The organism is Pelagibius sp. (assembly GCF_965227505.1).
Taxonomy (GTDB): Bacteria; Pseudomonadota; Alphaproteobacteria; order Kiloniellales; family Kiloniellaceae; genus Pelagibius.
The window spans coordinates 2,356,621-2,466,691 of the sequence record NZ_OZ245757.1 but is presented as its reverse complement, the minus strand read 5'-3'; the positions used below and the strand labels follow the sequence as shown (position 1 = coordinate 2,466,691).

Below are 110,071 nucleotides of genomic sequence, written 5' to 3'. Positions count from 1 at the left end.
ACCCGCGCCGGGACCACCACCTGTGGGCGCTGACGCGCCGCCAGTTCCGGCCCCAGAACCTTGGACTCGGCGTCGTGGCCGTTGGCCGACATGGTGAGGACGAGCGGCGCCCCGGCGTACCAGTGCCAGACCTCGGCCGCGTCGACCCGATGCCAGTGGGAAACCTCCCCCGCCGCCAGCAGGTAGTAGATCGCGGTGGAGGCGGCCCGCCCCTCGATGCCCCCGTTGATGGCCGTGGGGTCGCGGAAGGTTTCGCGGAAGTGTCCGCCCTCCGGATGAGGTTGCAGGCCCAGGGTCTCGATGATCTCCGCAGCGTCCAACGGCATTCTCCTGTTACGGGTGTCTTTCTGTTGGGGGCAACGTTCTGTTAAGGCTTTGTTAACCATAGCAGACCTGTGATCGCCTGGAACGGCCAACTGTGATAGGCTCCGCGCCCATGTGGCACGATGTCGTTGATCTGCGGGAGTTCTACGAGACCCGCCGCGGCCAGGTGGCGCGCCATATGGTGCGCCGGGCCGTGCGCTCGGTCTGGCCGGATGTGACCGGCCAGCGCGTGCTCGGGCTCGGCTTCGCCACCCCCTACCTGCGCCAGTTCAGAAGCGAGGCCGAGCGGGTGTTGGCCTTCATGCCGGCCTCCCAGGGGGTGCTGCACTGGCCGCCGGAGGGGCCGGGGGTGGTTTCCCTGGTCGAGGAGACCGAGCTGCCGCTGCCCGACTACTCCGTCGATCGGGTGCTGCTGGTCCACGGCCTGGAGAACAGCGAAGCCCTGCGCGCGTTGCTGCGGGAGATCTGGCGGGTGCTGACAGGCGACGGCCGCCTGCTGGTGGTGGTGCCCAACCGCCGCGGCATCTGGGCGCGCTCCGACCGCACGCCGCTGGGCTGGGGCCACCCCTACAGCGCTGCCCAGCTGTCCCGCGTGCTGCGGGAGAACATGTTCACCCCCACGCGAACCGAACGGGCGCTCTACGTGCCGCCCACCACGTCCCACACCCTGCTGCGCTCGGCGCCGGCCTTCGAGCGTATCGGCGCGCGCTTCTTTCCCACCTTTGCCGGTGTGGTGATGATCGAGTCCGGCAAGCAGCTCTACGCCGGCTCCGCCAAGCGGGTGCGCGGACGCATCGGCAAGCCGGTGGTGGTGCAACTGCCCCAGGCCGCCGGCCGCGTCCACCGCGAAAGAACGCCGAAGCCGACCTGAGCCGGCGGCGGGATGGCGTCTGCCCCGACGAGCGCCCATGACCTACGAGGAATTCAACGCTTTCTGCAAGGCCCTGCCGGCCACGACCTACGTCGTGCAGTGGGGTGGCTCGCATGTCTGGAAGGTGGGCGGCAAGGTCTTCGCCATCGGCGGCTGGGCCGAGGGCGCGCCGGCCTACACCTTCAAGACCAGTCCGCTGTCCTACGAGATCCTGCAGGAGCAGCCGGGCCTGCGCCCGGCGCCCTATCTCGCCTCACGCGGCATGAAGTGGATCCAGCACTACGCCGAACCGGGCCTCGCTGACGACGCGCTGAAGGACTACCTGCGCGAATCCCACCGCATCGTGTCGCTTGGCCTCTCGAAGAAAAAGCAGCGTGAACTCGGCCTCAACGACGCCTAGCCGCAGCGGGGTCTAATCCTTCTTCAGGCGGAAGATCGCTTTTTCGCCAAGCAGGTTGGCCAGCGGCCCGCCCCAGATAGACCCCAGCAGCCCGGTCTGCGGGCGGTCGTTGCGCAGCACCAGGGTCTCCGCGATCTCCAGCCCGCAGGCCTGGCAGAGTTCGGTGAAGTCGCGGATCGTGCAGAAGTGGATGTTCGGCGTCTCGTACCAGGCCTCCGGCAGCGAATCGGTGACCGGCATCCGACCTTTCAGTGTCAGGTGCAGGCGCACCTGCCAGTGGCCGAAGTTGGGGAAGGAGACGATGGCGTGGCGTGCGATGCGCACCATCTGTTCCAGCACCTGGCGCGGATCGCGGGTCGCCTGCAGGGTAAGGCTGAGGATGGCGTAGTCGAAGGCGCGGGCCGGGTATTCCACCAGGTCGGTATCGGCGTCGCCCTGGATCACCGAGAGGCCCCTGGCCACGCAGGCATTCACGTTGCGCTGGGACAGTTCGATGCCGCGGCCCACCACCTCGCGCTCGCGGATCAGGTGGTCCAGCAGCGCGCCGTCGCTGCAGCCGATGTCCAGCACCCTGGCGCCGCGGTCCACCATGCGGGCGATCAGTGCCAGGTCGCTGCGCAGGGGGGCGGCGCTGCGGGCCGTGCTGGTGTCGAGCGGGCTCATCGGTCGGGTCTCGGTTGCAGCAGTCATAAGCAGGGGGTCATGAGAAGGCTGTCATGGGAAAACGCTGTCATGGGAACGTGAGGCCACGATGTTCGGCGCAGCCGTTCAGAAAGCCCGAGAGGGTAGCCCGGAACTCCGGCTCGTCCAGCAGAAAGGCGTCGTGGCCGGCGTCGCTTTCGATCTCCACGAAGCTGACGTCGGCGGCCACCGCGTTGAGGGCATGGACGACGTCGCGGTTCTCCGAGGTCGGGAACAGCCAGTCGCTGGAAAAGGAGATGACGCAGAAGCGCACCGGGGTGTCGCGAAAGGCGTGGGCGAGCTGGCCGCCGAATTCGGAGGCCAGGTCGAAGTAGTCCATGGCCCGGGTGATGTAGAGATAGGAGTTGGCGTCGAAGCGCTGCACGAAGCTGGCGCCCTGATGGCGCAGATAGCTTTCCACCTGGAAGTCGGCATCGAAGCCGAAGGTGAGACCGCGGCGGTCCTGCAGCCGCCGGCCGAACTTGCGGTGCAGCGCCGGCTCCGAGAGATAGGTGATGTGCGCGGTCATGCGCGCCACGGCGAGGCCGCGGTCCGGGTTGCGCCCCTCGGCGATGTATCGCCCGCCGCACCAGTCCAGGTCGGCCATGATGGCCTGGCGCCCGACCTCGTGGAAAGCGATGTTCTGGGCCGTGTGGCGGGCCGCGGTGGCGATGGGCACGGCGGCAAAGACCTTCTCCGGGTAGCTGGCCGCCCACTGCAGCACCTGCATGCCGCCCATGGACCCGCCGGTCACGCAGAACAGCTTGTCGATGCCCAGGTGGTCGATCAGCAGCTTCTGGGCGCGCACCATGTCGGCGATGGTGATGACCGGGAAGTCGAGTGCCCAGGCCTCGCCCGTCGCCGGGTTCGCGGATTTCGGGCCGGTGGTGCCCATGCAGCCGCCCAGCACGTTGACGCAGATGACGAAGAAGCGCTCGGTGTCGAGGGCCAGGCCGGGACCGACGATCTGGCTCCACCAGCCGGGCTTGCCCGTCACCGGGTGGGTGCCGGCCAGGAACTGGTCGCCGGTCAGGGCATGGCAGACCAGGATGGCGTTCGATTTGTCGGCGTTGAGGCGGCCATAGGTCTGGTAGGCGAGCGTAAAGGGCCCCAGCGCCACCCCGCAGTCGAGCATCATCGGGGTCTCGCCGCCGAACTCGGCGCTCAGACCCTCCTGGCGTCCCTCCAGCGCTTCCCGCTGCGATCCCGCTGGTCGGGCAGTCTGCGCCGCATCCTCCGCCTGCCCGGCTGCTGCGGCTTCCGGCTGTTCGCTCACCTTCACTCCTGGGTCCTCGGCCAATCCGGCACCTCGTCCGCCCGCGCTGAGTCGACACCTCTCCGGTCGCTGCCAAGGCGCAGCCTGTACCGTCCCTGAGGGCCTGTCCTGCGAGAGAGCCCCTAGCTAGGGAGCAAGGGCCCGTTCTGTCAACCTTTCCCATGGTCGCAGGCCCTCTCGGCCCGGCGCCCTCAGGGTGCCTCAGCGGCGCCCTGGCGCCTGAACTCCGGGGACCGCTGCCGGCGCGGAGGCGCTGCCCGGGGGCGCCGGTTTGGTGTAAGGTTTCCTTTGATTTTACCCAATCCAGCGACTATCAGTAGCTCCGCCTTGGCTGCAGGTATCGGGCCCGAATGTCAGAAAAACCGCCATCTCTGGACGATTTGCGTCGCCAAATCGACGAAATCGACAATGCAATCCACGACCAGCTCATGCGCCGGACAGAGCTGGCGCGTCAGATCGCCCAGGCCAAGGGAACCAATGCCGTCATTATGCGCCCGGGGCGCGAGGCCCGGGTTCTGCGGCGGCTGGTGGGGCGCCACCAGGGACCCTTCCCGAAGCCGGTGGTCTGCCGTATCTGGCGCGAGATCATTTCGGTCTTCACACGCCTGCAGGGGCCCTTCGCGGCGGCGGCCTTCGCGCCGGAGCACGGCAGCGACCTGTCCCTGCTGGCGCGCGACCATTTCGGTTCGCTGACCCCGATCACCGGCTACGGCTCCGAGATGGGGGTGCTGCGGGCGGTCAGCGAAGGCAAGGCCAACATCGGCATTCTGCCGCTGCCGGAGTCCGACCGCGGCCCGCCCTGGTGGCCGAAGCTGGCGCGCAGCGGGCGCGCCTCGCCCAAGATCATCGCCCGTCTGCCTTTCGCCCCGCTGGACGGCGGGCGCCGCTCGGGGCCCGAGGCGGTGGTGATCTCCCTGGCCGAGCCGGAGGAGAGTGGCGGCGACCGCGGCTATCTGATCGTCGAATTGGACGAGGCGGTTTCGCGCGGTGCGCTGAAGACCCTGCTGTCGGATGCCGGCTTTGACGTGCGCAACACCCAGGCCTGGGTCGATGCGCCGGACCGCACCCTGCATCTTGTCGAGGTCGACGGCTTTCTGGCGGGCGGCGATGCCAGGGTGGCCGCCCTGGTCGAAGAGGTGCCCCAGGTGAGCCACGCCTGGGTAGTCGGCAGCTTTGCCGTGCCGCTGTCACCGGAGGATCTGGCGGCCCAGCCGGTTGCGGCCATGATGGCCGGGGCCGGCGCAGGGTCCGGGGCAGAAAGCAGCGGTGCGTCATGAGCCCGGCAGCGGGCCCCATGCCGCGCCCCGGCATCCTGGATGTCGCGCCCTACGTCGGCGGCGAGTCCAAGGCCGCCGGGGCCAACCGGGTCATTCGCCTGGCCTCCAACGAGAATCCGCTGGGGCCGAGCCCGAAGGCCGTGGCCGCCTATGCCGCGGAGCAGGACGATCTGCACCGCTATCCCGACGGCGGCGCGCTGGCTCTGCGCCGGGCCATCGCTGAAGCCGAAGGGCTGGATGCGGCGCGCATCGTCTGCGGGGCGGGCTCCGACGAACTGATCGCCCTGTTGGTGCGCGCCTACGCCGGGCCCGGCGACGAGGTGCTCTACAGCGAGCACGGCTTTCTGATGTACGGCATTTCCGCCCGCACCGCCGGGGCGACCGTGGTCGCGGCGCCGGAGGTGGCGCTGACGGCCGACGTCGACGCCCTCATCGCCCGGGTCAGCGACAAGACGCGCCTGCTGTTCCTGGCCAATCCCAACAACCCGACCGGCAGCTACATCTCCCAGGCCGCCCTGACCCGCCTGCATCAGGCACTGCCGCCCAACGTGCTTCTGGTCGTCGATGCCGCCTATGCGGAATACGTCTCTGCACCCGACTATCCGCAGCCCGCGGCTCTGGTCGAGCAGGCCGACAACGTTGTCATGCTGCGCACCTTCTCCAAGATTCACGGTCTGGCGGCGCTGCGCCTCGGCTGGGCCTATGCGCCGCCGGCGGTGGTGGATGTGCTGAACCGTGTGCGCGGGCCCTTCAACGTCAGTCAGGCGGCGCAGGCCGCGGGGGTCGCTGCGGTGGGCGACACGGCCCATGTCGCACACTCGCGCGCCCACAACGACGAATGGCGCCGCTGGTTCGCCCAGGCGGCCGCGGCGGCGGGCATCGAGCCTCTGCCCAGCGTCGGCAACTTTCTGCTGCTCCGCTTTCCCGGCGGGCAGAGCGAGGCCGAGCAGGTGCTGGCGGCGTTGAAGCGCCGCGGCGTGCTGGTGCGCGGTGTCGCCGCCTATGGCCTCGCCAACTGCCTGCGGGTGACCATCGGCACCGAAGAGGAAATGCGGACGACGGCGGAGGCGCTTCAGGAAGCGTTGTCGGAGACGGGGGCATGAGCGATGGCGCCGTACCCGAAGCCGCGGGCGCCGGCGCGCGGCCTATGTTCGACCGCGTCGCGCTGCTGGGCGCCGGGCTCATCGGCTCCTCGCTGGCATGGGCCATGCGGGCGCGGGGGCTGACCGGCCACATCGCAGCCCACTCCAGGCGCGCCGAGACGCGCGACAAGATCGCCGAACTCGGCTTTGCCGACTCGCTTCATGCGGACCCGGGCGATGCCGTCGAGGGGGCCGACCTCGTCTTTTTCTGTGTGCCCGTGGGGGCCAATGCCGCGGTTGCCGAAGCCGTCGGTCCGCGCCTTGCCCCGGGCGCCATCGTGACCGATGTCGGTTCGGTGAAGCAGGCTGTGATCCGCGACATCGGCCCGACCTTGCCGGAAGGCGTGCATTTCATTCCCGGCCATCCTGTGGCGGGCACCGAGTTCTCCGGCCCCGAGGCCGGTTTCGCCGATCTCTTCGAGCAGCGCTGGTGCATCCTGACGCCGCCGCCGGGCACCCACGAGGACGAGGTGGAGAAGCTGGTGCGGTTCTGGCAGGCGCTCGGCTCGACCGTGCAGATCATGGACGCGGCCCGTCACGACAAGGTGCTGGCCGTCACCTCCCACCTGCCGCACCTCATCGCCTACACCATCGTCGGCACGGCGACCGACCTGGAGGAGAGCGAGCGCGCCGAGGTGGTGAAGTTCTCCGCCGGCGGTTTCCGCGATTTCACGCGTATCGCCGGATCCGATCCGATCATGTGGCGCGACGTCTTCCTGCATAACCGGGAATCGGTCCTGGAGATGCTGCAGCGCTTTTCCGAGGATCTGACGGCGCTCCAGCGCGCCATCCGCTGGGGCGAGGGCGAAACCCTGGAGGGTTTGTTCCGCCGCACGCGGGAAATCCGTGCCGGCATCGTCGACGCCCACCAGGCGGGTTCCTTCGATCCTAGAGAACCGGAGCGATCGGGAACAACGGGACCGGTCCCAGAAAAAGCAGACCGTCCCGCAGAGTAATCGGCGCCTCCAGCACCGTCGTGCCGCTGGCGGCATCGCGCCGCCCCATGGCGGCCACCGCGAGCTGCGCGGCAAAGGCGGCCTCCGGCTTGATGCGCCCGTCTTCGGCCAGGCGGTCGATGATCTCGTCAGCACCTTTCAACTGGGTATCGAACAGGCCGGCCGGGCGCAGCGCCTGATCGAGGCCGAGCCGCCCTTTGGCCTGCAGGTCCAGCGGTCCCCAGAGGGCGGAAAGGCTTTCGAAGCGCCAGAGGCCGCCCGCGTCGCGCCACTGGGGCAGGGAGTCCGCGGGCTTGCCGCGGGGAATGCCGCCGACCACCGTCGAGCGGAACGAAAGCCGCTCCAGCGAATCTCCCAGGGGTCCGCCTTCGCCCTCGGGCAGGCGCACGGCGACCGCCTCTCCGGCGAGGTTCAGTTCGTCAGGATCTCCGTTTCGTGGCTGGTGCAGCGGGCCCATGCGGGCGGTCAGCCGGTCCACGGTCAGCGGTTGCAGGTCCGGTCCGTCTACGCGCAGGGCGCCCAGGTCGACGGACGCGCTGTCGACCTGCCCGTCGAGGGCCAGTACCACCTGCCCCCGGGCCTCTTCTGTGGCGACCGCCGCCGCCCGCTGCTCCTGACCTTCGGTCAGCCGCAGCTGGTGGGTTCCCGGGAACGCCAGATCGATCGTGAAGGGGTCCCAGAGCTTGGCCTCGCCGATGATCGGCGGGCCCTGCCAGGCAAGGCCCTGGGGGCTGGTCGCTGTGGGCTGGTTGAAGGTGACCGTCAGGGCGAAGGGGAAGCCGCCCATGTGCGGCCCGTCGTAGTCGATCTCGTAGCCGCGCGCGATCTGCTCGCTGCGCCACCGCGCGATCCCTTCGGCCAGAGCCTCTGAGGCCCAGTACCAGTAGGCCGAGACAGCCAGCGCAAAGACAACGAGCGCGACAGCGCCGAGGCTGACGAGACGGGTGCGACGCATACGCGCTTTTGCTCCTTTTCGCGGCAAGCGAGACTCTGGTCGGTGCGGCTGCTGCCATCATACCGCGCCGCGGCCGGTCGTGCGGACTCAAATGCCCGGGGGCGGTTCCCTGCCGAAGCGGGCTTGAGGGCATGGCCGCGATTTGTTGGTATAGCAGCCGCTGTGCAGACGTATCGGAACGCGACATGACGGAAAGCCGGTGGCCGGACTTCGACGACCCCGACAACCTTACGCCCGAGGAACTGGCCGCCCGCCGTCTCGACCTCCCGGATGGCCAGGATTTCTGGGTTTTCGGCTACGGCTCGCTGATGTGGCACCCCGGTTTCCCCCATGTCGAGGTTCGCATCGCCCGCCTGAACGGATTTCACCGCAGCTTTTGCGTCTTCTCCCATCGCTACCGCGGTACGCCGCAGGTCCCGGGGCTGGTGCTGGGGCTTGACCGCGGCGGGTCCTGCCGCGGGCTGGTGTTCCGGGTCCCCGCCGGCGAGGGCGAGGAGGTGCTGGACTACCTCTATGCGCGGGAGATGATCACCGGCGTCTATCACCCGTCCTGGCGGGCCGCCAAGACCGACCAGGGCAGCGTCTCCGCGATCACCTTCGTCGTCGACCGCGCTCACCGTCAGTATGCCGGCGGGCTCGGTCATGACGAAATGGTGGGTCTCATCCTGCAGGGCCACGGCGCCCGCGGGCCCTGCATGGAATACCTCGAGAACACCGTCCACCACCTGCGGGCGCTGGGCCTGCGCGACCGCGCCCTGGAGCGCCTGCTGAAGGAAGCCAAGGCAAGGCGGGCCGCCTCCGGGCCCTCCGGCTCCGGTTCTTCCGGTTCCGGACCTGCCGATCAGGGGCTCGTCACATCTTAGTGTAGTGTCGTGAATTGATCGCAGGGGCTGTTGGTCAATATTTCTAGGCCATCAGGCACCCGCCTGTCCCTTCAACAGGAGATGCGAGGTTCTCCCCCATGATGCGCAAGCTTTTACTGGCATCGGCCTTGTCGTTGATGACCGTTGGCGCGGCCCAGGCCGGCGAACAGTACGTTGACGAAACCGGCTACGCGATCAGCGGCTATGACGCGGTGGCCTATTTCGACCTGAAGCAGAACCCCGTCGGCTCTCAGCAGCCCCGGGCGGTGCGGGGCAAGGCCGGCATCACCGCCGAGTACAACGGCGCCACCTGGGCTTTCGCGAACGAGGCAAACCGCGACAAGTTCGTCGCCGATCCGGCGAAGTACGCGCCCCAGTACGACGGTCACTGCGCCTACGGCCTGGCCCAGGGCGGCAAGGTTCCGGCCAATCCCAACCTCTGGCGCATTGTGGACGGCAAGCTCTATCTGAACATCACGCCGACGGTGGTCGGGTTCTGGGAAGGCGATATTTCGGGCAACCTCGAGAAGGCCGACGACCTCTGGTCGAAGAAGGAGCCGCTTCCCGCTTCAACCAAGAGCTGGAAGGCCATCAACGACAACGACGGGACCTACGAGGGCCCGGCCCCCATCGAAGGATAGCCTTCGGCTTACAGCAGACTGCGTATCGGATCTGTTCGAACACCGAAAACGGCGCTTCGGCAGATCGGGGGCAGTAGAGAAACGTCAATCGAGAGGAGACATCAGTTCATGGCTGAAAAAGGGAAAGTTGTATCGGCGGTGATGATCGCCGGCGCCGTGGCTCTGGCCGTTTCGGCAACCGCTCATGTGACGCCGGCGAGCGCCCAGGCAAAGGAAAAGTGCTACGGCATCTCGCTGGCCGGTCAGAACGACTGCGCTGCGGGCCCCGGCACGACCTGCGCCGGCACGTCGACCGTGGACTATCAGGGCAATGCCTGGACCCTGGTTCCGGCCGGTGACTGTCTGAAGTACGGCGTCGAGGAAACGACGGCGGACTTCGAGCTTCCGGGCGACCGCAAGGGCTCGCTGGAGGCTCTCGACCGCGACCTGCCGGCCTGACGGCGGCCTCGGGGACCGGCCCGCCCGTCGTTGAACGGGGCGGCTTGAAGGGGAACCCCGGTCCGGGTAACGCAGCAGCGATGACCGGACCGGGGTTCGCCCTTTTTCCTTCAATCCTAAATCGGTGTTCTGACTGGTGATGGCGCGTTCTTCGACAGTTCCGGCCCGTGCGGGCGTTGGCCTGAAGGCCCAGCACTACGAGGCTGTTCTGGACAGCCGGCCGGACCTTGGCTGGTTCGAGGTCCATGCCGAGAACTACATGGGTGCCGGCGGGCCGCCGCATCACTACCTGGCGCGCATCCGCCGCGACTATCCGATTTCGCTGCACGGCGTGGGCCTCTCCATCGGCGGGGCGGCCCCCCTCGACGAAGCGCATCTGGCACGCTTCAAGGATCTTGCGGAGCGCTACGAGCCCGGTCTGGTGAGCGAGCATCTCGCCTGGTCGACGCACGACGATGTCTACTTCAACGATCTGCTGCCGCTGCCCTATACCGACGAGACGGTGGCGCGGGTAGGCGATCACCTCGGGCGCATGCAGGATGTGGTGGGTCACCGCGTTCTGCTGGAAAACCCATCCACCTACGTGACCTTCAAGGAAAGCGCGATGGACGAGATCGATTTCCTGAAGGCCGTGGTGAAACGCAGCGGCTGCGGCCTGCTTCTGGACGTAAACAACGTCATGGTCTCTGCGACCAACCAGGGCACCGCCCCCGAAGCTTACATCGACGCCTTTCCGCTGGAGCATGTCGGCGAGATCCACCTCGGCGGGCACGCCCGCGAAGACGATGACCAGGGCAACGCGCTGCTGATCGATGCCCACGACCGGGCGGTGGACGATGCCGTCTGGCGGCTCTATGCGCGTGCACTCGCCCGCGGCGGCGCGAAGCCGACCCTCATCGAGTGGGACAACGACCTGCCGGACTGGATAACGCTCTACGCAGAGGCGCAGTCCGCACAGCGGCAGCTCGATGCCTGCGGCCGTGCCGGCCCGGTCCCGCGGACGCCGCAGACCGTCCAAGCCCATGCCGTTACAGCCTGATCCTCTCGCCGGCCTGCAGAGCGCGTTCTCCGCCGCCCTGCGCGACCCGGCCCTACCGGCGCCGCAGGCGGTCGCGCAGGCGGGCAGAGGGCCGCTGGCCCGGGGCTTCGACGTCTACCGCAACAACGTTGCCGTCAGCCTCATCGAAGCGCTGGAGGCCGCCTTCCCGGTGGTCCGGCGGCTGGTGGGCGAGGCGTTCTTCAAGGCTGTCGCCAGAGCCTACGTGGCGGAGGCGCCGCCGTGCTCGCCCGTCCTGCTGCTCTACGGCCGCAGCTTCGGCACGTTTCTCGATGACTTCCCGCCGGCCGCGCGCGTGCCCTACCTCGGCGATGTGGCGCGCCTGGAATGGGCACGCCTCTACGCCTATCACGCGGCCGATGCCGCACCGCTGGAGATCGCAAGCCTGTCGGCGTTGCCGGAAGGCGCCCTCGGCGGACTGCGCTTCACGTTGCATCCCTCCCTCCGGCTCCTGCGCTCGCGCTGGCCGGTCGTCTCGATCTGGGCGGCGAGCAGCGATGCCGGCACCGCCGATGCGGTCGACATGGGCAGCGGCCAGGAGGCCGCCGCGATCCGCCCGGCCTTGACGGTGGAAACCCGCCTGCTCCCGGCAGGCGGCCATGACTTCATCGCCGACCTGGTTGAAGGCGCGACGCTGAGTGCGGCGGCGGAGCAGGCCATAGACCGTGATCCGGCTTTCGAGCTTGCCGTCCATCTGCAGGGCCTTTTTGAGATCGGCGCCGTTACCGCGCTCCTGCCATCGGCCCCTGATGCGCCAGACACTTCAGCGAGGATAAGCGAGACATGATTACCCGACTGACAGCAGTTCATGGCCGGATCTTCGGTTCGGTCGAGGCGAAGCTGGACGGCTGGTTCCTGGGCCTGGCTGCGCGCTTGGTCTTCGCAGCAGTGCTTGCGGTCTACTACCTGCACTCCGCCGCACTGAAGGTGGGCGATGGGATCATCGGCTTCTTCAGCATCGGCGACAACGCCTACTTCCAGATCCTGCCTTCGGTGGTGGAGGCCTACGGCTACGATGCCTCCCAGGTGCCCTTCTTTCCCTACGACATCATCGTGTTCGCCGGCACCTACGCCGAGTTCGTGCTGCCGGTGCTCATCGTCCTCGGCCTTTTCACACGGCTCGCGGCCCTCGGCATGATCGGCTTCATCGTGGTGCAGTCCTATGTCGATATCGCCTTCCACGGCGTCGACGCGGCCACCATCGGCACGTGGTTCGACCGCCTGCCGAGCGCGGCTATCCTCGACCAGCGGGCGCTCTGGGTCTTCCTGCTGGTCTACCTCGTGGTGCGCGGCGCCGGCGCGCTTTCGCTGGATGCTCTGCTATCTCGTACGGGATTGGTGAAACAGTTGGCAACGCATCCCGCGCAATAGCACTGGCTTCGCTCACCCTTCGAGACGGGCTTGCAGCCCTCCTCAGGGTGAGGCCCAAGCACAAGTGCTCTCATCCTGAAGAGCAGGTGGAGCCGGCGTCTCGGAGGATTCGGCTCGGTTCACTCTTGTCACCAGAGGCTTGTTGTGAGCATCCGCGAGGCGACTAGCCCTTGGAGTAGACTGTGCGTCCGGTTTCTTCATCGATGATCTCAACGATATCGGCGGTGTAGAAGAAGTCTTCCGGTGCGCTCTCTTGCCTGGGGCTGATGTTGGTCGTGATGTGCGCGTAGTCATCTCCAAGGTCGTAGCCCCAAGCGATGTTGTAAACCCGCGCCTGCGAACCGTCTTCCAAATGTACGATCGTCCACCGACTATCCTGTCGTTGCAGGTGAAGGATGATCTCTTCGTCCTTCGGCACTCGTGGCCCGCCTAGCTGCACTTGGAGTAGCCGCAGCTCGTACAGAGGTCGCAGCCTTCCTGGCGGACCAGACCGGCGCTGCCGCACTTGGGGCACTGGGCAAAGCCCTGTGATCCCGCTGCGGCGGCGATCCTGATGGCACTGTCTCCGGCGCCGAGCTGCGGGCGTTCCTGTGCCTGCAGGAAGCCGATCTCCACCATGTGCTGTTCGATCACGCCGCCGATCGCCGCCAGCAGCGAAGGCACGTAGCGGCCCTCCATCCAGGCGCCGCCGCGCGGATCGAACACCGCCTTCAATTCCTCCACGACGAAGGAGACATCGCCGCCGCGCCGGAACACCGCGGAGATCATGCGGGTCAGCGCCAGCGTCCAGGCATAGTGCTCCATGTTCTTGGAGTTGATGAAGATCTCGAAGGGCCGCCGCCGCGGTTCCCGGCCGTCTCCCGCCTTGGCGGACGGTTCCTGCAGAATGTCGTTCAGGGTGATGTAGATGGCGTGATCGCTTTCCGGCCAGCGCAGTTTGTAGGTACAGCCGGGCAGCACCGCCGGCCGCGCCAGCGGGTCGGTCATGTAAACGACATCGCCTTCGGCCGGCTGCAGCGGCGGGGACGCCGCGGCTTCCGGTTCCTGCTCCTCCGGTTTTCGCTCGGCGCTTTCCACCGTCAGCACGGCGCCGGTGATCGCGTTGGGCCGGTAGGTCGTGCAGCCCTTGCAGCCGAGATCGTAGGCCTGGGTATAGACATCCTTGAAGGCTTCGAAGGAGATGTCGGCGGGCAGGTTGATGGTCTTCGAGACCGAGCTGTCGATATAGCGCTGCACCGCGGCCTGCATGACCACATGCGCCGCCGGTTCCAGGGTCTGGGCATCGACGAAGGCCGCGGTCAGCGGCGCGTCCGGTCCTTTGAGACGGCGGAAGAGCCGATAGGCGTAATCGCTCACCTCCTCTTCGCGCCGGCTGCCGTCGGGCTGCAGGATGCGCCGGGTATAGGCGAAGCTGAAGACCGGCTCCAGGCCGGAGGAGATGTTGTCGGCGAGCAGCGAGATGGTCCCGGTGGGCGCGACCGAGGTGACCAGCGCATTGCGGATGCCGTGCTTTGCGATGCCGTCGCGCAGGTCCTGGTCCAGTTCGCGGATCGACTCGCCGGCCAGATAGGCATCACGGTCGAACAGCGGGAAGGGGCCATTCTCGGCGGCGAGATCGATGGAGGCCTGGTAGGCAGCCTTGCGGAAGGCAGCCATCCAGCGCTCCGTCGTCGCCACCGCTTCGGCGGAGCCGTAACGCAGGCCGCAGCAGATGAGCGCGTCGGCGAGACCGGTGATCCCCAGGCCGATGCGCCGCTTGGCCTTTGCCTCCTGGCGCTGGGCATCCAGCGGGAACCGGGAGACGTCGATGGCGTTGTCGAGCATCCGCACCGCCGTCGGCACCTGTTCTTCCAGGGCCTTCATGTCGAGACCCGCATCGGCCTCGAAGGGCTTTGTCACCAGGGCTGCGAGATTGATGGACCCCAAGAGACAGGCGCCGTACGGCGGCAGAGGTTGCTCGCCGCAGGGGTTGGTGGCGCGGATGGTCTCGCAGTAGTGCAGATTGTTGCGCCGGTTGATGCGGTCGATGAAGATCACGCCCGGCTCCGCGGCCGCATAGGTGGCGCGCATGATGCGCTCCCAGAGGTCGCGAGCCTGCACCACGCGATAGACCGTGCCGTCGAAGGTCAGCGGCCAGGCCTGGTCCTCGCGCACCGCCTGCATGAAGGCGTCGGTGATCAGCACCGAGAGGTTGAACATCGACAGGCGGCCCGGTTCCTGCTTGGCCTCGATAAAGGCCTCGATATCCGGGTGGTCGCAGGCCAGCGTGGCCATCATGGCGCCGCGCCGCGATCCCGCGCTCATGATGGTGCGGCACATGGCGTCCCAGACGTCCATGAACGAAAGCGGGCCGGAAGCGTCCGCGCCGATGCCGTGCACCACGGCACCACGCGGCCGCAGAGTGGAGAAATCGTAGCCGATGCCGCCGCCCTGCTGCATGGTCAGGGCCGCTTCCTTCAGATGCTCGAAGATCCCCGCCATGTCGTCGGGGATGACCCCCATGACGAAGCAGTTGAAGAGCGTGACGTTCCGCTCACTGCCGGCGCCGGCCTGGATGCGCCCGGCAGGCAGAAAGCGAAAATCGCGCAAGGCGTCCTCGAAGCGCGCCTCAACAGAACCCCTGGTTGCGGGATCGGCCTCGGCAGCCGCGAGCGCCCGCGCAATGCGCCGCCAGCTGTCGCCCAGGGTTTTGTCCACAGGCTCTCCGGAGGCCGCCTTGAGGCGGTATTTCATGTCCCAGATCTCTTGCGACAGGGCTGAGAATTCAGACATGGACGAACCTTCCACGGGGCTTAAGGTCCCGCATTCGTGCGATATTTCGGCGGAAACGCTGTCCTGACGATAGGTCTGGAGGAGAAACCGGTCAACGGGCTTCATCCGGTGCTCCGCCTTCCGATTCGCCGCCTGAGCTGGGCTTGGCAAGGGGAGAATCAGATAAAACGACCGGCGCCCCGGCAGCTGTCCACAGCTTTGCGCACAAGCTAACCGGCTTGCTTCAGCGGCCCCTCTGCACTCCTATGAGTTGCGATTTCCGCCAGCTCCCGGCTTCGTCCTTCAACCGCCGCTTCCAGCCGTTGCAGGAAGGCCTTGCGGTTCAATCCCGGTTCGATGGCGGGCAGGAATTCCAGGGTGATCCGGCCCGGCTGCTTGACGAAGCTGCGGCGCCCCCAGAAGAGCCCGGAGTTCAGGGCGACAGGAATCACGGGCACGTTCAATTGCCCATAGAGGGCCGCGACGCCGGGATGATAGGGGCGCTGCTGACCGGGGGCGACGCGCGTGCCTTCCGGAAAGATCACGATCGGACGGCCCTGGGCGGCGACCTGCTTGGCCTGGGCCACCATCTTGCGCAGGGCCTTGCTGCCGCCGGCGCGGTCGACCGGCACCAGGCCGGCGCGGACCAGGTATTGCCCGAAGACCGGGATCCAGGTGAGCTCCTGCTTCAGCACGAAGCTGTGGTCCCAGAGCAGCAATGAATAGATCAGCGTATCCCAGGCGGACTGATGCTTGGAGGCGACCAGAAAAGCGCCCTGCGGCAGGTTCTCCCGGCCACGGATGTCGTAGCGCAGGTCACAGAGCAGCGCGAGGGCCCCCATGATCCCGCGCACCCAGAAGCGCCCGAGATGATAGAGCCCGCTGCGCGGTCCCAGCATCAGCGGCAGTCCCAGAATCAGCACGACGCTGGTCCAGAGATAGAAGAAGACGTTGAACAGGAAGGAGCGCAGCTTGGTCATGGTGACTTGGTCAGGGCAGCTTGGTCAGGGCAGCGCGGCGACGATGCGGTCGAACCAGCCCCGCGCGACGGCGACAAGGTATTTGCTGTACTCGGTGACGAGGAGCGAGGAACTGCCGGGCCAGAGCCACCAGTCATCGTGCTTGAAGGGCTCGGGAAAGACCGGGTGAGGCAGGATCTTGGTTTCCGGCATGCGGCGGCGGAATTCCAGGAGCGAACGCGGCATATGGTAGTTCGCGGTGACGAGGCGCAGCGAGCGCGCGTTCTGCGCCGCAATCCAGTCCGCCGTTTCGATGGCGTTGCCGCGGGTGTTGTCGGCCTCGTAGCCCAGAAAGACGCAGCAGGAGAGTTCCTCCGGCGACTGCTGGGAAAGTGCGAGGAGCTGGCGCACGTCGACGCCGCGGTAAACGCCGGAGACGAAGAGTTTGTCGGCCTTTTGCTCGGCCAGCAGGCCGAGCGCGATGTTCAGCCGGTCGCTGCCGCCGGTCAGGACCACGATGGCATCGGTGCGGCTGTTCGTGTCGGCCACTGCGGTGGGCAGCAGCGTTGCAAACCACAGCAGGCCCGCGCCCCAGGCCAGGACGGCGATCAGGAGCATCACCAGAAGACTGCGCAGGCGGCGCAGGCCGCGGCGGAGCGGCGAAGTCCGGTCTTTACTGATTGAACGCAAGCGCATCAGGGCATTCTAGCCAGGGTGCGCAAGACTGTAATCCGCGCTGTCGTCATGGCCACCAGGGCCGAGGCCACGGGCAGCAGAACCAGCAGCGACCACTCGTGGGGCAGAAGCTGCATCTCCGGCAGCAGACCGCTGTCGACCTGCCGCAGCAGGTGGCGCCCGAGATAGAGGGTCGGCAGGGCGCAGAGCAGGCCGATCAGGCCGCCGCGCAGGCCAAGGCTGAGAGCGTGCCCCTGAAACTGGCGCGCAACGTAGGAATCCTGCGCCCCGATCAGATGCAGCACCTCGATGGCCTGCTCGTGGGCGGCCAGGCCCATGCGGGTGACGAAGGCGACCATGATGGCCGCGGCCAGGACCACCAGCGCGACCACCACGATGGCCATGGCCTCGATCGCCCAGGTCAGGTCCAGCAGGTGGCCCAGCCAGCGCTGGTGGTCGTCCACCAGACTGCCCGGCGCAACCGCCAGCACCGCGCGGCGCAGGGCGTTCAGGTCAGGCGGGTTGTCGGCGTCCACGGTCACCGCGATCAGCCCCGGCAGCGGCAGGTCCGCAGTCAGGCCCGCGTCGCCAAGCCAGGGCTCCAGCAGCGCGGCAATATCCTGGGTATCGAGCCTCTCCACCGCGGTCACGCCCGCCGTGTCGCGCAGCAAGGCGACGACCGCTTCCGCCGCCGGATCGCCGTCGGCGCCGGCCGCCGGAAGCTGTATGGTCACGGCGCCGCTCAGCCCGCTGTCCCAACGGGCGGCAAGCTTGCTGGCCACCATGGCTCCGGCCAGGGCGAGGGCGGCCAGGTAGACCATGATGGCGACCAGCAGCGGCAGATAGCGCCCCGTGGCATCGCGGTCCAGCGGCACGGCCTGGCGGCGGCGTCTCATGAACGGTCCTGACCGGCCGCGGCGGCCGTGGGCCCGGCGGCAGACGAGTCTGCGCTGCGGTCCGCGACCTTGGCGTCCGATGTTTCCTTGGTGGGGGCAATCATGCCGCCGCTCAGGCGCGTCACCGGATGGGGAAAGCGGTCGACCAGCGACTCGTTGTGCGTGGCGATGACCACGGTGGTGCCGATCTTGTTCAGCTCCTCGAAGAGATAGAGCAGGCGCACCGCCATGCGGTCGTCCAGGTTGCCGGTCGGCTCGTCGGCCAGCAGCAGGTTCGGCCGGCCGATGACCGCACGGGCGATGGCGACGCGCTGCTGCTGGCCGCCGGACAGCGTCGGCGGCAGGGCATCCATGTGGTCGGCCAGACCGACCCAGGTCAGCAGTTCCTCGACGTCCTTGTCGCTGCGGCCGTGGGCCTGGCCGCTGATCTGCAGGGGCAGGGCCACGTTTTCGCGCGCGGTCAGGTGGTCGAGCAGGCGGAAGTCCTGGAAAACGACTCCGATTCGCCGGCGCAGCAAAGCCGTTTCGGGGCGCGACAGTTCGGTGACGTCGCGCCCGAAAAGCGTCACCCGCCCGGCGCTGGGATGCTGGGCCAGATACATCATGCGCAGCAGCGACGACTTGCCGGCGCCGCTGGCGCCGACCAGGAAGTGATAGGATCCAGGGTCGAACTGCAGGGAGATATGCTTCAGGATCTCCGGCCCAGTGCCATAGCGCAGCGCGACGTCCTCGAAGCGAACCAAACTCGGATTCCCCTTTGCGGAAGCCTGAATCGAAAATGGCATAGGCAAGTCAGTCCCGTAAAGGTTCCTGCTGATGCCTTGCTTTGATTATACCCCGACCATATAAGGTTATCGGATTACCTGCCTTTGGGGGGCAGCCGGCCGTTCATGATTGTTACCTGTCCAGCCTGTGAAAGCCGCTTCGCCGTTGAGCGAGAGCAACTCGGCTACGACGGGCGAATCGTGCGCTGCGGCAAATGCGGCAACTGCTGGCATCAGATGCCGGAGGAGGAGGCGCCCGCCGCGGCGCCGGAACCCGCCGAACCGCCGCCGCCGCCACCACCGCCCCCCCGGCGGCGCCCCGCGCCCGCCAAATCCAAGGCCAGAAACAGCGCCGGTCTGGGTTGGCTCGCCCTTTTGCTTGTGCTGGTGGCGCTGCTCGCCGGGGCCTGGTTCGGGCGCGATCAGATCGTCGCCCAGTTCCCGCAGTTCGAAACGCTCTATGCCGCTTTGGGCATTCCGGTGACCGCGGCGGGACCGACCCTGGAACTGCGGGTCGGCGAGCCGCGGGTGACCCAGCGCGACGGCGACAGCATCATCCTGCTCAGCGGTTCGGTGACCAACATCACGACGCGCAAGCAGACGGTCCCCAAGCTGCGCGCCCGGCTGACCGACAAGGACGGCGAGGTTCTCAGGGAATGGGAATTCGAAGCCCCCAGGACCGAGCTGGACGCCGGCGCGGCGGTGGACTTCGCGACCGAGACGGTCAATCCGCCGAGCGAAGGTCAGAACCTGACGATCACCTTCGTCCGCGACGGCGAATAGCCGCCCTTCGCGGCACCTCCGATCCCGCTTCATTAAGGCTTGTTTAACTACGCGGTGGCAGTTTGGCGAAGAGGCCGTGTTGGGTGTATGGCCGGCGCCGGCAGCGTCACGCAGACGCGGTCATCAGCCGGGCCCTTTCACGGAAACGCCTGGAAAGCCGGAGCCTCAGGGCGCCTGCCCGTGACAAGAAGCCGTTGGAGACCGTTACACCATGGCGCATATTCTGGTCGCCGAAGACGACACCGCAGTTCAGAGTTTTGTCAGCCGCGCCCTTGCCCACCGCGGTCACAAGGTGACTTCGGTCGAGGACGGTGTGCAGGCGCTGGAAGCGCTTGGCGGTTCCAGTTTCGATCTGCTGATCACCGACATCGTGATGCCCAGCCTCGACGGCATCGGTTTGGCCCTGAAGGTCGCCAAGGACTATCCCAGCATGCCGGTGCTTCTGATGACCGGCTATTCGGCTGAACGCCAGCGTGCGCACAACCTCGAAGAGCTGATCTGCGAGGTGATCACAAAGCCCTTCACGCTGCTCGAGATCTGCGAGGCCGCGGAGGCTGCGCTGTCCAGCGAGCCCATGACCTGCCACTAGGCGGTCTCTGGCCTCTTGTCCGGGGCCTTTTGTCCCTGGCCTGCGGCGAAACGGTTCGCCCTCAAAACCGACAACACGGTCCAAGCCTGCTGAGAGCCGCTTCCGAGCGGTTTCTCATCCTTTGAGACACACGCCTTTGGCGTGCTCCTCAGGATGAGGTCCCGGAACGGCGAACAGAACGATCCGTCTGCTCGGGAGGCGGCCCCAAACACAGACCGGGCCGCCGTCTCGAAGCATGCAGTGGCCGCCTTGAGGGCGCCGGGATGCGTCTAGAACCGCTTCAGCAGACGGTCGATGTATTCCAGTTCCTCGGCAGGCCGGTTGCGCTCACCGCGCCGCCGCCGCAGTTCGTCGACGATCTCGCGGCTGCGCTGCAGTTCCATCTCCTCGGGAATCTGCACCCCTTCGTTGGAGAAGGCCTCGCCCGCCGGCCGGTTGTTGTCGCGTCCCAGCGGGTCGCGGCCGTTGGGCCCGAAGCGGCCGGAGACGCTGCCCTCGCCGGTCTCGCCGGGCTGGTTGGCGAACATCTCCATGAAGCGGTCCAGGGTGGCCTGCATGCCCTGCTGCAGCTGGTCCAGGGAGCGGGTCTGCGGCGGCACCGCCTGACCGGGCTGTTGGCTGTTGAGCGCATCGCGGGCATCGCGCATCTCACGCTCCGCCCGGCCCAGCGGGCGTGGAATGTCGCCCATGACATCTCCCAGCTGGCGCATCAGTTCGCCCAGGCTGCGGCGCAGGGCCTCCTGGCGCTGGGCATCGGTCAGGTCGGCGCTTTGCTGGCCCTGTTGTCCCTGTTGCCCTTGCTGACCCTGTTGCCCCTGCTGGCCTTGCTGCCCCTGCTGCCCCTGCTGCCCCTGTTGCTGACGGCCGTTCTGGGAGCGCTCGAAGCTGCGGTCCAGCAGGTCGCGCTGTTCGCGCATCATGTTTTCCAGGTTCTCCATCATGCGCGAGGCGTCCTGCATGTCCTGGTTCATCTGTCCGGCATAGGGATTGGCGGTCAGGTTCTCCAGCATTTCGCGCAGTTGGGAAAGCAGCTCGCGCGCCGCGTCGCGGGCGCCCGACTGGGCCAGTTCGCGGGCCTGGTCGATCATGCTCTGCAGGTCCTGGCGGTCGAGCAGCTGTGCGTTCGGCGGCAGTTCCTGTTCGCCCGGCTGCTCGCCCCTGGCCATCTGCTCGCGCATCTGCTCGGCCAGTTCGTCGAGGAAGTTGTTGAGCGCAGCCTGCAGCTCGTCGATCAGGCGCTGGATTTCCTCGTCGCCGGCATCGCGGGCCAGCGCATCCATCAGGGCCTGCTGGGCATCGCGCAGCGCGCGTTCCGCGATTGCCAGCTCGCCTTCCTCGATGCGCAGGGCCGTATCCCAGAGCAACTGCTGCACCTCGGCGATCGCTTCCGAAGAGGGATCGTAGATCAGCCGCCGCTCAGCCGAGCGGATCGCCAAAGCGACGACCATATCGTGGAAGAAGTGCTCCGGGCGCTCGTAGAGGCCGCTGAGAGCCTGGACGATCGGCAGGCGCGAGTCGGGCTTCAGGGTCAGCTGCTTGCGCAGCTCGACCAGGGCCCGGGCGACGGGGTGGTTGAAGATCCGCTCCGGCAACACGGTGCGCAGGCTCTCGCTGCGCCCCTCCTGGCCCGGATGGTCGCGCGCGATCAGCTGGATCTCGACGGCGAGGCCGGCCCAGGGGTGCGGCGTCAGATCGCGATAGGTCGTCGCGGCGGTGGACTTCGGCGCGGCCCCGGGCACCACCAGTTCGATCTCGATCGGGGGCTCCTCGGGTTTGTCGATGCGCCTGACCTCCGCCCTTGCGGCAACGACGCCATAGTCGTCCTCGGCCTGATAGGCCAGGCGCAGGGCAGCGCGCTCGCTGCGCCCCGGCGCCGATTCGAAGACGATGCTGGGCGGTGTATCGGGCACCAGCTCCAGCGGCCACTCCGCAAGGCTGCGGCTGCCCTGGCGGATCGCCAGGCTGGAGCCTTCGGTCAAGCTGTGCTCCAGGCGATAGGCTTCCTGGGCGAAGGGCTCGAAAGGCTGGGTGCTCTCGTCGATCCGCAGGTCCGGCAGCGTGCTGCCCCCCTGTACCTGGGCCAGCAGCACGCTGCCGCTCGGCACGCGCAGGCTCTGCTCGTTGCCCTGCCCGTCACTGCCTTCGGCATCCAGATAGAGCGGTGCCAGACCGGTGTAGGTCGGCGGGTTGATCCAGGCGTCGAGGCTGGGCGGCAGTGTCGGCTCGCCCTTGAACTGCGGCGTCATGGCGCTGGCCAGACGCGTCGTCACGTTGCCGTCGGAGGTCGCAAAGCCGACGAAGATCAAGAGCAGCACGAGGCCGCGCATGGCCCAGGGATCGAGACCGGCCAGTCCGGGCCGCGGCAGCAGGACGCGCAGACCTGTCAGACGGCCGATGGCGCGCCGTTGGTGCGCGCGCCACAGGGCCTTGGACTCGACATCGGTGAGCCCGGTCATCATGCGGTCGTCCAGCGCCGTCAGGGGCCGGTGGGAGAGGTCGCTGTCCCGCTCCAGCCGGCGCTTGCCTGCGGCCTCGTCGGGCAGTGCCACTGCGGTGGCGGCGCGCCAGAGGGCATAGCCGAGCGCGGCCAGGAAGCCGGCGAGGATGGCGCTGTGCAGCCATGCCGGCAGGGCCGGCAGAACACCGAGCAGGGCGAGGGCCAGAAACAGCCCGCAGATGCCCAGCACCGGCCAGGCCGCGCGCCAGATTGTCTCCCAGGCCACGGCGCCGCGCGCCAGGCGCAGCAAAACGCCGAAGCGCCGCATCGTGCGCTCGGCGTTGCGGCGCTCCTCCGCGCGACTCATTCTGGCGGACCAACGGTCCCGGTTCGGGTTCCTGTTCTTGGCAGGCTCGTTCCGTTTGCCGGGGTCATGGGCGGGGTCATGGGCGGGGTCATGGGCGGGGTCATGGGCGGGGTCATGGGAACGACGGGTGGACGTCCCGCCGGAGTTGCCGCTGGAGCTACCGCTGGAGTTACTGGGCCAACTCGAGGTCATCGTCCCTCCTGTCCTTTCGTCCCCCCAGCTCTGTGCTCCCCCCGCCTTGTCCCCCGGACTCCTGTCCGGGGTGCAGTGCCCGGGCCTCTGGCCCCTTTGCCTTTCCTACGGCCTAACCGGCGCTGCGGATCGGCTGTGCCGGCGCGGCATGGCGCAGGGCCCGCGCCGGCGACGCCTGATCTGTCGGCTGGGCGGCCCCGTCGCTCAGCCAGTCCGGCAGGCGGTCCTGCCCGATCATTGTGTCATAGTTCATGCGCTCGCGCACCACCGCAAAGCGTCCGCCTCGGACCAGCACTTCCGGGGGCAGCGGGCGCGAATTGTAGGTCGAGGCCATCACAAAGCTGTAGGCCCCGGCCGAACTGAACACCAGCAGATCGCCCTTGGCCAGCGGCGGCAGCGGGCGTTGCTTGGCGAAGGTGTCGGTGGATTCGCAGACCGGCCCGACGACGTCGACCGGCTGCAGGGCCGTGCCCTCCGGCGCCGCCTTCACCGGCAGGATCTCGTGCCAGGCATCGTAGAGGGAGGGGCGGATCAGGTCGTTCATCGCTGCATCGACGATCACGAAGCGGCGCGTGTCGCTGTCCTTCACGTAGAGCACGCGGGTCACCAGAAGCCCGGCATTGCCGACCAGCAGGCGTCCGGGTTCGAACACCAGGTCCGCATCCAGGCCGTCCACCAGCCCGTGCACCATCGCCGCGTAGGTCTGCATCCGCTCCTCGGTCTCCGCGAACTGCGCCTGCAGGTCGTGCTTGTAGCTGATGCCGATGCCGCCGCCCAGGTCGACGCGGCGCAGCGGCAGTCCCGCGGCGCGCAGCTCGTGATAGAGGGCGATGAGGCGCTGGAAAGCCGTGCGGTAGGGCGCGATATCGGTCAGCTGCGAGCCGATGTGCACCGCCAGCCCTTCGAAGCGGATGCCCGGCATGCTCTTGACGGTGCGCAGATAATCCCGGGCCGCGCCCGCGTCGATGCCGAACTTGCTGTCGGCGCGTCCGGTCGTGATCTTGTCCAGGGTGCCCGCGTCAACGTCCGGGTTGACCCGCACCGCAACAGGAGCGGTGGTGCCGCGCTGGCTGGCGACCTGGGACAGCAGTTCCAGTTCGGCCAGCGATTCGACATTGAACTGCAGGATCCCGGCGTCCAGTCCCGCGATCATCTCCGCCGCGGTCTTGCCGACGCCGGCGAAGACGATTTTTTCGGTGGGCACGCCTGCCGCCATGGCCCGCCGCAGCTCGCCCTCGGAAACCACATCGGCCCCTGCGCCGAGGTCCGCGAAGGTCTTGATCACCGCCTGGTTGGAATTGGCCTTCAGTGCGTAGCAGATGGTCGCCGGCAAGCCCGCCAGGGCGGCCGCGAAGCTGCGGTAGCCGTGCTCCAGGGCATCGCCCGAGTAGCAGTAGAAGGGCGTTCCGATTTCTTCCGCCAGGCGATCGAGCGCGACCTCGGAGGCGTGCAGGCCGCCGTCGCGATAGGCAAAGAAGGTGTTGTCCATAAACGGGCCCTCGGCGTTCCCGACGCTGCTGCCGGCTAGTAGGTCGTGGTTTCGGTGCGGTCGTCTTCGAAGATCGTGAAGAGTCCGCGGGTTTCCCGGGGGTCCTCGCCCGCGGGCGGCGGCCCGACCGTTTCGGGCGCCGGATAGGGCTGCGGGTAGGTATAGGCAGCTTCCTCGCCGACGGGCGGCTTGGGCGAGCCCTTCTTGCCGCAGGCGGCCAGGCCGCCCGCAAGCGCAAGGCCCGCGGCAGCCAGAATCAAGGCACGGCGACGGCGGCCAACAATCATAAGAAGCGCTCCCTTGCTGCGGCAACGGCGCGGCGCACCGCTTCCGGGGCCGTACCGCCCTCACTGTTGCGGCTTGCGACCGCCTTTTCAACGCCTAAGACCTCGAAAACCTCGTCGCCGATGCGCGGCTCGACCTCCTGCATGGCCGCCAGCGGCAGTTCGGCCAGGCTGCAGCCGCGCTCCTCGGCCAGCCGCACGATGCTGCCGGTCACGTGGTGGGCCTGCCGAAAGGGCAGGTCCAGGCGGCGCACCAGCCAGTCGGCCAGGTCCGTTGCGGTGATGAAGCCGTGATCGGTGGCCTGGCGCAGTTCCGCGCGCCGGGCGCGCAGGTCGCGCACCATCCCGGTCATCGCGGTGACGCAGAGTTCAAGGGTGTCGGCGGCGTCGAACAGCGGTTCCTTGTCTTCCTGCATGTCCTTGCCGTAGGTCATCGGCAGGCCCTTCATGACCGTCAACAGGCTGTTGAGCGCCCCGATCACCCGTCCGGCCTTGCCGCGGATCAGTTCGGCCGCATCCGGATTGCGCTTCTGCGGCATGATCGAAGAGCCGGTTGTGAAGGCATCGGACAGCTCGACGAAGCGGAACCCGGCCGAGCACCAGAGCACCAGTTCCTCGGCGAAGCGCGAGAGGTGCAGCGCCAGGATCGACCCGGCGGCGATGAACTCCAGCACGTAGTCGCGGTCGGCGACGGCGTCCATCGAGTTGGCCATGGGCCGCTCGAAGCCGAGCGCGCGGGCGGTCGCCATGCGGTTGATGGGAAAGGAGGTGCCGGCCAGCGCGGCCGCCCCCAGGGGCGATTCGTTGAGCCGCTGTCGGCAGTCGGCAAGGCGGGCGCGGTCGCGGCCCAGCATCTCCACATAGGCCATCAGGTGATGGCCGAAAGTGACCGGCTGGGCGGCCTGGAGGTGGGTGTAGCCGGGCATGATGGTCTCGGCCTCGCGCTCGGCCTGGTCGATCAGCGCGGCCTGCAGGTCGCGCAGGGCGGGGTCCAGGCGGTCGATGGCGTCGCGGGTCCAGAGCCGCACATCCAGCGCCACCTGGTCGTTGCGCGAGCGCGCGGTATGCAGGCGGCCGGCGGCCTCGCCGATCAATTCCCGCAGGCGCGCTTCGATGTTCATGTGGATGTCTTCGAGGCTGGCCTTGAAGACGAAGCGGCCTTCCTCGATCTCTGACAGGATCGTGTCTAGACCCGAGAGGATCGCGGCCCCATCTTCGGAGGAGATGATCGACTGGTCCACCAGCATGGCGCAGTGGGCCTTGGAGCCGGCGATGTCCTGGGCGTAAAGCCGCTGATCGAAGGAAATGGAAGCGTTGATCTGTTCCATCACCTCAGCCGGACCGGCGGCGAAGCGGGCGCCCCACATGGCGTTGGCGCCCGCGTCATCCCGGGCATTCGCGGTCCCGGGCTCCGATCCCTCTTGCGCGCCGGCCTTGGCGGCCAGATTTTGTGTCTTAGCAGTCATCCGCCTTCAGGAGGCCTCTTGAACGATGATCATAAACAACGGGGTTAGGGCATCGCCATGATCCACGACCGGAGAAGTCTCGGGCTGAGAGGCCTCTGGCCGCGGGCGGGGCGCTTCATGCGAAGAGCCCTTGCGGCCGTCGTGCTCGCAGTCCTTGCCGTGGCCTTTGTGATTTACCCGGACCTGGTCAAGGCATCCAGCGAAGCGCCGTCGGCCCTGAAGGGCCCCTTCGTGGAGAACCTTACCTTCTGGGACCCGCCGTTGCCAGCGCCGAGCACGGCCTTTGAGACCCTGGACGGAAGCCCCCTGGCGCTCCAGGAGTTCAAGGGAGAGGTGATTCTGGTGAACTTCTGGGCCACCTGGTGTGCCCCCTGTATCCGGGAGATGCCGGGCCTGGAGCGCCTGCACCAGGCCTTCGAGGACCAGGGCTTTCTGGTGATGGCGGTCTCCGAGGATCGCGGCGGGGCCGCGCAGGTGGTGCCCTTTCTGGACCGCCTGGGGCTGAAGGATCTGCCGATTTTTCTGGACCAGTCGGGGGAGCGGCGGGGCGCGCTGGCCCGGGCGTTCAGCCTCAATGGCCTGCCGGCGACCTTTCTGATCGACCGCAGCGGCCAGGTGGTGGCCGGGATGACCGGCCCGGCCGAGTGGGATTCGCCGGAGGCCATGGAGCTGATTCGCCACTATCTGGCCCAGCCCGCGCAAGGATCTAAAACCTAAGGTAGAGATAGCCGAGAATTTTCCCAGATTGCACGGAAAGCTTGTGGTGCCCTGCGGCCCTGGCCAAGATAGAGCATGCCGCCGATCCAGGCCGCCAGGGTCAGGAGGGTCTACATGCGCAGCAGTGTTCAGCGTCCTTCCCGGTACCGCGCCACAGCCGCAGGGGCGCAGCCGGACGTCTCGCGGGAAAGCCTGCCGTTTTCGAAAGCCCTGATTTCGAGAGTCCTGGCTTCGAAAGTCCTGGCTTCGAACGTCCTGCAGCGCCGGTCCCGCCTGAGCCGGCGGTTCGGACTGGCCGCGCTCCTGTTCGGTGTGCTTGCCTCCGCCGCCGCGCTGGCCCAGGAACGCCTTGTGTTCGACGTGCTGCGCGACGGCGAGTCGATCGGCAGCCACCACCTCGAGTTCGAGCGCGAGGACGAGGCGCTGAAGGTCTCGGTCGAGACGGCGCTGGCGGTCAAGGTGGCCTTCATCACCGTCTCGCGCTACGAACACAAACGCGTCGAACGCTGGCGCAACGGACTGTTGCTGTCCCTGGCCGGGATGACCAACGACGACGGCCAGGAGACCGAGCTTTCCATCGTCCTGAAGGACAAGGAGTACACCCGCACGGTGAACGGCCAGGACGAACAGCTGGCCGCGCCGATCGGCGTCGCCAGCCTGTGGTCCAAGGACGTTCTCTCCGGCGGCAAGCTGCTGTCGCCGGAAAAGGACGAGGTGTATCGGGTGCGCGCCGACCTGCTGGGCCGCGAGGTGATCAAGCTGGAGAGCGGCGAAATCGAGGCGGAGCACTACCGCCTCAGCGGACAGCTGTCCCGCGATCTTTGGTACGATCCCGACGGCCGGCTGGTTCAGATCCGCTACGAGGACGACGGCTCCGTCTTCGAGTTCGTGCGCCGCTAAGGCGTGGTGATCGTTGCATCAGCAGGACGCCGCCGCGCGGGCTGCCAGCAGTCGGGCGGTGGAAGACGCAATGCGGCCCAGATAGCGTTCATGGCCTGTGGTGATCGGCAGGCCCGCTTCCGCCTTTCCCTCGGTACCCTGCAGCGCCAACTGATGGCAGAACCAGTTCAGCACGGCACCGCGCGGCAGTGCCTCCGCCGGCGGGAAATCGCGCTCGGGCGCGGGGGCCGCGGCGATGTCTCCGGCGAGCAGTTTCCTCGGAAATGCAGGATCGAGAATGAAGGGGCGGCCCATGCCGATCAGGTCGGTTGCGTCTTCTGAGAGGGCCTGGCGCATCACCGCGGCTGAGCGGAAACCGCCGGTGACCATGACCGGGATGCCGAGCGCCTTTTTGATGTCGCGGGCGTAATCCAGGAAATAGGCCTCGCGCGCCGCCGTACTCGGCTTTCCGGCCTTGTGCTGGTAGGCGACGGGTGTCTCGAAGGTGCCGCCGGAGATCTCCAGAAAGTCCACGCCCTCCCGCTCCAGCATCCGCGCGGTTTCGATGCTCTCCTCGGGGGTGAAGCCGCCCTTCTGGAAGTCCGAGGAATTGAGCTTCGCGGCCACCACGAAGTCCGCTCCGCCTGCCGCGCGCACAGCGCGGATAACCTCGCGCAGCAGGCGGCTGCGGTTGACCAGGGAACCGCCCCAGCGGTCCTTCCTCGTATTGATGCGCGGCGACAGCGCGGAACTGAGCAGGTAGCCGTGGGCGCCATGAACTTCCACCCCGTCGAAGCCGGCCGTCCGCGCCAGCCGGGCCGCCGTTGCAAAGCGCAGGATGATTGCCTGCAGTTCGTCCTCGCTGGCCATCCTCGGGGCGCCGTAACCGGGCAGCTCCAGCGCCGTGTCGGAGATCGACAGTGGCCGATCGTTGAGCGCCTCAGGGGTCTGCCGCCCGCTGTGGGCGATCTGAACCAGCGCCAGGGCGCCGCCGCTCTTGGCCGCCGCTGCCAGGCGCCGGGTCTTTTCCGGGTCGCTTCTTTCGTCGAGGACGACGTTGGCGGCGTGCTCCAGGTGGTTGCGGTCGACCGGCGTGTTGCCGGTGATCAGCAGGGCAGCCCCGCTCTGGCCCCAGCGCTTGTAGAGGGCGAGCATCCCCTCCGTCGGGTCGTTCCGGGCATCGGCCAGAGCCTCCGACATCGCGGACTTCACAATGCGGTTCTCCAGGCGCGCGCCGTTGGGCAGCCTCAAGGGTCGGTCGATCATGGCTGTGCCCTGGTGAGGGCGTCCCGGAAGGCTTCGGCGAAGGCCGCAATCGCAGCCTCGTCGCGGCGGTAGAAGGTCCACTGCCCATGGCGTTCGGAGACCACGAGGCCGGCCTGTTTCAAAAGCGCCATGTAGCCGGAAATCGTGGACTGGGAGAGACCGGCCTTTTCCTGGATGTAGCCGACGCAAACACCGTCCACCCCGGCATGCTCGGGCAGGGCGGGGGGAAAGTTCGCACGATCCTTAAGCCAGTCGAGGATCTGACGGCGGACCGGGTTGTTCAGGGCCGTGAGGCCGGCTTGTAAATCCATATATCGAGATATAGCGATATAGCGGCATGAGTCAAGAGCTGAAAGCGCCCTCAGGCCGGAGGTTCGCGGAAGGTCATGGCGGCGGGTGGGGGTGGCGGGTTTCCCGGTCTGCTATCCTGCGGCCCGGCGCCGCCGCCCGGTTAGCGGGTCGGGACCGGTTCGTCGCCGGAGTAGTCGTAGAAGCCGCGCCCGGCCTTCTTGCCCAGCCAGCCGGCCTCGACGTACTTCACCAGCAGCGGGCAGGGCCGGTACTTGGTGTCGGCCAGGCCGTCGTAGAGCACGTGCATGATCGCCAGGCAGGTGTCGAGGCCGATGAAATCGGCCAGTTCCAGCGGCCCCATGGGGTGGTTGGCGCCCAGGCGCATGGCGGTGTCGATGGACTTCACCGAGCCGACGCCCTCGTACAGGGTGTAGACCGCCTCGTTGATCATCGGCAGCAGGATGCGGTTGACGATGAAGGCGGGGAAGTCCTCTGCCGAGGCGGTGGTCTTGCCAAGCTTCTCGGCCAGCATGCGCACCGTCTCGAAGGTCGCCTCGTCGGTGGCAATGCCGCGGATCAGCTCGACGAGCTGCATCAGCGGTACCGGATTCATGAAGTGCATGCCCATGAAGCGCGACGGCCGGTCGGTCACCGAGGCAAGGCGGGTGATGGAGATCGACGAGGTGTTGGTGCAGATGATCGCCTGCGGCTTGATCATCGGGCAGAGCGCCTTGAAGATCTCGCGCTTGACCTCTTCGTTCTCGCTGGCGGCTTCGATCACCAGGTCGCTGTCGCCGAACATCTCCAGGCCGCCGCCGGGGGCGATGCGCGCGAGGGCGGCGTCCTTCTCGGCGGCCTCGATCTTGCCGCGCTTCACCTGGCGGTCCATGTTGCGCGCGATAACGTCGAGGGCGGCCTTGGCCTGGTCCTCGGAAATGTCCGCGAGCTTCACGTCATAGCCCGCCAGGGCGCAGACATGGGCGATGCCCGAGCCCATCTGGCCGGCGCCGATCACGCCCACCGCCTTCACGTCCATCGGGCCTTCGGCCGCCGCTTCTTGATCTGCCATCAGTTCCAACTTAGCCCGTCCTCAATGCCTGATCCGGTTCATGGTGTTTGCGGCCCGTAACCCGGTCTTGCGCCGGACCTGCGCCGGCGTCCTGCCGGCGCCCTTGTGTGTTGCCGTGGTGCAGGGCCCGCTTCAGCCCAGTTCCTTTTCCAGCTCCGGCACCGCCTGGAAGAGGTCTGCCACCAGGCCGTAGTCGGCGACCTGGAAGATCGGCGCCTCTTCGTCCTTGTTGATGGCGACGATGACCTTGGAGTCCTTCATGCCTGCCAGGTGCTGGATGGCCCCGGAGATGCCGATGGCCACATAGAGGTCCGGCGCCACGACCTTGCCGGTCTGGCCGACCTGGTAGTCGTTGGGCACGAAACCCGCATCGACGGCGGCACGCGAGGCGCCGACGGCGGCGCCCAGCTTGTCGGCGACCCGCTCCAGCATGGCGAAGTTCTCGCCCGACTGCATGCCGCGGCCGCCGGAAATGACGATCCCGGCGGTGGTCAGCTCCGGCCGCTCCGACTTGGTGAGTTCCTGGCCCTTGAAGCTGGAGAGGCCGGCATCGCCGGCGCCGTCGACCGCTTCCACCGCGGCCGAGCCGCCTTCGGCCGCCGCGGCGTCGAAAGTGGTGGCGCGGATGGTCAGCACCTTGACGGCGTCGCCCGACTTCACGGTGGCCAGCGCATTGCCAGCGTAGATCGGGCGCACGAAGGTGTCTTCGGCTTCGATGGCGGAGATGTCGGAGACCTGCTGCACGTCCAACAGCGCCGCGGCGCGCGGCATAACATTCTTGCCAAAGGTCGTGGCGGCGGCGATCACGTGGCTGTAGCCGGCGGCGAGCTTGGCCACCAGGGGGGCCAGGTTCTCCGCCAGGCCGTGACCGTAGGCGGCATCGTCGGCCTTCAGGACCTTGTCGACCCCGGCCACCTTGGCGGCGGCCTCCGCGGCCCCGTCGCAGCCGGTGCCGGCGACCAGAACATGGGTTTCGCCGGGCAGCTGGCCGGCGGCGGTGACGGCGTTGAGCGTTGCGGGCTTCAGGCCTGCGTTGTCGTGCTCGGCGACGATCAGCGTCGACATCAGATCACCTTCGCTTCGTTGCGCAGTTTTTCCACCAGCTCGGCGACCGAGCCCACCTTGACGCCGGCCTGGCGGGCCGGCGGCTCGTTCACGGCCACCACGGTCAGGCGCGGGCTGACATCGATGCCCAGGTCCGCCGGGGTCATGGTGTCGATGGGCTTTTTCTTCGCCTTCATGATGTTGGGCAGCGAGGCGTAGCGCGGCTCGTTCAGGCGCAGGTCGGTGGTCACCACCGCCGGCAGCTTGATGTCCAGCATCTCCAGGCCGCCGTCGACCTCGCGGGTGATGGCGAAGGTGCCGTCGGCCTTTTCGATCTTGGAGATGAAGGTGCCCTGCGGCCAGCCCAAGAGCGCGGCCAGCATCTGGCCGGTCTGGTTGTTGTCGTTGTCGACCGCCTGCTTGCCGAGGATCACCAGTTCCGGGCTTTCCTTCTCGACCACCGCCTTCAGCAGCTTGGCGACGGCCAGCGGCTCAGGATCGGCATCGCACTGGATCAGAATGCCGCGGTCGGCGCCCATGGCGAGGCCCGTGCGCAGGGTCTCCTGCGCCTGGGCCAGGCCGGCGGAGACCACGATGACCTCGCTGGCCGTGCCCGCCTCTTTCAGGCGCACGGCCTCTTCGACGGCGATTTCGCAAAACGGATTCATCGCCATCTTGACGTTGGCGGTTTCCACCCCGCTGTGGTCCGGCTTCACGCGGACCTTCACGTTGGCGTCGATGACGCGCTTGATCGGTACGAGTACTTTCATCGCAAGTCTGCGACCTACCTCTCGGCTAGGAAATGTCAACGAGTCCGGCAGCGGGGTTGCCTAAAGATGCCCCCGAGGCAAGTCCCTGGGCAAGGCCCGGAAGCCGGACGGACGAACGCATACGGTACTATCTCGCGGTCGCACAATAGGAGTCCGGCAGGGGAGTGTCAACGTCGCGACGGGCGTCCGCCAGGGCGCGTTTGCCCCGGATTTCCGCCGATAAAGCGGCGATGAGCCGGCGATGACCCGGCGACGAATAGACGACTCGGTCTAGCGGTTCGCGCCGGGCACCCAGAGCACGTCGCCGGCGCCCTTGTCGTTGACGTAGCGGCTCATGACGAAGAGCAGGTCGGAGAGACGGTTGATGTAGCGGATCGCCTCCGGGTTGATCGCCTCGGCCTCCGCCAGCGCGGTGATTTCGCGCTCCGCCCGCCGCGCCACCGTACGGGCCTGATGCAGGAAGGCGGCGGCCGGCGAACCGCCCGGCAGCACGAAGGAATTGAGCGGTTGGAGATCGGCGTTCAGGCGGTCGATTTCGCCTTCCAGCCGGTCCACCTGCGGCGCGGTGATGCGCAGCGGCGGGTACTCCGGGTTCTCCACCTCCGGCGTCGCGAGATCGGCGCCCAGGTCGAAGAGGTCGTTCTGTACCCGCACGAGGATGGCGTCGACCTCCTTGTCGGGGAGATCCTGCGTGTGCAGGCGCGCCAGGCCGACGGCGGCGTTGGCCTCGTCCACCGTGCCGTAGGCGGCGACGCGCTGGTGATGCTTGGCGACGCGCTGGCCGGAGCCGAGCGCCGTCTTTCCCTTGTCGCCGCCCTTGGTGTAGATGCGGGTGAGCTTCACCATGTGCTGAACTCTTTAGGGTTTTGAAGGTCTACGGGGCCGGCCCGCTCCCCCTCCCGGCCACCCAGCGCCAGTATCCTATGGGTGGCCGGGAGGGGGAGCGGGCTGGAACCGCCCTGATACAAATCGAGTCCGCCCTCCGGACTTCAGTCCTGGGCGCCGGCCAGCACGGCCAGCGCGAAGAGGGCCAGGGCAACCCCCTGGGCGATGACCCGGGCGCGCATCAGCTTGTTGCCGTACTTGGCATTGAAGTCGCCGCCGCGGGCCATGCCGATGATGCCGGTTGCCAGAACCGCCAGGGTGATCAGCATGGCGATGAGAATGAGAACGAAGAAAAACCCTTTCATGCGTGAGACCATAGACCCGCGCCGGGGCACGGGGCCAGCGAAAACCCGCCTGCGGCAGTTTGTCGCGCGCCCTTCGAGACGCGGCCCTTCGGACCGCTCCTCAGGGTGAGGCATTCATTCCGCTCCTCATCCTGAGGAGGCTCCCACTGAGTGCAACGCGGGCCGTCCCGAAGGATGACGCCCCTGGCTTTGCCAGGACCGAATGCCCTCAGCGCCGGCTCTTCTCGGTGTTTTGCGCGGCGCGGATGCGCCAGCCCTCTTCGTCGCGTTGCAGCACGAAGGTCATCACCCCGCGCGAGCGCCCGCTCTCTGCCGGGGACGCCGGGACGGTGAGGCGCCAGTCGACGTGGGCCAGGGCGATGTCCGGCGCCAGCATTTCCAGCGACCGCAGCTCGCCCTCCAGCAGCGATTGGGCGTAGGGCCCGGCGTGGGCGGCGCGGTGGCGCCGGGCGATGGTCGTCCGGTCGCGCCACCACATGCCGTAGACGTTGACGAAGTCCGCCTTGTCGCGGAACAGGCCCTCCAGCGCCGTCATGTCGTGGGCGTTCCAGGCGTCCTGAAAGGCCGCCACCACGGCCTCGGGCGTTTGCAAGGCGGTCATCCTCCTTGGTGACGCTCCCCCTTCGAGATGCGGCCCTGCGGATCGCCCCTCAGGGTGAGGCCTTTGTTCCTCTCCTCATCCTGAGGAGGCCTGTATAAGGCCGTCTCGAAGGATGACCCGCCGTGCTCTCTACCGCCGCGCCAGCGCCAGGCCAACGCCGGTGCCGATCAGCAGCGTGCCGGTGATGCCGTGGCGGATGCGGTTGGCCCGCGCCGAGACGAAGAAGCGCCGGACACGGCTGGCCAGGACGGCATAGAGCCCGTCCAGCGTGGTGGCGATGATCACGAAGGCGATGGACATGGCCAGCAGCTGCGGGCCCGCCGCCAGCGCCGGGTCGATGAACTGCGGGAAGAAGGCGGCGTAGAACAGGATGGTCTTGGGGTTGGTGATGGCCACCAGCACGCCCTGGCCGAAGACCCCCTTGTGGGACTTCATGGGAGCCGCTTCGCCCTGCGCCCCGGCGGTGAAGACCGCGCGCCACTGCTTGATGCCGAGATAGAGCAGGTAGGCGACGCCGGCCCAGCGCAGCACCTCGAAGAGGCCGGCGGCGACGGCCAGCAGGGTGGTCAGGCCCAGCGCCCCGGCCGCCACCAGGATGGCGTTGCCGCTGCTCGCCCCGGCCACCGTCGCCAGCCCGGTGCGCTGCCCGTAGGCCAGCGAGTTGGCGATCACCAGGGTGACGATGGGCCCCGGCATCAGGATCAGCACGGCGGTGGCGAAGAGATAGGCGGCGAAGAGCTCCGGATTGACGGCAAGCATGGGTCTTGTTTCCTGCGTTCAGCGCGGCTTTCACCGGAAGCAAAGACAGGAAGCCGAAAGGATGTACAGCCTTATCTGGGCAAGCGGGCGCGGCTGAAGGGAAAGTGGGCAGGCATCGCGCCCGTGGCTCACCCCCACCCCAACCCTCCCCCATCAAGGGGGAGAGGGACGTTGTTGCGGTGCCCCAGGGAATCCCCTCCCCCCTTGATGGGGGGAGGTCGGGAGGGGGGTGACTGCCTCTCAGCCGCAAGCCCTCCGCCGCTGTTCTTCCTCTCTCCCCGCCTCGCTTCTCATCCGCGCTTGGACATCGTCGTCCGTCACGCCTCGGCCGGCAGGGCGAACTTCATGCCGTAGCCGACGCGGGCGAAGCCGAAGCGCTCGTAGAAAGGGCCGTTCACCGGGTTCTGGTCCCAGGCGAAGAGCCCGACGGACTGAAAGGACTGCCGTTCCAGGTGGCCGACGATGCGCCGCATGACCGCGCTGCCGATCCCCCGGCCCTGGTAAAGCGGATGCACGGCGACGTCGTAGACCATGCACATCACCCCGTCCTCCAGGATGCGGCCCATGCCGACCAGTCTTGCGTCCTCCCAGGCCGTGACCAGCAGAGAGGAGCGCGCGCAGATCTTCGCCCAGGCGGCCTCGCCGCGCCGGCCCCAGCCGACCGCCTCGATCAGGCCGTCGAGCGGTCCGGCGGGAACGGGGTTGTCGGTCGAAAAGCGGATGCCGTCGCTGCTCATACCGATTCCTTCTGCGTGGTGCCACCGTAGATGCCCAGCATAGACAGAAAGCCCAACGAGGGGGGCGGTGGTCTGCCTCACGGCACAGAGCGGCCTTTGCTTTTCCCGGCAGGGTTGGCTCATATGAAATCCCCGCCACATAGGCAGCCCAACCACATCAATAGCCCGGACGCCGCAGGAGTGCTCCCCCCGTGCTGACGCTTGACCACCTCACCGTGATTGCTCCGACCCTGGCCGAGGGGGTGGCGCATGTCCGCGATTGCCTCGGCCTCGAGGTGCCCTTCGGCACGCGCCACGACTACATGGGCACCCACAATCACCGGCTTCAGCTCGGCGGCAGAGTCTATCTGGAGATCGTCGCCCGCGACCCGGAGGGCGTCGATCCCGGCCGGGCGCGCTGGTTCGGCGTGGACGACCCGGAGCAGGTCCGGGCGGACTGGGACGAGGGCCGGCGCCTGCGCGGCTGGGTCGCGGCGACGGAGGACATCGGGTCCCTTGTCTGCGCCCAGGGCACGGTCTTCGGCGAGCGGGTTGCCCTGCCGCCCGCCACCCCGGCCTTCGACTTCGCCATTCCGGCGGATGGCTCGCTGCCCCTCGACGGCGCGGCCCCCTCGCTCATCGACCACCGCGGCGACCCGACGTCCATGGCCGAGATCCCCGACCTCGGCGCGCGCCTCCTCTCGCTCACCCTGGAGCATCCGGACCCTGCCGCCGTCGAGATGCTGTACCGCGCCCTCGCCGTCGACCGCCCGCCCGCGGTCGTGCAGGGCCCCCGGCTCCGCTACCGCGCCCAGATCGAGACGCCGGACGGCGTGAAGGCGCTGACCTGAAGCCGCTGCGGTCTCCGCGAAGAGACCGGTGTCACATGGCCGCAATGAGCCCGCACTATCCGTTCGCGGGGTCGCCGCGAGACTCCGTCTTCGGGCTTCCGCCCAGAAACGCCGCGCGGATCGCGGACTTCATCGTGGCCAACGGGGCGCCGCCCGGCGCCGTGCCGCCCGCCATCACGAGCTTGGAGGTCGGCGTCGGCGCAAAGCCGTAGGTCTGATCCACGACCGTCAGGCCGGCGTGAAGCGATGACCGGCCCAGGAGCCCGACGGCGATGCCCGCCTCGACCGCGGCGAGCACACCCGACACGCTCTGGCTGGAGTAGACGATGCGGTAGGGCCCGCCGCGCGCGTCCAGGGATCTGACGGCTTCGTCCCGCCACCAGCAGGCGTGATCGAACAAGGCCACCGGCAGTGTCGCGGCCGTGGAGAAGTCCTGGCCGAGGGCGGACAGCCAGCAGGTCGGGTCTTCGCTCAGCAGTTCTTCGCCCGCCTGCAGCGCCTCGACTTCGTAGATGGCGAGATCGAGGTCGCCTTTTTTCAAGGCCTCGGGGAAGCCGGTGCTGAGGGCGCAGGTCACCTCAAGCTCGACCTGCGGATGCCGCTGCGCGAAGGCGGCGATGATCCTGGTGAGCTTTGTCCGGCCATGATCGTCGGGAATGGCCAGCCTGATCTTGCCGGCGACGGTGCTGTCGGAAAGCGCGCGCAGCGCCGTGTCGAGACGGGCCGTGACGTCCCGGGCGACGGGCAGCAGGCGGCGCCCGGCCTCGCTCAGCGCGACGCCCCGCCCGTGCCGCTCGAACACCGGCTGTCCGACAATGGCCTCGAGCCGCCGGATCTGGACGCTGGTTGCGGACTGTGAGCGGTGAATCCGTTCCGCCCCCTCGGTGACGCTGCCGGCCTGCGCCACGGCGAGGAAGGTGCGCAGCAGGTCGCTATCCAGGTTGTCCATTCACGCACCTGATATTCATGTTTCCGATAGCTGGTATAAATATCATTCGTTTCATGTATGTCTGACCCACTCCTATCCTGCAAGGCCGAAGGAGCGCTCCCATGGTTCAGCAGGTTCTGTCCGCCGCCCGCGCGAACAGGCGGTGGGTTTGCTACGGGGGCGCTACAGCCCTTCTGGCGCTGGCCGCCTTCGCCTGGCCGGGGCACGCCGCCGGGGCCGCGGTCTTTGTCGTCCGGGGGCTGATCGTCGTCGCGCCGATCGTCATTCCCGGCATTGTCCTGGCTGCCTGGATCATCGCCAGCGGCGCCGACTCGCACATCGCCGGCGCCTTCGAGGGAAAGACCCTGCGAACCGTCCTGGCCGCGTCGCTGATCGGTGCGGTCACGCCCGTCTGCGGCGTTGCCGTGCTGCCCATGATGGCGGGGCTCCTGGCCGCCGGGGTGCCCCTGGCGCCGATCATGGCGTTCTGGCTGTCCTCGCCCGTCACGGACCCGGCCATGCTGGCCACGACCGCCGCCACCCTGGGGCTGTCCTTTGCCGTCGGGAAGACCCTCGCGGCTTTCGGCCTCGGCCTCTTCGGCGGTCTGGCCACGGCCGTCTTCGCGGGGCGGCCCTGGGCGCGTTCGGCGCTGCGGGATACCGGCCTGGCGCGCCAACTGGGAACCGCGGGTTTGGGAACCGCCCGCTGCGCTGCGGAGCGCGGCTTCGATCCCTGGGTCTGGCGGTCGCAGGCCCGCCGCCGCACCTTTGCCGAGCAGTTCCGGGCGACCGCGCGGCTCATCCTGATCTGCCTGATCCCGGCCTTCGCGGCGGAGTATGCGCTGAACGCCGCGCTCACGCCGGACGCGCTCACCGCCTATGTCGGCGAAGACCAGTGGTGGGCGATCCCCGCCGCCGTCTTCGTCGGCGCCCCGGCCTACATCGACGGCTATGCGGCCCTGCCCCTGACCCGGGGCCTGATGGACAGCGGCATGTCCGCAGGGGCCGCCATGGCGTTTCTGGTGTCGGGCGGCGTCGTCAGCATCTGGGGCGCCATGGCGATCGTGCCGGTCCTGAAGCTCAAACCCTTTGTCTTGTACCTTGTGCTGGCGGTCCTCGGCTCGCTGGCCGCGGGCTACGTCTTCCAGTGGTCGGTGTGAAGGGCGTGACCTGACCCACCGCGCCAGTCCCGGAGGGTACGCCCTAAGACTTCGGGTCCGGGCTCCTCTGTCCCAGGCGCGGTTCCATCCCGGCCAGCAGCCGCTGAATGTTGGCGCGGTGGAGCGCGATCACAGTGAGGCCGCCTGCAACGACCAGCAGCCGATAGGGCAGGGGATGGTCCAGGCCGAAGACGATTGCGACCGCCGCCAGGGCCGCGAGCATCGAGCCGAGAGAGACGATCCGGAAGACGGCCAGCACGACAGCGAAGACCGCTGCAGCCCCCACACCCACCGGCCAGGACATCGCCAGCAGCACGCCGAGCCCCGTGGCGGCGGACTTGCCGCCTGCGAAGTTCAGCCAGACCGGGCGGCTGTGCCCCAGCAGCGCCGCCAGTCCGGCCAGGGAAACGGCCCAGGGCAGGAAGGTCTGCAACTCAAGCGCTGCGGGTGGCGTGACGGCGGGGACTTTGTAAATCCAGGAACAGAACCAGCCGGCAAAGACGACCGCGCCCACCCCTTTCAGCACGTCCGTCAGCAGCACCACCAGGGCAGGCCATTTTCCCAGCGTCCGCAGGACGTTCGTTGCGCCGATGGACCGGGAGCCGTACTCCCGGATATCGATGCCCCGGAGCAGCTTTCCCGCCAGATAGCCCGTGGGCAGGGACCCGAGGAGATAGGCGACCGCCAGTCCGGCCACCCCCGCTGTCCAGAACATCATGGGACTCCCCTCAACGCTTTCAGGCCATTGTTGCTCGTTGGTCCGGAACAGGCGCGGCCCTCGGACTGATTTAACCGGATGACCGCTGCGGTCGCAAAGATGTCGTTTGCCGCCCGGCGCCGTCTCGCTCGGCCTCTTCGTTCTGGGGCCGCAGACCACCTGTTCCGAACATGCCCACGCCTCGACCGGGATCTACTCCATTCTCGGCGGCGAAGCCTCCTGGCGTGTCGACAGTCCGGAGCAGGAAAGGCTCTTCACACCCGGCGCGCTTGTCTTCACCGCGCCGCACCAGCGTCCCGAAATCCGCACCGGCGCCCTGCCGCTGCCGGCGCCCTGCACCTGGAAAGCCGACCCCGCCGCGCCGAGCGACCACCGCAGCGGCGGCCCCTGGCGCAACGGCCCGCGCAGGGAGCCGGATCTGGTCAACAGGTAGCGCGGGGAGGCGGTCTTGCGCCGCAGCCTCACGAAGGGGGCGGCGAGGAGAGCCGGATCAGTGTCTTGCTTTAGCGGAACAGGAAGACTGTGAGCGGATCATCAGGCGCAAAAGATGTTAAGTCTCTCAATTTGTGGTATAGTGAAAGCTGGACTCTAACGAGGTCAAGGATTGCAGCAATGAGTGGAAGCAATAAAGGCGCAGGTGGTCCTAAAGGAGGGGGCGGCGGAGACCGTGGCAATAGGCCGAGCAGACCATTTGAGAAGGGTTACACGCCGAGCCAACGTCCTAATCCGCAGGGCGGCAAACCACCTCCTCCGCCACCTACGAGCCAGGATGGCCCGAAACCCTCCAACAAGTAGTATCACTTAGATTTCAGCTTTGCTGGGTGTTACGCGGACTTCCAACCGCTGAAGCTCATCGGGGCGGATATAAATCATCCGAACTCCCCAGCCAGCCGTCGCCTCAACGTCTTCAACGGCCTCCCATTCAGAATTGGGACAGCGTTTTCGAAGATTGGGGACAAAGCAAATCTGCCCTTCACGGTGAGTATAGTAAGGAAAGATACCCTTCGACCGCAGTTCGGGACGGTCAAAGTCAGCGGTGTTGTCGCACTGAATGGCTTCGCCGCTCTTTAGGTAGGCGGTTATCTGGGTCACATAGATTCTGGGATCGTTGAAGATTTTCTGCCAAACGTCGCCGAGATTATCCTCGTTGGTTACCTGGAGACGATGCAACAAGCGGTGCAGAAGGGTATGTCCATGAAGTCGCCAAGTAAGTGCGGATATTATAGCCGAAATAAAGGATATAATGATCATCCAAATTATGCTATCAAATCCGATAATATATGAGAATAATAAGTAAAAACCGTAGCCTATCGCCGAGAAAACAAGGCTTCCGTATATGATGTCTAACTGTCTTATATCTCCCCAGCTTGAATCAATCATGTAAAGCCGAAATCCGACGAAGCCAGGAGCCAAAAGGAGGAGGACCCGCAAAGCGTCAACTGAGACATCCATTCTCCTGGCTCCCTTTTCTGAAAATCCGGCTAGCCTGGAAGTATCGAGGCAAGCGGAAAACTGTGTCACCTACTCTTGGAGCTTTAGATTGTCGGCTTCAGGACCCGCGTACACTTCCTTGGGCCATGCATTCTGATAGCTTGGAATTGCTCCAACCTTAGGAACTTCCATATCTGCAATCACCGCAATCTGTCCGAGGCATCGACTCAGGTGCCCGCGCAGAGTTTCCAAGGCTTCAAAGTACATTTCCCGCTGACCTGGAGGCCGATGGAAGTCCGGATGGTCACCGCCTTCCCAATTCGATTGACTAGTCGAAATACGCTGCTCGAACGTTAGAAATTGCCGCAGACCTTCGAGCATCAGTTCCAGGAGCAAGTAAAGAGAGCCATCGCTCAATTGCGAAAGCTCAACTTGTTTATCGACCAAGATCGCCCGGATTGACTGAAGGGACTCAAGAGACTGATCAATGCAGTTGTCACAGCACTCTTTTCCGCTCAACACGCGACGGTCTGAAAGGCGGATCAAGAGCTCTCGGGCGATGCGGCGTTCCAAATCAGCAGGGCTAGCTGTGATTGATATAAAAGGCAAACTTAGGGAGACAGTAACTTCGCCAGCACGTTTCTTGAATGCTTGGTGAGCTTTCTCGATAAGCTGTGAAAAGTCGAAACGAAGAGAAAGTCTTTCGCGCATAGGGCACTATATCATCAAAAGTATGGGAATGAAGAGATCAACGGCCGTAGCTGCCCGCGGTCAATGAGCAGGTTCCCGCTTGATCGCAGGCGTATCATTCGGGAGCCGTTCGGGGACATGCGAGCACTATTTCTTCAAGAATTGCGTCTTCTATCAATGGAGGACGAACATGAAAAACACAGAGAGAGACCCTCAGTTCATTGCGGACACCGTGCGCTTCTTGCGTAAAGCGTTTGCTCTGACACAAGAAAACCTTGCTGACGCAGCCAATCTATCGACCCGAACAATTGAGAAAGCAGAAAGCGGCAAACACTTTCCCTCCGAGCAAACATTACGAAGCATCGCCCGCGCAGTGGGTGCGGATGTTTCGGTCTTTAGGAAGCCAACAGAAGAACAGCAGCAGCGCCAGCGTGCTGATCTCGAACTGGCAATCCGAAAGACGCTATTCGTTCCAACACGCCCTGTAACAGGTACCCAAGACTTCCTAGCCCGTTTTGGACAACCAAATGCCTTCCGTTTTGACATGTCGACGGTCAGTGGTGAGAAGGCGATGGAGATTGCGGGTTGGATGTTTGACTATCTTGAAGACTTGATTCTCGTTTGGGACGAGATCAGCCAATCGGATCGTTTGGCGTATGCACATGAATTCATTTCGCTTACTAGGGACATAGAGGGCCTCGGCTATATGTGTCACCTGGGCAGTCATCAGCAACAGCTCAGTGGACGAAGCGGGTCGGTCATTGTTTTTGATGTCGCCCTGGTCACGTTGCTGCCACGAGATCAGGCGGGTGGTGAGCGATACGCCTTAGTCCAACTTCAAGGATCTTGGGAAACGCTGGAGAAAGACCGTGTCCAGCTACCTGCTGATTGGTTCATGACAGATTGTTCGGTCGCACATGAGTGAGCTTGCTTGGACCATAGCTGCCGCTATCGTCATTGCTCTGATTGTGGTGGCTTTCTTCAAGCGTGCTGGGAGCAATCAAACTCATTCATCTTCCAGCAATCGAAAGGGTACGACCTCCAGAACCGAGAACATTGACGGTAAGGAATACTCGGTGCTCACGAAGCGGCTTCAAGTCGTTCGAGAAAGACGTACGGGGAAAATTGGCTTCGCTATGGAACGCGGAGCGGAACGAGATCCATCGATGAACGCAGGCGAGCTAGTGTTAGTTCCCCGATGGATCAAGGTCCAGTTCGTTAGGAAGTCGGATGGCAAAGCTGGTGCTGCCCAGTGGAGACGTTATGAGAAATTCGAGATTGTCGGATCGGTAGATGTAGATTTTTTGAGCCGCCGAGTTGGATTCTTTAAGTCCGAATCGCTGATCCGATATCGAACAGATTCTATGTGACGGCAAGGCTAACCAAGCCCAGATGGAAACAACACTTGCAGCGCTGGCGCAGTTAACGGCAGCGTGATGAGAGTGCATTGATGAAACGAGCATGATAGTGGTGCCGCACTGAATTGCGCCAGTGTGTCTCGGCACTTCCCCTACTTCCGCACCCTTAACCCCGGGCCTTTGGTTTTGGTTTCGGGGAGGAACTCGATGCCGGCGGCTTCGAGGGCTTCGCGGATGGCTTGGAGGTTGTTGGGGTGGGGCATGTGGGCGCCGCGTTCGAAGTTCGCGACAGTCGCGCGGGTCAGGCCGGAGGCCTCGGCGAGGTCGGTCTGCGTCCAGTCGAGCAGGATGCGGGCGGCACGGCAGAAGGTGGGTGTGAGACTCATCCGGCCCCTGTTTTCATAAAACCAATTGACGGCCCAACACCGCCCTGATATTCATTTCAAAGTTTAGCATGGTGCTAAATTTCGAAATTTGCGCTTAGCGGCGCGAGAAGGTGTTGCAGCACCGCCCCGCGCCTGACCATACCCCGACTTCAGAGGAGTCAGGCCATGGCTGCTTCGGCTTGTAACACAGATTCTTTTCCTTCCGGAAATGCGGCGCAACAGGAACTCACGGGTGTGCAGTGCCGCGCGGCGCGGGCGCTGCTGCTGTGGAGCCAGGAGGACCTCGCCCGCCGGGCACGGGTCAGCGCCGTCACCATCCGCACCTTCGAGCGCGGCCAGGGCAGCATCCGCCCCGCCACCGCGCGCCTCCTGCGCCTCACCTTCGCGGCGGCGGGGGTCGAGATGATCGCCGGGGAGGATGGGGGAGAGGGCGGCGATGGGGAAGGTGGGGGCGGCCTCGGCCCCGGTGTGCGCTTCGCCCGTCCGGTGGGGACGTAGGGGGGCGGGAGTCACCCCCACCCCAGCCCTCCCCCATCAAGGGGGAGGGGGATTCAAAAGGGGGAGGGGGAAAACAAACTGGGGAGAGGGATACCGAAGAAGGGGAGAGGGGTAACAAGGTCGGGAGGGGGCGTGCCCTTTGATCCTCCGCCCCTTGCGCGACAGGGCGGGGGTCCCGACGTGGGAGGGGGAGGGGAGACGGCGCCGCCGCGCGCCGGGCCCCCAGAATGGCGCTTCATCAGGATCGCGCCCCTTCAGGATGGCATCCCGTCACGACGCCGCCGCAACCGGAGACACCCATGCTGGTCACCCCCAAGCCGCTGTCGGCCTATCCCTGGTTCATCCGCCTGTTCTTCTGGAAGCAGAAGCGCAGCTACGGCAAGGTGCTGGAACCGGGGCTGCTCTGGGGCCGCTCGCCCTGGGTCTTCGCGGCGCTGGCGCTGCTCTACGGGGCGCTGAACCGCCGCGGCTCGCCGCTGGACCCGGCCCTGCGCTCCCTCGTCACCGTGCGCATCTCGCAGATCAACCACTGCGCCTTCTGCGTCGACGTGAACGCGGCGACCCTGGAGAAGCGCGGCGTGGCGGCGGAGAAGATCCAGGCCCTGCACCGCTGGCGTGACAGTGGAGACTTCACGGCGGCGGAGCGCGCGGCGCTGGACTACGCCGAGGCGGTGACCCGCACGGGGGAGGCCGTCACCCCCGCCATGGCCGCCGCCCTGACCGGGCAGTTCGACGAGGACCAGCGCGCCGAGCTGACCGGCCTCATCGCCTTCCAGAACATGTCCAGCAAGTTCAACGCCGCCCTCGAGGTCCCGCCCCAGGGCTTCTGCCACCTGCCCGAGGTGACGGTCGACCCGGCGCCAGAGAGGGAAGAGGCGGCGGAGGGGAAGGGCGCGCTGGAGTCCCCTCTCCCCTCGCGGGAGAGGGAGGGGCCCGCGTCAGCGGGAGGGTGAGGGGGACGCCCCACACAGACCCCGTCCGATGTCATTTCCGGGGGCCCGGTTGACGCCCCAGGCGCGATGCCGCAGGCTTCCCTCCCGTCGGTTCCGCCCGATCCGCAGCGACCGCTCCGGTGATCCTCATGGCCCACAGCGTTCTCTTCCATGCCATCCCCGGGATCCCGCCCGGCGGGCCGGACCTTTACGGCGGCCAGGTCCCCGGCGACTATGACGCGGGCTGACGGGGGCTTCCGGCTGAAGGGCGCGGACCGGGAGAAAGGACGTCAGGAGGGGCGCCGCCAGTAAAAGCGCCGCCATTAAATGCGACGTGGGTAAGATGCATGGGCGTGCGATCAGCATCGGGTTCCGCGACGATCCAGGTCGCAGTCATCGCGATCCTCATCACCGTCGGGACGCTTTCGCTCAGCGATGCGCTGGCCAAGCTGCTGAGCGCGAACTTTCCGCTCTGGCAGATCTTTGCGCTTCGCTCGCTGCTCACGGTTCCCATGATCCTGCTGATCCTGGCGGGCTGGTACCGGAGCGTTTCCTGGCGGCCGCGAAGCCTTCTCTGGGTATCGCTCAGAAGCCTTTTGATGGTGGCCCAGGCCGTCGTCTACTACATCGCCCTCCCGAAGGTCGATTTGTCCGCCGTCGCGGCGACAAACTACACGATGCCGCTGTTCGTCTGCATTTTCGCTGCGGTCCTGCTGGGCGACAGAGTATCGCCCGCGGTCTGGGCGGCGGTGGGTCTCGGGTTCTTCGGCGTGCTGCTCATCGTTCAGCCGGCCACCGAGTCCTTCAACAGCTTCGCCCTCCTGCCGCTGGCGGCTGCCATGCTCGCCGCGCTTGCGAACCTGCTGACCAAAGCCAAGTGCCAGGGCGAGCACCCGCTGGTCATCAGCCTGAACCTGAACGTGGCGCTGCTGGCGACCGGCTTGGCCGCGACGCTCGTCGGCCTGCTGTGGGAGCAGGAACCCCAGACCTCGCAGATGGCGGCCTACCTGCTGGGCGGCTGGTCGCCCATGGGGCAGAGCGAGTGGGTCGTCATCGTCATCATGGCCGTGAGCTTCGTCGTCGGCAGCGTTGGAGCGGCGCTGGCCTATCAGGTCGGCCCTCCGACAACGATCGCGACGCTGGACTTCGCCTACATCGCCTTTGCCCTGCTGTGGGGCATGCTCTTTTTCGGCGAGTTTCCCAACGCGGCGGCCTTTCTCGGCATCTTCTCGATCATCGCCGCCGGCCTCTTCGTCGTCAGATCGCGGCGGTTCAGCTAGCCGGGAGTCCACGCCGGCATCATCTGCCGGCAGGTGCCGGCCTATACGCCGCGACGCGCCCAGCCATGCGCCTTTGCGATCCCGCGCAGGCGGGCACGGACCGAGGCGGCTTCGTCCTCCGCGCCGCGCGCCAGCAGGGCCTGCACCTCCGCCCGCCGCGCCGGATGCTGCGCGGCCAACTCCGCCAGCGCGTTGTAGGTCCAGGCGCGGACGAGCTTGTTGGCATCGCCGCGGTAGCCCGGCCCCGTCAGCAGCGTGAACAGCGCGGGCGCTTCGCCCTCCGGAACCGTGAGGCCCGGAAAGATCTGCAGCAGGTGCAGCTTCGCCTCCCAGTGGGTGACCCTTGGCAGCAGCGCGAGCAGCGCCGCCGTCTGGCGCGGGGTGAACGCCAGGCCGTCTTCGCCGTAGCGCTTCAGCAGCCAGGTCGCCGCGCTCTGGTGTTTCTGGTCGGGCGCGCCGGCTGCCGCGGTCAGGGCGCGGATCACCGCCGCCGTCGGTGCCTGGCGTTCGGCGAAGGTTTCCAGCGGCGCGGTGTGCTTGCCGTCGAAGGCAGCGAGGACGGCGTCAAGATCCTTCATGCCCGGCCTCCCGCCCCGTTCTTCGCTTCGTCCTGACCCTGCGGCGTCCCCGCCCGCACAAAGCGCGCGGCGGCCAGCAGGCCCAGCGCGGCCAGCGGCAGGCAGGCGAGGAAGATCGCCGCGGCGGCGAAGGTTAGAGTGTCGCCCGGGGGCTGTGGCCCGTTCTCTCCGGCGATGCCCGCTGCGTTGGCGACGATGCCGGCAAAGGCGGCGCCCAGCGCGTAGCCCAGGCGCTGCACCGTGGGAATGGCGCCGGCGACGCGCTCCACCTCGCCCGGCGGCGCCAGGGCGGTCGCGCGGCGGAGGATGAAGGTCCAGGCCATGCCGAAGCCGGCGCCCTGCAGCATGGCGAAGGCGGCGATCAGCCACAGCGGGCCCTGGGAAACGCTGTAGGCGAGGCCGGCGATGCTGAGGCTGACGAGCGTAATGCCGGTGACGATCAGCGCCGGGTCGCGGCGCTCCGGCGCGCCCGACAGCAGCGCCGCCACGACGGCCCAGGCGACGGCCTCCAGCGCCAGGATGTAGCCGGCCACCAGGATGGGCGCGCCGTGCAGCCGCGTCATGATGAGCGGCCCGTAGATGCTGAGAGCGATGGTGGCGGCGGTGAAGCAGAGGATCATGGTGAGCGCCGCGCCCAGCGGGCTGCCGAGGCCGATGGGCCGCTGCGGCAGCAGGCGGCTTCCGCCGCGCGCCGCCTCCAGCCGCAGGAAGACGATGAAGCAGGCGACGCCCAGGGCCACGAAGGCGGGCGTGCGCAGCGCGGTGATCTCGATCCCGGCATAGGCGACGGAGACCACGCCGGCGGAGAGCCACAGCAGGCGGAACACCGGGAAGCGCCCGCCGGCGGTTTGCTCTGCCGGACGTTTGCCGCTGTCTCCGCGCGCTGCGATCCAGAGCGCCAGCAGCACGGCCTGCACGGCGAAGAACCAGAAGCCCAGGCGCCAGGTCGCGAACTCGACGAAGAGGCCGCCGATCAGCGGGCCGAGAAAGGCGGAGACCGCCCAGATGGTGGAGACCGCGCCCATCACCCGCGCCACCAGCCGGCGCGGGAACAAGAGCCCGACGGAGACGAAGGACAGCGCCATCAGGCCGCCGCCGCCCAGCCCCTGCAGCAGCCGCCCGGCCAGCAGCACCCACATCTCCGGCGCCAGCGCTGACAGCGCGCAGCCGGCGGCGAAGAGGCAGGCGGCCGCCGTCATCGGGCGGCGGGTGCCGAGGCGCAGGGCGAGCAGGCCGCTGGCCGCGCCGGCGACGATGGATCCGATCTCGTAGAGCGCCACCGTCCAGGCGATCAGGCGGATGCCGCCGATCTCCGCGACGATCGCCGGCATCATGGTGGAGACCAGCAGCGCATCGGCGGCATGCAGCCAGACGCCGAGGCAGACCAGCGCGAGGGAAGGCCCGTAAACCCGGGTAAAGACCTCCCGCCAGCGGACGGCGGCGCTCCCGGTCCCGGCAGTCATTGCGTTGTGGCGCTCATGGTGTCCCGGCGGTCATGCTGTCTCGGTGGGCATGGTATCGTGGCGGTCAGGGCGTCATGTAGGCGGCGCGGCGCCGTGCTCGTCAAGCCCCTGGCATTCCTTGCGCGGCAAGAAGCCCGGGCTTGCCCGGCGCACCTGCGCGATGCTAAGGCGCAGGGGCCGCGCAGCTCTCCGACGGGAATCCCCCATCCATGGACTCTCTTTCCGGCCTCGCCTGGGTCCACGCCGATGTCTTCTGCGACGCGCCGCTCGGCGGCAACGGCCTCTGCGTGTTCCGCCCCGACCGCCCCTTGGACGATGACACCATGCTGCGTCTCACCCAGGAGATGCGGCAGTTCGAATCGATCTTTCTCTTCGCCGAAGGAGACCGCATCCGCGCGCGCATCTTCACGGTGGAGGAGGAACTGGACTTCGCCGGCCATCCCCTGCTGGGCGCGGCGGCGGTGCTGCACGATGCGGAGGCATCCCCGCCCGAACGCGCAAGCTGGCCGTTTCACCTGAACAGCCGCAGCGTCGATCTTGCGACCCGGCGCTTGGGCGCGCGCTTCTACGAGGCGGCGATGGATCAGGGCGTTCCGCGCTGGGGGCGGGAGGCCGAAGGGGCCGCGCGGGCGGCGGTCCTGGAGGCGCTGGGTCTCGCCGAAGCGGACCTGGTGCCGGGGCTGCCGCTGGCCATGGTCTCCACCGGTCTCGACTACCTCATCGTTCCGGTAACGCCGGCAGGGCTTGCCAAGGCGGCCATCCGTGTCGACGACTTCGAGGCGCGCCTGGACGGCCTGGGCGCCAAGTTCGCCTATCTGCTGGACACGGAAAATGCCGAGGGCCGCACCTGGGACAACCTGGGCGCCGTCGAGGACGTCGCCACCGGCAGCGCCGCCGGGCCCGCCGGCGCCTACCTGCTGCGTCATTGCGGCGCGCCGCTTTCGATCACCCTGCGCCAGGGCCGCTTCGCCGGCCGCCCGAGCCGCCTCTCGGTCACCATCGACGGCGAAAGCGGCGCCGTCACCGTCGGCGGCGGCGTCGCCGTGCTCGCCGAGGGACGGTTTTACTGATTTGCCAAGCCGGCCTGCCATTGCGGGGTCGCTCCAACCTCCTCACCTGTCACCCCGGACCTGATCCGAGTTCCATGGGTCCGCCCGCCGGGTTCAGGTCCGCATCCAGCGCCGCGTTCACCCCGCCTCCCGACCTCCCCCCAACCTCTCCCCATCAAGGGGGGGGGGTTTTGGGCCGCTTCGATTACTCCCCCTCCCCCTTCGATGGGGGAGGGTCGGGGTGGGGGTGACTCCCTTTCCGCACAAGGCTGTCTGGCGCTCTTAGGTTCTTTCCCGATCGCCGGCGTGAGACACTCCTGACCCTCAGCCCAGATTGATGGAAACGCCGCCGTCCACCAGCTGGGCCGTGCCGGTGATGAAGCTGGCGGCGTCGGAGGCCAGGTGCAGCACCGGCCGCGCGATCTCCTCCGGCTCGGCTATGCGTTTGAGGGCGTGCAGGTTCTCGACGAAGGCCCGTGCATCGGAGTCGCCAGCCGGCGCCATGTCGGTGTCGGTCCCGCCGGGCAGGACCGCATTCACCCGGATGCCCTGGGGGCCGAGCTCTGCGGCGAGCGCCTTGGTGAAGCCGATCAGCCCCGCCTTGCTGGCGGCATAGGCGGCCATCCCCGGCAGCCCCGCGGCCGTGTGGCCGACAAAGCTGGAAGTGAAGAGGAGGGAGCCGCCGCCGCGCGCCAGCATGGCCGGCACCTGGTACTTGGCGCCCAGGAAGGCGCTGGTGAGGTTGGTGTCGATGGTGTCGCGCCAGTCGTCGAGCGTCATCGCCCCGACCGGGCCTATTTTGCCCAGGGCGCCGGCGTTGTTGAAGGCGATGTCGAGGCCGCCGAAGCGCCCGCTTGCGGTGGCCACCAGAGCCTTGGCGAGCGCCTCGTCCTTCACGTCGCCGCTCAGCGCAACCGCCTCGCCACCCGCTTCGGCGATCTCGTCCACCAGGGCGTCGAGCTCGGCCTGGCGCCGCGCCGCGACGATGACCTTTGCGCCCTCCACTGCGAAGAGCTTCGCGGTGGCGCGCCCGATGCCCGCGCTCGCCCCGGTGACGATGGCGACCTTGCCGGCCAGTGTGTTCATGATGCCTGTCCTTCTGTCCTCTGTAGCTGAAGCCGAGTGTTCGGCCGCGGCGGGACAGATGACAGATCGGGCCGGCGTGTTCTCTCCGGAACTTGCGCTGGTACTTCTACTTCCTCGGTGTCATTTCAGGCTTTGAATGTCACCCCGGACTTGATCCGGGGTCCATCGTGGGGACAGCCTCGGTGCTGGCCCAAAAGAGACCTTGCCCGCGGAACCATGGATCCCGGATCAAGTCCGGGATGACGGATGAGAAAGCGGTGACGGCGGTGCGTTCTGGGTGATCGCTACAGCAAGGACAGTCCGACACCGCCCAGCGCCATCAGGACCACGACGGCCCAGGGCGGCGCCTTCCAGGCCATCAGCAGCACGAAGCCCGCGAGCGCCAGGGCGAAGTCGCCGGGCGTGCGCACGGTGCTTGTCCAGATCGGGTCGTAGAGCGCGGCGCCGAGGATGCCGACCACGGCGGCGTTGGTGCCGGCCAGCGCGGCCTGGGCAGTCGGGCGCGCGCGCAGGGCGTCCCAGAAGGGCAGGGTGCCGAGCAGCAGCAGGAAGCCGGGCAGGAAGACCGCCACCAGGGCGATGGCCGCCATCACCAGCCCAGCGGGGACCGGCGCCATCACCGCGCCCAGGTAGGCGGCGAAGGTGAAGAGCGGCCCCGGCACCGCCTGAGCCGCGCCGTAACCGGCGAGGAAGGCCTCGCCGCTCACCCAGCCCGGCGGCACCACCTCGGCCTGGAGCAGCGGCAGCACCACGTGACCGCCGCCGAAGACCAGCGCGCCGGCGCGGTAGAAGGCATCGAAGATTGCCAGCTCCGGCGCGGCGACGGCCAGCACCAGCAGCGGCAGGCCGAAGAGCAGGGCGAAGAAGGCGGCCAGCGAGACCAGCCCGGTTCTCCGCGAGAGGGAAAAGACCAGCGGCCGCGTCGATGGGGTTCCGCCGTTACGGCAGAGCGCGAGGCCTGCCAGTCCGCCGAGGACGATGGCGGCCACCTGGCCGAGCGCACCGCCGGCGAAGACCACCACGGCGACGGCTGCCAGCGCGATGGTCGCGCGCTCCCGGTTCGGGCAGAGGCTGCGGGCCATGCCCCAGAGCGCCTGGGCGACCACGGCGACGGCCACCAGCTTCAGCCCCTGCAGCGCGCCGGCGGCGGTCGGTCCGGTGAGGCTGGCGGCGCCGAGGGCGAAGAGGATCAGCGCCAGGGCTGAGGGCAGGGTGAAGGCGGTCCAGGCCGCCGCGGCGCCCAGCGGCCCGCCGCGCATGAGGCCGAGGGCGAAGCCCACCTGGCTGCTGGCGGGCCCGGGCAGGAACTGGCAGAGCGCCACCAGGTCCGCATAGGCTTGGTCGTCCAGCCACCTGCGCCGCGCCACGAACTCCTCGCGGAAATAGCCGAGGTGGGCGATGGGTCCGCCGAAGGAGGTGAAGCCCAGCTTCAGGAAGGCGCCGAAGACCTCCCCCGCCGAGCCGCGCTGCGCGACGGGTCTTTCAGTGCTGTCGGGTGGGGACGACTCCGTCGGCGCGGTCATGGGTAGCGGTCCGGGCTGTGCAAAAGGGCCGCACTATGTCCGATCCTCCATGACGCTGTCGACCGTGCTGGCGTCACAATCGATACGACGAAGGTTCAGCCTCTGCTCAGCAGGAGTGATGCGGATACCAGGCCGGAGACACTGAACCTGGCTGCGTGCATACTAAGTTCTTCGGCGATGTGGCCGTCCAGGTCCCAGCCGTAGCCGAAGGTCTGGGCCAGATCGATGGCGGCAACGACCTGCTCCGGCCAGGTCCCTTCCGGTACCGTCGCTTTCAGGCGCGCGATGTAGCTGCCGTCATGATGCGGCGACAGCTCGGACATGTCGAATGTGATCAGCGCGGCGAGGCGCTTCAGAACCGTGCGGGCATTCTTCTCATTGTTGGCGTCCAGACGGACACGGAGATCTACATCGGCCACAGGATGAAGCCTAGTTCCGCCCGGAGAGCAATCCCCTTGCGATCACCTGGGCCTGGATCTCGGCGGCGCCTTCGAAGATGTTGAGGATGCGGGCGTCGCAGAGCACGCGGGAGATCTTGTACTCCTCGGCATAGCCGTTGCCGCCGTGCACCTGCAGGGCGTTGTCGGCGTTGGCCCAGGCGATGCGGGCGCCGAGCAGCTTGGCCATGCCGGCCTCGATGTCGCAGCGCCGGTCCGAGTCCTTCTCGCGCGCGGCGAAGTAGGTGAGCTGGCGGGCCATCATGGTTTCCACCGCCATCCAGGCGAGCTTGCCGGCGACCCTCGGGAAGGCGAGGATCGCCTTGCCGAACTGCTGGCGCTCCTGGGCGTAGGCGAGGCCCAGTTCCAGGGCCGACTGCGCCACGCCGACGGCGCGCGCCGCGGTCTGGATGCGCGCCGACTCGAAGGTCGCCATGAGCTGCTTGAAGCCCTGGCCTTCGACCCCGCCCAGCAGGTTCTCCGCCTTCACTTCGAAGCCGTCGAAGGCAAGCTCGTATTCCTTCATGCCGCGGTAGCCGAGCACGTGGATCTCGCCGCCGGTCATGCCGTCCGCCGGGAAGGGCTCTGCGTCGCTGCCGCGCGGCTTTTCGGCGAGGAACATGGAGAGCCCGCGGTAGCCCGCCTCGTCCGGATCGGTGCGCGCCAAGAGCGTCATCAGGTCGCTGCGCGCGGCATGGGTGATCCAGGTCTTGTTGCCGGTGATCCTGTAAGTATCGCCGTCACGCTCGGCGCGGGTGCGCAGGGCGCCGAGGTCGGAGCCGGTGTTGGGCTCGGTGAAGACCGCCGTCGGCAGGATCGCGCCCGAGGCGAGCAGCGGCAGCCACTTCTCCTGCTGGGCCGGGGTGCCGCCCAGGCGGATCAATTCGGCGGCGATCTCCGAGCGGGTGCCCAGGGAGCCGAGGCCGATATAGCCGCGCGAGAGCTCTTCGGTGACCACGCACATGGCGAGCTTGCCGAGGCCGGCGCCGCCGAAGTCCTCCGGCACCGTCAGGCCGAAGACGCCGAGCTCGGCCAGCTGCTGCACCACCTCCAGCGGAATGAGGTCGTCCCTGCGGTGCCATTCGTGGGCGTCCTCGATGTGATCCTCCGCCACCTTGCGGAACTGGTCGCGGATCATCTCCAGGGTCTCGTCGGCCAGCCCCGCCTCGCCGAAGTGCCCCTCCGCCAGATGGGCGGCGATGCGCATGCGCACCGCGTTGCTGTTGCCGCGCTCGGTCAGCGCCTGCACGGCGGGCACATAGATCGCATGGATGTCGTCGTCGTTCATGCCCAGGTCGGCGGGGCGCAGCACCTCCACCTGGCTGAGCGCGATGCCGCCCCAGAGCTGGTTCAGGTATTCGCCGAAGGCGGCCTGCAGCATGAGCTGTTCCAGTTCGCCGAACTGACCGGCGGCCTCCAGCCGCTCGGCCCAGGCCAGCATCTCCTTAAGCCCGGCGACGTAGGTCGCCAGCCAGGCATAGCCGTGGGCAGCGAACTGCTCGCGCTCCAGCAGGCCGGCGTCGACCCTGCCGCCCGGCGCGACCAGCGCCGCGACAGCGCGCCGTGCCGCCTCCCCGAAAGTCTCGGCGGCGCTCAGCGCCTCGGCACAGAGCGGCAGAAGGTTAGGCAGAACAACGCTGTCTTCTGCTGCATGCTGAACTGCGGCCTCGGTCATCGTCACCCTCTTCAGTGTTGTCGTTCAGCCCGTCTTTTGAAACCACCAACGTTCATGCTTCGAGACGACCGCTGCGCGGCCTCCTCAGCATGAGGTCTTCCCTTGATCCTCACCCTGAGGAGTGCTCGCCAGAGCGCATCTCGAAGGGTGTCGCACCCGCACCGACCTAACCCTTCCCCGCCAAAGCGATGCATTCGATTTCGACGCGGGCGCCGAGCGCCAGGCCCTTCACCTCGACGCCGGAGCGCGCCGGCAGGTGGCCGCCGAAGAACTCCCGGTAGACGTCGTTGAAAGGCTGGAAGTCCTTCATATCGGTGAAGAACACGGTGCACTTCACGACGCGGTCGAGGGAGGAGCCGGCGGCCTCCAGGGCGGCGCGCAGGTGTTCCAGCGCCTGCTGGCCCTCGGCCTTGATGCCGCCCTCCACCAGTTTCATCTCGCCGGCGATGTTGCCGATCTGGCCGGAGGTGAAGACGAAACCGCCGGCCCGCAGAGCCGCCGAGAACGGCAGCTCCGCCGGGACCGCGTCGGTGCGGAAGGTTTCGAGATCAGGCATGGTCGCGGCCCTCTTTGCGTGTGTCTCAGGGGCCGCAAATCCTACTCCTCCGCCGCCGCGTCTTCCAGGGTGCGCAGGCCGGGCCGTTTGGCCTGCACCAGCACCGCCATGTTGCCCGGCTTGTGCTCGTTGTTCATCATCTTGGTGTGGGCGCGCGGGATGTCGCGCCAGGCGAAGACCTCCGACATGCAGGGGTCGATGCGCCGCTCCACCATCAGGGCATTGGCCTGGCTGGCCTGCATCAGGTTGGCGAAGTGGCTGCCCTGGATGCGCTTCTGGCGCATCCACACGAAGCGGGCGTCGAAGGTGATGTTGAAGCCGGTGGTGCCGGCGCAGAACACCACCATGCCGCCGCGCTTCACGACGAAGCAGCTCACCGGGAAGGTCGCCTCGCCCGGATGCTCGAAGACGAAGTCGACGTCGTTGCCCTTGCCGGTGATCTCCCAGATCGCCTTGCCGAAGGCGCGGCACTTGCGCATGTAGTCGCCGAAACCCTCGCCGTTGACGGGGGGAAGCTGGCCCCAGCAGTCGAAGTCCTTGCGGTTGATGACCCCCTTGGCGCCCAGCGACATGACGAAGTCGCGCTTGTCTTCATCGGAGATGACGCCGATGGCGTTGGCGCCGGCGGTGGCGATCAGCTGGATCGCCATGGAGCCGAGGCCGCCCGAGGCACCCCAGACCAGCACGTTGTGACCGGGCCGCAGGATGTGCGGGCGGTGGCCGAAGAGCATGCGGTAGGCGGTGGCGAGCGTCAGGGTGTAGCAGGCGCTCTCCTCCCAGGTCAGGTGGCGCGGGCGGGCCATCAACTGGCGGTCCTGCACCCGGCAGAATTGCCCGAAGGAGCCGTCTGGCGTCTCGTAGCCCCAGATGCGCTGGGAGGTGGAGAACATCGGGTCGCCGCCGTTGCACTCCTCGTCGTCGCCGTCATCCTGGTTGCAGTGCACCACGACTTCGTCGCCGACCTTCCAGCGCTTTACCTTGGAACCGACGGCCCAGACGACGCCCGCGGCATCCGAACCGGCGATGTGGTAGGGCGCCTTGTGGACGTCGAAGGGGGAGATCGGCACGCCGAGGCCGGCCCAGACGCCGTTGTAGTTGACGCCGGCGGCCATCACCATGACCAGCACTTCGTGGCTGTCGAGGTCCGGGGTGTCCACCACCTCGACCTGCATGGCCTTTTCCGGCTCGCCGTGACGCTCGCGGCGGATCAGCCAGCCGTACATCTGTTTGGGGACGTGGCCCAGCGGCGGAATCTCGCCGACCTCGTAAAGGTCCTTCACCGGCCGCTGCGATTCCTGCGGTCCGCTGCCCTCTGTCGTTTCGAGCACTTCAGCCATGCGCTCACCCTCCTCTTGATCTCTGCCGTGGCGGCCGGACGGCGGCGCCCGCCCCCCGGGTATCGTTCATTGCGCCGTTCACCGGGCCTTTCGCTGGGCCCTTCACCGGGCCTCTGACTGGGCTGCTCGCCGGGCGGTTCAATGGGCCGTCGTTGCTGCGCCTGCCCATAGAAAACGCCGGACCCCGGCGGGAAATTCCGCCCGGGAGATCCGCTCAGAGCGCCCCCCTGGCCAGACTCTTAGCCTCTCGAGTCTCATATTGCAACGCACAAAACGGATGATATGTACATATTTCGTATAATATTCGTAACGATCTGTCGTTTTAGGGTTTTAAATAGGAAGATGATAACTTAAGTTCGCCCAATCTGGCCCCTTTGGTGCAGTGCAGCGATGGGATAAACTTACCAGACCGCAGCGGGCGGGCCCTGTCGGAAAATGAGGGCAGAAATGGGTGGCAAGATGAGCGATCAGGCGCAAGACAAGGCGTCCGGCAAGACTTCGGGCCAAACCGCGGAACCGGGGGCGCCGCAGCGCGACCGGCCCTGGCTGATTCGCACCTATGCCGGCCATTCCACGGCGGCGGCCTCCAACGCGCTCTACCGCAAGAACCTGGCGCGGGGCCAGACCGGACTCTCGGTGGCCTTCGACCTGCCGACCCAGACCGGCTACGATTCGGATCATGCGCTGGCGCGCGGGGAGGTGGGCAAGGTCGGGGTGCCGGTCAGCCACCTGGGCGACATGGAGAAGCTCTTTGCGGAGATCCCGCTGGAGCGCATGAACACCTCCATGACCATCAACGCCACCGCCCCCTGGCTGCTGGCGCTCTACATCGCCTGCGCCGAGAAACAGGGCGTGGCGCGCGCCGACCTGACGGGCACGGTGCAGAACGACATCATCAAGGAGTACCTCTCCCGCGGGACCTACATCTTCCCGCCGGAACCCTCCCTGAAGCTCATCTCCGACGTCATCGCCTTCGCCTACCGCGAGGTGCCGAAGTGGAACCCCACCAACGTCTGCTCCTATCACCTGCAGGAAGCGGGCGCGACGCCGGTACAGGAACTGGCCTATGCGCTGGCCACCGCAACGGCGGTGCTGGATACGGTGCGCACCTCCGGCCAGGTGCCGGAGGAGGACTTTCCCCGCGTCGTTGGGCGCATCTCCTTCTTCGTCAACGCCGGCCTGCGCTTCGTCACCGAGCTCTGCAAGATGCGCGCCTTCACCCAGCTCTGGGACGAGATCTGCCGGGAACGTTACGGTATCGAGGAGCCGAAGTTCCGGCGCTTCCGCTACGGCGTGCAGGTGAACTCCCTGGGCCTCACCGAACAGCAGCCGGAGAACAACGTCTACCGCATCCTGCTGGAGACCCTGGCGGTGACGCTCTCCAAGGACGCGCGGGCGCGCGCCGTACAGCTGCCGGCCTGGAACGAGGCGCTCGGCCTGCCGCGGCCCTGGGATCAGCAGTGGTCCCTGCGCCTGCAGCAGATCCTCGCCTTCGAGACCGACCTCTTGGAGTACGCCGACATCTTCGAGGGCTCGACGGTGATCGCCGCCAAGGTGGAGGACCTGAAGGCCGAGGCGCGGGCGGAACTGGCCCGCATCGACGACATGGGCGGGGCCATCGCTGCCGTCGAAAACGCCTACATGAAGGAGCGGCTGGTCGAAAGCGCGGCGCGGCGGCTGGAAGCCATCGAGTCAGGCGAACAGACCGTGGTCGGCGTGAACGCTTACCAGGAAAGCGAGCCCTCGCCGCTGACCGCGGGCGCCGATGGCGGCTTCATGGCGCCCGATCCGGCGGCCGAGACGGCACAGATCGAAGGCCTCACCGCCTGGCGCGCGGCGCGCGACCAGGATGCGGCGGCGCAGGCCCTGACTGCGCTGGAAACGGCCGCGCGCGAGGGCGCCAACATCATGGAACCCTCCATCGCCTGCGCCCATGCCGGGATCACCACCGGCGAGTGGGCCGAGACCCTGCGCAAGGTCTTCGGCGAATACCGCGCCCCCACCGGCGTCGGCGGCGCCACCTCGGCAGCCTTGGAGGACGAAGACGGCCTGTCGTCCGTACGGGCACGGGTGGAGGCGGTCTCCGCCCGGCTCGGGCGGCGCCTGAAGATGCTGGTCGGCAAGCCGGGCCTCGACGGCCATTCCAACGGCGCCGAGCAGATCGCCGTGCGCGCCCGCGACACCGGCTTCGAGGTGGTCTACGAGGGCATCCGCCTGACCCCCGGCCAGATCGTCGGCGCGGCCCTGGAGGAGGGGGTCCACGTCATCGGCCTGTCGATCCTCTCCGGCTCCCACGTCGCCCTGGTGACCGAGGTGCAGGAGCGCATGGCCAAGGCGGGCCTCACCCGCGTGCCGCTGATCGCCGGCGGCATCATCCCGCCGGAGGACGAGGCGGCCCTGAAGGCCGCCGGCGTCGCTGCCGTCTACACCCCCAAGGACTACGACCTCACCGCCATCCTCGCCGACATCGTCGAGATCGTCGACCGCACGACCCAGGAAGCGGCTTAGCGCGCGCCACTTCGGTTCTTACGCCAACCATCGTCATGCTTGGGCTTGACCCGAGCATCCATGGCAGCGGCGCACCCGAATCTCTGCGGCAGGGTCCCAGCGTGTGGCCCCATGGACCCTCGGATCAAGTCCTGACGTGACAAGAGTGGAAGCCTGCAAGTCCGCAACGCGGAAAGGGCCGGTCGGGCCGGCCCCTTCAAGGCCCTTCATCTTCTAAAGGCTACCACGCCAGGGTCTTCACCTTGGGGTCTGCCAGCAGGCCGAGGATGGCTTCCTGGTTACCCATCTGGACACCATCGATGAAGTCGGTCTGGACCAGCCCAGCCGCCGCGGAGCAGGCCTGACAGGCATAGACGATGCCGCCGTCCTGCATGAAGGCCTGCAGCATTTCGTGCAGGTTGTCTTTCATCAGGCCGTGGGTGGGGGAGGGCCGCTTGGCGTCGGCCAGATAGATCCCCTGAACGTTCAGCCAGACAACCACCGGGGAGAGTCCGTTCTTCAGCGCCTTCTGGTGGGCGAACATGATCGCCTTGGTGGCGCTCCAGGTATCGTCGGTGGTCAGGTTCACGAAGAGACCTGGCTTGGTATCGGCGGCATCGGCGGGCTGTTGCCCCTGGGCCAGAGTCAGCGCCAGGGCAAGGGTGAGGACGGCAAACAGGGATCTGAGCTTCAGCATTGGAATCGACCTTTTTGTCTCATGGAGCCAGGGCTTTGGGTTCCTGCGGAACCGGCAGCGGCATCATTTGGTGGTGTATTGGCGGTGGTGTACTGGACAGCTTGCTCAGGCAGACGGCGGCGGCCTGGCAAAGATTCCCATGAGCAAATGCATCGGGTGCGGCTGGAAAGCGCAGTTTGCTGCGTCGTCCGGGCCTGCCGGAGTGCCGTAGCGCAATGCAGAGCCTTCGGCCGGCGGGTGAAGGCCCACCGCTGTCATGCTGAGACAGACGGGGCAGGACTCTTCGGCGTGTGAGGGCACCTGTTCTGCCGGTTGCTCCGGCTCGAACGTCACGTAGATGGTTTTGAAGCCAAGGGCGCTGCAGATGACGATCGGCTCGGCAGTGCCGGGCAGGGAGATCGCCGGGCCGAGGGGGATCAGCGCCTGGAGGCTGAGCGCCAGGGCGGCGAGCCAAGTGGTAAGGGTCCGGAGGCGTGATGCGGCCATGAGTCCTTTGCGCGCCTGGGCTTTCGGGTCACCAGGGAGGTGTCCTCTGATGACGAGCCAACAGCCTGGGGTCAGGGCGGGCTGTGGTCTTTGATCCGGATCAAGGCAAGGCGGCCATCCCCCTGGCCAGGTCCATTGGATAGCGCGCGCTTTTCGACCGGCAACCGCGCCGCTTTCTCCCCCGGGAACGAGGACTGCACCGTCATTTTCGCCGACATCGTCGAGCGCACGACGCAGGAAGCGGCTTGGCGCCAGGAAGCGGCCCAGGGCGCGCCGGTGCGCACTCCTCCGGTTCTGACGCCAACCATCGTCATGTTCGGGCCTGACCCCAGCATCCATGGCAAAGGCAGGACCGAAGCCTTCCAATAGAGGTCGCAGCGTGCGGCCCCATGGACCCTCGGCTCAAGTCCTGACGTGACGAGAGTGAGAGCCTGCAGGTCCGCTGCATCTGTAAGCAGCCAGTGGCGTTTTCCGGGCGAGGCCGCTAGGCTCCCGGCAAATTACCACTGCGCGGGCACAGGATGAGGCCGCGCAGGCAGCTTTGTTGGGAGGAGAACAAGAGAATGAAACGCCGGAACTTCATGAAGCGCGCCGGTCTGGCGGCGGGCGGGGCGGCGGCTGCCGCATCGACCACCCTGGCCGCGCCGGCCATCGCCCAGGACCGGGTGGACTGGAACATGGTAATGCCCTGGCCCAAGGGCACGCCGGGGGTCGGCGTCAATGCCGAGCGCTTCGCCCAGCGGGTCATGGCGATGAGCGATGGGCGCATCACGATCCGCACCTTCGGCGCCGGCGAACTGGTGCCGCCCTTCGAGAGCTTCGATGCGGTGCAGTCGGGTTCCGCCGACATCCTGCACGGCACACCCTACTTCTGGGTCGGCAAGTCCCGGGCCTTCAACTACTTCACCACGCTGCCCTTCGGCCTCAACGCCGTCGAGCTGCCGGCCTGGCTGACCTACGGCGGCGGCCAGGACCTCTGGGACGAGGTCTATGCCGACTTCGGCCTGAAGCCCTTCTACGCCGGCTCCAGCGGTGTGCAGGCGGGCGGCTGGTTCAAGAGCGAGATCAATTCCGTCGAGGACCTGCAGGGCCTGAAGATCCGCATCGCCGGCCTCGGCGGCGAGGTGATGCGGCGCATCGGCGCCGTGGTCGTGCTGCTGCCGCCGGGCGAGATCCTGCCCTCCATGCAGTCCGGCGCCATCGACGCGGCGGAGTGGATCGGCCCCTGGAACGACGTCGCCTTCGGCCTGCAGAAGGTCGCCCGGTACTACTACGCCCCGGCCTTCCATGAGCCCGGGCCCGGGCTGGAGATCACCGTCAACAAGGCGAAGTTCGAGGCCCTGCCGGACGACCTGAAGGCCATCTTCCAGGCCGCGGCCACGGCGACCGCGCAGGAGACCCTGACCGATTTCGCCTACCACAACATCGAGGCCTTCGGCCCGCTGCTGGCAGACTACGACGTGGAACTGCGCAGCTTCTCCGAAGAGATCGTCGCCCGCCTCGGCGAAGTGACGCGGGAGGTGGCCGAGGAAATCGGCGCCACCGACGCGCTCACCCAGAAGGTCCATGCCTCCTACATGGCCTTCGTGCGCAAGTCCGCCGCCTATCAGGGCTCCTTCGAGGAGACCATGCTGCGCCAGCGTCGCCAGGTCTGGGCGTAGCAGGTCTGGGCTTAAGGAGTCTGGTCTCAGCAGGCTTGGGGGGTAGGGGCGACTGCTGCTCCGCCCCCCAATCGTCATACTCGGGCTTGACCCACTGGTGTCCGGTTTAGATTCAAACCCATAGCAAGGCCATTTGATTTGGGTTTTCGCGTGGATCGGGTTGGGCGGTTATCAGCCGATCTATACGGCGTCGGTGCATGAGGTTTGCGCGGACGAGACGGGCGAACTTGAGCGGGCTTTGGATGGTTTTCTGGTCGCCCTGAGCCATGCGCAGGATCAGGAAAGCGATGAGGGCGACGGCAATCTGGATGCGTAGGGCGTTCTCGCTGGCTCCGAGGCAGTGGCGGATTTTGAGGGTTTGCTTGACCCATCGGAAGAACAGCTCGATGGCCCAGCGGCGCTTGTAGAGATCGGCGATTTCCCTGGCTGGGGCCTTGAGATCGTTCGAGAGAATGCGCAAGATCTTGCCGGTGTGGGTCTTGACGCGCACCTCGCGAACCGGGCTGCTGAAGGGGTTCTTGCGGCTGTTAGCCTGACGCTGCGGCAACAGCCCGATGCGGTCGGAGAGGATGCTGGTGCCTTCCACTACGTCGAGTTCAACGGCTCCAGCCAGGGGCGTATTGGACTTGAAGCGGGTGACGATGCGGCAACCGGCGGCATCCATCCTGGCCCACCAGCCGTAATCGTAGTAGGCGAGATCGAAGACGTAGGTAGCTCCTGCCTCTATCGGCATCGTCTGGGCGACGGTGATGTCGTTGACCTTGGCCGCGGTGACCGCCGCATAGATCGGCCGGTCAGCGGCGGGATCATAGATGACGTGCGCCTTGGCGCCGCAGGCTTTGGCTGAAAAGTGCGCCCACTCGCAGCCAATCCCGCTGAGGCGGATACTGGTGGAATCAATCAGATAGACCGCCTCACCGACTTTGCGGCGCAGGCCCCGCTGGGCTTGACCAACCATCGCCGCAAAGAGATCGCTGAATACCGCGCTCGGGCGCAGGGCATTGGCGTCCGACAAAGTCGAGCGTGACACTGGTCGCCCACCCAGGTGGTAGAGCCGCCTGGCATGGCTCTCCAGGCCGCCAACGATCTCCCGCAGGCTCGTCGACCCGGAAAGCTGCCCGTAAAGCAAGGCTATAAACTGGCTCTTGGTTGGCAGACGGCGAACCCGATGGTCCGCTCCGTGCTCAGCCACCAGGCGCTCGAACTCTCCCCAGGGAACCCGCTTTAGAAGATCGTGAAAAACGCTATTCTGGTGTCGCACGGTGTTGTTCCTTTCTCGTGTCCCAGGACGTCGCCAAACGCTTGGACACAAGTAGAATCAACACCGTGCGCTCAGTCCACCAAATCTAAACCGGACACCAGTGGGCTTGACCCGAGCATCCATTGTGGAGGCAGTCCAAACCTCTCCGACAGAGGCTCCAGCGAACGGCCCGGTGGACCCTCGGATCAAGTCCGAGGGTGACAGGGGACTGTGGCAAGGCAGGGGCATGCGTCTGACTGGCGAGCGGCGCCCGGACCTCAACACCGACCGGGAACGGATCGGGGTGGTGAGCCGTATATTTTCCGGGACGCCACTGTCAAGGCGGCGGGCGTTCAAACATATTTGATTCAGCGCCGTCCGGGCGCCGGCCCTAGGCTGGCTCCGCCCGGCGGCCTCTCTGCCTGCGCCGCCTGGCCAACTGGGATTTATGGACGATGCGCCGGACAATGCGGATGACCAACAGCGCCGATCGCTACGGGGCCGTTGCGCAGATCCTGCACTGGGTGACGGTGGCCCTCTTCATTGCGATCTTCGCGCTGGCCTGGATCCAGGACGGTATGACGCTCTCGCCGGAGAAGGTGCAGATCATCAACCTGCACAAGTCGGTGGGCGTGACCATCCTGGCGCTGGCGGTGCTGCGGCTGGCCTGGCGCTGGTACTCGCCGCCGCCGAGCCTGCCGGAAGGCATGGCGGGCTGGGAGCGCCGCGCCGCCCATGCCAGCCATGTCGCGCTCTATGTCGTGCTGCTGGCCCAGCCGCTCATCGGCATTCTGCATTCGGCGGCGGCCAACTTTCCGGTGGTGGTCTTCGGCCTCTTCACCCTGCCCGCGCTGATCGGCCCCAGCGAGGAGGTGAAGCAGGTGCTGGAAAGCGCCCACCACCTGCTGGCCCGGGTGATCCTGGCGCTGCTGGCCATCCACATCCTGGCCGCCCTGCGCCACCACTTCGTGGTGAAGGACGACGTGCTGACCCGCATGCTGCCGCTTGCCGGGCCGAGCGCCGGGCCGAGCGCCGGTCCGGGCGCCGGGCCGGGTGCCGGGCGATGAGGCGGGTCCTGCCGGCCCTTGCACCCGCCCTGGCCGCAGCCTGCGCGCTCTGGAGCGCTGCAGCGGTGGCCAACGATGTCCCGCTCTGGACAGTCGGGGAGGACAGCCGCGTCGGCTTCGTCGCCACCCAGTCCGGCGCGCCCGTGGAAGGCGCCTTCGAGGCCTTCACCGCGGAGATCGCCTTCGACCCCGACAACCTGGCCGCCAGCCGGGTCGCCGTTGTCATCGACATCGCCAGCGTCAACAGCGAAAGCAAGGACCGCGACGACACCATCCGCTCCGCCGCGCTCTTCGATGTGGCCCAGTGGCCCGAGGCGCGCTTCATGGCCGAAGGCTTCACCGCGCTCGGCGGCGACCGCTTCGAGGCGGCGGGCAATCTCACCATGCGCGATGTCACCCTGCCGGTGGTGCTGCCGTTCACCCTCACCATTACCGAAGAAGCCGGCGTTCGGCGCGCCCGGGCCAGCGGCGAACTGGAGGTCAGCCGTCTGGACTACGGCGTCGGCCAGGGCCTCTGGGCCGACACCTCGGTGGTGGGGGAGGCGGTGGTCATCCGCATCGACATCGCGGCCAGCCGGGCCGGGTCATAGCTTTGGGCCCTAGTGCCGCTCTTGCCAACCTTCACGACGACACCACGGGAGAACCCTCATGCCGCTCTTGACGATCCTGAAAATCCGCCGCTTCGGCCTCGCCTTTGCCGCCGCACTTCTGGCGCTGCCGCTTGGGTTCACCTCCATCCAGGGCGCCCAGGCCGCCCAGACCTACACCCTCGATTCCGCTCATGCCGATGTGATCTTCCTGGTCGACCACCTTGGTTACTCCGCCACCGTTGGCCGCATCGGCGACGTGCAGGGCAGCATCACCTTCGATGAAGCCGCGGTCGAGAACTCCGCGGTGGAGATCGTGATGCAGGCCGCCAGCCTCGACACAAACCACACCAAGCGCGACGAGCACCTGCGCAGCGCCGAGTTCTTCAACGTCGAGCAGTTCCCGACCATCACCTTCACCAGCACCGGGATCGCCAAGACCGGCGACAACACCGGCACCTTGACCGGCGATCTGACCCTGCTAGGGGTGACCAGGCCGGTTACCCTGGACGTCACCTTCAACTTGAAGTCGCCACACCCGATCTATCAGGGCAAGGAGACGGTGGGTTTCTCCGCCCGCGGCAGCCTGAAGCGCACCGACTTTGGCATGGCTGCTTATGCTCCGGCCGTCGGCGACGAGGTGGACCTGATCATCGAGGTCGAGGCCATCGAGCCCTAGATCTGCGGGGATAATCAGGGTTAACGCGGGGTGGGAAGGGCGTAGACTGCCCATGCACCCCGCTTGCCCCGGTTGACATTTGCGCCCCGATCCCGTCTCATCGGGGCGTTATGGACAGTTTCCGCCTGAACGGCATCGCCATTCGAATTACGGACCCGGCACCCAGAGGGTAGCCGGGACAAGCCGTTTCGACGTTTCGCGATCACCGTTTCAGGGGACAGACAATGTCCGCTTCCATGCATTCCGTTTACGCGCCGGCCGCCCTGCGGCCCGCTGCTTCCCGTTCTGACCTCAGTACTCAGACGCCCTCTGGGGCGCCCCCTAAGGCGCCCTCTGCGGCGCCGGTCTATTGCTTTTCCATCCTGGCCGCGGCGGAGCCGGGGGTGATGCCCCGGGTCCTGGAGCTCTTCGCCAAGCGCGGCCTGGTGCCGACCCGCTGGCACAGCGACGTGACGGGGCCGAAGGGCCGCGACCTTGCCATCGACATCCAGGTCGACGGCCTGGACGTGCAGACCGGCGACTACATCGCGCGCTGCCTGCGCCAGGTTTTCGAGGTGGACACGGTACTGACCTCGCAAAAGCACGTGGGTCAGCAGTCTGTGGGCGCGCGTTAGCGCGCCGGGCTGATGACGGCGGCCCCGCCGCCCGCAGGCGCACCGTCTGCATTTTCTCGACCTGCCCGACGACCTCTGCAAGGCGCGCCTGCGGCAGCGAAATGCGGACGGCGGGCATGCCTTCTCGCCCTGCGAAGCGGACTACGACCACTTCACCCGCCCGTTCCAGGCCCCGGGCGCGGAGGAGGGCGTCGACCTGGTCGTCCACCTTGCGCCGTAACGGGCGTAGGCCTATGACCGGACCGCCCTACCTTCCGGTCGCCAAACTTCCGGTCTAAAGGCGGCCCTGCTATCCTGTTTGTTCGGCGGGGATCTGGCTGGGACATCCCGCTGCAATGCGCCGGCGCGAAGAACCAAGAAAAAGCCGGCATGACAGGAGGCGGATCATGAGAACTCTGTTCGTAGTCTGTGCGGTTGCACTCATCGGAGCTGTGGGGGGCGCCGTTGGGGACGCGGTGGCCGACACCACCGACGTCAAGTGGCAAAACCGGGTGGTGGTCGACAAGCAGGGCGCGCACTGCGTCGACGACCCGAACTGCTTCAACCGCTACCACCCGGACATCCCCGCGGTGGTCCGCGCCAACCCCGGTGACATGATCATCTACCACACGCGCGATGCGCTGGATTCCGATCTCACGCTCGACTCCAATGCCGACGATCTGGCCGCGCTGGACCTCAATCTCGTCCATCCCATGACCGGACCGGTGCACATCGAGGGCGCCGAGCGCGGCGACGTGATCGCCGTCACCCTGGTCGACATCGAACCGGACGAATACGGCTACACCGTCATCGTGCCCGGCTTCGGCTTCCTGCGCGACATCTACACCGAGCCCTATCTGGTGAACTGGAAACTGAGCCGCACCCACGCCGTCTCCGACCAGATGCCCGGCATCAAGGTGCCCTACGAGGCCTTCATGGGATCGGTCGGCGTGATGCCCGGCCAGCCGGAGGTCGAGACCTGGCTGGAGCGCGAAAGGCTGCTCGCCGAGGCCGGCGGCGTCGCCCTGCCGCCGCAGCCCATCGGGGCTCTGCCCTCGGCAGTCTGCGGACCCGAAGGCCCGGCGCGCGATCAGTGCCTGCGCACCGTTCCGCCGCGCGAGAACGGCGGCAACATGGACGTGCAGCAGATGCAGGTCGGCACCACCCTGCTGCTGCCCTGCTTCGTCGATGGCTGCGGGCTCTTCGTCGGCGATGTGCACTTTGCCCAGGGCGACGGCGAGGTGTCCGGCACGGCGATCGAAACCGGCGCCGTGGTGACGCTGACGGTGGACATCCGCAAGGGCCAGGGCGCGGTCATCACGGGGCCCGAAGTCGAAGGCGGCACGCAGATCAAGGACATCGAGCCCTCCAAGTTCTACCAGACCATCGGCCTGCCGCTGAAGGCCGCGGGCGAGGTCCCGCCGCCGCACACCTATCTGGACAGCGAGAAGATCGCCAACCTCACCAACCTTTCCGAGGACCTGACGTTGGCGGCCCGCGACGCGCTGATCAAGATGATCGCCTACATTCAGCGCGAGCACGGCCTGACGGCGGAGCAGGCCTACATCCTGGCCAGCGTTGCGGTCGACCTGCGGATCGGGCAGGTGGTCGACGTGCCGAACTATGTCGTCACCGCCGTGCTGAACGAGGACGTCTTCGAAGAGTGATCGCGAGCCGCACCCGCCGCAAAGCGCTCGGCCTCGGCCTGCGGGCCGCCGCCGGGGCGGCGGCGGCCGTGCTGCTGGCCGGCCACACGCCCTATGGGCAGTGGGTGGTCTACCGCAAGAAGCACCTGCTGATCGGCTGCCACAGGGCCGATCCCACGACCTACGATCTGGCCAAGCGGGTGGTGGGGCTGCTGGACGAACACCTTCCGGCGGCGAAGTCGCGGGTCGCGCGTGCGCCCAACGCCGGGCGCCTGGCCAGCCTGCTGGCGACGGCGCAGATGGACGTGGCAACCCTGGGCCCGGACGACGCCACGGCCATGCTGGCCGGCAGCAACGGCTTTGCCGCCTACGGGCCCGTCGCCCTTCGCCTGTTGCTGCCGCTGGAGGAGCGGCTTCTGGTCGCCCGGGCCGAGTTTCCCGAACGGCATGCCTGGCTGGTGGCCTCCGCCCTGGTCGGAACGGAACTGGTCCCCGCCGGCCAGGGCGCCGACGACCTGGGCGTGCCGTGGCATCCCGGCGCCCGCGCCTTCCTGGAAGGCCGTGACGAGCCGGGCAAAGACTAGGGTCAGTCACACCGTCGGGAACTTGCGGCGGTAGTGGTAGCGGTAGAGCTCCGTCGTGAAGCCGAGGGAGCGGTAAAGCGCAAGGGCCGCGGGATTGTCGGCCACCACCTGCAGGCAGGCGGCCCCGGCCCCCGCAGTTACAGCCCAGTTCAGGACCGCGCCGACGGTCTGGCGGCCAAAGCCGCGCTGGCGCCAGCGGGAATCGGTCACGACCGCTTCGACCACGGCCAGGCCGTCGTGCACTACGCCATAGGCCAGGGCGACCACCGCCCCTTCGTGGCGGGTGGCGGCGAAGATGCGCGGCAGCATGATGGTGCGGACCATCGTTTCGAAGACCGCGCTGTCGGCCGTATCGGCGGGGCTCAGGGCTGCGCGGGCCTGCAGCCAGTCGCCGTCGGCCTCCGCGGTCAGGCGCGTCGCCGCGCTTTGCGGCTGCGGCCATGCGGAGAGGCCGTTGAAGAGGGTCAGGGTCTCGCCCTCCGCCGTGTAGCCGCCGGCGGCCAGCGGCCCGTCCATCGCTGCCGCGATGGAGGGGACGCGAAACAGCGCCGCTTGATCGAGCGCGGCGTAGGTGGCTTCGGCAGCAGCCAGGATCGCGGCCGGATCGCGCGGGCCGCCGCGCAGAGGGTTCACCGAATTGGTCCGCCGGGTGGAACCGCCGGCGGCGCGCAGCAGCCAGCCGCTCAAAAGCATCTGCCGCGGCGAAGGCCAGGCGCTCATGCAGGCTTCTTCCGCACGCCAGTTCAGATCCATGCTTGTCACGAGGATGCCACCGTTGGGGGTCGATGAGGACGGTCGGGCGAAAGAAACGCGACTGCGCGCCCTCCGCCAGTGCTTAGCCTCTTGTCTGCGGGAAATCGAGCCGAAAGTCTCCTCAAGCCCGCCGCTGTCGCCTAATGTAGTGCCGGGACTGCCAGCCGGAGGTGGCCGTGCCACTTGTACGCCAGCCACGTGACGTTTTGAGGCCCTTCGTCCAGCAGCTCTGGGCATCGGATCCTTCCGGCGCGCCCTCCGGCAGCGGTCGCGAGGCGGTGCTGCCCTCCGTGTCCACCCAGCTGGTCATTCGTCTGGGAGAACAGCCGCTGCGGATCTTCCGCCATCGTGACGACCTCGAAGGATACACCGTGAGTACGGCGGTGATCGGCGGCCCCCGCCTGGCGCCCTACGTGAAAGACGTCTCCCGGCCCGTCCCGACAGTCGGGGCTGCGCTGCGGCCGGGCGCGGCCGGGCTTCTGATCGGCGCGTCCGCCGGCACCTTCGTAGGCCGGCACCTGCCGCTGGAGGATGTCTGGGGCGCGGCGCCGGTGGCCGCCCTGCGCGCGGCGCTGTGGGAGGCCGGATCGGCGGCGCAGCGGCTCGCCATCTTCGAAGCCGCCCTCGTTGCGCGGCTGCCGAAGGTTACGGGACTCGATCCGCTGATCGCCCAGGCGCTGGCCGGGTTTGACGCCGGGGCGCCGGTCGGCGCCGTTGCGGCGGCGAGCGGGTACAGCCATCGGGCCTTTACCAAGCGCTTTGCGGAAGCCGTCGGGTTGAAGCCGAAGACCTATGCCAGGCTGCTGCGCTTCGGGCGTGCCCTGGGGCCCCTGGCAGAGGGCGCCAACTCGGCGGCGGCGTCATCCCTGGCGGATCTGGCGGCCTGGCAGGGCTATGCCGACCAGGCCCACTTCGCCCGCGAGTTCCGTCACTTCTCCGGTCTGACGCCCGGCGGCTATCGCCGTCTGGCGCCGCCCTTCGCCCGCCATGTCGCGCTCTGACGGCAGATCGGCATCAGGGTCAAAAACCTTCAAGACGCCGAGACGGCGTTGATGGACACTCAAGCCTGACGACCAAGGTCCGAAAATGGGAGGGACGTCATCATGGCGATCCACGAACTCTTCGCTTACCTGCGCCCGAAGTCGGCGGGGGAGGCGATCGAATTCTACAAGACCGTCTTTGGCGCGACCGAGAAGTTCCGCCTCTCCGACCGGGACGGGCGCGTCGGCCATGCGCAGCTTCTGCTCGGGGGGACGACCCTGATGCTGTCTGACGCCTATCCGGAGTTCGGCATCCATGCCCAGGAGCACGATGATGGTCCGATCTCCTTCGTCATCCACCTCCATGTGGATGATGCCGACGCCTTGATCGAGCGCGCCGTGGCGGCAGGCGCGCAACTGCTGCGTCCGCCGCAGGATCACTTCTACGGCGAACGCTCCGGCACCGTGCGCGATCCCTTCGGCTACGACTGGCTGATCGGTCATTCCATCGAGACCCTCGAACCGGAAGAGATCCAGCGCCGCTTCGATGCCATGTTCACGGGCCAGGACTGAACGCCGTTGTCAGCGCATGGCCTGCAGCCTGGCCATGGCGGCGATGCCGAAGGCGGGGCCGAGGGCGAGGCCGAAGAGCACGGTGGACCAGCCGAAGGTCTCCGCCAGCACCGGCGTCACCTGCACGGTGACGAAGGTGAGGGCGAAGCCGAGCGCGGTCTGGAAGGTCATCAGGCTGCCGGCCTGGGCCGGAGGTGCCGCATCGGCAACCAGGGCGGAGAACTGTGCGGAATCCGGAATGATGCTGATGCCCCAGACGATGACGATGGCGAAGGTCAGCCAGACCGGGCCGCCGAAGGTCGCCGCCGTGCCGATGGCCGCCGCGCCGCTGACGATCATGGCCAGCATGGCGACCCGCGCCTTGCCGATGCGGTCGGCGGCGAAGCCGGCGGGGACGCAGGCGATGGCACCGGCGCCGATGGCGAGGAAGGCGGTGAGCTTGGCGAGTTGCTCGGCATCGTCGGCCGGCAGGGTGGCGCCGTAAGACACCGCGGTCGCCGCGGCGACCCAGGCCCACATGGCGTAGAGCTCCCACATATGGCCGAGGTAGCCGGCGTAAGCCAGGCGGACCCGGCGGTTGGTCCAGGCGGTGACGATGACGCTCGGATCGAAGCGCTGGGCCGTGCGGTGGTAGGGGCCGAGGCCGACACCCAGGCTGAGGAGCCCGGCGAAGAGTGACGCGAGGGAGGCGGCGGCGACGGTCAGGCGCCAGTCGGCGCCGCCGCCGAAGGCGATGAGGTAAGGCGAGGCCGAGCCCAGCGCCAGGGCCCCCACCAGCGCGCCGACCAGGAAGCCGCGGTCGCGCTCGCCCCAGCCGACGGCGATCTTCATGCCCACAGGATAGACCCCGGCCAGCAGGGCGCCGGTGGCAAAGCGTGCGGCGATGGCGGTCAGGCTGCCGGGCGCCACCACCAACAGCAGGGCGTTCACTCCGCCGGCTGCGATGGCCGAGGCGGCGAGCACCCGGCGCGGGTCGTAGCGGTCGGGAATGTTGAGGATGGCGGAGATCAGGGAGCCGACGACGAAGCCGCCCTGTACGCCGCTCGACAGCGCCGCCTGGCGGAAGGGCGAGACCGCCGCCTCGCGCAGCATGTCCGGCAGCACGGCGGCGGAGACGAACCACAGCGACATGGCGGCCAGTTCGGCGAGCAGCAGCAGGGTGAGGGAACGCAGTTTCATGGCCGGACCATCTCTAATGTCCCGGCGGCGCCCCGTCGACTAAATGGTTGGGGCCGCGCTGAAGGCCCGGCGTCGGCTAACCCGGTTTGTGGCTCTTCAGCGCTTCAGCGACGGCCTGGTAGAGTGCCGGGTCTTCGTCGGCGGCACTGGCGCGGTAGTCGACGCCGGTTTCCAGATGGGCGCCCCGGTCGGCCCGCTCCAGCATGCCCGGCCGGCCGATCAGTTCGCCGACGCAGTGACGCAGGGCCGCGACCGGCGGCTCGCTCGTTTCGCCGAAGAGGTCCTGCCAGACCATGCGCACGTAAAGTGCACAGTGATGGGCCAGCAATGCCTGCTCGCGCGTGGTGCAGGCGGAGGCCAGGTCTTCCAGCCCCCATCCCTTCAAGCGCTCCAGTTGGAAGGGCGCGGCGCTGCCCGGTTCGCCGATTTTCGGCAAGTCACTCAGATCCATCTGCTCGCTCCTCCTCTGCTCGTTCTCATAAGCGGGTGTCCCGTCAATCCGGGGTCAGTTCCGGCAGCACGCGGTGCAGGAACTGGACCGAGATCGACCCTTCGCCGACTGCCGAGGCGACGCGCTTCACCGATCCGGCGCGCGCATCGCCGACGGCGAAGACGCCCGGCTGGCTGGTCTCCAGGATATTGGGCTCGCGCTCCAGTGGCCAGTCGCCGCCGGTGTCCGGACCGGTGCAGACAAAGCCCTTGTCGTCCAGACGCACGCAGCTTTGCAGCCAGTCCGTGTTGGGGCTGGCGCCGATCATCAGGAAGAGGTTGGAGACTCTGTGTGTCTCCTCGCTGCCGTCAAGGGTGTTGCGCCAGGTCACCCGCTCCAGATAGCGCGCGCCCTCCAGCCTGGTGATCTGGGTGTTGCGGTGGAGGGTGATGCGCGGGGAGGCATCGATGCGCCCGACCAGATAATCCGACATGCTGGCCGCCAGGCTGTCGCTGCGGATCAGCATATGCACATGGGCGGCGTAGCGTGACAGGAAGACCGCTGCCTGTCCCGCCGAGTTTCCGCCGCCGACCACGACCACCTCTTCATCCCGGCAGAGATCGGCCTCCAGCGCCGTAGCGGCATAGTGGACGCCCGCGCCCTCGTAGTCGGCGAGGTTGTCCAGGTCGAGGCGGCGATAGGTGGCGCCGGAGGCGACCACCACGCTCCAGCAGCGGAAGGTGCCGCCGTCCTCCATACGCAGGCTGTAGGGCCGTTCGCTGCAGTCGAGGGACACGACCCGGCGCGGCAGGGAGATGACTGCGCCGAACTTCTGCGCCTGCACCTGCGCCCGCGCGGCCAGGGCCTGTCCGGAAATGCCGGTGGGGAAACCGAGGAAGTTCTCGATCTTGGAGCTGGTGCCGGCCTGTCCGCCCGGCGCCTCGCCCTCCAGCACCAGGGTGTTCAATCCCTCCGAGGCGGCATAGACCGCCGCGGCCAGGCCCGAGGGTCCGGCACCGACCACCACGACGTCGCAGGGGTTGGTGCCGTCCGGTTCCTCAAACAGACCCAGGCGTTTGGAGAGGTCCAGGTTCGAGGGATTGTGCTGCCTGTCTTCGCCGGCACTGAACACCATGGGCAACTGTCCGGGGTCGCAGCCGTGCTCCTTCAGCAGGGCCTGGGCCTCGCCATCCTCGTCCACATCCAGCACCCGGTGCGGATAGCCGTTGCGGCGTAGAAAGCGGGCGATGCGCAGAGTATCGCGCTCGCGCCGGTGGCCGACGACGGTGGCGCCGCCCTGGGTTTCCTGGATCAGCCCGACGCGCCGCAGGATGAGGGCGCGGGTGATGATCTCGCCGATGTCCGGCTCCGCCGTCAGCAAGCGGCGCAGAGCCGTGCGGTTGAGGCGCAGCACCTCGCCGTCCTCCCCCATGCGCCCGCCGACCAGGATCTTGCGGCCGTTGAAGAGGTCCAGTTCGCCGGTGAAGTTGTGGGTCCCGTGGACGGTGATCACCGCTTCGCCGTCGCTCAGCGGATCGATGATCTCGATGCAGCCTTTGAGGATGATGAAGCAGTCGACGCTGCGGTCGCCGCGGGAAAACAGCACCGTGCCCTTGGCCAGGGACTCGCGGATGCCGAAGGGCAGGGCGCGGTCGATCTGTTCCTGATTGAGGGTGGGAAAGATCTGGGCCCGGCGGGTGTAGGCGCTGGTCTGGTTGCCGGCGGGCTCGAGGGTGGACGTTTCGACCATCGTAAGCTTCGTGTCTCCTGTTTTGCGCCCAGGATAACCGCCAGAGCGATCACCAGAACAATCGATTGTGCTGCTCGGAACGAGTCCGATGTCGCTTATGCAAATCGAACCGTCATTGCGGGCGCGTCCCCTGTTTCCCCGTGCATGTGGCGTTGCGACGCTTGCCCTGCAAACTCTTTAGCGCATGCTGTTGGACGGCCGGGCCGCCCTTTCAGACGTGTGTCCAAAGGACGCGGCCTCGCAAAGGGCATGGTCTCCAGCAACGCCGATGCTAGGTTCAGGTCATGAGCACCCTGGCCGTACCGTGAGCTACCTCGACCGCATTCGTGCCTGCCACCGCTGGAACCCCGCCGACTATCTGCCGTTTCTGGTGGATGGCGTTGCGCTGGGCGCGGTGGACCCTGCTTTCCGCGAGCGTCTGACGGCGTTCCCGGAGGTCTTCACGGCCGCTGCCGGCCACCTGGCGCTGGTGCCGGCGCTGGACAGTTTCGATGCCCGCAGCGCCGCTTTGGCTGAGGTGACGGCAGCGCTGCGCGCCGAGGGCGCCTTTCCCAACTGGCGGGGGGAGGACTATCCCGTTGCCCTTGCCTGGGGCAGGCCGCCGCTGTTTCGCATGGAGCGGGCGGCGGTGCCGCGCTTCGGCCTGCCGGCCTACGGCGTCCACGTGAACGGGTTTCTGCGCGGACCCGAAGGCCTGGAGATGTGGATCGGCAAGCGCGCCCGCACAAAGCAGACCGCGCCCGGCAAGCTCGATCACATCACCGCCGGCGGCCAACCCTACGGCCTGGGCCTGACGGAGAACGTCATCAAGGAGTGCGCGGAGGAGGCGGGCATCCCCGCCGAGCTCGCCGCCACGGCGGTTCCGGTCGGCGCGGTGCGCTATCGCTGCACCAGGCCCGAAGGGCTGCGCAACGACGTGGCGTTCTGTTTCGATCTGGAACTGCCCTCCGACTTCCGGCCCGAGAACACCGACGGCGAGGTCGAGTCCTTTGAGCGCTGGCCCGTGGCCCGCGTATTGGAGCGCCTGCGCGACACCACCGACTTCAAGTTCAATGTCGCGCTCGTGATCCTCCACTTCGCCGTCCGCCATGGGGTGCTGTCGCCGGACAGCGAGCCCGAATACCAGGCCATTGTCGAGGGCCTGGCCGGCCGCCTTTCGGAGTAGCGGCCTTCGCTGCCCATCCGCTGTCGCCCGCTGGCTTGAGCTACGGCTAACCGCCTCGTTGTGCCGGCGGGGTAATCAATCAGATATCGAGCTTGCGGCTCACCCCCCTCCCGACCTCCCCCCATCAAGGGGGGAGGGGACGCATTCTCGGCCACCGCAAGAGGTTCCCCCTCGCCCTTGGATGGGGGAGGGATGGGGTGAGGGTGACACCCGTTCCGCTGAAAGCCCTCCGTCTCTGCATTTTCGGTCTCCCTTCCCGAAGTCCCGGACTTCGATGAGGTCCTCGAAACCGCAGTGGGCAAGCGATTTCGGCAAGTGGTGAAAAGTCAAACCGGACAGCCGCGGGGCAAGCCCGGGCTGGGCCCTTTGGGGGGATCAGCCGCGCGAGTCGGCGAGGATCATGTCGCTGGCCTTCTCGGCGATCATGATGGTGGGCGCGTTGGTGTTGCCGGAGACGATCGCCGGCATGATCGAGGCATCGACCACCCGCAGGCCCTGAAGCCCATGGACCGCGAGCCGCTCGTCGACCACGGCCCCAGGGTCGCGGCCCATCTTGCAGGTGCCCACCGGGTGATAGATGGTCTGGCTGATGTTGCGCGCGGCCTCCAGAAGGTCCTCGTCACTGACGACCTCCGGTCCCGGCAGCAGTTCCTTCTCGATCAGCGGTGCCAGTACCTTTGTGGCCGCAAAGCGCCGTGACATCTTCATCCCTGCAACCGTCACCGCCTGGTCCTTGGCTGTGTTCAGATAGTTGGGATGGATGGCCGGGTGCTCTGCCGCGTCGGGGCTGCGCAGGGCGATGCGGCCTTTGCTCTCCGGGCGCAGCTGGCAGGTGGAGGAGGTGAAGGCGGAAAACTTGTGCAGGCCTTCGCCCGGTTTGTCGGCGCTCAGGGGCTGCAGATGGAACTGGATGTCCGGCGTCGCCGCTTCCTCGGAGCTGCGCGCAAAGACGCAGACCTGGCTGGCTCCCATGGTCAGCGGCCCGCTGCGCTTCAGCAGGTACTCCAGGCCCATCAGCGCCTTTTTCGCCGGGTTGCGCACCTGGTCGTTCATGGTGATTGGCCGTTTGGTCTGGAAGACCATACGCACCTGCAGATGGTCCTGCAGGTTTCCGCCGACGCCCGGCAGGTCGTGGACCAGGGGAATCGAGAAATCCTGCAGATGGCCGCCGGGCCCGATGCCGGAGAGCATGAGGATCTGCGGTGAACCGATGGCCCCGGCGGCGAGCACGATCTCGCCGCGGCAGCTTGCCTGGAAAGCCTCACCCTTGCGGCGGTAGGCGACGGCCGCGGCGCGCCGTCCGTCGAAGACCAGCCGCTCCACCTGGGCATGGGTGACGACCTCCAGGTTGGCGCGGTGGCGCACCGGGTGAAGGTAGCCCACTGCCGTGCTGCAGCGCCGCCCGTTGCGCGCGGTGAGCTGGAAGTAGCCGGCGCCTTCCTGCTCGGCGCCGTTGAAGTCGTCGCTGGCCGGAATGCCCAGCTCGACGGCGGCCTCGATGAAACGGTCGCAGAGCTCGCGGCGGATGCGCATGTTGGAGACCGCCAGGGGGCCGCCGGCGCCGTGATAGTCGTCGGCGCCGCGCTCCTGATCCTCGGAGCGTTTGAAGTAAGGCAGCACGTCGTCATAGGACCAGCCGGCGTTACCGAGCTGGCGCCAGTGGTCGTAGTCCTCCTTCTGGCCGCGCACGTAGAGCAGGCCGTTGATGGAGGAGGAGCCGCCCAGCACCTTGCCGCGCGGCCAGTCCAGACTGCGCCCGTTCAGCCCCTCGTCCGCTTCGGTGCGGTAACACCAGTCGGTGTTCGGGTTGTGCATGGTTTTGAAGTAGCCGACCGGAACATGGATCCAGGGGTTCCAGTCGCGCCCGCCGGCCTCCAGCAGAAGCACCCGCTTGTCCGGGTCCGCCGAGAGCCGGTTGGCCAGCACGCAACCGGCGGAGCCGGCGCCGACGATGATGTAGTCATAAGCCGCCGGGTCGTGTGCCAGGAGCGCGCCCTCGGCGCGGGCATCCGCCTTTGCCTGCTGCCGCTCCGAGTGGTTTCCCGGCTTCACCGGCTGGTTGCTCCCATTTGACACAATAACTTTCGTACCCGGCGATGCTCATTGGGGTACGAATATTACATATCGCTTGCCTTCCGCACATGCAATCGCAATAATGAGACTATAAGTCTCGTTAAATGAGAAACTCCGCTACCAAACTGCGGCCCAGGGCCAAGCCCTCGGGGAATGGGAGGAACCATGCTTAGCGATAAACTGAAACACGTATCGCGCCGCGATTTGCTGCGCCTGACAAAGCAGTACGGCATCACGTCGACCCTCTTGGCGGCCGGTTCCCTGACCGGGTTCGTCACGACCACCCGCCTGGCCGAGGCCGCCAACTCGACCTATGAAAAGCGGTTCAAGACCGAACCGAAGTTCACCCTGAAGTTCGGTGCGGCCGGCTTCAACGAGCGCAACCTTCTGATCGAGCGGGCCGGTTGCCTGCAGTTCGTGAACGACATCGAAGAGCGCACCGACGGCGCCATCCGTATCGAGTTCATCGGCAACAACCAGATCTGCGGCCAGCTCAACTGCGTGAAGAAGACGCAGCAGGGCATCATCGACATGTACGCCGCTTCCACGCAGAACTCGGCCGGCGGCGCGCCCTATCTGAACGTGCTCGACTACGCCTACATGTTCCCGAGCCGGGCGGCGCAGTACTACTTCCTCTACCATCCGGGCAGCGTGAAGGTGCTGCGCGAGCCGATGCGCAGGCGCCACAACGTGGAATTCCTGTTCAGCCACGCGGAGCTGCGCGGTATCCAGCTCGGTCTGAAGTGGCAGGACAAGCCGCTGGTGACCAGCGTCACCGAGCTGGCCGGCACCAAGAACCGCGTGACCGGCACCCAGCTCGGCCGCATCGCCATGAACCTGATGAACCTCAACCCGACGCCGATCGCCTGGGAGGAGACCCTGGACGGCCTGAAGCAGGGTCTGATCGACGGCGCCGAGACCTGGGCCTCCGCGGTGGCCTACGCCAACATGTCGCCCGTGGTCTCCCAGGTGATCAACCTGGAATTCTTCTGCGGTACCGAGCACACGGCGATGAGCACCAAGGTCTTCGACAGCCTCGGCGGCGAGCTGCAGGACGCGGTCATGGAGTCGGCCTATCTGACCCAGGTTCACGTCCAGGCGGCCAACGAGGCGGCCCTGGTCAACACCGTCGGTTACTCCGATCCGCAGATGCCCGGGACGATCTTCGCCCAGAATGGCACCCGCGTTTCCATGCTCGACGAGGCGGCGAAGCGCGAGGCCGAGGAGATGTGCTCGCCGGAATTCCACCCGGCGGAGTGGGAACAGTGGCGCGACCGTCTCAACGGCTGGGCCGAGGGGATGGACACCTACAAGTTCATCTACGACATCGCCCGCGAGATTCCCAAGGACACCCTCGCCGAGAACGTCGAACCGCGGCGCTGGTGGAAGGGCTGATCGCGAAACCTGCTGCGGGGAGGAGCCGGCCAAGGTCATCCTCCCCGCCGTTTCGCTCTTTGCTTGTGCTAGACTCCTGATCAGGCAGGCGGCAGCGGGGGGCTGTCGCGGGGGGATGCCGTGCTGCGGCCTGCCCGGTTGGGGACTTGGAACCTGGGGGCATGGCGGCCATGGCTGCACTTCGCTGGATCGACGAGAACGTCGAAAAGATCATCATCCTTGTTTGCTACGTGGCGATGGCGGGGATCATCTTCGTCGAGGTGATTCGCCGCTTCGTCTTCAACGAGCAGGTCGCCTGGAGCACCACGGTCCCGATCTATCTCTTTCTCTGGATCGTCTGGGTCGGCTGCGCCTACAACGTGAAGATCCGCGCCCATCTGCGCTTTGACGAACTGCGTCACCGGCTCTCGCGCGGCGGGCAGTTCGCCTGTCTCTGCCTGGACGGCGCCCTCTGGATCATCTTTTCCGTCATCGTCATCGTCTATTCGACCGAGCAGGTCTGGCTGTCCTACGACAACTTCGCCATCGTTCAGGGCACCGACAACGTCATGCAGTGGTGGTTCTACCTGGCGACACCCTTTGCCTGGGCGGTGCTGGTGATCCGGGTGCTGCAGAACTTCGCCCATGATCTCCGCGCCTACCTCAGCGGCGAGCCCCTGCAGATCAAAACCAACATCTTCGGGGACTAAGCCGGTGGATACGCTCTGGATCATTCTCATCTCCCTCGGCGTCACCGTGCTCTTCGTGCTGGGGGTGCCGATCTTCCTGGTCATCGGCTTCTGGGTGGTCGGCGTCAGCCTGGTGATCGACTTCACCCTCGCCAACATCGGCGTCACGCTCTACGAGGGCTTGAACTTCTTCGGCCTGCTGGCGCTGCCGCTGTTCATCATGACCGGCGATCTCATCAAGTCGGCGGGCATCGCCAAGCGGCTCTCCGACTTCGCCTATTCGATTCTCGGCTGGCTGCGCGGCGGCCTCGCCATGGCTTCGCTCGGCGCCTGCGGACTCTTCGCCGCGATCTCCGGCTCCAACTCGGCGACCACGGCGACCATCGGTTCCATCATGCATCCGGAGATGACCAAGGGCGGCTACGACCCCAACTTCGCCGCCGCCACGGCGGCGGCTGGCGGCACGGTCGGTATCATCATCCCGCCCAGCATCATCTTCATCGTCTACGGCTTCCTGATGAACCTCTCCATCAGCGACCTCTTCATCGGCGGTCTGCTGCCCGGCCTGCTGATGGTGGTCTCGATGCAGCTGGCCTGCTGGTACGTCTGTCAGCGCAACGGCTGGGGCCATCTGATCCAGCTTCGCCTCGGGCGCATCATCAAGACCGCGCTGGGGGCCTGGCTCGGCTTCTTCGCCATCCTGCTGGTGATCTGGGGCATCTATGCCGGCGCCTTTTCGCCCACCGAAGCGGCGGGGGTGACGGCCGGCTTCTGCCTTTTCGCCGGGCTTATCATGCGCCCCTTCTCGCGGCGCTTTCACGGGCCCGAGGCGGATGACAGCGGCGCCCTGCCCGACCATGCCGGCGTCCTGGAACGCCTCATCATTCCCGGCTTCAGCCTCAGAGAGCTGCCTTCGATCATCATGCGTTCCGGCCAGATCACCGGCCTGCTGGCGCCGCTGATCGCGGTTTCCGTAGTGATGCAGCAGATCCTCTCGCTGCTCGGCGCCAAGGCCTTCGTCACCGATGCTCTGGGCGCGCTCGGCGGCTACTACGCGATCCTGCTGGCCTGCATGTTCATCGTGCTGCTGGCGGGCACGGTCTTGGAGAGTCTGCCCAACACCATCATTCTGGCGCCCATTCTCGCCCCCATCGCCGCCAGTATCGGCGTCGACCCGATTCACTTCGCGGTGATCTTCCTGGTCGGGGACGCCATCGGCTTCATCACGCCGCCTTATGGCCTGAACCTCTATGTCGCCAGCGGCATTACCGGCATCCCCTATTTCCGATTGTTGCGCTATACTCTCCCCTATCTTCTCGCGCTGATGATCGCCTGGCTGTTTATCGCCTTCATTCCCGATCTTTCGACCGCGCTTCTCGTGCACAAGGGTGCCGGCGTGTTCCAGGTGCAGTAGGGACGGCGGCAAGGCGGATGCGATGCAGGATCTGAAGGAAAGACCCAAGGCGACGGCGGCGAAGACACGCTCGGCACGGGTCCTGCAGGTGCTCGAACTGATCGCCCGCCAGGACGGCCCCGCCTCGGTGCAGGAGATCACCGAACAGTCCGGCCTTCCGAAAGCCACGGCCTATCGCATCTGCGCGATGCTGGAGGCCGATGGATTCCTGAGGCGTGAAATGGGCGGACGTGGCCTCGTCGCGGGTCCGCGTCTTCTGGCGCTGGCGCATACGCTGCTGGGCGGTTCGAGCCATGCGGCCGCCCGCCACGCCATCCTGGCATCGGCGGCGAGGCGCATCGGCGAGACCTGCAATCTGACCGTGCCCGACGGCAGTGAGATGATCTATCTCGACCGTGTCGAGTCGGAGTGGCCTTTGCGCCTGCAGCTTCCCACCGGCACGCGGGTTCCGCTGCACTGCACGGCCAGCGGCAAGCTGTTTCTCAGCAGCCTCAGTCCGGCAGCCCGCAAGCCGCTGCTGGCCAGCTTGTCCCTGGAGCGGCGCACCGCGAACACGATCACCGATGCGCAGAGGCTGCGGGAGGCCCTCGAGGAGATCCGCGAGACCGGCATCGGCACCGACAATGAGGAGTTTCTCGACGGCATGGTCGCGGTGGCCGTGCCGGTTACGGATTCCGAGGGGCGCCTCTTCGCCACCCTGGCAGTGCACGCCCCGGTGGTCCGCATGAGCCTCGAGCAGGCCCGCGCCCATGTGCCTGTGCTGCAGGACGCCGCGACCCAGCTGGCGGCGCTGAGTACGGCCTGAAGCCACCGCGTTTGACGGCGGTCGTCGAACGGTCGGCGTCGGTTCAGAGGGTCAGGCGCGGGCGCTCGCCGTGCAGGGTATCGATCAGCCGTTGCGGCAGGGTGAACTCCGCGGCCATGCGGCGCACGTCCTCCTCGGCATGCTCCAGCGAGCGGTGCAGGCGACCGATCTCGAAAAGGTTGCGGCGCTGGGGAATGGCGATGAGGAAACGGCTGTCGATGAAGGCGCAGTTGAGGGCGCCTTGCCCGGCGGCGTCGGCGATGGCCAGGAGCGAGTCCAGGAAGGCCGGCTGCAGCAGCCCCCGCGCTTCCTCCGGGTCGTCGCTGTAGACCTGATAGCGGGCTTCGAAGTCCGTATGGTCGAGGGGCACCGGCGAGAGGTTGGTAAGCCTGCTGCGCAGCAGATCGATGGCCCAGTTGCCCAGGGCGCCCTTGTCCTCGAGCAGTATCACGGTGCAGGAAAAGGCGCGCGGAACCGAGACCTCGCAGAGCAGGCCGGCAAAGGTCATCCGCAGGCGCTCTTTCGATCCTCTCTTCCGGCGACGCCGCAGCCGCGCCTCGACGACCCGGTAGTCGGTATCGCGGTAACGGCCGATCAGCAGGTCTTCCAGCTTCGCCTTGTCGAAGCCGGCGACGATCCCGCTGCGCTGAAACCGCCCGAGATCGAAGCGGTCCCCGGGCTTGCGGTGGTACTCCAGCCCGCCGAGATAGCGGCGCAGCGGCTCCACCACCAGGCTGCGCACGGCCTCGCGATGACGGCGACCGGGAATCCTGATCCAGAGGTAGCCCAGCAGGAGGCCGACGAAGACGACCGGGAAACCCAGGATGACCTCGCCGCTCCAGGCCACCGCGATCCCCGTGATCAGGGCGATGACGAAGGCGAGCCCTACGGCGCGCACATAGGTGGCGCGCAGCCGCTCCTTGCGCGCTTCCTCCATGGCCGGCAGGCCGGGGGCGATCGCTTCGGCAAAGAAGTCGGCGAAGGACTGCTTCTCACCCGCGCCGGCCTCGTCGGCGTTGTCTGGTCTCTCGTCCATCATGGGTCTTTCCGGCTCTTGGCACTGGTTTGCAGAAGGGCCTTCTCGGCCAGGGCGATGACGTCGCCGGCGCTCCGGCCGCTCTCGCGCAGCTCGCGGATCGACAGTCCGTCGTGGCGTTTGGCGAGGCGCCTGCCCTCATTGTCGGCGACTAGGCCGTGGTGATGGTAGTCCGGCACGGGCAGGCCGAGCAGCGCCTGCAGCAGGCGGTGCACGTGGCTCGCTTCGAAGAGGTCCGCGCCCCGCGTCACCAGGGTCACGTCCTGGGCCGCATCATCGACCACCACGGCCAGATGATAGCTGGCGGCGGCGTCCTTGCGGGCGAGCACCACGTCGCCCTGGGGACGGGGGTCGCAGACCTGCTGCCCGCGGTCGCGGTCGTGCCAGGTGAGGGGGCCGCCCGCCTCCGCCTCGGCCTCTGCGAGCGCGCGGAATACATCCAGGCGTAGGGCATAGCGCTCCCCGGCGCCGATGCGCTGCTGGCGCTCGGCGTTTGTGAGCCCGCGGCAGATGCCGGGGTAGATGGCTTCCCCTGGGCCAGGGGGGCCATGGGGGGCGGACCCGGCGCGGGCGATCTCGGCGGCGATTTCCTTGCGCGTGCAGAAACAGGGATAGAGCAGTTCCCGCGCCTGCAGGCGCTGCAGCGCGGCGGCGTAGTCGGCGGCACAGTCCGACTGGCGCCGCAGCGGCTGTTCCCAGCGGAGCCCGAGCCAGGCCAGGTCTTCCAGGATCGCTGCCTCGTACTCCGGCCTTGCCCGCCCACCGTCGATGTCCTCGATGCGCAGCAGAAACCGGCCGCCCCCGCCCTCATAGGCGTCCCTATAGGCGTTCCCGGAAGCGCCCTCGGCGGCACGTGCCGCGAAAACCGCAGCATAGGCGTGCCCCAGGTGCAGGTAGCCGCTGGGCGAGGGCGCGAAGCGGGTGGTCTCGCCGGGCGGCGCTGAAGAGGAAACCTCGGAAGGCGTCATGCGATTGGCCCTAAGCCTTCAAGCGGCTAAAGTCCAGTCATGATCCCTGAAGCAATGCCCGACGAGCGGCTGCGCCCGGCGATGGAAGCCCTGGCGCAGCAAGACCCCGACATGGCTGCGGCCTACCGGCGCTGCGGCTTGCCGCCCGAGCGCAGCAGCGAGCCCGGCTTTGCCGGTCTGATCCGCATGATCGCGGGCCAGCAGGTCTCGGTGCAGTCGGCCCGGGCCATCGTCGGGCGGCTGGAGGAACGGGTCGCCCCGCTGACGGCGGCAGGTTTCCTGCGGCTCGACGAGGACGACCTGAAGGCGATCGGCTTCAGCCGCCCCAAGATGCGCTACGGACGCCTGCTGGCCGAGGAGATCGTCAGCGGCCGCCTGGATATCGACGGCCTGGCCGGGATGGAGGATGCGGCGGCGATTGCGGCCCTGACCCGCGTGAAGGGGATCGGGCCCTGGACGGCGGAGATCTATCTGCTTTTCGCCCTCGGGCGGCCCGATGTCTGGCCGGTGGACGATCTGGCGCTCTGTGTCGCCGTCCAGCACCTGAAGGCTTTGGAGGCGCGGCCCGACCGTAAGGCGATGTTGACTCTCGGCGAGCCATGGCGTCCTTTCCGCAGCGCGGCAGCGCGCTTCTTGTGGCATCTCTATCGCCACCCGGGGGTCGCCCTCGGCCGTGGCGTGAAGCGGACCGCCTGATCCGCCCACCTGATCCGACTAGGGCTGAAGACAGGAGACCCTGAACCCGTGGACATTCAAAGCATCGACGGCCCGCGTCACGGGCCCGCTGAGGGCGTGCCGGTCTCGCGCCTCGTTGTCTTTCTGCACGGCCTGGGGGCGGACGGCAACGATCTGATTTCCCTGGCGCCGCTGCTCTCTCCTTTGCTCCCCGGCACGGCCTTCGTGTCGCCGCACGCGCCTTTTCCCTGCGACATGGCGCCGATGGGGCGCCAGTGGTTCAGCCTGCAGGACTTCTCGCCCGCCGCCATGCATGCGGGGGCCGTGGCCGCCGCGCCGATCCTGAATGCCTTTCTCGATGCCGAGCTGGCCCGCCACGGCCTGCAGGACCGGCAGTTGGCGCTGATCGGCTTTTCCCAGGGCACCATGATGGCGCTTCACGTGGCTTTGCGGCGGGCCAGGCCCTGCGCCTTGGTGGTCGGCTTCTCCGGGGCGCTCGTCAGGCCCGAGCTGCTGGCGGAAGAGGTGGTGAGCCGCCCGCCGGTGATCCTCGCCCACGGCGATGCGGATCCGGTGGTGCCCTTCGCCGCCATGGCAGGGGCGGAAAGCGCCCTGAAAGTTAACGCGGTGCCCGTGCATACGCTGGCGCGCCCGGGCCTTGGCCATGGCATCGACCAGGAAGGTCTGGAATTTGCTGCGGCAGCGCTCCGGCAGTATCTGATGGCGGAGGAGCCTCCGGAGGCGCGCGGCGGTTCGAACGCCTGAAGCGCATCGGCGCCGATCCGTTTCGTTCCGGATCGCGGCTGCCCCGCCGCTCGGCGCGGTCGAAGGCCTGCTGCATGCGCGAGCATGTTCGACCTATCCGTGGCCCTTCTGCGCCGGCTGAGAGCCCCGGGAATCTGCCGCTACGTGCCCGAAATCCGGGAAAAGTGGCCCGTCGCTGCGCCGTGACTGTTGCAGCCTCCGGCAAGGCCGACTACCATCCAAAGTTGCGATCTTCAAAAACAGCGCCCCCGGTGCTTTAGCCATTCTGAGATGGGGGGTGGGGGCGCAGACAAACATATTCGCAGGGAAGCTGTCGTGCATCCGTCGGTACAGTCCAGCCGGACAATCCTGTTTGAAATGCTGCGGTCCTACACCGCGCTGGCTCACACCCGCAACCTGTCCCAGGCCGTTGAGATGCTGGGCAGCACCCGGCAAACGGTCAGGCGCCATATCGGCACGCTGGAGGAGATCAGGGGCGAGAAGCTCTTCGAGATGAGGAACCGGCAATACTGCCTCACCGAGGCGGGATTGCGCTCGCTCAAGGAGGCCGAGTCCATCCTGGCGCGGGGCGAGGCCTGGCTGATCGGCGGCATTTCCGACTCAGACGGCCTGCCGCTGGTGCGCGACGCCGGCGAAGACGGACCGGTGCTCTTTGCCCAACAGCACCGCATCAGCCGCCTCTGGGTCGATCAGTCGCCGCTGCTGCAGACCGGGCTGCGCTGCTGGGCGAATTCCAAGGCGACGATCGAATCCCCTGAACTGGCGGTGATCCGCCCCTACCTCGTCGTCTACCGTCGTTACGGTCAGGGGTGGATCTGTGTCGAGATCGGCGACAAGTCATCCTATGCCTCCTGGTTCGGATGGGCCTGGGCCAAGAGCAATGTCGGCTGCACCGTGCAGGAAATGCCTGCGGGTGCCGGCTATGCCCGGTTCATTTCCCAGGCCTATCAGAGCGTCTTCGAGGGGCAGTCCGTGCGGCTCGATCACATTCACACGGAAATGCCGAGAGAGCGGGACGGGCCCTGCGTGCCGGTGAGCTTCCAGCGCCTGCTGCTGGGCTTTACCTTTCCGGACGGCGAATTCGCCCTGGCGTTGCTGGTGGACCGGACCTACAACCTTGCAATCGACGGCGTCGGGGAGGAGCGGATACGGGCCATGCCGCAGGATCTGTTGATGGCATTCGAGCCAAATTCAATCGAAGCTCAAGAATAATCACACACCTCGAGCTTATGCTCCCTGTGTTGCACCATAACACAGGAGCGGATTGTGACCACGCAGGAAGTTCTTTCCGGTAGCCGTTTCGTGACGGCCATCAAAGAGTTGGTGAAGGACCAGGGGCTCACTCTAGAGATCGGTTCGGATTTCACAGCCTTGCGGGAGGCCCTGAAGGACCAGCCCGAAAGGCAGGGGCTGGCACCGCGGTTCGATCCGGACGTGAGCGAGATCGACGAAGCGTCGGGCTTCTGGATTCTGGGGCGCAGCAAGACAGGTGAGGTGGTTCATACCCAGGCCATGCGCATGGTCGACCTGGGCGGACGGACCCTGTCGGGCTATCTGGACGAGCGCTTCCGCGATTTCACGCCGGCAGGTTATGCCATCGATTTCTCCCGCTCCCACTACCGCGGCGCCCCCGGTTCGCGGATGATCGCAGGAAAGGTCTGCTACCACGGCGAACTCTGGCTGAAGGGCGGGCCCGGCGGCTTTCGCGGCGCAGGCTTCACGGCGGTGCTGGCACGCCTGGCTTTGGTGAAGGCGCTGTTGAAATGGGCGCCCGACTATGTCTTCGGGTTCATGTTTCCGCTGGCTGCCTGCAAGGGGCTGGCCGCCCGGGAAGGCTACATGCATACCGAGCCCGGCAGTCTCTATTGGGCGGTCTCGGGCCGGCAGCGTCCGCTGGAGACCTGGACGGTCTGGATGAGCCGGGCGGATATCCGGCACATCCTGCAGATCCCGCCCACCGACCTCTTCTATGAACTGGAAGCCGAGCAGAGCCGGCGGCAGGCCGTCAAAGCCGCGTAGAACAGATCGGGGTTTGGCAGGTCAGGGTTTGGCAGGTCAGGGTTTGGCAGGTCAGGGTTTGACGGAATCGCCGCAGGCGATCCCGTCCAAACGCGATCCGTTCTAGGACGCGCGCAGCGAAGCGAGGACGCTTTCGACCGACCGGCGCAGCTGGTCGGCCTGGCCCGAGAGTTCCTCTGTGGCGCTGGTGACCTGGCCGGCCGACTGGCCGGTCTCGGCGGCGGTCTGGCTGACGCTGCGGATGTTGGCGGTGACGCGCTGTGTGCCCTGCGCGGCCTGCTGGACGTTGCGCGAAATCTCCATGGTGGCCGCGTTCTGCTGCTCCACGGCCGAGGCGATTCCCGAGCTCACTTCGCTGATGCGGTTGATCGCCTGACGCAGCCCTTCGATGGCCTTGACCGTATCTCCCGTGACCGTCTGCATACCGCTGATCTGGGCGGAGATTTCCTCGGTTGCCTTGGCGGTCTGGTTGGCCAGCGACTTCACCTCGTTGGCGACGACGGCGAAACCCTTGCCGGCTTCGCCGGCGCGCGCCGCCTCGATGGTCGCGTTCAGGGCCAGCAGGTTCGTCTGCTCGGCGATGTCGTTGATCAAGGAGATCACGTCGCCGATCTTCCGGGCCCCTTCGGAGAGGCTCTGCACCGTTTGCGCGGACTCTTCGGCCCGCGCGACGGCCTCCTTGGAGATGTCGGTCGACTGCGAGACCTGGCGGCTGATTTCCTGGATCGAACTTGAGAGCTCTTCGGAGGCGGAGGAGACGGTCTGGACGCTGGCGGAGGCCTCTTCGGCGGCGGCCGAGACCTCATTGGCCTGGCTGTCGGTGGTCTGCGCCGACTGGCTCATGCTGGACGCGGTGTCCTGCAGCTGCGCCGCGGCGGAGGAGACGGTGTCGACGACGGACTTGATGTTGGCCTCCAGGTCGTCGGCCATCTTCAAGGTGGCCGCGCGCTTCTCCTGGGCCGTGCGCTTGTCGCGCGCAGCCTGTTCACCGGCCATCTTTTCCGCCGCGGCGCCCTGTTCCTTGAAGACCTGCACGGCCGCCGCCATGGCGCCCAGCTCATCGCGCCGCCCGGTGGCCGGCACCGCGACGTCCTTGTTGCCGCCGGCCAGGCTGCGCATGGCTTCGGTCATGGCCGAGAGCGGACGGACGATCGAGAGCGAGATCAGGTAGCCCAGGGCCGAGACGAGGGCCAGCGCCACGAAGGTGACGATCAGGGCGGTGTTACGCAGGGCCGCGACGGCGGCGAAGATTTCGCTGGACCGGGCCTCGGCGATCAGGGCCCAGCGCGTGCCCATGAAATCGAGCGGCCCGTAAGCGATGCTGGCCCGGTGACCGCGGTAGCTTTCGGTCTTCATGACGCCGGCTTCACCGCTCAAGGCCTTGGCGACGGCGTCGTTGTCGACGCGCTGCACCAGGATCGTCGACTCTTCGCTGAACCGCGAGGTGCTGCGCATCAGCATGTCCTCGCCGACGATGAAGGACTCTCCCGTCTCTCCCAGGCCGGCGGTGTTCAGCATCACCCTGTTCAGGTTGTCGATCGGCATCTGGAAAACGAGCACGCCTTCCAGCCGGCCGTTGTCGTCCAGCATAGGGGTCGAGATGAAGCTGGCGGGCGCGCCATGACTCGGCGCATAGGGTTTGAAGTCGAAAAACGTCTGAGAGTCCGCAGTCGGGTTCTGCGCTGCGGCGCGGAAGGCGTTGCCCAGATCGCTATCTTTGTACGCGCCGGTGTTCAGGTTGGTGGCGTAGTCGAGTTCCTTGAAAACCGAGTAGATCAGGTTGCCTTCGGTATCGAACAGGAAGATGTCGTAATAGCCGCGCTCGCGCAGGAAGCTGCGCAGCCAGGGGTGATAGCGGCCGTGATGGGCGCTGTAGAGGGAACTGTCCGACGCCCGGTCAAGGTTCTCTTTCTGGCCGGTGGGGTTCGGGTTGTCGGTGATGTAGAGCCGCTGCAGTTCGCTTTCGGCCTCCGGCCCGAGCTGGCGCCAGGCGGCGGTGAAGTCGCGCAGCGCACGCCGCACCGTCTCGTTGCCGGACACGATCCGCAGATCCTGCTGGATCGAACTGAGATAGTCAGCCAGCGCGGCGGTGCGCACCTCGCGCAGCGCCGTCAGCTTCTGCTCCGCTTCCGCCCGCAGGGCATTGGCTGCGATGAAATAGCTGCTGACGCCGACGGCGACGGCTGAGGCAAGGGCAGCGGCGAGGATGACCAGGGGCAGCTTGCGGGCGATGCTGAGCCCGCCGCGCGCCCGGGAGCCGGTGATTGCTGTGTCTGACATGGGTTTCATCCCAATCTCGTGGACTGCGCAGCCGGCACGCGACAGATTCCGGGCGGCGCACTTCTGTTGGAATAAATCACATCAAATTATTGAAATTCGCTTAGCAGTAGAATTAGAAGAAACTAATACAATAACCTGGCGAAGGTCCGGCAGCGGTCCTGCGACTACGGCAGGGGCCGCGGAGCGGCGGAACATGAAACTTCAATGAAGACTTAAGGGGCCGGAATCCCTATATCTTGTATGTCGCAACGGCTTTTAGTATCTATGGCGCGTCCCTTGGACCGGCGATCAAGCCGCGGAGACGCAGCAGAGGAAGGACGGACCGGAGCATGACCGGTGCAGTTCAGACCTACCCGGCGCTGGTTCTCAACGCTGACTTCCGTCCGTTGAGCTACTTCCCGCTGTCGCTGTGGTCCTGGCAGGACTCGATCAAGGCTGTCTTCCTCGACCGGGTGAACATCGTCTCCGAGTACGACACCGTGGTGCGCTCACCGAGCTTCGAGATGAAGCTGCCGAGCGTGATCGCCCTGAAGCAGTATGTCAGCCTGGACCGCCGTCCGGCCTTCACACGCTTCAACGTGTTCCTGCGCGATCACTTCCAGTGCCAGTACTGTGCGGAGAGTCTGCCGGCGGAGGACCTGACCTTCGACCACATCATCCCGCGTTCGCGCGGTGGCCGGACCTCCTGGGAGAATGTCGTGACGGCCTGTCAGGACTGTAACCTCATGAAGGGCAACCGCCTGCTGGAGGAGACAGGCTTGAGCCTGTTGAGACCGGTGAAAGAGCCGACGACATACCAGCTCCAAGAGAGTGGTCGTTCTTTCCCGCCAAATTTCCTTCACGAGAGTTGGCGGGATTTTCTTTATTGGGACAGCGAACTGGAGACCTGACGGCGTCTCCTGCCACTTTTGCAGGCCTGCTTTCCCGCTCCTGCTTTCTCGTTGCGGCCTTCGCTTCGGCGCTCGCTTCTAGAAACGCTCCGACAGCCAGATGGCAAGGCGCGAGCCCGCCTTGATGGCGCCGCTCAGGGCCTCGTAGCCGGCCGTCTCCTCGGCGCCGTGCTCCAGCCCGATATCGCGATGCTCCAGCTCTTCGGCGCGAAAGGTCTCGATGGTGGCTTTGAGGTCGGCCTGGTCGTCTTCAAGCTGCTCGGCCTGGCGGGCGTAGTGCTCGTCGATCACCTCCTCGACCGCCACGGTACAGGCCATGGCCGCCTTCTCGCCCAGCAGTGCCGTGGTGGCGCCCAGAGCGAAGCCGGCGACATGCCAGAGCGGCTGCAGGGCCGTCGGCCGCACGCGCTTCTCGACGATCAGCCGCTCGAAGGTCTCCAGATGCTTGAGTTCCTGTTCATGCATGTGGCGGATCGTCGGGCCGGCGGCGCTGCGGCCGAGAACCGCCAGTTGGCCCTCGTAGATGCGCCTTGCGCCGTATTCGCCGGCGTGGTCGACCCGCAGCATCCGCGCCAGCCGCGCTTCGCGGTCCAGGTCGCCGGGTAGGTAGGTCCCCGGCGCCGGTGCGGGCCGTTCTTCCGCTGCGTCCGCCTCCGTCTGGGCTTCTGTCTCTGGCCGGGTCTCTGTCTCTTGTTGAGCCTGTGCCGCCGACCGGGCGGCGCTCTGCTCTTGTTTGCTCATCGGGCGAACCTTTCGCTACGGTCCTCGTCCCTGGCTAGGCGCCCGCTGTGGAGGCCGGCCCTCACTGCAAGCGCGGCCAGGATCACGGACGCGATCAGATTGTATCCGGCGATGGAGATGCCGAACAGCGACCAGGGCACGGCGTCGCAGGGCGCGAAGGGCTGGTTGAGAAGCAGCGCGCGCATTTCTTCGATACTGGCGTTATCCGGCAGACTGGGCCCCGCGCAGGCCGCCAGGCCTTCCCACCATTGCTGCTCGACGCCCACGTGAAAGCCGGCGAGCCCGGCGCCGCCAAGGAAGGCAAGACCGGCGGCCAGCAGGGCGCCGCGCCGCCAGGCAGGCCGCCCGGCCACGGCCAGCGCGCCCAGTGCAACCGCCAGGGCAGCGCCATAGGCGTAGCGCTGGTAGACGCAGAGCGGGCAGGGATAGAGGCCGCCCCAGTACTGGGAGGCAAAGGCGGTGCCCAGGGCGCCGAGGCAGGCCGCAGCCAGCAGGGCAGGCCACAGCCAGGGAGTTTCGCTTTGCGGAGCGCCGAGGGTCGTCATAGGCCAGGGTCCGTCACTGTTGCATGGCGCGAGGTTACACGCGCGGGGTTGCACGGCCCGGGCAGCTTACTGCCGGGAACGGCGAAGGCCAAGGCGGGGTGACGCCGTGTCGCGCCGGCCCGGCGCGCGCATACGGATTAGAACAGGTAGCGGATGGCGACGAAGCCGGCGAACAGCAGCACGAAGAACAGCGTCGCCAGCAGCGGCAGGTGGCGCTCGATGAAGCCGCGGATCGGCGGCCCGAACTGCCACAGCAAGGCGGCCAGGATGAAGAAGCGGGCCCCGCGGGAGATCGTCGAAGCGATCAGGAAGACCAGAATATCCAGGTTCATGACGCCCGAGGTGATGGTGATCACCTTGTAGGGGAAGGGCGTGAATCCCGCCCCGGCGACAATCCAGGCGCCCCAGGCCTCGTAGTCCTGCTGGAACTGCTCGTACTGCGCGCCGTAGCCGTAGAAGGAAACGATCGGCTGGCCCAGGGTGTCGTAGAGCAGGGCGCCGATGGCATAGCCGGCCAGACCGCCGGCGACCGAGGCGACGGTGCAGACCGTGGCGATCAGCCAGGCCCGGTGCCGGGCCGCCAACACCATCGGGATGATCAGAATATCGGGGGGGATCGGGAAGAAGGAGGATTCCGCGAAGGAAACCACCGCCAGGGCCGCCAGCGCATGGCGGTGGCCGGCCAGATCCATAGTCCAGTCGTAGAGTCGCCGCAGCACTGTCGCCCCGCTCGTCTGCCCAGAAATCAGCGCCGCCGAGAGTTCGCCGCCGCCGAGAGTTCAACGCCACCAAGAACACTGTTCCCGGGCGAACACTGCCCCCGGGCGCCCGGGACCGTGGCGGTGGACCACGTCTTGGAACAGACCCTGGAAACAACCCGTGTCGGCGGCTGAGTTACCACGCGCATGGGGTTGGGGAAAGTGCTAGCCTGATTTTCGGTTGGCGGAACGGGGGCTTTCAGATCGGGCCGTCATCTGCAAGGTCGGCCGGGTCGGCCTGCCGTTGCGCTCTGGTGCGGTTGGAGTCCATGCAAGAACACGCCGACGTCCTGTTCGCCAACGACACCTTCTATTTCGCCTTTCAGATGCGCGATCTGGAGGCGATGAACCGCCTGTGGGCAGAGCGCGCGTCGGTGGCCTGCATTCATCCGGGCTGGCCCGCCATTGCCGGACGCGATGAGGTGATGCAGAGCTGGGCCGCCATCCTCTCCAACGACCAGGCGCCGGCCATCACCTGCCGCGGTGCGCGCGCCTATCGCGCCGGCGACAGCGCGTTCGTGACCTGCTACGAGCTCATCGGCTCCAACCTTCTGGTGGCCACCAATGTCTTCGTGCGCGAGGGCGGCGATTGGAAGATGGTGCACCACCAGGCCGGCCCCTGTAACGCTCCGCCGGGTGAGCTGCCGGAAGAAGAGCCCGGCAGCGTCCAGTAAGGCTGCGGGCCGGGTTGCCTTCGCTCGTCTGTAGGGGGCCGCTGCCAGAGACCCGCCGCCGAAGATCCGCTGTCACGCTCTGCGGCCCGGCGGGCCGGCGCGCTTCGGAAAGCCGAAAGGGTGAAGATCAGGGGCGTTATGATCTGAAGGCGATGATCGCGGAGTGACGATCAATCGGGCGGTGATCAGATCAGTTCGACGTGCTCGGCCATCGGGCCCTTCTGGCCCATGCGGGTCTGCATGCGGACCCTTTGATTGGGTTCCAGCGCGCCGATCCCGAAACGCTCCAGCGTGCGCCCGGAAACGAAGACGTCCTTGCCGCCGTTGTCGGGGATGACGAAGCCGAAGCCTTTCTCGGCGTTGAAGAACTTCACCGTGCCTTCAATGACTTCCGTCGGCCCCGGATCGGCCTGGAAGCTGGGCGCCGGGGCGGACTCGACCCGATGAATCTCGGCCACCTGCAAGCCTTTGCGGCCCTGCATGAGGTCGCAGACGATCGTGGTGCCTTCCGCGAAATCCCGGTTGCCGGAGCGTTCCACCACCGAGATGTGGAGAAAGGCATCGGGCGACCCGTCGTTCAACTGCACGAACCCGAAGCCCTTGGTCGCGTTGAACCACTTGACCACGGCTGTCACTTCGCGGTGGGTGATCTCCTGAGACTCGAAATCACGATCATTCATCACTACGGCAACTCCAATACTGCCCGGGATTCCCCAGGTGCCACCCAGCAGCCATCTGCCCAGAAATCATCTGTCCAGAAGTCGTCTGCCCGGAAGTCGTCTGCGAAGAGAACAGCTTGCAGCGCCGGCCCGTTTCCCATCGCACGGCCATGCGATCGGACGATCCGCAAGTTATGCGCCCGGGCGCCCGACCGGCCGAAGCGGCCGCGCAGGCCGTCCGACACGGTCATGCATGATCGCGATGCCAGGTATCTTCCCGTTCCCACATGCGGGCCCGGCCCGCACGCTCTCGTATCAAACTTCCCCACTGGTAACTGCACCCCTGGCGCTTGTGGCCGCATGGTGGCCCGCGAGCGCCGAACTACACAAACCGGTCCCCTACCTGGAACGCCGCATCAAGCAACGCGGTCGCAACGGCTAGCAATTGCGTCCATGAAAACTTCGTAGACTGACAAGCTTAATCGACCGCATGCTCAAACTATTTAAGCCTGACTCTAAACCCAGTTCCATAGAAAACCGTGGCGCGCAGCGGCGGCTGCCGCTGTTGCCGCCGGTTCCCACAACATCTAGGGGGTTGGGCCGCGGAAAGGTCAAACCTGTCCGCTGGAAAACGCCGGAGACCGGTTGCCAAGGCGCATCACCCCGCTATGATGCCGCCCGCCCGGCGACGCGCTGCGGCTGTGCGGCGCCCGCAGATACCTCAGGGCGCGGCATCGATGGGTGAGGGCCCCTGTGGCGGAATTGGTAGACGCGACAGACTCAAAATCTGTTTCCCGCAAGGGAGTGCCTGTTCGAGTCAGGCCAGGGGCACCAAACCAAATCATCGGCGGCAAATGACCTCTTGCAAGACCTGACCCCGCCACTGTGGCCGCCTCCTGCCTGGATCCGGGGCCCTCGGCTTTCGGCAGCCCTTTCCGGCCCTTCGATATCCCGCCGCCCTTTGACGGGCTGACGGAGGCGTTTATGGTGCGCGTCGCGGCCGGGCGCGCCGGAGATACCGCCAGGGTGGCCCCTGTCAGGCCGGGGTCGCTCCTGTCAGGCCGGGTCGCCGCCTGTCGGAGGGCACGGCCAGGCTGCGCCAAGCCCCCCGCCAAGGGCAGGCGGCTTGGAATCGTCCGAAGGCGGGCTAGTTGATGGCGTGCGAAGGAACCTGGAGATCGTAATGAACGACAAGGCAGAGAACGTCAGCAACATACTGGCGCTGGAGCGGAAAGAGGCCGCGGCGCGCAAGCCCGACCGGGCGGAAGCCGAAGAGGCCGTGCGCACGCTCCTGCGCTGGGCCGGCGACGACCCCTCCCGCGAGGGCCTTGCCGGCACGCCGGAGCGGGTAGTCCGCGCCTACGAAGAGTTTTTCGGCGGTTATCTGGTCGATCCCGTCGACATGCTCCAGCGCACCTTCGAGGAGACCGACGGCTACGACGAGATGGTGCTGCTGCGCGACATCCGCTTCGAAAGCCACTGCGAGCATCACATGGCGCCGATCATCGGCGTCGCCCACGTGGCCTACTTTCCGCGCAGCCGGGTGGTCGGCATCTCCAAGCTGGCGCGGGTCGTGGAGGTCTACGCCAAGCGCCTGCAGATCCAGGAAAAGATGACCGCCCAGATCGCCAACACCATCGACGCGGTGCTGCAGCCCCACGGCGTGGCGGTGGTGATCGAGGCCACGCATCAGTGCATGACCACCCGCGGCGTCCACAAGCCCGGAACCTCCATGGTGACCAGCCGCATGCTGGGCGCCTTCCGCAACGACCCCAAGACCCGCCAGGAGTTCCTCGGCATCATCGGCAAGTGAGGGCCCGGCGGGCGGCCTGCGCCCTCGCGCGCTCTCGTTTCCTCTCAGCCTTGTTCACCATGCACAGCACCTGTCGATGACCGACGCGCCGCAGACGCTCGAAGATCCGCGGTTGCCGCGCGCCGCCCTGGTCACCGGCGCGGCGCGGCGGGTCGGCGCGGCGCTGGCCGCCCATCTGGGGGCCAGGGGCTGGTCCGTGGCCGTCCATTACCGGGACTCCGCCGCTGAGGCCGAGGCGGTCTGCCGGACCATCGAGGCGGCCGGCGGCAAGGCCGCGGCGCTGCAGGCCGACCTGGCCGATCCGCAGACGCTGGCGCCGCTGGTCGAGCGCGCCGCGGAAGCCTGCGGGCCGCTGGGCCTGCTGGTGAACAACGCCTCGATCTTCGAGTACGACGACGCCGACAGCGCAGGGGCCGAGTCCTGGCAGCGCCATCAGGACATCAATCTGCGCGCGCCCCTGGGGCTGACCCAGCGCTTTGCGGCCCTGCTGCCGCAGGATGCGGCCGGCTTGGTGATCAACATGATCGACACCCGCGTCCTCAACCTGACGCCGCGCTACCTGAGTTATACCGTCTCCAAGACCGGGCTCTGGACCCTGACCCAGACCCTGGCCCAGGCGCTGGCGCCGCGCATCCGCGTGAACGGGATCGGCCTGGGACCGACCCTGCCGGTGGAGGGGCAGACCGACGCCGACTTCGCCGAGCGCTGCAGCCGCCTGCCGCTCGACGCCGGCCCCAGCCTGGAAGAGGTCTGCGCCGCCCTGCAGTTCCTGCTGGAGGCACGCTCCATGACCGGACAGATGCTGGGTCTGGACGGCGGCGACCACCTGACCCGCGCACCTACGGTTCCGGGCGGCGCCGCCTGAGGACGCAGGCTCCCGCATTGCCGCGCCCGTCAAGCGCCCTCCCTTCTTTTCTCACCGTCTTGTGATGTGACTTTTATGGCCGCCCCGGGGAGGGCCGGCCATCTGCCTGCGTAAGGCTCATCAAGCAGGGACCCGGCACAAGGCCCGGCTTTTTGCGGGTTTTGCGCGGAAGAACCCCTGCAGGAGCGCACAACGCTGCGCGGGAGACCTGACGCAAGGAGGCTGCCATGGCTGCCGCTCAATCGAAGTTCCGCCCGTCCCGTTTTGGCGCCCTGTTTGCCGGCATGCTCGCGCTGGCGGGGGGCTTTGCCACCGCCCCGGCATCGGCCGCCGGCACGCTGGCCGCTGCCCCGGCCGCACAGACACTGCCGGGCGACGCGAGACTCGAGCTCGTGCACCACCGGAGCCATCACCACTTCAAGCATCGGCACTTCAAGCCGCACGCCTCAAAGCACCGGCACTTCAAGCACCGCCATTTCAAGAAGCACCGCCACTTCAAGCGCCACCACTTCAAGCGCCACCAGGCCAAGCGCCATCGCCACAACTACCGTCACTTCAAACGGCACCCCCACGCTTACAGACCGCATGTGCATCACCATCCCCGGCGTCATCACGGCCGCTACGCCGGCCATGGCTGCCATGACGTCAGCAAGGTCAGCTTTCGCCACGGCCGCAAGGCGCTGATCGGCGGCGTCATGTGCTACGACGGCTATGGCCGCGGACATGTGGTCAAGGGCAGCCGCTACCTGATCCGCTATCTCCACTGAGGTCTTTCGGAGTCTGACGGCCTCGCCCGCCCTGCCTATCGATAGGCAGGGCGATAGGCAGGGCGATAGGGAGAGCGGCCCGGGCACGAACAGCCAGGATGAGATCTCAGACGGCGAAGGTCATGACCGGCGCGCCCAGCGCCTCCGGCAGGGGCGTGATGCCGAGGCCCGGCGCGTTGCTGGCGGTGAAACGGCCGTCGCGGCGCTGCGGCGCGCCCTCGGCAATGCGCCGGGTGACATAGCTGTTGAAGTCGGTTGCCGTGAAGCGAAAGCGCGCCGGGGTGGACTGCGCCAGCGCGGCGATGGCGGCGGTCACGATGTCGCCGCCCCAGCTGTCCTCGATGGTCATGGCCAGCCCGAGGCGCACGCAGAGGTCGCGCAGCTGGCGCGCCCTGCTGAGGCCGCCCACCTTGCCGAGCTTGATGTTGATGGCGTCCATGGCGCCGTCGCGCTGGGCCCTCAGCAGGCTCTCGACATCGGTGATGGATTCATCCAGCACGAAGGGGTGGTCGCAGGCGCGCCGCACCGTCAGGCACTCCTCGTAGCCGAGGCAGGGCTGCTCGATGTAGACGTCCAGCGCCCGCACGGCGCGGACGACGCGGCGCGCCTGGTGCGGCAGCCAGCCCGTGTTCGCATCGGCGATCAGGACGTCGCCCGGTTCCAGAACCTCCGCCGCCGCCTCGATCCGCGCGATGTCCTCGTCCGGCTCGCCGCCGACCTTCAGCTGAAAGCGCCGGTAGCCTTCGCTGCGGTACTGCCTGATACGTTCGGCCATCGCGGGTGGCGTATCCTGGGAAATCGCCCGGTAGAGCGCGACGCTCTCCCCGAAGCGCCCGCCGAGCAGCAGGTGAACGGGCAGCTCCGCAGCCTGGCCCAGCAGATCCCAGCACGCCATGTCGACGGCCGACTTGGCCGCCGGCTGGCCCTTCAAGCAGGCATCCATCTGCGCGCCGATGGCGTCCACGGCGCGCGGGTCGCAGCCCAGGAGATCGGGCGCCAGGGCGCCGAGGGCGGCGCGTACGCCCGCAGCAAAGCTGGGCAGATAGGCCGGGCCCAGCGGACAGGCCTCGCCGTGCCCGACGAGCCCTGAGTCGCAGGCGATCCGGACAACGGTCGAGTCAAACACGTCGACCGACTTTCCGCCGGCCCAGCTGTAGCGGCCCTCGTGAAGCGGCAGGTCGACCTGGTAAACATCGATCTGGACTATTTTCATGACTTGATGTCGGCTGGTGCAAAGAGGGTGCCCGCAAGGCCGTAGGCCCGGACCTGCCGTTTAGATCTAGCATTGATGACAGGTGTTTGGGAATTCATGCTGCTCTGACGCAGACCGGGAACCGGATTCGCAAATTGGGAGAGCCGCATTGGATCAGGCGCAGTCGGGGCGACAGTCAGGGCAACAGCGGAGTTTGCTGCTGGGTGCGGAGCACCAGCTGCGGCAGCCGCTCAACGCGATCAGCCTGTTGATCGGCGAACTGGCGCAGACCGAGTCCGCCCGCGAGCGCGATGCCATCCTCCAGGACCTGCGCTTTGCGCTCAGCCTCAGCAACAGCTGGCTCGACGCCCTGGTGGAGCTTGAGAAGCTGGGCGGCGGGGCTGTCACCCCGGCGCCGCGGGCGCTTGCGCTCGATGAGGTGCTGGCGGGTCTCAAGGATGACTTCGCCGAGCGATTTGCGGCTCAGGGCATTGCCTTCCGGGTGGTGAACAGCAGCGCGAGCGTCTATGGCGATCCGGCTTTGGTGCGCCGCGTTCTCCGCGCGATCCTGGAAAACGCCGTCAAATTCACCCGCGAGGGCAAGGTGATCCTGGGCGTACGGCGCCAGGGCGCCCGGGCGCGGATCGATGTGGTGGATTCCGGTCTTGGCATTCCGGCGGAAGATAAGCCCCGGATCTTTCAACCATTTTTTCGACTTGAGAACGAGGTCCGCCCGCGGGAGCGCGGCCTCGGCATCGGCCTTGCCCTGGCCCGACACATCGCGACGCTTTGCGGCGACAGCCTCGAGGTCGAGTCGACGCTGGGGCGCGGGTCGCGCGTCTCGCTGGTGCTGAAGACGGCGGCGCCGGAAGCGGCCCCCGACGCCGGGTCGCCCGGCGGTGGCGCGGAGGCCGCTTTCGACATGCCGCCCAACCCGCTGGAAGACGCCGACATCGTGGTCTTTGACAACCCGGATGCTGAAGTGATTCAGGACCATCTGCAGCGCTGGGGCGCCCGCCCGCGCATAAGCGCCAATGCCGCTGACAAGCTTGCGGAGGTCCTGGAGCACCCGCCGGCTCTTCTGGTCGCCGATATGGCCGGGTTCGACGCCATGGCCGGGCGGGATCTGCTGGCCGCCGCTCGGGAGAGGCAGGGCGGCCGGCCGGCCGTCGTCCTGCTGAGCGACCGGGGCAAGAGCGAGAGCGCCGCGGTCCTGCCGGGCCCGGTTCACGTCCTTTACCGGCCGGTCAAGCCGGCGCAGTTGAGGGCGCTTTGCCTCTTTGCCCTGGAACAGAGCCGGGGCTGATGCAGTGGCCGGAGGCGGCTGGCCATCCGGGTGAAGCCGTTGCGGCGCAAAGCCCGGCGGGTTCCGGCGCCGACGGGCGAAGAGGCTTCGTTTTCTGGTGATCGCTGCGGCCCGCGGCCAGCCTTACAGGCTCCCGTGCCGGCGAACGCGGCCCGGTCGCACCCGTCAGAGCTTCTGCGTGAGGCCTTTAATCCGGGCCTTTGGGGCCGGGCTCAGTAGTTCGCGGCTTCCGCTTCGTCTTCCAGCGCGCGGGCCTGGGCCGCGGCGCTGATGGCGGCCTGGGTCCGGCTGTCCAGGTTCAGCCGTTTGACGATGGCCGACACATGAACGCGCACGGTGTGTTCGGAAAGGCCGAGCGCCTCGGCCACCTGGGCATTGGACATGCCCTGGCCGAGCAGCTTGTAGACCTGAAACTGCCGCTTGGTCAGAGCGCCGGAAACGTCCTCGATCGACTTCTCGTTGCCGAAGGCATAGACCGCCTGCTTTTTGGCGGAACTGCGCTGCTCGAGCAGGCGCCGCGGGAAGGCGACGCCGCCGGCGAGAACGGTCTGCAGCGCCGATTCCACCTCGTCGCTCTGGGAAGACTTGGGGATGTACCCCATCGCGCCGGCCTCGATGCAGCGCAGGATCTCGTCACGGTCTTCGATGGCCGACATCACGACCACAGGCACCTGCGGCAAACATTCCCGCATTGCGCGCAGTCCTTCGAAGCGCTTCATGCCCGGCATCAGCAGATCCAGGAGGATCAGGTCGAGATCCGGGTTGGCCGATGCGATATCCAGCGCCTGGCGAAAGTCGGCGGCCTCCAAAAGCTCGCTGCCGCTTTCCAAGCGATCAATCAGGTGGCGGGCAGCGCTGCGCGTGATCCAGTGGTCGTCGGCATAGAGGACTTTCATAATTTAGAGAATCCTGAATTGATCTTTGTAAGAGACCGGAATGGACCTTTTGTTCGGGTCCACTGCGCGGTCCGTGGTCCTACCCAGTCCGCAACTTAATGTTATGGCATGCCAATTTCGAAGGCCCGCTGATTTGGCAGGGGGCTTCGATCCGACAATGCTGTTGGCGGCCCATTGTCCGAATTTTCGCAGAGTTATCAACTGGAAATCGTCTAGGGTCTCTGGGTTTCCCGGGCGCGCCTGTGCCGGTGCTGGCCGCGTCCCGAAAGGCATCCCTTTGCAGACCGCACGCATCTGGTCTGCTCTCTATGCAACTTCCAATAGATAATCGTTCTGCTCTGCTTGGCTATATCCTCACGCTCATGACGCTTTGTCTAAGCGTTCTCCGCCAGGATCGCGATGATGCGATCCGTGTTCACTGGCTTTCGCAGCAGGTGGAGCCCGGCCGCCCGCACCGCATTTGCGACCTCGACCGAACTGTCGCCTGTGATGATGAGGCCTTTGATCTCCCCGCCCACGGCGTCGCGGACGGCCTGGGTGGCCACCAGCCCGTCTTCCAGCCGCGAGAACCAATAGTCCGCGATGACCCAGGTCGGGGCGGCCCCCTGCGCGCGGAGGTGCTCTACCGCCTCCGCGCTGGTGTTGCCGATGACCACCTGGGCGCCAAGACGCTGCAGCATGCGCTGGGTGGCCCGACGGACGAGGTCGTCATCCTCGAACAGCACGATGGTTTCGCCGCCGAGCGGCGGATCTGCCTTATTTTGGGAACTGTCGGCGGCGCGTGTCATCTGCCTAGACCAACGGCACAGAGGCCGTCTGTCAATTGGTTGATCGCTGTTCCCTGCTCTGCAACGCATGGCGGTGGCCGGCAGGCCCTGCCAGGCCCTGCCAGGCCTTGTGCTCACGGAGATGGTGTTCTACCTGGGAATGGCTGTGACCTCGCACCTCGGCCCTCGAGGCGCTGGTCTCTCTGCGTGGAGCCCGTCGGGCCGCCGGTGTCGGTTTCGGGGTTTTCGGCGCGCCGTGCGCAGGCCGGGCGCCGGTGAACTGGGGGACAGGTGAACAAGGTGGACAGGATGGGAGGGTCGCGATGATCACGATCTACGGGCTGAAAAACTGTGACAGCTGCCGCAAGGCCAGGGCCTGGCTGGAGGCCGGTGACCACGAGGTGAACCTGCACGATCTGCGCGACGACGGCGTCGCGGCTGCCGATCTCGAGGACTGGCTCGCCCGGCTCGGCTGGGAACGCCTGCTGAACCGGCGCAGCACGACGTGGCGGGGCCTGCCGCCGGCGGAGAAGGAGGGGCTGGATGCCGTGGCCGCCAAGCGGCTGATGCTGGCTCACCCCACCCTGATCAAGCGGCCTGTCATCCGCGCCGGCGACCGCCTTGTCGTCGGCTTTTCCGCGGCCGAGCAGACGGCGCTGCGAGAGGCCCTGGCGACCCATTGACGCGGCTTGGCCTTTGACGCGGCTTGGCCTGTGACGCGGCTTGGGACGCGCGGCGGTGACGGTTCCGGCGTTTCGCCCGTTCGCGCCTGGCTTTTGCCGCATTTCCGATAGCGCCCGGCCGTCCTGAGCGGCATAAGCACAAAGTGGGTGCACGTCGAAGACGGCAAGAAAACGACGGGATCGGCCATGTTCGCTGCTGTTCGCTCCGCCTGGGCGCTTTTCGTCGGCCTCGGCATGATCATGCTGGGCAACGGGCTGCAGGCCTCGCTGCTGGGTATCCGCGCCTCGGCTGAGAATTTCGGCACCGAGACCACGGGTCTCGTCATGTCCGGCTACTTCATCGGTTTCCTGGCCGGCGCCCTCGTTACGCCCCGGGCCGTCGGCAACGTGGGCCATGTGCGCGTCTTCGCCGCGCTCGCCTCGACCGCCTCGACGGCCGCGCTGGTGCATGCGGTCTTCGTCGACCCCTGGATCTGGATGCTCATGCGGGTCCTCACCGGGTTCTGCTATGCCGGCCTCTACATCGTCGCCGAATCCTGGCTCAACGACCGTTCGACCAACGAGACCCGCGGCTCCATGCTGTCGGTCTACATGCTGGTGGTCCTGGGCGGCATCGCCGGCGGGCAGTTCCTGCTGAACCTTTCCGACCCCAACAGCTTCGTTCTCTTCGTGCTGGCCTCGGTCCTGGTCTCCCTGGCCCTGGTGCCGATTTCGGTGTCGGTGGGGCCGGCGCCTGATTTCTCCGCACCCAACCCGGTCGGCATCCGGGCGCTTTACCGCGCATCACCGCTGGGGGTGGTCGGATCGCTGGGCACCGGTGTCGCCAACGGCGCGATCTTCGGCATGGGCGCGGTCTATGCCAGTCTCGCAGGGCTGGAAGTCTCGGAAATCGCCCTCTTCGTGAGCATGCTGATTTTCGGCGGCATGGCCTTCCAATGGCCCATCGGGCGGCTCTCCGACAAGCTGGACCGCCGCCGCGTTCTGGCCGCGGTCACCTTCTCAGCCGCGCTCGTCGGGCTTGCGGCACCTCTGTTTTCCGGCGACAACCGGATCGGGCTCTATGCCGTCGCCTTTCTTCTGGGCGGCATGAGCTTTCCCATGTATTCGCTCTGCCTGGCCCACACCAACGACTATCTGACGCCCAAGCAGATGGTCGCCGCCAGTGGCAGCCTGATGCTCGTCAACGGCAGCGGCGCCATCTTCGGCCCGCTGGTCGTCTCGCAGCTCATGGGCCGGGTCGGGCCGGACGGGTTCTTCACCTTCGTCGGTCTGGTCCATGCGGCCATCGGCGTTTTTGCCATCTATCGCATGGTCCGGCGGGCGGCCGTGCCGGTGGCCGAGCAGGGGCCCAGCGTGCCGGTCACCACCTCCATGAACGCGGCCACGGCGACGCTGACGCTCGATGCCTACCGCGATCACCGCGACCGCGACCTCGCGGCCATGACCACCGGCCGCGCCCGCAGGCGTTAAAGCAAACGCTGGAGAGGCAGGCGCCGGAAAGTCGGCGGGCCGGTTCTGCAACAGCGGGACGCATCGCCGAAAAAGCGCGCCGATAAGGCGAAGTTTACCAACTGCCGTCATACTTAGGTCGCCTTCGCATCCGCGAATTCGCACTTGCGAAAAGAAGCCTGTTCCACTACAGTGGAAAGAACAAAATTGCCGAAATTAATCGGTTTTAGAAACATTGTTTCATTGGCAGAGGTTCGAGTCTGATGCGCGAAAAGCATGGCTACTTCATCGAAGACCTGTCGCCGAAGATGACGGCGGTGTTCGCCAAGACGGTAACCGAGGCCGATATTACGATGTTTGCCGGCATCTCCGGTGACACCAATCCGGTTCACCTGGACGAGAGCTTTGCCGAGCAGACCATGTTCTCCGGCCGTATCGCCCACGGCATGCTGTCCGCGAGCTTCATCTCGACGGTATTCGGAACCCGTCTGCCCGGGCCCGGCTGCATCTATCTGCGCCAGGATCTGCGGTTCAAGGCGCCGGTCAAGGTCGGCGATACCGTCGAAGCGCGGGTCACGGTGCGGGAGATCCAGGCCGAGAGAAAGCGGGTCATCTTCGACACCGTCTGCACGGTCGGCGAGACGGTGGTCCTGGAGGGCGAGGCGACCTTGATGGTGGCCAGCCGCAAGGACCTGCCCGACGCCGAACCCGAAGCGGCGGAATAGAGCGGCGCTCGTAGGGGGGCGCCCTCAGGCGGGCGTTTTCAGACGGGCGCTAACCCGGACCGCTCTGCCACCCACTGCTCCGCCACCCACTGCTCCGCAACCCCGGCCTCCGCTCCGGCTTGAGCGTTTTGAGGGCCGGGCCCCCAGTAACCAGGGCCGGCAACCAGGGCCGGCCGTTCGCTGGCGCGGGCCTTCGCGCCCTGTTCACGCAGGCATAGGCGGGCTATCTTCGCGCCGCGGCGGCGAATCGGCTGGACTGACCCCCGTTTTCGGTTTAGTTCCCGGCCTTGCCGCTCGCACCGCCTGAGGGCGAGACCGTCCATCCGATTTCGGCCCATCCACTTCCGGCCCTTCGATTTTCGAGCCTTTCGACCACTCTTTCCGGCACCACCAGCTTCCTCGACAACAGGCGTCAGACCGGCCGAATTCATGGCGATCTTCCGACACAGCTCAGAGATTTCCGACGACGCCCGGGGCAGCGTTGTGGTGATCGGCAACTTCGATGGCGTGCACAAGGGCCATCAGACCCTGCTGGCGGATGCCCGCGCCTTGGCAGCCCGGCTGTCCTGCCCGCTGGCTGTGCTCACCTTCGAGCCGCACCCGCGCTCGGTCTTCGCGCCGGACCAGCCCCCCTTCCGCCTGACCTCCCTGCGGTCCAAGGCCCATGCGCTGCAGGAGCAGGGGGTGGACCACCTCTTCGTGCTGCACTTCGACCGGGCTTTCTCGCTGCAGCCCGCCGTGGCCTTCGTCGAGCAGGTGCTGGTGGCCGATCTGGCCGCCCGGCACGTCGTGGTCGGTTGGGACTTCTGCTTCGGCCACAAGCGCCAGGGCAACGTGGCGCTGCTGAAGTCGATGGGCGCGAAGCTCGGTTTCGGCGTTACGGCGGTCGATCCGGTTATGACCCACGGCGGGGCGGTTTATTCCTCCTCGATCATCCGCCAGCACCTGCGTGACGGCGCCCCGCGCCAAGCCGCCGAACTCCTCGGCCGGCCCTGGGAGATCGAGGGGCGGGTGGAGAAGGGCGACCAGCGCGGCCGCACCATCGGCTTTCCGACCGCGAACCTCGCGCTCGGGGACTACCTCTGCCCGGCCCTGGGCGTCTATGCGGTCTATGCCGGCCGCGATCCGGGGGTGGAGCACGGCGCGGAAACCCGGTGGATCCCTGCCGTCGCCAACCTCGGCCGGCGACCCACGGTCGCGGGCGAGGACCTGCGCCTGGAGGTTCACCTCTTCGACCACGATGCCGATCTCTACGGCGAAACCCTGCGGGTGCGCTTGATCGACTATCTGCGCCCGGAAAAGAAGTTTGACGGACTTGACGCTTTGAAGGCACAAATCGCCCTCGATTGCGATCAGGCTCGCGCGGTCCTGGGGCAGATCGGCCCGAACTGACCGCGGGTCCTCCTGATCCGAGCCGTCCAAGCGCCGGGCGCCACGGGCGGGCCGCGGACCGATCGGCCCGCAAACACGGGGCGCCTGCAGCCTGGGCCTGGAACCGACAAAGAAGAAGCACGCGATGAGCGTTGATTATCGACCGACAGTCTTTTTGCCGAAGACCGACTTCCCGATGCGCGCGGGCCTGGCCAAGAAGGAGCCGCAGACCCTGGCGCGCTGGCAGGACATGGACCTCTTCGAGCAGCAGCGCAAGCAGTCAGAGGGCCGGGAGAAGTTCATCCTTCACGACGGCCCGCCCTATGCAAACGGCCATCTCCATATCGGCCACGCGCTGAACAAGATCCTGAAGGACGTCATCAACCGCGCGCACCAGATGCTCGGCAAGGACGCGCATTACGTGCCCGGCTGGGACTGCCACGGTCTGCCCATCGAATGGAAGATCGAGGAGCAGTACCGGACCGCGGGCAAGGACAAGGACAGCGTGCCGCCGCTGGAGTTTCGCCGCGAATGCCGCGACTTCGCTGAGAAGTGGGTGAAGGTCCAGACCGAGGAGTTCCAGCGCCTTGGCGTGCTGGGCGACTTCGAGCGGCCCTATCTGACCATGTCTTTCGACGCCGAAGCGCAGATCGTCCGGGAGATCGGCAAGTTCCTGCAGAACGGCGGCATCTACAAGGGCTCGCGTCCGGTGCTCTGGTCGGTGGTGGAGCGCACCGCCCTGGCCGATGCGGAGGTCGAATACCACGAGCATGTCTCCCAGACGATCTGGGTACGCTTTCCGGTGGTGCGCAGCAAGGCGCCGCTGCTGGAGGGTGCCAGCGTCCTGATCTGGACCACCACGCCCTGGACCATCCCCGGCAACCGGGCCGTTGCCTTCGGCGAGGAGATCGCCTATGGCGTCTGGCAGGTCGAGACCCCGGGTGAGGGCAGCCACGCCGCGGCCGGCGAGAAGCTGGTGCTGGCCAAGGACCTGGCGGACACCGTCAAGGCCGATGCCAGGATCGAGGCCTGGACACACCTCGGCGATCTCTCGGCCGACGATCTGGCCGGTGCGGTCTGCGCCCATCCCTGGCGCGGTTTTGCACCCGCTGCCGGCGGCTACGACTTCGACGTCCCGGCGCTGGCCGGCGATTTCGTCACCACCGAGCAGGGCACCGGCTTCGTCCACATCGCGCCCGGGCACGGCGCCGACGACTGGGCGCTCGGCCTGCAGCACGGCATCGAAATTCCGCAGACCGTCGATGGCTCCGGCACCTTCTACGACCACGTGGCCCTGGTCGGCGGCGCGGTGGTCTACGACGAGAACGGCAAGCCGGGCGACGCCAATGGACGGGTCATCGCGGCCCTGGCGGAAGCAGGCCGGCTGCTGCACCGGGGGAAGCTCCGGCACAGCTATCCGCATTCCTGGCGCTCCAAGGCGCCGCTGATCTTCCGCAACACCCCGCAGTGGTTCATCTCCATGGAGACCAACGAACTGCGGGAAAAGGCGCTGAAGGCGATCGATGAAACGCGCTTCGTGCCGGCGACCGGGCGCAACCGCCTGCGCTCGATGATCGAGCAGCGTCCGGACTGGTGCATCTCGCGCCAGCGCCTCTGGGGCGTGCCGCTGCCGATTTTCGTCGACAAGAAGACCGGCGAGGCGCTGCGCGACCCGGCAGTGATCGAAAGAGTCGCCACCGCGTTCGAGGAAGAGGGCGGCGACGCCTGGTTCTCCAGCGATCCGCAGCGCTTCCTCGGTAACGAGTACAACGCCGAGGACTACGAGCAGATCACAGACGTGGTGGAGGTCTGGTTCGATTCAGGCTCCACCCACAGCTTTGTCCTGGAGGCACGGCCGGAACTGAAGTGGCCGGCGGACCTCTATCTCGAAGGCTCCGACCAGCACCGCGGCTGGTTCCACACCTCGCTGCTGGAATCCGCCGGCACGCGCGGGCGCGCGCCCTACGAGGCGGTCCTGACCCATGGCTTCATCCTGGAGGAGCAGGGCAAGGAAAAGATGTCGAAGTCGAAGGGCAACGCGCTCTCCCCGCAGGATGTGGTGGACAACCAGGGCGCCGATATTCTTCGGCTCTGGGTGGTTGCCTCGAACTACGAGGAAGACCTGCGCTTCGGGCCGGAGATCCTGAAGTATCAGGGCGACGCCTACCGCCGGCTGCGCAACACACTGCGCTTCCTGCTGGGCAACCTCGACGGCTTCCAGGAAAGCGAGCGCCTGGACGCCGAGGAGATGCCGGAACTGGAGCGCTGGGTGCTGCATCGCCTGGCGGAACTGGACCGGCAGGTGCGCCGCAATGTCGAGGGTTTTCACTTCCACGCCCTTTATCAGGCGGTCTACACCTTCTGCGCCGTCGACCTTTCGGCCTTCTACTTCGACGTCCGCAAGGACGTGCTCTATTGCGACCGGCCGGATTCCCTGCGCCGGCGCGCCTGCCGCACGGTGCTGGACGAGGTTTTCTCCTGTCTCACGGCCTGGCTGGCGCCGATCCTCTGCTTCACCGCCGAGGAGGCCTGGTGGGCGCGCGGCAAGGGGCCTGAGGCCAGCGTTCACCTGCGCACCTTCCCGGAGGTGCCGGCAGGCTGGCTCGACGAGGCCCTGGCCGCCAAGTGGTCGAAGGTGCGTGATGTCCGCCGGGTGATCACCGGGGCCCTGGAGCTGGAGCGCGCGGACAAGCGTCTCGGCTCCAGCCTGCAGGGGCACCCGGAAGTCTTCGTCGCCCGGCCGGACCTGCTGGCCGCCGTCGCCGACGTCGATATGGCGGACATCGCCATCACCTCGGCGATCACCGTGACCGAGGGCGAAGGCCCGGCGGAGGCCTTTCGCCTGGACGAGGTTGCCGGCGTTGCGGTGACTGTGCGTCTGGCCGAGGGCGAGAAGTGCGAGCGCTGCTGGAAGGTGCTGCCGGAGGTGGGCAGCATCCCCGAGGCGCCCGGGACATGCCGGCGCTGCGCCGATGCCGTGCAGCACCTCGGCGCCGCGGCGCAGTAGCGGACGGCGGGGTTCACGGCGCGCATGCAGCGGACCCTTGGCCTCGCGGCGGTCGTTCTCGTCCTGGACCAGATCACCAAGGCGGTGATCCTGGCCACCATGGCCGGGCGGGGCAGCGTGGTGGAGGTGACCGGGTTCTTCAATCTGGTGCTGACCTACAACACCGGGGTCAGCTTCGGCCTGCTCCAGAACGACTCGCCCTGGGGCCCCTATCTGCTGTCGGGCCTGGCCCTGGCGGTGGTGGCGGCCCTGCTGGTCTGGGTCAAACGCCAGCCCGTCGGGCTGCTGCCCTATGGGATCGGCCTGGTGGTCGGTGGTGCGATCGGCAATGTCATCGATCGTATGCACCAGCCGGGGGTGGTCGACTTTCTGGACTTTCACCTGGCCGGATGGCACTGGCCGGCGTTCAATATCGCGGACAGTGCAATTGTGTGCGGTGCAGCACTGATTGTTGTTGATGGCTTGTTCGAAGTGGGCAGGAAGAGTAAATAGGGGTCCGGGGATAGGGAGGTAGTCAACGATGGATCGAGCGATGACTTTCCGTTTACTTGTTGCCGGCAGTCTTATGTTGGCGCTGGCCGCCTGTGGGGGGTTCCGTGAGCAATTGGGCCTCACCAAGCAGTCTCCCGACGAATTCCGCGTGGTGTCCCGGGCGCCGCTGACCGTGCCGCCGGACTTTTCGTTGCGCCCGCCTGAGCCGGGGGCGCCGCGGCCGCAGGAAGGCACGTCGGCGCAGCAGGCCGAACGGGCGGTCTTGCGCAATTCGGCCGGGCAACCGACCGTGGTGACCCAGACGGCGATCAACCCCAACCGCTCTCTTGGCGAACAGTCGCTTCTGAATGCAGCCGGCGCGCAGAGCGCCGAGCCGAACATTCGCCTTATCGTTGAGCGCGAAACCAACCAGATTAACGAAGAGTCCGAGCGGTTCGTGGATCGGCTGGTGTTCTGGAACGCCCAGGCGCCGGCCGGCACCATCGTCGATCCGCAGGCAGAATTGCGCCGTCTGCAGGAGAATGCCGCCCTCGGCCAGTCGCCGACCACAGGGCCGACGCCGCAGATCGAGCGCCGCCGCCGGGCGCCCCTGGAGGGCATCTTCTAGGGAAGGCATTTTCTAGGCTCTGCCGCCGAGAATGCCGTCTTGCGGTGGGCCGCGGCGGTTTCCGGAACACCGGGTCAGGACGGGACCAGGGCCAGGGACAGCGGCCTTCCGAACGGTTTTGTGACCGAAAGTTCATCTCCGCTGGCCATGGTGCTGCTTGCGGCCTTGCCGCTGCGGGCCATATAGAAGCCCATAACGGCTAGAAGCCCATGACGGCCCGCGCGGGCCTCGGCACCAGATGAGGGATTTGCGCCCATGAAGGTCTTGAAAGACGCCCGTCGGCTGTTGGCCATCGGCGTCCTGGCTCTCGTTGTCCAGATCGGCGGCCCGCTTCAGACGGCGCAGGCCAAGGTTTTCGACCCGGTCAGCTTCACCCTGGACAACGGCCTGCAGGTCGTCGTGGTGGTGAACCAGCGGGCGCCCATCGTCCACCATTCGGTCTGGTACCGGGTTGGCGCCGCCGACGAACAGGCCGGCGAATCCGGCCTCGCCCATTTTCTTGAGCATCTTATGTTCAAGGGGACCGAGTCCTTGGAGCCCGGCGAATTCTCCGAGATCATCGCCGCCAACGGCGGACGGGAAAACGCCTTCACATCCTGGGATTACACCGGCTACTTCCAGACCGTCGCAGCCGACCGCCTGGAGATCATGATGCGCCACGAGGCCGACCGCATGGCCAACCTGGTGCTGACCGACGACGTGGTGACGCCGGAGCGCGAGGTGGTGCGCGAGGAGCGGCGCAGCCGCATCGACAACGAACCGCGCGGACAGCTGGGTGAGATGATTCGTGCGACCCAGTTTCTCAACCACCCCTACCGCATCCCCATCATTGGTTGGGATCACGAGATCGAGCAACTGAACACCGAGGCGGCGCTGCGCTTCTACGAGCGCTGGTATGCCCCCAACAACGCCATACTGATCGTTGCCGGCGACGTCGACCCGGAGGCGGTGCGCCGCCTTGCGGAAACCTACTACGGGCCCATTCCGGCCGGCGATATCCCGATGCGTGAGCGCGTTGCGGAGCCGCCGCAGAACGGTGCCCGCGAGGTCACGCTGCGCAGCCCGCGCGTGCGCCAGCCGAGCCTCTCCATCAGCTATCTGGCGCCCAGCTACCGGCAGGCCGAAGGCGCCGAGGCCTATGCCCTCCAGGTGCTTTCCGAGATCCTGGGCGGCGGCGCCACAAGCCGCCTTTACAGCAGGCTGGTGGTGGATCAGGGCATCGCCGCCTCCGCCGGTTCGGGCTATAACCCGATGGCCTATGACTACGCGACCTTTTCTTTTTATGCCTCGCCGCGGCCGGACGGAGACATCGCGGCGGTCGAGGCGGCATTGCGCGCGGAGATCGCGAAGCTGCTCGAAACCGGCATCGGCGAAGACGAGGTCACGGCCGCAAAGAAGCGGCTGGTCGCCGGCGCCGTCTATGCGCGGGACAATCTCAGCACCGCGCCGCGGATCATCGGCAACGCCCTGACCACCGGCAGCAGCCTGGAAGACATCGAGGCCTGGCCGCAGCGCATCGATTCCGTGACCGTCGAAGACGTGAACGGTCTGCTGGAAAGCGTTTTCCGCGAAGAGCAATCGGTTACCGGCTATCTCCTGCCGAAGCCGACCACCTGAAGAGGCTGAAGCTCATGCACAGACATCCGGAACCTCAGGTCCATCGATACGCGCGGGGCCATCAAAGAACGCTGCCTGCCGCGCAGGCACCGGCCGCGTCTTCCGCCAGGCCCTCCTGGGTTGCGGGGGCCGTTGCCGGCCTCCTGGCCCTCGCGACCCTCTTCGCGGCCTTTCAGGCTCGGGCCGTGGAGGTTCAGCGCGTCGTCAGCCCCGGCGGGATCGAGGCCTGGCTGGTCGAGGACCACAGCAATCCGATCATCGCGGTGGAACTCGTGTTTCGCGGCGGCGCCTCCCTCGACCCTGAAGACAAGCCAGGCCTGGCCCACATGGTGTCGGGTCTGATCGACGAGGGGGCGGGGCCGCTCGACTCCCAGACCTTTCAGGGCACGCTCGACGATCTCTCCATCGGTCTGCGGTTCAATGCTGGGTTGGACAACTTCAACGGTTCGC

At 67.0% G+C, this 110,071-nt stretch carries 113 protein-coding genes and 1 tRNA gene (2 of these 114 running past the window's edge); 59 read left to right on the top strand and 55 right to left on the bottom strand.

Features of this window, described 5'->3' with window-relative positions:
• Positions 1-326, bottom strand: partial view of a cupin domain-containing protein gene (locus ACO06P_RS11750; RefSeq protein ID WP_420345431.1) — the 5' portion only. Its footprint begins 118 nt before the window's first position; the window shows 326 of its 444 coding nt (coding positions 1-326); it begins with the start codon at positions 324-326; its stop codon lies beyond the left edge, outside the window.
• A 110-nt stretch (positions 327-436) separates the two neighbouring features.
• Here ACO06P_RS11750 and ACO06P_RS11745 point away from each other — a divergent pair, with 110 nt between their 5' ends.
• Positions 437-1,195, top strand: coding sequence for a class I SAM-dependent methyltransferase (locus ACO06P_RS11745; protein WP_420345430.1), 759 nt, complete (start codon positions 437-439; stop codon positions 1,193-1,195).
• 37 nt (positions 1,196-1,232) lie between these two features.
• Positions 1,233-1,595 carry an MmcQ/YjbR family DNA-binding protein gene (locus ACO06P_RS11740; RefSeq protein WP_420345429.1) on the top strand — a complete coding sequence of 121 codons (363 nt, stop codon included), beginning with the start codon at positions 1,233-1,235 and terminating at the stop codon, positions 1,593-1,595.
• Positions 1,596-1,607: 12 nt separating this feature from the next.
• Here the strand turns inward: ACO06P_RS11740 and metW are convergent, their stop codons facing one another.
• Both metW and metX read right to left on the bottom strand, forming a co-directional pair.
• Entirely contained in the window at positions 1,608-2,258 is a 651-nt protein-coding gene (gene metW / locus ACO06P_RS11735; RefSeq protein WP_420349626.1) for a methionine biosynthesis protein MetW, read from the bottom strand.
• Positions 2,259-2,325: 67 nt separating this feature from the next.
• Positions 2,326-3,414: a homoserine O-acetyltransferase MetX gene (metX, locus tag ACO06P_RS11730; RefSeq protein ID WP_421938201.1), complete on the bottom strand. Its 1,089-nt coding sequence runs from the start codon at positions 3,412-3,414 to the stop codon at positions 2,326-2,328.
• 518 nt (positions 3,415-3,932) lie between these two features.
• Between metX and ACO06P_RS11725 the strand changes: the two genes are divergently transcribed.
• From ACO06P_RS11725 to ACO06P_RS11715, 3 genes are read left to right on the top strand one after another with little or no spacing between them, the layout of a single operon-like run.
• On the top strand, positions 3,933-4,829 hold the full coding sequence (locus ACO06P_RS11725) for a chorismate mutase (RefSeq protein ID WP_420345428.1): 897 nt from the start codon (positions 3,933-3,935) through the stop codon (positions 4,827-4,829).
• On the top strand, positions 4,826-5,932 hold the full coding sequence (gene hisC, locus ACO06P_RS11720; RefSeq protein ID WP_420345427.1) for a histidinol-phosphate transaminase: 1,107 nt from the start codon (positions 4,826-4,828) through the stop codon (positions 5,930-5,932). The genes ACO06P_RS11725 and hisC overlap by 4 nt, the downstream gene beginning before the upstream one ends.
• Positions 5,929-6,927 (top strand): prephenate/arogenate dehydrogenase family protein, encoded by a 999-nt coding sequence (locus ACO06P_RS11715; protein WP_420345426.1) that lies wholly within the window; start codon positions 5,929-5,931, stop codon positions 6,925-6,927. The genes hisC and ACO06P_RS11715 overlap by 4 nt, the downstream gene beginning before the upstream one ends.
• Here the strand turns inward: ACO06P_RS11715 and ACO06P_RS11710 are convergent.
• Positions 6,860-7,882: a DUF2125 domain-containing protein gene (locus tag ACO06P_RS11710; RefSeq protein WP_420345425.1), complete on the bottom strand. Its 1,023-nt coding sequence runs from the start codon at positions 7,880-7,882 to the stop codon at positions 6,860-6,862. The two genes, ACO06P_RS11715 and ACO06P_RS11710, sit on opposite strands and share 68 nt — an antisense overlap.
• 185 nt (positions 7,883-8,067) lie before the next feature.
• Between ACO06P_RS11710 and ACO06P_RS11705 the strand changes: the two genes are divergently transcribed.
• The 6 genes from ACO06P_RS11705 to ACO06P_RS11680 all read left to right on the top strand — a co-directional run bounded on the left by ACO06P_RS11705 (position 8,068) and on the right by ACO06P_RS11680 (position 12,252).
• Positions 8,068-8,745 (top strand): gamma-glutamylcyclotransferase, encoded by a 678-nt coding sequence (locus ACO06P_RS11705; protein ID WP_420345424.1) that lies wholly within the window; start codon positions 8,068-8,070, stop codon positions 8,743-8,745.
• 98 nt (positions 8,746-8,843) lie between these two features.
• Positions 8,844-9,386, top strand: coding sequence for a YHS domain-containing (seleno)protein (locus tag ACO06P_RS11700; protein ID WP_420345423.1), 543 nt, complete (start codon positions 8,844-8,846; stop codon positions 9,384-9,386).
• A 108-nt stretch (positions 9,387-9,494) separates the two neighbouring features.
• On the top strand, positions 9,495-9,824 hold the full coding sequence (locus tag ACO06P_RS11695) for a DUF2282 domain-containing protein (protein WP_420345422.1): 330 nt from the start codon (positions 9,495-9,497) through the stop codon (positions 9,822-9,824).
• A gap of 139 nt (positions 9,825-9,963) precedes the next feature.
• On the top strand, positions 9,964-10,863 hold the full coding sequence (locus ACO06P_RS11690; RefSeq protein ID WP_420345421.1) for a DUF692 domain-containing protein: 900 nt from the start codon (positions 9,964-9,966) through the stop codon (positions 10,861-10,863).
• A complete protein-coding gene (locus ACO06P_RS11685) occupies positions 10,847-11,668 on the top strand; it encodes a DNA-binding domain-containing protein (protein WP_420345420.1) in 822 nt (273 codons plus the stop codon). Before ACO06P_RS11690 ends, ACO06P_RS11685 begins: the two co-directional genes overlap by 17 nt.
• Entirely contained in the window at positions 11,665-12,252 is a 588-nt protein-coding gene (locus tag ACO06P_RS11680) for a DoxX family protein (RefSeq protein ID WP_420345419.1), read from the top strand. The genes ACO06P_RS11685 and ACO06P_RS11680 overlap by 4 nt, the downstream gene beginning before the upstream one ends.
• A 163-nt stretch (positions 12,253-12,415) precedes the next feature.
• Here the strand turns inward: ACO06P_RS11680 and ACO06P_RS11675 are convergent, their stop codons facing one another.
• The 6 genes from ACO06P_RS11675 to ftsE all read right to left on the bottom strand — a co-directional run bounded on the left by ACO06P_RS11675 (position 12,416) and on the right by ftsE (position 18,276).
• Complete coding sequence (locus ACO06P_RS11675; RefSeq protein ID WP_420345418.1) at positions 12,416-12,670, bottom strand: hypothetical protein; 255 nt, start codon at positions 12,668-12,670, stop codon at positions 12,416-12,418.
• Between the two features lie 11 nt (positions 12,671-12,681).
• Positions 12,682-15,024 carry an adenosylcobalamin-dependent ribonucleoside-diphosphate reductase gene (locus ACO06P_RS11670; RefSeq protein WP_420345417.1) on the bottom strand — a complete coding sequence of 781 codons (2,343 nt, stop codon included), beginning with the start codon at positions 15,022-15,024 and terminating at the stop codon, positions 12,682-12,684.
• A 209-nt stretch (positions 15,025-15,233) separates the two neighbouring features.
• Entirely contained in the window at positions 15,234-15,983 is a 750-nt protein-coding gene (locus tag ACO06P_RS11665) for a lysophospholipid acyltransferase family protein (protein ID WP_420345416.1), read from the bottom strand.
• A gap of 24 nt (positions 15,984-16,007) precedes the next feature.
• Positions 16,008-16,658, bottom strand: coding sequence for a YdcF family protein (locus tag ACO06P_RS11660; protein ID WP_420345415.1), 651 nt, complete (start codon positions 16,656-16,658; stop codon positions 16,008-16,010).
• Positions 16,658-17,533, bottom strand: coding sequence for a cell division protein FtsX (locus ACO06P_RS11655; RefSeq protein WP_420345414.1), 876 nt, complete (start codon positions 17,531-17,533; stop codon positions 16,658-16,660). Before ACO06P_RS11655 ends, ACO06P_RS11660 begins: the two co-directional genes overlap by 1 nt.
• A complete protein-coding gene (gene ftsE / locus ACO06P_RS11650) occupies positions 17,530-18,276 on the bottom strand; it encodes a cell division ATP-binding protein FtsE (protein ID WP_420345413.1) in 747 nt (248 codons plus the stop codon). The genes ACO06P_RS11655 and ftsE overlap by 4 nt, the downstream gene beginning before the upstream one ends.
• Positions 18,277-18,423: 147 nt before the next feature.
• Here ftsE and ACO06P_RS11645 point away from each other — a divergent pair, with 147 nt between their 5' ends.
• Together ACO06P_RS11645 and ACO06P_RS11640 are read left to right on the top strand one after the other, a co-directional pair.
• Positions 18,424-19,080: a DUF3426 domain-containing protein gene (locus ACO06P_RS11645; RefSeq protein ID WP_420345412.1), complete on the top strand. Its 657-nt coding sequence runs from the start codon at positions 18,424-18,426 to the stop codon at positions 19,078-19,080.
• 211 nt (positions 19,081-19,291) lie between these two features.
• Positions 19,292-19,669: a response regulator gene (locus tag ACO06P_RS11640; protein WP_299395809.1), complete on the top strand. Its 378-nt coding sequence runs from the start codon at positions 19,292-19,294 to the stop codon at positions 19,667-19,669.
• Positions 19,670-19,938: 269 nt separating this feature from the next.
• Here ACO06P_RS11640 and ACO06P_RS11635 read toward each other — a convergent pair whose 3' ends face one another.
• From ACO06P_RS11635 to argH, 4 genes are all read right to left on the bottom strand, one after another.
• Complete coding sequence (locus tag ACO06P_RS11635; RefSeq protein ID WP_420345411.1) at positions 19,939-22,473, bottom strand: TIGR02302 family protein; 2,535 nt, start codon at positions 22,471-22,473, stop codon at positions 19,939-19,941.
• 304 nt (positions 22,474-22,777) lie between these two features.
• Positions 22,778-24,154 carry a diaminopimelate decarboxylase gene (gene lysA, locus ACO06P_RS11630; protein WP_420345410.1) on the bottom strand — a complete coding sequence of 459 codons (1,377 nt, stop codon included), beginning with the start codon at positions 24,152-24,154 and terminating at the stop codon, positions 22,778-22,780.
• Between the two features lie 35 nt (positions 24,155-24,189).
• Positions 24,190-24,441, bottom strand: a complete 252-nt coding sequence (locus tag ACO06P_RS11625) for a hypothetical protein (protein WP_420345409.1) — start codon at positions 24,439-24,441, stop codon at positions 24,190-24,192.
• A complete protein-coding gene (gene argH / locus ACO06P_RS11620; RefSeq protein ID WP_420349624.1) occupies positions 24,438-25,805 on the bottom strand; it encodes an argininosuccinate lyase in 1,368 nt (455 codons plus the stop codon). Before argH ends, ACO06P_RS11625 begins: the two co-directional genes overlap by 4 nt.
• Before the next feature lie 216 nt (positions 25,806-26,021).
• Here argH and ACO06P_RS11615 point away from each other — a divergent pair, with 216 nt between their 5' ends.
• Both ACO06P_RS11615 and ACO06P_RS11610 read left to right on the top strand, forming a co-directional pair.
• On the top strand, positions 26,022-26,621 hold the full coding sequence (locus ACO06P_RS11615) for a TlpA disulfide reductase family protein (protein WP_420345408.1): 600 nt from the start codon (positions 26,022-26,024) through the stop codon (positions 26,619-26,621).
• 114 nt (positions 26,622-26,735) lie between these two features.
• Positions 26,736-27,521 (top strand): DUF6134 family protein, encoded by a 786-nt coding sequence (locus tag ACO06P_RS11610; protein WP_420345407.1) that lies wholly within the window; start codon positions 26,736-26,738, stop codon positions 27,519-27,521.
• 18 nt (positions 27,522-27,539) lie between these two features.
• On the opposite strand, the gene ACO06P_RS11605 is transcribed toward ACO06P_RS11610, so the two are convergent.
• The 10 genes from ACO06P_RS11605 to ACO06P_RS11560 form a co-directional block, all read right to left on the bottom strand.
• Complete coding sequence (locus tag ACO06P_RS11605) at positions 27,540-28,766, bottom strand: NADH:flavin oxidoreductase/NADH oxidase family protein (RefSeq protein WP_420345406.1); 1,227 nt, start codon at positions 28,764-28,766, stop codon at positions 27,540-27,542.
• Entirely contained in the window at positions 28,763-29,077 is a 315-nt protein-coding gene (locus ACO06P_RS11600) for an ArsR/SmtB family transcription factor (RefSeq protein WP_420345405.1), read from the bottom strand. The genes ACO06P_RS11605 and ACO06P_RS11600 overlap by 4 nt, the downstream gene beginning before the upstream one ends.
• A gap of 140 nt (positions 29,078-29,217) precedes the next feature.
• The gene (locus ACO06P_RS11595) at positions 29,218-30,126 is read right to left on the bottom strand and encodes a 3-hydroxybutyryl-CoA dehydrogenase (protein ID WP_420345404.1); all 909 of its coding nucleotides are present in this window, start codon (positions 30,124-30,126) and stop codon (positions 29,218-29,220) included.
• 132 nt (positions 30,127-30,258) lie between these two features.
• The gene (locus ACO06P_RS11590) at positions 30,259-31,191 is read right to left on the bottom strand and encodes an FAD-binding protein (RefSeq protein WP_420345403.1); all 933 of its coding nucleotides are present in this window, start codon (positions 31,189-31,191) and stop codon (positions 30,259-30,261) included.
• The gene (locus ACO06P_RS11585; protein WP_420345402.1) at positions 31,191-31,940 is read right to left on the bottom strand and encodes an electron transfer flavoprotein subunit beta/FixA family protein; all 750 of its coding nucleotides are present in this window, start codon (positions 31,938-31,940) and stop codon (positions 31,191-31,193) included. The genes ACO06P_RS11590 and ACO06P_RS11585 overlap by 1 nt, the downstream gene beginning before the upstream one ends.
• Before the next feature lie 270 nt (positions 31,941-32,210).
• On the bottom strand, positions 32,211-32,786 hold the full coding sequence (locus ACO06P_RS11580) for a cob(I)yrinic acid a,c-diamide adenosyltransferase (protein ID WP_420345401.1): 576 nt from the start codon (positions 32,784-32,786) through the stop codon (positions 32,211-32,213).
• A gap of 143 nt (positions 32,787-32,929) precedes the next feature.
• Positions 32,930-33,130 (bottom strand): twin transmembrane helix small protein, encoded by a 201-nt coding sequence (locus tag ACO06P_RS11575; RefSeq protein ID WP_420345400.1) that lies wholly within the window; start codon positions 33,128-33,130, stop codon positions 32,930-32,932.
• Positions 33,131-33,338: 208 nt separating this feature from the next.
• On the bottom strand, positions 33,339-33,731 hold the full coding sequence (locus ACO06P_RS11570; RefSeq protein WP_420345399.1) for an SgcJ/EcaC family oxidoreductase: 393 nt from the start codon (positions 33,729-33,731) through the stop codon (positions 33,339-33,341).
• A gap of 129 nt (positions 33,732-33,860) precedes the next feature.
• Entirely contained in the window at positions 33,861-34,490 is a 630-nt protein-coding gene (locus ACO06P_RS11565) for a LysE family translocator (protein WP_420345398.1), read from the bottom strand.
• Between the two features lie 317 nt (positions 34,491-34,807).
• Positions 34,808-35,227: a GNAT family N-acetyltransferase gene (locus tag ACO06P_RS11560; RefSeq protein ID WP_420345397.1), complete on the bottom strand. Its 420-nt coding sequence runs from the start codon at positions 35,225-35,227 to the stop codon at positions 34,808-34,810.
• Positions 35,228-35,418: 191 nt separating this feature from the next.
• Here ACO06P_RS11560 and ACO06P_RS11555 point away from each other — a divergent pair, with 191 nt between their 5' ends.
• Positions 35,419-36,057 (top strand): VOC family protein, encoded by a 639-nt coding sequence (locus ACO06P_RS11555; RefSeq protein ID WP_420345396.1) that lies wholly within the window; start codon positions 35,419-35,421, stop codon positions 36,055-36,057.
• A 55-nt stretch (positions 36,058-36,112) separates the two neighbouring features.
• On the opposite strand, the gene ACO06P_RS11550 is transcribed toward ACO06P_RS11555, so the two are convergent.
• Positions 36,113-37,006, bottom strand: coding sequence for a LysR substrate-binding domain-containing protein (locus ACO06P_RS11550; protein WP_420345395.1), 894 nt, complete (start codon positions 37,004-37,006; stop codon positions 36,113-36,115).
• Positions 37,007-37,107: 101 nt separating this feature from the next.
• Here ACO06P_RS11550 and ACO06P_RS11545 point away from each other — a divergent pair, with 101 nt between their 5' ends.
• Positions 37,108-38,145: a permease gene (locus tag ACO06P_RS11545; protein WP_420345394.1), complete on the top strand. Its 1,038-nt coding sequence runs from the start codon at positions 37,108-37,110 to the stop codon at positions 38,143-38,145.
• A gap of 43 nt (positions 38,146-38,188) precedes the next feature.
• On the opposite strand, the gene plsY is transcribed toward ACO06P_RS11545, so the two are convergent.
• Complete coding sequence (gene plsY, locus ACO06P_RS11540; RefSeq protein WP_420345393.1) at positions 38,189-38,863, bottom strand: glycerol-3-phosphate 1-O-acyltransferase PlsY; 675 nt, start codon at positions 38,861-38,863, stop codon at positions 38,189-38,191.
• Between the two features lie 106 nt (positions 38,864-38,969).
• On the opposite strand from plsY, the gene ACO06P_RS11535 reads away from it, so the two are divergent.
• Positions 38,970-39,296, top strand: a complete 327-nt coding sequence (locus tag ACO06P_RS11535) for a hypothetical protein (protein ID WP_420345392.1) — start codon at positions 38,970-38,972, stop codon at positions 39,294-39,296.
• A gap of 368 nt (positions 39,297-39,664) precedes the next feature.
• Here the strand turns inward: ACO06P_RS11535 and ACO06P_RS11530 are convergent, their stop codons facing one another.
• On the bottom strand, positions 39,665-40,315 hold the full coding sequence (locus tag ACO06P_RS11530) for a hypothetical protein (RefSeq protein ID WP_420345391.1): 651 nt from the start codon (positions 40,313-40,315) through the stop codon (positions 39,665-39,667).
• A 69-nt stretch (positions 40,316-40,384) separates the two neighbouring features.
• Positions 40,385-41,005 (bottom strand): hypothetical protein, encoded by a 621-nt coding sequence (locus tag ACO06P_RS11525; RefSeq protein WP_420345390.1) that lies wholly within the window; start codon positions 41,003-41,005, stop codon positions 40,385-40,387.
• Between the two features lie 169 nt (positions 41,006-41,174).
• Here ACO06P_RS11525 and ACO06P_RS11520 point away from each other — a divergent pair, with 169 nt between their 5' ends.
• Positions 41,175-41,909, top strand: a complete 735-nt coding sequence (locus ACO06P_RS11520) for a helix-turn-helix domain-containing protein (RefSeq protein WP_420345389.1) — start codon at positions 41,175-41,177, stop codon at positions 41,907-41,909.
• A gap of 585 nt (positions 41,910-42,494) precedes the next feature.
• Here the strand turns inward: ACO06P_RS11520 and ACO06P_RS11515 are convergent.
• Positions 42,495-42,728, bottom strand: coding sequence for a helix-turn-helix domain-containing protein (locus ACO06P_RS11515; RefSeq protein WP_420345388.1), 234 nt, complete (start codon positions 42,726-42,728; stop codon positions 42,495-42,497).
• Positions 42,729-42,893: 165 nt separating this feature from the next.
• Here ACO06P_RS11515 and ACO06P_RS11510 point away from each other — a divergent pair, with 165 nt between their 5' ends.
• The 3 genes from ACO06P_RS11510 (at position 42,894) to ACO06P_RS11500 (ending at position 45,438) form a co-directional block, all read left to right on the top strand.
• On the top strand, positions 42,894-43,226 hold the full coding sequence (locus ACO06P_RS11510) for a helix-turn-helix domain-containing protein (RefSeq protein WP_420345387.1): 333 nt from the start codon (positions 42,894-42,896) through the stop codon (positions 43,224-43,226).
• 299 nt (positions 43,227-43,525) lie between these two features.
• Complete coding sequence (locus ACO06P_RS11505; protein ID WP_420345386.1) at positions 43,526-44,179, top strand: carboxymuconolactone decarboxylase family protein; 654 nt, start codon at positions 43,526-43,528, stop codon at positions 44,177-44,179.
• Positions 44,180-44,511: 332 nt separating this feature from the next.
• Entirely contained in the window at positions 44,512-45,438 is a 927-nt protein-coding gene (locus ACO06P_RS11500) for a DMT family transporter (RefSeq protein ID WP_420345385.1), read from the top strand.
• 41 nt (positions 45,439-45,479) lie between these two features.
• Here ACO06P_RS11500 and ACO06P_RS11495 read toward each other — a convergent pair whose 3' ends face one another.
• Complete coding sequence (locus ACO06P_RS11495) at positions 45,480-46,016, bottom strand: hypothetical protein (RefSeq protein ID WP_420345384.1); 537 nt, start codon at positions 46,014-46,016, stop codon at positions 45,480-45,482.
• Positions 46,013-47,479 (bottom strand): MFS transporter, encoded by a 1,467-nt coding sequence (locus ACO06P_RS11490; RefSeq protein WP_420345383.1) that lies wholly within the window; start codon positions 47,477-47,479, stop codon positions 46,013-46,015. The genes ACO06P_RS11495 and ACO06P_RS11490 overlap by 4 nt, the downstream gene beginning before the upstream one ends.
• Positions 47,480-47,688: 209 nt before the next feature.
• On the opposite strand from ACO06P_RS11490, the gene ACO06P_RS11485 reads away from it, so the two are divergent.
• On the top strand, positions 47,689-48,549 hold the full coding sequence (locus ACO06P_RS11485) for a PhzF family phenazine biosynthesis protein (protein ID WP_420345382.1): 861 nt from the start codon (positions 47,689-47,691) through the stop codon (positions 48,547-48,549).
• Positions 48,550-48,852: 303 nt separating this feature from the next.
• Here the strand turns inward: ACO06P_RS11485 and ACO06P_RS11480 are convergent, their stop codons facing one another.
• The 6 genes from ACO06P_RS11480 to ccrA form a co-directional block, all read right to left on the bottom strand.
• Positions 48,853-49,614: an SDR family oxidoreductase gene (locus ACO06P_RS11480; protein ID WP_420345381.1), complete on the bottom strand. Its 762-nt coding sequence runs from the start codon at positions 49,612-49,614 to the stop codon at positions 48,853-48,855.
• Between the two features lie 284 nt (positions 49,615-49,898).
• Positions 49,899-51,137 (bottom strand): chromate efflux transporter, encoded by a 1,239-nt coding sequence (chrA, locus tag ACO06P_RS11475; RefSeq protein ID WP_421935186.1) that lies wholly within the window; start codon positions 51,135-51,137, stop codon positions 49,899-49,901.
• A gap of 95 nt (positions 51,138-51,232) precedes the next feature.
• Positions 51,233-51,556 (bottom strand): hypothetical protein, encoded by a 324-nt coding sequence (locus ACO06P_RS11470; RefSeq protein ID WP_420345380.1) that lies wholly within the window; start codon positions 51,554-51,556, stop codon positions 51,233-51,235.
• A 10-nt stretch (positions 51,557-51,566) separates the two neighbouring features.
• Positions 51,567-53,249, bottom strand: a complete 1,683-nt coding sequence (locus ACO06P_RS11465) for an acyl-CoA dehydrogenase family protein (protein ID WP_420345379.1) — start codon at positions 53,247-53,249, stop codon at positions 51,567-51,569.
• A gap of 166 nt (positions 53,250-53,415) precedes the next feature.
• Complete coding sequence (locus ACO06P_RS11460) at positions 53,416-53,805, bottom strand: RidA family protein (protein WP_420345378.1); 390 nt, start codon at positions 53,803-53,805, stop codon at positions 53,416-53,418.
• Positions 53,806-53,846: 41 nt separating this feature from the next.
• Positions 53,847-55,142, bottom strand: coding sequence for a crotonyl-CoA carboxylase/reductase (ccrA, locus tag ACO06P_RS11455; protein ID WP_420345377.1), 1,296 nt, complete (start codon positions 55,140-55,142; stop codon positions 53,847-53,849).
• A gap of 459 nt (positions 55,143-55,601) precedes the next feature.
• Between ccrA and ACO06P_RS11450 the strand changes: the two genes are divergently transcribed.
• A complete protein-coding gene (locus ACO06P_RS11450) occupies positions 55,602-57,650 on the top strand; it encodes a protein meaA (protein WP_420345376.1) in 2,049 nt (682 codons plus the stop codon).
• Between the two features lie 220 nt (positions 57,651-57,870).
• On the opposite strand, the gene ACO06P_RS11445 is transcribed toward ACO06P_RS11450, so the two are convergent.
• Entirely contained in the window at positions 57,871-58,326 is a 456-nt protein-coding gene (locus ACO06P_RS11445; protein ID WP_420345375.1) for a DsrE family protein, read from the bottom strand.
• 105 nt (positions 58,327-58,431) lie between these two features.
• Positions 58,432-58,812: a hypothetical protein gene (locus tag ACO06P_RS11440; RefSeq protein WP_420345374.1), complete on the bottom strand. Its 381-nt coding sequence runs from the start codon at positions 58,810-58,812 to the stop codon at positions 58,432-58,434.
• Between the two features lie 135 nt (positions 58,813-58,947).
• On the opposite strand from ACO06P_RS11440, the gene ACO06P_RS11435 reads away from it, so the two are divergent.
• Both ACO06P_RS11435 and ACO06P_RS11430 read left to right on the top strand, forming a co-directional pair.
• Entirely contained in the window at positions 58,948-59,181 is a 234-nt protein-coding gene (locus tag ACO06P_RS11435; protein WP_420345373.1) for a hypothetical protein, read from the top strand.
• Between the two features lie 194 nt (positions 59,182-59,375).
• Complete coding sequence (locus ACO06P_RS11430) at positions 59,376-60,473, top strand: TRAP transporter substrate-binding protein (RefSeq protein ID WP_420345372.1); 1,098 nt, start codon at positions 59,376-59,378, stop codon at positions 60,471-60,473.
• Between the two features lie 112 nt (positions 60,474-60,585).
• On the opposite strand, the gene ACO06P_RS11425 is transcribed toward ACO06P_RS11430, so the two are convergent.
• Positions 60,586-61,734 (bottom strand): IS4 family transposase, encoded by a 1,149-nt coding sequence (locus ACO06P_RS11425; protein WP_420345314.1) that lies wholly within the window; start codon positions 61,732-61,734, stop codon positions 60,586-60,588.
• A gap of 452 nt (positions 61,735-62,186) precedes the next feature.
• Here ACO06P_RS11425 and ACO06P_RS11420 point away from each other — a divergent pair, with 452 nt between their 5' ends.
• The 6 genes from ACO06P_RS11420 to ACO06P_RS11395 all read left to right on the top strand — a co-directional run bounded on the left by ACO06P_RS11420 (position 62,187) and on the right by ACO06P_RS11395 (position 66,869).
• Positions 62,187-62,780, top strand: a complete 594-nt coding sequence (locus ACO06P_RS11420; RefSeq protein WP_420345371.1) for a cytochrome b — start codon at positions 62,187-62,189, stop codon at positions 62,778-62,780.
• A complete protein-coding gene (locus ACO06P_RS11415) occupies positions 62,777-63,370 on the top strand; it encodes a YceI family protein (RefSeq protein ID WP_420345370.1) in 594 nt (197 codons plus the stop codon). The genes ACO06P_RS11420 and ACO06P_RS11415 overlap by 4 nt, the downstream gene beginning before the upstream one ends.
• Before the next feature lie 58 nt (positions 63,371-63,428).
• Positions 63,429-64,046 carry a YceI family protein gene (locus tag ACO06P_RS11410; RefSeq protein ID WP_420345369.1) on the top strand — a complete coding sequence of 206 codons (618 nt, stop codon included), beginning with the start codon at positions 63,429-63,431 and terminating at the stop codon, positions 64,044-64,046.
• 386 nt (positions 64,047-64,432) lie between these two features.
• Positions 64,433-64,660, top strand: coding sequence for a hypothetical protein (locus ACO06P_RS11405; RefSeq protein ID WP_420345368.1), 228 nt, complete (start codon positions 64,433-64,435; stop codon positions 64,658-64,660).
• Between the two features lie 386 nt (positions 64,661-65,046).
• Positions 65,047-66,306, top strand: coding sequence for an acetamidase/formamidase family protein (locus ACO06P_RS11400; protein WP_420345367.1), 1,260 nt, complete (start codon positions 65,047-65,049; stop codon positions 66,304-66,306).
• Positions 66,303-66,869 (top strand): hypothetical protein, encoded by a 567-nt coding sequence (locus ACO06P_RS11395; RefSeq protein ID WP_420345366.1) that lies wholly within the window; start codon positions 66,303-66,305, stop codon positions 66,867-66,869. The genes ACO06P_RS11400 and ACO06P_RS11395 overlap by 4 nt, the downstream gene beginning before the upstream one ends.
• A 6-nt stretch (positions 66,870-66,875) precedes the next feature.
• Here the strand turns inward: ACO06P_RS11395 and ACO06P_RS11390 are convergent, their stop codons facing one another.
• Positions 66,876-67,589: a GNAT family N-acetyltransferase gene (locus ACO06P_RS11390; RefSeq protein ID WP_420345365.1), complete on the bottom strand. Its 714-nt coding sequence runs from the start codon at positions 67,587-67,589 to the stop codon at positions 66,876-66,878.
• Between the two features lie 209 nt (positions 67,590-67,798).
• Between ACO06P_RS11390 and ACO06P_RS11385 the strand changes: the two genes are divergently transcribed.
• Entirely contained in the window at positions 67,799-68,623 is an 825-nt protein-coding gene (locus ACO06P_RS11385; protein WP_420345364.1) for a helix-turn-helix domain-containing protein, read from the top strand.
• Positions 68,624-68,725: 102 nt separating this feature from the next.
• The gene (locus ACO06P_RS11380) at positions 68,726-69,175 is read left to right on the top strand and encodes a VOC family protein (protein ID WP_420345363.1); all 450 of its coding nucleotides are present in this window, start codon (positions 68,726-68,728) and stop codon (positions 69,173-69,175) included.
• 9 nt (positions 69,176-69,184) lie between these two features.
• Here the strand turns inward: ACO06P_RS11380 and ACO06P_RS11375 are convergent, their stop codons facing one another.
• The 3 genes from ACO06P_RS11375 to ACO06P_RS11365 all read right to left on the bottom strand — a co-directional run bounded on the left by ACO06P_RS11375 (position 69,185) and on the right by ACO06P_RS11365 (position 72,534).
• The gene (locus ACO06P_RS11375) at positions 69,185-70,354 is read right to left on the bottom strand and encodes an MFS transporter (RefSeq protein ID WP_420345362.1); all 1,170 of its coding nucleotides are present in this window, start codon (positions 70,352-70,354) and stop codon (positions 69,185-69,187) included.
• 76 nt (positions 70,355-70,430) lie between these two features.
• A complete protein-coding gene (locus ACO06P_RS11370; RefSeq protein ID WP_420345361.1) occupies positions 70,431-70,805 on the bottom strand; it encodes a hypothetical protein in 375 nt (124 codons plus the stop codon).
• Between the two features lie 43 nt (positions 70,806-70,848).
• Entirely contained in the window at positions 70,849-72,534 is a 1,686-nt protein-coding gene (locus ACO06P_RS11365; RefSeq protein ID WP_420345360.1) for an FAD-dependent oxidoreductase, read from the bottom strand.
• A 304-nt stretch (positions 72,535-72,838) separates the two neighbouring features.
• Here ACO06P_RS11365 and ACO06P_RS11360 point away from each other — a divergent pair, with 304 nt between their 5' ends.
• Positions 72,839-73,699, top strand: coding sequence for a DUF4743 domain-containing protein (locus tag ACO06P_RS11360; RefSeq protein ID WP_420345359.1), 861 nt, complete (start codon positions 72,839-72,841; stop codon positions 73,697-73,699).
• A 375-nt stretch (positions 73,700-74,074) separates the two neighbouring features.
• Here ACO06P_RS11360 and ACO06P_RS11355 read toward each other — a convergent pair whose 3' ends face one another.
• Positions 74,075-75,751: a GMC family oxidoreductase gene (locus ACO06P_RS11355; RefSeq protein WP_420345358.1), complete on the bottom strand. Its 1,677-nt coding sequence runs from the start codon at positions 75,749-75,751 to the stop codon at positions 74,075-74,077.
• A 186-nt stretch (positions 75,752-75,937) separates the two neighbouring features.
• Here ACO06P_RS11355 and ACO06P_RS11350 point away from each other — a divergent pair, with 186 nt between their 5' ends.
• From ACO06P_RS11350 to ACO06P_RS11335, 4 genes are all read left to right on the top strand, one after another.
• The gene (locus ACO06P_RS11350; protein ID WP_420345357.1) at positions 75,938-77,167 is read left to right on the top strand and encodes a TRAP transporter substrate-binding protein; all 1,230 of its coding nucleotides are present in this window, start codon (positions 75,938-75,940) and stop codon (positions 77,165-77,167) included.
• A gap of 170 nt (positions 77,168-77,337) precedes the next feature.
• Positions 77,338-77,856, top strand: coding sequence for a TRAP transporter small permease (locus ACO06P_RS11345; protein ID WP_420345356.1), 519 nt, complete (start codon positions 77,338-77,340; stop codon positions 77,854-77,856).
• A gap of 4 nt (positions 77,857-77,860) precedes the next feature.
• On the top strand, positions 77,861-79,249 hold the full coding sequence (locus ACO06P_RS11340; RefSeq protein WP_420345355.1) for a TRAP transporter large permease: 1,389 nt from the start codon (positions 77,861-77,863) through the stop codon (positions 79,247-79,249).
• A gap of 22 nt (positions 79,250-79,271) precedes the next feature.
• On the top strand, positions 79,272-80,054 hold the full coding sequence (locus ACO06P_RS11335) for an IclR family transcriptional regulator (RefSeq protein WP_420345354.1): 783 nt from the start codon (positions 79,272-79,274) through the stop codon (positions 80,052-80,054).
• A 43-nt stretch (positions 80,055-80,097) separates the two neighbouring features.
• On the opposite strand, the gene ACO06P_RS11330 is transcribed toward ACO06P_RS11335, so the two are convergent.
• Together ACO06P_RS11330 and gluQRS are read right to left on the bottom strand one after the other, a co-directional pair.
• A complete protein-coding gene (locus ACO06P_RS11330) occupies positions 80,098-81,090 on the bottom strand; it encodes a DUF3137 domain-containing protein (RefSeq protein WP_420345353.1) in 993 nt (330 codons plus the stop codon).
• The gene (gene gluQRS, locus ACO06P_RS11325) at positions 81,090-82,058 is read right to left on the bottom strand and encodes a tRNA glutamyl-Q(34) synthetase GluQRS (protein WP_420345352.1); all 969 of its coding nucleotides are present in this window, start codon (positions 82,056-82,058) and stop codon (positions 81,090-81,092) included. Before gluQRS ends, ACO06P_RS11330 begins: the two co-directional genes overlap by 1 nt.
• Positions 82,059-82,097: 39 nt before the next feature.
• Here gluQRS and ACO06P_RS11320 point away from each other — a divergent pair, with 39 nt between their 5' ends.
• From ACO06P_RS11320 to ACO06P_RS11305, 4 genes are all read left to right on the top strand, one after another.
• Positions 82,098-82,754 carry a DNA-3-methyladenine glycosylase family protein gene (locus ACO06P_RS11320; RefSeq protein ID WP_420345351.1) on the top strand — a complete coding sequence of 219 codons (657 nt, stop codon included), beginning with the start codon at positions 82,098-82,100 and terminating at the stop codon, positions 82,752-82,754.
• Between the two features lie 48 nt (positions 82,755-82,802).
• A complete protein-coding gene (locus tag ACO06P_RS11315) occupies positions 82,803-83,498 on the top strand; it encodes an alpha/beta hydrolase (RefSeq protein WP_420345350.1) in 696 nt (231 codons plus the stop codon).
• Positions 83,499-83,813: 315 nt separating this feature from the next.
• Positions 83,814-84,710 carry a helix-turn-helix domain-containing protein gene (locus ACO06P_RS11310; protein ID WP_420345349.1) on the top strand — a complete coding sequence of 299 codons (897 nt, stop codon included), beginning with the start codon at positions 83,814-83,816 and terminating at the stop codon, positions 84,708-84,710.
• A 54-nt stretch (positions 84,711-84,764) separates the two neighbouring features.
• Complete coding sequence (locus tag ACO06P_RS11305) at positions 84,765-85,517, top strand: hypothetical protein (RefSeq protein WP_420345348.1); 753 nt, start codon at positions 84,765-84,767, stop codon at positions 85,515-85,517.
• Positions 85,518-85,619: 102 nt separating this feature from the next.
• Here the strand turns inward: ACO06P_RS11305 and ACO06P_RS11300 are convergent, their stop codons facing one another.
• Positions 85,620-87,797, bottom strand: coding sequence for a methyl-accepting chemotaxis protein (locus ACO06P_RS11300; protein ID WP_420345347.1), 2,178 nt, complete (start codon positions 87,795-87,797; stop codon positions 85,620-85,622).
• Positions 87,798-88,126: 329 nt separating this feature from the next.
• On the opposite strand from ACO06P_RS11300, the gene ACO06P_RS11295 reads away from it, so the two are divergent.
• Positions 88,127-88,687, top strand: a complete 561-nt coding sequence (locus tag ACO06P_RS11295) for an HNH endonuclease (protein ID WP_420345346.1) — start codon at positions 88,127-88,129, stop codon at positions 88,685-88,687.
• A 78-nt stretch (positions 88,688-88,765) separates the two neighbouring features.
• Here ACO06P_RS11295 and ACO06P_RS11290 read toward each other — a convergent pair whose 3' ends face one another.
• The 3 genes from ACO06P_RS11290 to ACO06P_RS11280 all read right to left on the bottom strand — a co-directional run bounded on the left by ACO06P_RS11290 (position 88,766) and on the right by ACO06P_RS11280 (position 90,692).
• Positions 88,766-89,254 (bottom strand): demethoxyubiquinone hydroxylase family protein, encoded by a 489-nt coding sequence (locus ACO06P_RS11290; protein WP_420349623.1) that lies wholly within the window; start codon positions 89,252-89,254, stop codon positions 88,766-88,768.
• A 170-nt stretch (positions 89,255-89,424) separates the two neighbouring features.
• Positions 89,425-89,973, bottom strand: coding sequence for a disulfide bond formation protein B (locus ACO06P_RS11285; RefSeq protein WP_420345345.1), 549 nt, complete (start codon positions 89,971-89,973; stop codon positions 89,425-89,427).
• Between the two features lie 137 nt (positions 89,974-90,110).
• Positions 90,111-90,692, bottom strand: coding sequence for a YqaA family protein (locus tag ACO06P_RS11280; protein WP_420345344.1), 582 nt, complete (start codon positions 90,690-90,692; stop codon positions 90,111-90,113).
• 308 nt (positions 90,693-91,000) lie between these two features.
• Here ACO06P_RS11280 and ACO06P_RS11275 point away from each other — a divergent pair, with 308 nt between their 5' ends.
• On the top strand, positions 91,001-91,405 hold the full coding sequence (locus ACO06P_RS11275; RefSeq protein ID WP_420345343.1) for a nuclear transport factor 2 family protein: 405 nt from the start codon (positions 91,001-91,003) through the stop codon (positions 91,403-91,405).
• A 185-nt stretch (positions 91,406-91,590) separates the two neighbouring features.
• Here ACO06P_RS11275 and ACO06P_RS11270 read toward each other — a convergent pair whose 3' ends face one another.
• Entirely contained in the window at positions 91,591-92,085 is a 495-nt protein-coding gene (locus ACO06P_RS11270) for a cold-shock protein (protein WP_420345342.1), read from the bottom strand.
• Between the two features lie 726 nt (positions 92,086-92,811).
• Here ACO06P_RS11270 and ACO06P_RS11265 point away from each other — a divergent pair.
• The 4 genes from ACO06P_RS11265 (at position 92,812) to ACO06P_RS11250 (ending at position 95,509) form a co-directional block, all read left to right on the top strand.
• Positions 92,812-92,898, top strand: a tRNA-Leu gene (locus tag ACO06P_RS11265).
• A 349-nt stretch (positions 92,899-93,247) separates the two neighbouring features.
• On the top strand, positions 93,248-93,877 hold the full coding sequence (gene folE / locus ACO06P_RS11260; protein ID WP_420345341.1) for a GTP cyclohydrolase I FolE: 630 nt from the start codon (positions 93,248-93,250) through the stop codon (positions 93,875-93,877).
• A 76-nt stretch (positions 93,878-93,953) separates the two neighbouring features.
• A complete protein-coding gene (locus ACO06P_RS11255) occupies positions 93,954-94,742 on the top strand; it encodes an SDR family oxidoreductase (RefSeq protein ID WP_420345340.1) in 789 nt (262 codons plus the stop codon).
• Positions 94,743-94,969: 227 nt separating this feature from the next.
• The gene (locus ACO06P_RS11250) at positions 94,970-95,509 is read left to right on the top strand and encodes a hypothetical protein (RefSeq protein ID WP_420345339.1); all 540 of its coding nucleotides are present in this window, start codon (positions 94,970-94,972) and stop codon (positions 95,507-95,509) included.
• A 106-nt stretch (positions 95,510-95,615) separates the two neighbouring features.
• On the opposite strand, the gene ACO06P_RS11245 is transcribed toward ACO06P_RS11250, so the two are convergent.
• Complete coding sequence (locus ACO06P_RS11245; RefSeq protein ID WP_420345338.1) at positions 95,616-96,722, bottom strand: cis-3-hydroxy-L-proline dehydratase; 1,107 nt, start codon at positions 96,720-96,722, stop codon at positions 95,616-95,618.
• A gap of 193 nt (positions 96,723-96,915) precedes the next feature.
• On the opposite strand from ACO06P_RS11245, the gene ACO06P_RS11240 reads away from it, so the two are divergent.
• Positions 96,916-98,007 (top strand): ATP-binding protein, encoded by a 1,092-nt coding sequence (locus tag ACO06P_RS11240; RefSeq protein WP_420345337.1) that lies wholly within the window; start codon positions 96,916-96,918, stop codon positions 98,005-98,007.
• Between the two features lie 212 nt (positions 98,008-98,219).
• Here the strand turns inward: ACO06P_RS11240 and ACO06P_RS11235 are convergent, their stop codons facing one another.
• Both ACO06P_RS11235 and ACO06P_RS11230 read right to left on the bottom strand, forming a co-directional pair.
• A complete protein-coding gene (locus tag ACO06P_RS11235) occupies positions 98,220-98,903 on the bottom strand; it encodes a response regulator (protein WP_420345336.1) in 684 nt (227 codons plus the stop codon).
• A gap of 374 nt (positions 98,904-99,277) precedes the next feature.
• Complete coding sequence (locus tag ACO06P_RS11230) at positions 99,278-99,691, bottom strand: response regulator (protein ID WP_420345335.1); 414 nt, start codon at positions 99,689-99,691, stop codon at positions 99,278-99,280.
• A 302-nt stretch (positions 99,692-99,993) separates the two neighbouring features.
• Between ACO06P_RS11230 and ACO06P_RS11225 the strand changes: the two genes are divergently transcribed.
• From ACO06P_RS11225 to ACO06P_RS11185, 9 genes are all read left to right on the top strand, one after another.
• Positions 99,994-100,353 carry an arsenate reductase gene (locus ACO06P_RS11225; RefSeq protein ID WP_420345334.1) on the top strand — a complete coding sequence of 120 codons (360 nt, stop codon included), beginning with the start codon at positions 99,994-99,996 and terminating at the stop codon, positions 100,351-100,353.
• 186 nt (positions 100,354-100,539) lie between these two features.
• Complete coding sequence (locus ACO06P_RS11220) at positions 100,540-101,823, top strand: MFS transporter (RefSeq protein ID WP_420345333.1); 1,284 nt, start codon at positions 100,540-100,542, stop codon at positions 101,821-101,823.
• Positions 101,824-102,065: 242 nt separating this feature from the next.
• Positions 102,066-102,527 carry a MaoC family dehydratase gene (locus ACO06P_RS11215; RefSeq protein ID WP_420345332.1) on the top strand — a complete coding sequence of 154 codons (462 nt, stop codon included), beginning with the start codon at positions 102,066-102,068 and terminating at the stop codon, positions 102,525-102,527.
• A 429-nt stretch (positions 102,528-102,956) separates the two neighbouring features.
• Positions 102,957-103,919, top strand: a complete 963-nt coding sequence (locus ACO06P_RS11210) for a bifunctional riboflavin kinase/FAD synthetase (protein WP_420345331.1) — start codon at positions 102,957-102,959, stop codon at positions 103,917-103,919.
• A gap of 124 nt (positions 103,920-104,043) precedes the next feature.
• On the top strand, positions 104,044-106,905 hold the full coding sequence (gene ileS, locus ACO06P_RS11205) for an isoleucine--tRNA ligase (RefSeq protein ID WP_420345330.1): 2,862 nt from the start codon (positions 104,044-104,046) through the stop codon (positions 106,903-106,905).
• Between the two features lie 24 nt (positions 106,906-106,929).
• Positions 106,930-107,397: a signal peptidase II gene (gene lspA / locus ACO06P_RS11200; RefSeq protein ID WP_420345329.1), complete on the top strand. Its 468-nt coding sequence runs from the start codon at positions 106,930-106,932 to the stop codon at positions 107,395-107,397.
• A gap of 28 nt (positions 107,398-107,425) precedes the next feature.
• Positions 107,426-108,004 (top strand): DUF3035 domain-containing protein, encoded by a 579-nt coding sequence (locus ACO06P_RS11195; protein WP_420345328.1) that lies wholly within the window; start codon positions 107,426-107,428, stop codon positions 108,002-108,004.
• 255 nt (positions 108,005-108,259) lie between these two features.
• Positions 108,260-109,621 carry a M16 family metallopeptidase gene (locus tag ACO06P_RS11190; protein WP_420345327.1) on the top strand — a complete coding sequence of 454 codons (1,362 nt, stop codon included), beginning with the start codon at positions 108,260-108,262 and terminating at the stop codon, positions 109,619-109,621.
• 14 nt (positions 109,622-109,635) lie between these two features.
• On the top strand, positions 109,636-110,071 hold the 5' end (the start) of the coding sequence (locus ACO06P_RS11185) for a M16 family metallopeptidase (protein ID WP_420345326.1). Its footprint extends 1,010 nt past the window's final position; only the first 436 of its 1,446 coding nucleotides appear in the window; it begins with the start codon at positions 109,636-109,638; the stop codon falls past the right edge of the window.

Bases quoted from the DNA above. Each gene is read 5' to 3' on its own strand.
- ACO06P_RS11745 (WP_420345430.1), top strand. From the start codon at position 437: ATGTGGCACGATGTCGTTGATCTGCGGGAGTTCTACGAGACCCGCCGC.
- ACO06P_RS11740 (WP_420345429.1), top strand. From the start codon at position 1,233: ATGACCTACGAGGAATTCAACGCTTTCTGCAAGGCCCTGCCGGCCACG.
- metW (WP_420349626.1), bottom strand. From the start codon at position 2,258: ATGAGCCCGCTCGACACCAGCACGGCCCGCAGCGCCGCCCCCCTGCGC.
- metX (WP_421938201.1), bottom strand. From the start codon at position 3,414: ATGATGCTCGACTGCGGGGTGGCGCTGGGGCCCTTTACGCTCGCCTAC.
- hisC (WP_420345427.1), top strand. From the start codon at position 4,826: ATGAGCCCGGCAGCGGGCCCCATGCCGCGCCCCGGCATCCTGGATGTC.
- ACO06P_RS11715 (WP_420345426.1), top strand. From the start codon at position 5,929: ATGAGCGATGGCGCCGTACCCGAAGCCGCGGGCGCCGGCGCGCGGCCT.
- ACO06P_RS11710 (WP_420345425.1), bottom strand. From the start codon at position 7,882: ATGCGTCGCACCCGTCTCGTCAGCCTCGGCGCTGTCGCGCTCGTTGTC.
- ACO06P_RS11705 (WP_420345424.1), top strand. From the start codon at position 8,068: ATGACGGAAAGCCGGTGGCCGGACTTCGACGACCCCGACAACCTTACG.
- ACO06P_RS11700 (WP_420345423.1), top strand. From the start codon at position 8,844: ATGATGCGCAAGCTTTTACTGGCATCGGCCTTGTCGTTGATGACCGTT.
- ACO06P_RS11695 (WP_420345422.1), top strand. From the start codon at position 9,495: ATGGCTGAAAAAGGGAAAGTTGTATCGGCGGTGATGATCGCCGGCGCC.
- ACO06P_RS11690 (WP_420345421.1), top strand. From the start codon at position 9,964: ATGGCGCGTTCTTCGACAGTTCCGGCCCGTGCGGGCGTTGGCCTGAAG.
- ACO06P_RS11685 (WP_420345420.1), top strand. From the start codon at position 10,847: ATGCCGTTACAGCCTGATCCTCTCGCCGGCCTGCAGAGCGCGTTCTCC.
- ACO06P_RS11680 (WP_420345419.1), top strand. From the start codon at position 11,665: ATGATTACCCGACTGACAGCAGTTCATGGCCGGATCTTCGGTTCGGTC.
- ACO06P_RS11670 (WP_420345417.1), bottom strand. From the start codon at position 15,024: ATGTCTGAATTCTCAGCCCTGTCGCAAGAGATCTGGGACATGAAATAC.
- ACO06P_RS11665 (WP_420345416.1), bottom strand. From the start codon at position 15,983: ATGACCAAGCTGCGCTCCTTCCTGTTCAACGTCTTCTTCTATCTCTGG.
- ACO06P_RS11660 (WP_420345415.1), bottom strand. From the start codon at position 16,658: ATGCGCTTGCGTTCAATCAGTAAAGACCGGACTTCGCCGCTCCGCCGC.
- ACO06P_RS11655 (WP_420345414.1), bottom strand. From the start codon at position 17,533: ATGAGACGCCGCCGCCAGGCCGTGCCGCTGGACCGCGATGCCACGGGG.
- ACO06P_RS11645 (WP_420345412.1), top strand. From the start codon at position 18,424: ATGATTGTTACCTGTCCAGCCTGTGAAAGCCGCTTCGCCGTTGAGCGA.
- ACO06P_RS11640 (WP_299395809.1), top strand. From the start codon at position 19,292: ATGGCGCATATTCTGGTCGCCGAAGACGACACCGCAGTTCAGAGTTTT.
- ACO06P_RS11635 (WP_420345411.1), bottom strand. From the start codon at position 22,473: ATGAGTCGCGCGGAGGAGCGCCGCAACGCCGAGCGCACGATGCGGCGC.
- lysA (WP_420345410.1), bottom strand. From the start codon at position 24,154: ATGGACAACACCTTCTTTGCCTATCGCGACGGCGGCCTGCACGCCTCC.
- ACO06P_RS11625 (WP_420345409.1), bottom strand. From the start codon at position 24,441: ATGATTGTTGGCCGCCGTCGCCGTGCCTTGATTCTGGCTGCCGCGGGC.
- argH (WP_420349624.1), bottom strand. From the start codon at position 25,805: ATGTGGGGCGCCCGCTTCGCCGCCGGTCCGGCTGAGGTGATGGAACAG.
- ACO06P_RS11615 (WP_420345408.1), top strand. From the start codon at position 26,022: ATGCGAAGAGCCCTTGCGGCCGTCGTGCTCGCAGTCCTTGCCGTGGCC.
- ACO06P_RS11610 (WP_420345407.1), top strand. From the start codon at position 26,736: ATGCGCAGCAGTGTTCAGCGTCCTTCCCGGTACCGCGCCACAGCCGCA.
- ACO06P_RS11605 (WP_420345406.1), bottom strand. From the start codon at position 28,766: ATGATCGACCGACCCTTGAGGCTGCCCAACGGCGCGCGCCTGGAGAAC.
- ACO06P_RS11600 (WP_420345405.1), bottom strand. From the start codon at position 29,077: ATGGATTTACAAGCCGGCCTCACGGCCCTGAACAACCCGGTCCGCCGT.
- ACO06P_RS11595 (WP_420345404.1), bottom strand. From the start codon at position 30,126: ATGGCAGATCAAGAAGCGGCGGCCGAAGGCCCGATGGACGTGAAGGCG.
- ACO06P_RS11590 (WP_420345403.1), bottom strand. From the start codon at position 31,191: ATGTCGACGCTGATCGTCGCCGAGCACGACAACGCAGGCCTGAAGCCC.
- ACO06P_RS11585 (WP_420345402.1), bottom strand. From the start codon at position 31,940: ATGAAAGTACTCGTACCGATCAAGCGCGTCATCGACGCCAACGTGAAG.
- ACO06P_RS11580 (WP_420345401.1), bottom strand. From the start codon at position 32,786: ATGGTGAAGCTCACCCGCATCTACACCAAGGGCGGCGACAAGGGAAAG.
- ACO06P_RS11575 (WP_420345400.1), bottom strand. From the start codon at position 33,130: ATGAAAGGGTTTTTCTTCGTTCTCATTCTCATCGCCATGCTGATCACC.
- ACO06P_RS11570 (WP_420345399.1), bottom strand. From the start codon at position 33,731: ATGACCGCCTTGCAAACGCCCGAGGCCGTGGTGGCGGCCTTTCAGGAC.
- ACO06P_RS11565 (WP_420345398.1), bottom strand. From the start codon at position 34,490: ATGCTTGCCGTCAATCCGGAGCTCTTCGCCGCCTATCTCTTCGCCACC.
- ACO06P_RS11560 (WP_420345397.1), bottom strand. From the start codon at position 35,227: ATGAGCAGCGACGGCATCCGCTTTTCGACCGACAACCCCGTTCCCGCC.
- ACO06P_RS11550 (WP_420345395.1), bottom strand. From the start codon at position 37,006: ATGGACAACCTGGATAGCGACCTGCTGCGCACCTTCCTCGCCGTGGCG.
- ACO06P_RS11545 (WP_420345394.1), top strand. From the start codon at position 37,108: ATGGTTCAGCAGGTTCTGTCCGCCGCCCGCGCGAACAGGCGGTGGGTT.
- plsY (WP_420345393.1), bottom strand. From the start codon at position 38,863: ATGATGTTCTGGACAGCGGGGGTGGCCGGACTGGCGGTCGCCTATCTC.
- ACO06P_RS11530 (WP_420345391.1), bottom strand. From the start codon at position 40,315: ATGGATGTCTCAGTTGACGCTTTGCGGGTCCTCCTCCTTTTGGCTCCT.
- ACO06P_RS11525 (WP_420345390.1), bottom strand. From the start codon at position 41,005: ATGCGCGAAAGACTTTCTCTTCGTTTCGACTTTTCACAGCTTATCGAG.
- ACO06P_RS11520 (WP_420345389.1), top strand. From the start codon at position 41,175: ATGAAAAACACAGAGAGAGACCCTCAGTTCATTGCGGACACCGTGCGC.
- ACO06P_RS11515 (WP_420345388.1), bottom strand. From the start codon at position 42,728: ATGAGTCTCACACCCACCTTCTGCCGTGCCGCCCGCATCCTGCTCGAC.
- ACO06P_RS11510 (WP_420345387.1), top strand. From the start codon at position 42,894: ATGGCTGCTTCGGCTTGTAACACAGATTCTTTTCCTTCCGGAAATGCG.
- ACO06P_RS11505 (WP_420345386.1), top strand. From the start codon at position 43,526: ATGCTGGTCACCCCCAAGCCGCTGTCGGCCTATCCCTGGTTCATCCGC.
- ACO06P_RS11495 (WP_420345384.1), bottom strand. From the start codon at position 46,016: ATGAAGGATCTTGACGCCGTCCTCGCTGCCTTCGACGGCAAGCACACC.
- ACO06P_RS11490 (WP_420345383.1), bottom strand. From the start codon at position 47,479: ATGACTGCCGGGACCGGGAGCGCCGCCGTCCGCTGGCGGGAGGTCTTT.
- ACO06P_RS11485 (WP_420345382.1), top strand. From the start codon at position 47,689: ATGGACTCTCTTTCCGGCCTCGCCTGGGTCCACGCCGATGTCTTCTGC.
- ACO06P_RS11480 (WP_420345381.1), bottom strand. From the start codon at position 49,614: ATGAACACACTGGCCGGCAAGGTCGCCATCGTCACCGGGGCGAGCGCG.
- chrA (WP_421935186.1), bottom strand. From the start codon at position 51,137: ATGACCGCGCCGACGGAGTCGTCCCCACCCGACAGCACTGAAAGACCC.
- ACO06P_RS11465 (WP_420345379.1), bottom strand. From the start codon at position 53,249: ATGACCGAGGCCGCAGTTCAGCATGCAGCAGAAGACAGCGTTGTTCTG.
- ACO06P_RS11460 (WP_420345378.1), bottom strand. From the start codon at position 53,805: ATGCCTGATCTCGAAACCTTCCGCACCGACGCGGTCCCGGCGGAGCTG.
- ccrA (WP_420345377.1), bottom strand. From the start codon at position 55,142: ATGGCTGAAGTGCTCGAAACGACAGAGGGCAGCGGACCGCAGGAATCG.
- ACO06P_RS11450 (WP_420345376.1), top strand. From the start codon at position 55,602: ATGAGCGATCAGGCGCAAGACAAGGCGTCCGGCAAGACTTCGGGCCAA.
- ACO06P_RS11445 (WP_420345375.1), bottom strand. From the start codon at position 58,326: ATGCTGAAGCTCAGATCCCTGTTTGCCGTCCTCACCCTTGCCCTGGCG.
- ACO06P_RS11440 (WP_420345374.1), bottom strand. From the start codon at position 58,812: ATGGCCGCATCACGCCTCCGGACCCTTACCACTTGGCTCGCCGCCCTG.
- ACO06P_RS11430 (WP_420345372.1), top strand. From the start codon at position 59,376: ATGAAACGCCGGAACTTCATGAAGCGCGCCGGTCTGGCGGCGGGCGGG.
- ACO06P_RS11420 (WP_420345371.1), top strand. From the start codon at position 62,187: ATGACCAACAGCGCCGATCGCTACGGGGCCGTTGCGCAGATCCTGCAC.
- ACO06P_RS11415 (WP_420345370.1), top strand. From the start codon at position 62,777: ATGAGGCGGGTCCTGCCGGCCCTTGCACCCGCCCTGGCCGCAGCCTGC.
- ACO06P_RS11410 (WP_420345369.1), top strand. From the start codon at position 63,429: ATGCCGCTCTTGACGATCCTGAAAATCCGCCGCTTCGGCCTCGCCTTT.
- ACO06P_RS11405 (WP_420345368.1), top strand. From the start codon at position 64,433: ATGCCCCGGGTCCTGGAGCTCTTCGCCAAGCGCGGCCTGGTGCCGACC.
- ACO06P_RS11400 (WP_420345367.1), top strand. From the start codon at position 65,047: ATGAGAACTCTGTTCGTAGTCTGTGCGGTTGCACTCATCGGAGCTGTG.
- ACO06P_RS11390 (WP_420345365.1), bottom strand. From the start codon at position 67,589: ATGAGCGCCTGGCCTTCGCCGCGGCAGATGCTTTTGAGCGGCTGGCTG.
- ACO06P_RS11380 (WP_420345363.1), top strand. From the start codon at position 68,726: ATGGCGATCCACGAACTCTTCGCTTACCTGCGCCCGAAGTCGGCGGGG.
- ACO06P_RS11375 (WP_420345362.1), bottom strand. From the start codon at position 70,354: ATGAAACTGCGTTCCCTCACCCTGCTGCTGCTCGCCGAACTGGCCGCC.
- ACO06P_RS11370 (WP_420345361.1), bottom strand. From the start codon at position 70,805: ATGGATCTGAGTGACTTGCCGAAAATCGGCGAACCGGGCAGCGCCGCG.
- ACO06P_RS11365 (WP_420345360.1), bottom strand. From the start codon at position 72,534: ATGGTCGAAACGTCCACCCTCGAGCCCGCCGGCAACCAGACCAGCGCC.
- ACO06P_RS11350 (WP_420345357.1), top strand. From the start codon at position 75,938: ATGCTTAGCGATAAACTGAAACACGTATCGCGCCGCGATTTGCTGCGC.
- ACO06P_RS11345 (WP_420345356.1), top strand. From the start codon at position 77,338: ATGGCTGCACTTCGCTGGATCGACGAGAACGTCGAAAAGATCATCATC.
- ACO06P_RS11335 (WP_420345354.1), top strand. From the start codon at position 79,272: ATGCAGGATCTGAAGGAAAGACCCAAGGCGACGGCGGCGAAGACACGC.
- ACO06P_RS11330 (WP_420345353.1), bottom strand. From the start codon at position 81,090: ATGGACGAGAGACCAGACAACGCCGACGAGGCCGGCGCGGGTGAGAAG.
- gluQRS (WP_420345352.1), bottom strand. From the start codon at position 82,058: ATGACGCCTTCCGAGGTTTCCTCTTCAGCGCCGCCCGGCGAGACCACC.
- ACO06P_RS11320 (WP_420345351.1), top strand. From the start codon at position 82,098: ATGATCCCTGAAGCAATGCCCGACGAGCGGCTGCGCCCGGCGATGGAA.
- ACO06P_RS11300 (WP_420345347.1), bottom strand. From the start codon at position 87,797: ATGTCAGACACAGCAATCACCGGCTCCCGGGCGCGCGGCGGGCTCAGC.
- ACO06P_RS11295 (WP_420345346.1), top strand. From the start codon at position 88,127: ATGACCGGTGCAGTTCAGACCTACCCGGCGCTGGTTCTCAACGCTGAC.
- ACO06P_RS11290 (WP_420349623.1), bottom strand. From the start codon at position 89,254: ATGCTGCGGGTCGACCACGCCGGCGAATACGGCGCAAGGCGCATCTAC.
- ACO06P_RS11285 (WP_420345345.1), bottom strand. From the start codon at position 89,973: ATGACGACCCTCGGCGCTCCGCAAAGCGAAACTCCCTGGCTGTGGCCT.
- ACO06P_RS11275 (WP_420345343.1), top strand. From the start codon at position 91,001: ATGCAAGAACACGCCGACGTCCTGTTCGCCAACGACACCTTCTATTTC.
- ACO06P_RS11270 (WP_420345342.1), bottom strand. From the start codon at position 92,085: ATGAATGATCGTGATTTCGAGTCTCAGGAGATCACCCACCGCGAAGTG.
- folE (WP_420345341.1), top strand. From the start codon at position 93,248: ATGAACGACAAGGCAGAGAACGTCAGCAACATACTGGCGCTGGAGCGG.
- ACO06P_RS11255 (WP_420345340.1), top strand. From the start codon at position 93,954: ATGACCGACGCGCCGCAGACGCTCGAAGATCCGCGGTTGCCGCGCGCC.
- ACO06P_RS11250 (WP_420345339.1), top strand. From the start codon at position 94,970: ATGGCTGCCGCTCAATCGAAGTTCCGCCCGTCCCGTTTTGGCGCCCTG.
- ACO06P_RS11245 (WP_420345338.1), bottom strand. From the start codon at position 96,722: ATGAAAATAGTCCAGATCGATGTTTACCAGGTCGACCTGCCGCTTCAC.
- ACO06P_RS11235 (WP_420345336.1), bottom strand. From the start codon at position 98,903: ATGAAAGTCCTCTATGCCGACGACCACTGGATCACGCGCAGCGCTGCC.
- ACO06P_RS11230 (WP_420345335.1), bottom strand. From the start codon at position 99,691: ATGACACGCGCCGCCGACAGTTCCCAAAATAAGGCAGATCCGCCGCTC.
- ACO06P_RS11225 (WP_420345334.1), top strand. From the start codon at position 99,994: ATGATCACGATCTACGGGCTGAAAAACTGTGACAGCTGCCGCAAGGCC.
- ACO06P_RS11220 (WP_420345333.1), top strand. From the start codon at position 100,540: ATGTTCGCTGCTGTTCGCTCCGCCTGGGCGCTTTTCGTCGGCCTCGGC.
- ACO06P_RS11215 (WP_420345332.1), top strand. From the start codon at position 102,066: ATGCGCGAAAAGCATGGCTACTTCATCGAAGACCTGTCGCCGAAGATG.
- ACO06P_RS11210 (WP_420345331.1), top strand. From the start codon at position 102,957: ATGGCGATCTTCCGACACAGCTCAGAGATTTCCGACGACGCCCGGGGC.
- ileS (WP_420345330.1), top strand. From the start codon at position 104,044: ATGAGCGTTGATTATCGACCGACAGTCTTTTTGCCGAAGACCGACTTC.
- lspA (WP_420345329.1), top strand. From the start codon at position 106,930: ATGCAGCGGACCCTTGGCCTCGCGGCGGTCGTTCTCGTCCTGGACCAG.
- ACO06P_RS11195 (WP_420345328.1), top strand. From the start codon at position 107,426: ATGGATCGAGCGATGACTTTCCGTTTACTTGTTGCCGGCAGTCTTATG.
- ACO06P_RS11190 (WP_420345327.1), top strand. From the start codon at position 108,260: ATGAAGGTCTTGAAAGACGCCCGTCGGCTGTTGGCCATCGGCGTCCTG.